Consider the following 115,343-nt stretch of genomic DNA (forward strand, 5'->3'; position numbering starts at 1 on the left):
GGTACGACTCGGCGGGGGTCGCGCTGGTCACCGGCGACCACACCTCGACCCGCAAGAAGTCGGGCAAGCTCGCCAACCTGCGTGCCGAGCTGGAGGCTGACCCGCTGCCCCCGTCCACCACCGGCATCGGCCACACCCGTTGGGCCACGCACGGCGGGCCGACCGACGAGAACGCCCATCCGCACCGGGGCGGTGCCGACGGCAAGCTGGCGTTGATCCACAACGGCATCATCGAGAACTTCCACTCGCTCAAGCGTGGTCTGCTCGCGCAGGGCACGGTCTTCACCAGCGAGACCGACACCGAGGTCGTGGCCCACCTGCTCGCGGCGGCCTACGACGAGCACCACGACCTCACCGAGGCGATGCGGGTCGTCGTGGCCGACCTCGAAGGAGCTTTCACGCTGCTGGCGATCCACGCCGACCAGCCCGGCGTCGTGGTGGGCGCGCGGCGCAACAGCCCGCTGGTCGTCGGACTCGGCGCTGACGCCAACTACCTCGGCTCCGACGTCGCGGCCTTCATCGGCTACACCCGCCAGGCGCTCGAGCTTGACCAGGACCAGATCGTCACGATCACCGCCGACGGCGTCACGGTGATGGGCTTCGACGGCGCGCCCGCCGAAGGCAAGGCCTTCGAGGTGACCTGGGACGCCGCCGCCGCAGAGAAGGGCGGCTACGCCACCTTCATGGAGAAGGAGATCCACGACCAGCCCCACGCCGTCGCCGACACCCTGCTCGGTCGCACCGACGCCGACGGCCGGCTCACCCTCGACGAGATGGACATCACCGAGCACCAGCTGCGCGAGATCGACCGCATCATCGTCGTCGCGTGTGGAACGGCGGCCTACGCCGGCCTCGTCGCCAAGTACGCCATCGAACACTGGACTCGCATCCCGGTCGAGGTGGCCCTCGCGCACGAGTTCCGGTACTGCGACCCGATCGTCAACGACCGCACGCTCGTGGTGTCGATCAGCCAGTCGGGCGAGACGATGGACACCCTGATGGCGGTCAAGCACGCCAGGCTGCTCGGCGCCCTGACGATCTCCGTCTGCAACACCCACGGGGCCACCATTCCCCGCGAGTCGGATGCCGTGCTCTACACCCACGCCGGCCCCGAGATCGCCGTCGCATCGACGAAGGCCTTCCTCGCGCAGATCACCGCCTGCTACGTGCTCGGGCTCTACCTCGCGCAGCTGCGTGGTGGCTCGTTCGCCGACGACGCGCAGTCGGTGATGAAGCAGCTCGGCGAGGTGCCCGGCAAGATCGAGACCCTGCTGGGCCGGATGGACCGGGTCAAGGAGATCGCCGGCTTCATGGCCGACACCCGCTCCGTGCTCTTCCTCGGGCGCCACGTCGGCTACCCCGTGGCGATGGAGGGCGCGCTGAAGCTGAAGGAGCTCGCCTACATCCACGCGGAGGGTTTCGCCGCCGGTGAGCTCAAGCACGGCCCGATCGCCCTCATCGAGCCGGGCCAGCCGGTGTTCGTCATCGTGCCCTCGCCTTCGAGTGAGCACGGGCTGCACGGCAAGGTCGTGAGCAACATCCAGGAGATCCGGGCCCGGGGGGCACGCACCATCGTCATCGCCGAGGAGGGCGACGAGGCCGTCGAGGCCTTTGCCGACGAAGTGATCCGGGTGCCGGTGACGGCTCCGTTGCTGGCCCCGTTGCTGACGGTCGTTCCGCTGCAGGTCTTTGCGCTCTGGCTCTCGACCGCGAAGGGTCTCGACGTCGACCAGCCCCGCAACCTCGCGAAGTCGGTGACCGTCGAGTGAGCGCCCGGTCGCGCTGGTGGCAGGCGGACGCAACCCGACGCGCCCGACCACGCCCGTGATCATCGGCGTGGGGATCGACGTGGTCGACATCGAGAGGTTCGCGAAGACCCTCGAGCGCACCCCGGCCCTACGTGATCGGCTCTTCACAGCGGAGGAGCGCGGGCTCGGGATCGCCTCTCTGGCAGCACGCTTCGCGGCGAAGGAGGCCCTCGCGAAGTCGCTCGGTGCCCCGGCCGGCATGTACTGGACCGATGCCCGGGTCGTAACGAGCGAGAGTGGAAAGCCCTCTCTCGTGATCGGTGGCACCGTGCAGTCACGAGCGAGCGACCTCGGTGTCGACTGCTTCCACGTCTCGCTCTCGCACGACGCCGGCGTGGCGTCTGCCGTCGTCATCGCGGAGGGCTGATGATCCGCGCCCACTCGGTGACGACCGTTCGCGCCGCCGAAGCCGAGGCCATGGCTGAGCTGCCAGACGGCGAGCTCATGCGGCGGGCGGCCCAGGGGCTGGCCGAGGTCGCCGCGACGCGTCTCGACGAGCGTGACGGCACGACGGCGGTGGCGCTGGTCGGCGGCGGTGACAACGGAGGCGATGCCCTGTACGCCATCGCCCTCCTCAGCGAGGCCGGGTTCGCTTGCGCCGCAGTGCTCGTCCCCGAGGGTGGCCGCGAAGCCGTTCACCCTGGTGGGTTGCGTGAGGCCGAACATCAGGGGGTCGACACCGTCTCCGCCGATGACGACTCCACCGCCGCCCTCGTGGCCGAGGCTGATCTCGTGCTCGACGGCATCGTCGGCATCGGCGGGCACCCTGGCCTGCGCCCGGGGGCGTCCGCACTCGTCGATGCGATCGCCGAGGAGGCGTGGGTCATCGCGGTCGATCTCGCCAGCGGGCTCGACCCGGCTGGGGAGGTCGCGGCCGACGACACGGTGTGGGCCGACGAGACGGTGACGTTCGGCACGCCCAAACCGGTGCACCTGCTGCCCGCCGGCGAACCGGCATCCGGCCTGCTGACCGTGATCGACATCGGCGTCGACTTCAGCGCCCGACCGGCGGCTGTCGAACGTCTTGTCTGGGACGACGTCGCAACGCTGTGGCCCGTTCCCGGCCCGAGTGACGACAAGTACTCCCGTGGCGTGCTGGGCGTTGTCGCCGGCGGCGAAGGGTACGCCGGTGCCGCCGTGCTCTGCGTCACCGGCGCCGTCGAGGCCGGCGCGGGGATGGTGCGTTACGTGGGCACCGCGACCCCCACGGGCCTGGTGCGGGCGGCGGCGCCCGAGGTGGTCATGGGCGACGGGCACGTTCAGGCCTGGGTCATCGGCCCGGGGTTCGACCCCGAAGCCGACGGTGAGCAGGCGCAGGCCCAGCTGCGGGTGGCCCAGCAGGCCCTGGCGTCCGACCTGCCCGTCGTGGTCGACGCGGGCGCGCTCAGCCTGCTCGACGGGGCCCGCACCGCGGTCACGCTGATCACCCCGCACGCCGGTGAGGCGGCCACCCTGCTGACGCGGCTGGGAAACTCGCAGGTCACCCGCGATGACGTCGAGGCGCGACCGTTCGAGCAGGCCCGACGCCTCGCGGCGCTGGCGAACGCCGTCGTGCTGCTCAAGGGGTCGACGACCCTGGTGGTGACCCCCGACGGGCAAGCGGCGCGGTCACAGGCCGACGGCACGCCCTGGCTGGCCACGGCCGGGTCGGGCGACGTGCTGGCCGGGGTGGTGGGAGCTCTGCTGGCCTCCGGCCTCTCGGCCGTCGACGCGGCGTCGCTCGGCGCCCTGGTTCACGGTGTGGCCGGCGGCCGCGTGTCAGGAGGTGGCCCGGTTCGCGCCCTCGCGCTCGCGCACGAGATCCGTTCCGCGGTGCGTCATCTGCTCGTACGTGCCGGTTCGACAGGTCACTGAGCCGTGTCACATCAGCCGGGCCGGGTTCGGTCGCCCCGGCGGCCGCCGGAGGCCGTCACCGATGCGTTGCCGTGCATGGCAGAATTCGCGAGATGACGCCGAGCCCCGTCGCTGCCGACCCCGGTGCCACCGCCGACCGTGAGACGCCTCAGACCCACGGCCTTCCCGGCTGGGCCGAGATCGACCTCTCGGCGCTCGAGCACAACGTGCGCACGCTCCGTGAGCGGGCGCCTGAAGCCGACTTCATGGCCGTCGTCAAGGCCGACGCGTACGGCCATGGGCTGCTGCCGGTGGCTCGGGCGGCGGTGCGGGCCGGAGCCGGCTGGCTCGGCGTCGCCCAGTTCTCGGAAGCCTTCGCCCTGCGTGACGCGGGCCTCGACACCCGGCTGCTCACCTGGCTGAGCGTGCCCGGCGCCGACTTCACGGGCGCGGTACGACGCGCCATCGACCTCTCGGCATCGGCGACGTGGGTGCTCGACGAGATCGCCACCGCGGCCCGCGCCCTCGCCACCACGGCGCGCGTCCACCTCAAGGTCGACACCGGGCTCGGGCGAGGGGGTGCGTTCGGCGCCGACTTCACGAGCCTGGTGGCGCACGCCCGCTCGCTCGAGGCGGAGGGCGCGATCCGCGTCGTCGGCGTCTGGACCCATTTCGCCTTCGCCGACTCCCCCCGGCACCCGACGGTGATCGCCCAGCAGGAGCGTTTCTTCGAGGCCGTGGCCGAGGCCGAGCGGGCCGGCATCCGCCCCGAGGTGCGCCACCTGGCCAACTCGGCCGCCACCCTCGTGCACCCCTCGGCCCAGGCCGACCTCGTACGGCCCGGCATCGCCATGTACGGGCTGAGCCCGGTGCCGCAGGTCGACGACGACTTCGACCTGCGACCGGTCATGAGCCTGCGGATGCGGTTGGCGCTGGTCAAGCGTCTGCCGGCCGGTCAGGGGGTCAGCTACGGGCACACCTACACCCCGAAGGTCGACACGGTCGTCGGCCTCGTGCCGGCCGGTTATGCCGACGGCATCCCACGCGACGCCTCGAACGTCGGGCCCGTCAGCAGGGGCACGTACCGCACCACCGTCGCCGGTCGCGTGTGCATGGACCAGTTCGTCGTCGACCTCGGCCCCGACAGCGATGCCGTCGCCGGCGACGTCATCACCTTGTTCGGCGCGGGGCCGGGCGAGCCGAGCGCGCAGGACTGGGCCGACGCGACCGGCACCATCAGCTACGAGATCGTGACCCGCATCGGGGCGCGGGTGCCACGCATCGTCATCGGCGGCTCGCAGGGTCTCTCATGAGCTCGTGGCTGGGCCGAAACCCCGTGCTCGGTATCGCCGCTGCGGCCGTCGGTGTGGCGGCGGCAGCAGCAGCCGGGGTCGCGGCTGACCGCGCCACGAGATACCGAGCCGCGATGACGGCACTCGAGACACCTGAGCTGCTCGACATCGTGCCCGACGAGGAGCACATCGTGCTCACCGACGACGGGGTGCCGTTGCACGTGGAGATCGACCTGCCCCACCCCGACGATGCCGCCGCCGCAGCGGTGGGCACGGTCAGAGGAGACCACCCGGAGAACCTCCCCACCGTCGTGCTGACCCACGGCTACTGCCTCAGCCTGCGCTGCTGGACCTACCAGCGTCGTGCCTTCCGCGACGCCGGTTTCAAGGTCATCAGCTGGGACCAGCGCGGCCACGGCCGGTCTGGTCGTGGGTCGACAGAGAGCTACGTCATCGACCGGCTCGGCGCCGACCTGCACGCGGTCATCGCGCAGTTCGCGCCCGGTGACGACCTGGTGCTCATCGGGCACTCCATGGGCGGTATGACGATCATGGCGTTCGGCGAGCAGTATCCAGAGATTCTGCGTGACCGGGTCACCGGGGTCGCCTTCGTCGGCACGAGTCCCGGCGGTCTCACGCTGGCCAACGGTGGTCGGCTCGCCACCATCGCCCGCACCCTGCTCGAACGACTCGGCCCGAGCGTGCTCACCCCGCTCAGCAAGCGTCCCGACGTCTTCGGCACGATCCGCCGCGTGGGCAAGGACGTCGAGCTCTTCCTCGTCGAGCAGAACTCCTTCGCCTCGCCCGTGCCGCGGAGCGTCGTGCGCTACACCGCAGACATCCTGCTCGGCACGCCGCTCGATGTCATCAACGGCTACCTCAAGACCTTCGACGGCTTCGACAAGCGACCGGTGCTGGCCCAGTTCCGGCACGCCATGGTGCTGGTCTTCAACGGCCGGCAGGACATCCTCACACCGCCGGCTCACAGCGAGCTCATCGTCGAGGCCATCCCCGGCGCCGAGCACGTGCTCGTCAACGACGCTGGGCACGTCATCATGCTCGAGCACCCCGACCTGCTGAACGGGCACCTGATCGACCTCATCGAGCACTCGGCCCGCGCCCACGCCGACGACGTGCCGCCCGATCCCGGGCCGAGGGTGCGCAAGGTGGTGACCGACGTCGCCAAGGCGCGGCGCCTGCGGCGGATGGAGCGCCAGGCCGACGAGATCGTCAGGGCAGGCCGCGGCGCCAAGCCCGGGAAGTCCACGAAGCAGGCTGCGCCGAAGGCACCAGCACAGCGTGAGAAGCGGTCACGTGGAGCGTGAGCTGCACTGGGCCGATGTGGCGGCCACCCGGGCGTTCGGCAGGAGACTCGGCCCGCTGCTGCGCGGCGGAGACGTGCTCGTGCTCACGGGTGACCTCGGCGCCGGCAAGACGACACTGACCCAGGCCATCGGCGAGGGGCTGGGCGTTCGCGGACCCGTCACCTCACCGACGTTCGTCATCGCGCGCCTTCATCCCTCTCTCGTCGGCGGGCCCGACCTTGTGCACGTCGACGCCTATCGCCTCGGCAGCGCGGTCGAGCTCGACGACCTCGACCTCGACGCCGACCTCGACCACAGTGTGACCGTCGTCGAGTGGGGCGCCGGTCTCGCCGAACAGCTGAGCGACGCGAGGCTCGAGATCACTCTGCGCGGAGACGGCGAACGAACCGCCCGCGTCGTCGGCGTCGGGGACCGCTGGGATGGCGTGCTGCTCCTGCTGTCGGAGCCTGGCTTCGCCGACGGGCCTGCCCTCGCCAGCGGGTAGCCTGTCGTCGTGCATCTGCTCGCCATCGACACCTCGACGTCAGCCATCACCGTGGCGCTGTTCGATGGCTCCCGGGTGACCGCAGAGTCGACCACCTTGGATCCGCGGGCCCACGCCGAGCACCTCGCACCCGGTATCCGCGACGTGCTCGACCAGGCCGGGGTCGAGCCCGGGGAGGTGACCGGCGTGGTCGTGGGGATCGGTCCCGGCCCGTTCACCGGGCTGCGGGTCGGCATCGTCACCGCCCGCACGTTCGGCTTCGCTCTAGGGGTGCCCGTGCGTGGCCTGTGCAGCCACGAGGCCCTCGCCCACCAAGCGTGGCTGGCCGGGCGACGCGGGGGACTGTTGGTGGCCACCGACGCCCGGCGCAAAGAGGTGTACGCGGCCGAGTTCACCCTGACCTCAACCGGGTCCGAGCGAGTGGGTGACGTGCTGGTCTCGAGATCGACCGACCTGCCCGAACACTGGCGCGTGCTGCCCACGGTCGGGCGCGGCCCGTTGCTCTACCCCGACAGCCTGCTCGGCGGCATCCCGTCGGGCGTGGTCGGCAGCGAGCTGCTGGACGTCTCTGCCGGCGCCCTGGGCGACCTGGCCGCCCGACGGTGGTCAGCGGGCGAGGCACTACCGACCGCGGCGCTCGAGCCGGGGGGAGGGTTCGACGGTCTCGAGCCGCTCTACCTGCGCCGGCCCGACACCCAACCGGCGCCGCCGAGCCGCAAGTCGACGCTCGGATGACGGCGATGACTGACGTCCGGATGCGCGACGTGGAGTGGACCGACCTCGCCCTGCTGGCCCGGCTCGAGACCGAGCTGTTCGCCGACGACGCCTGGGCGGAGCAGACCTGGTGGGCCGAGCTCGCCGCGCGACCCCGACGCGACTACGTCGTGGCCGTCGACGAGGGCGACGCCGTGCTCGGCTACGCGGGTCTCGACATCGCCGGTGAGACGGCCGACGTCATGACGATCGCGACGACGACCAGCGCGCGCGGGAGTGGCGTGGGCCGGCGGCTGATCGACGAGCTGCTGAGCCGGGCCGCCGAGCATGGGGTCAAGGCTGTGCTGCTCGAGGTGCGTGCCGACAACCTGGCCGCTCGACGCCTCTATGACCGCAGTGGGTTCGAGCTGATCTCGACACGCCGGCGGTACTACCAGCCCGGTGATGTCGACGCCCTGGTGCTGCGGCGCCACGTGAGGAGTCAAGCGCATGGCTGACGAACCGTTGGTGCTCGGCATCGAGACCTCCTGCGACGAGACCGGTGTGGGCATCGTGCGCGGTGAGAGGTTGCTCGTCGACGCGATCGCGAGCAGCGTCGACCAGCACGCGAGGTTCGGTGGGGTCGTGCCCGAGGTGGCCAGTCGCGCCCACCTCGAGGCGATGGTGCCGACCATCGAGCGGGCCTGTCGCGATGCCGGCGTCGCTCTGCGCGATGTCGATGCCATCGCGGTCACCGCGGGCCCTGGACTGGCCGGAGCACTGCTGGTCGGGGTGGGGGCGGCCAAGGCGTTGGCCGTCGCGCTGGGCAAGCCGCTCTACGGCGTCAACCATCTCGCGTCACACGTCGCGGTCGACATCGTCGAGCACGGGCCGCTGCCCGAGCCGGCGATGGCGATGCTGGTGTCGGGTGGCCACTCGTCGTTGCTGCTGGTGCCCGACGTGACGCACGACGTGCGCTCCCTGGGAGCCACGATGGACGACGCGGCCGGCGAGGCCTTCGACAAGGTGGCTCGAGTGCTCGGGCTACCGTTCCCCGGCGGGCCTCACATCGATCGTGCTGCGCGAGAGGGGAACCGGATCGCGATCGACTTCCCACGCGGGTTCACCAGTGGTCGCGACCTCGAGCGGCACCGGTTCGACTTCTCCTTCTCCGGGCTGAAGACGGCCGTCGCGCGCTGGGTCGAGACGCGGCAACGCGCAGGCGAAGCGATCCCCGTGGCTGATGTCGCCGCGAGCTTCCAGGAGGCGGTCGTCGACGTGCTGACGCGCAAGGCGCTGCTCGCCTGCAAGGAGCACGAGGTCGACCACCTGCTGATCGGCGGGGGAGTGGCGGCCAACTCCCGGTTGCGGGCCCTGGCCCAGGAGCGGTGCGACAAGGCGGGGGTGGTGCTGCGTGTTCCGCGCCCCGAGCTGTGCACCGACAACGGCGCCATGGTCGCGACCCTGGGTGCGCAGATGGTGTTGAAGGGTCGGGCTCCGAGCGACCTCGGGCTGCCGGCCGACTCCTCGATGCCGGTCACCCTCGTCCAGGCCTGAGGGGGCCCAGCGACCGCACCCAGCAGGCCGTGGCGGGGTTGCGGTGGCTCCTCATGCCCGAGTGGGGTCGGTCAGCCGCAGCGGGCCAGGCCCATCTTCAGCTTGAGCTTGACGACGCGGGTCACCGCCACCTCGACCTTCTGGGCGAACGCCGGGTCGCTGGCCATCCTGGCCGTGAGGGCGGCGTGCATGGTCGGGATGCTGCTCGGCGTGGCGCTGAGCACGATGTCACCACCGGCGTCGACGAAGCGGGTGGCCCGCTCACCGGTGGGGGTGCCCGAGACGGCCTTCGCGGCGCCGACGTCGTCGGTGATCACGACTCCTCCGTAACCGAGCCTGCCGCGCAGCAGGTCGGTGACGATCGCGCGGGAGAACGGAGCGTTGACCCCCGGGTCGATACGGCTGTAGATGGCCGACCCGACCATGACCATGTCGGCCCCGGCCCGGATGCCGCTCGCGAACGGTCTGAGGTAAGGGTCGGTCGTCGTGGTGGTGGTGTCGGTGATGCCGGTCGAGTAGAAGTCCGTGTTGTTGCGGATGCGGCCGATGCCGGGGAAGTGTTTCACCGTCGACGCCACGCCGCCGGCACTCATGCCGGCGATGAAAGCGCTGACCTTGCCCGCGTTGTCGTCCGGATCGCTAGAGAACTCTCGTCCGTACTGCCCGATCGGGCCGTTACCGGTGCCCAGGGAGGCGGGCACGGTGTCGGCCACCGGCGCGAGGTTGACGTTGACGCCGGCCGCCTTGATCTGCCTGGCCCAGGTGGTGGCCTGCGCCGTCAGTGACGAGTCGCTGAGCGAGTTCTGCGACCGGGCGGACGGCATCCGGGTGAACCCGGCACCGCGCAGCTGCTGCACGGCACCGCCCTCCTGGTCGGCGGCGAGCATCAGCCCGAGGCCTCCGGTGGCAGAGTCGGACGCGAGACCGGCCAGGTGAGCCGTCGTCGACCGCACGGCAGCCGCCCCGTTGAACCAGCCTCCGAGCAGGATCACCCCGCCGAGGTGCTGCCCGGTGACAAGAGAGTCGAGGCTCGTGCGCGAGGCGTTCACGTCGAGCCCCACCATGAGCAGCTGGCCGGCCTGTTCAGAGGCCGAGAGGCTGCTCACGATGCGAGCCGAGCAGGAGGTGGGCGGTGATGTCGGCGGGGGGGAGGGGGTGCCGGTCGTCGACGACGCGGGACTCGACGACGAGGCCGACGCGCTCGAGGTGGGAGGCGAGCTCGCCGAGGTGGCCGACGCGGTCGGCACCGAGCTCGAGGTGACCGATGCTGGGGTGGTGACGGTCGGTGTTCCGGCAACGGTCGGGGCAGGGCTCGAGCACGCGCCGAGCAGGCCGGCCACACCGCACAGCGCCAGCACCGTGGCGGCCGCGGGGAGTGCGGGGCGACCCGTGGGTCGCAGTTTGTGGCTCACCGTGCGAGCCTAGACCCGCAACCGTGGTGTCCGTATCCGCCGGATGACTGCACGTTCGTCGGTTGGGTCGGCCGTGTCGCCACCGGCCGGCGCCTCCGGCTCGTGGCAGGGTTTCCTCCCTGATTCCGCCTCTGCACCCATCGGGCTCCGGGCGGTGTCCTCGATGGATTCGATCGTGGAGCCCCTTGCCCAGCACCGACGCTCGCCTCTAGCCTCGCGAACGTAGGTGCACCTCACGGGTGCGCCCGACCTGGAGTGGGGTGTGATGAACAGCTCGAGTCATCCGATCAGTCGTCGAACGGTCCTGTCTGCGGGTGCCGGTACAGCCGGGTTGCTCGTCACCACGTCAACGGTCGGTGCCACCAGCGCCGTAGCCGCCGGAATCCCTTGGCCCAAGCTGAGGAAGTCGCTGGTGGGCACCCTCTACCAACCCAGCACGAGTGCCTATGCGCAGGTGGCGCACGGCACCAACCCGAGATACGACGGCATCAACCCCAAGGCGGTTGCCCGGTGCGTCTCGACGGGCGACGTCGCTGCCTGCATCGCTTTTGCCCGAAGGTACGCCGTCCCTTTCACGGTGCGATCGGGTGGGCACGCGGCCAGCGGCTGGTCGACAGGCACCGGCTTGGTGATCGACACGACGCTGATGAATGCCATCACCATCGACGGTGCAGCGAGAACGGCGACCATCGGTGCCGGTGCCCGACTGATCGATGTTCACCGCGCGACCACCGACCAGTCTCTTGCGTTGCCCACCGGCACGTGCCCGGACGTGGGGATCTCGGGCCTGACGATGGGCGGCGGCATCGGGCCGATGACCCGGCTCTGGGGCCTGACCTGCGACCGGCTCGTGGCGGCCACGGTGGTGACCGCAGACGGCAAGAGCCAGCTTGTGAACCCCACCCGGTTCGCCGGGCTCTACTTCGCGCTGCGCGGTGGTGGTGGAGGCTCCTTCGGGGTGCTGACGTCGCTGACGATGAGTCTTGACACGATGCCGGCTGCCATCGACAGCTACTCCCTCAGCTATCCCTTCTCGGCCACCCCCAGCGTGCTCAAGGGGTTCCAGTCCATCGTGGCCACGGCCGACCGAAGGTTCGGGGTGGAAGTGCAGTTCCGGGCGGTTCGCTCCAGCGGCAAGATCAACGTGACGGTGCGTGGTGACTGGGCCGGTCCGCAGAGCGACGTCGCGGCGCAGGTCGATGCGCTCGTCACCGCGATCGGTGTCGCTCCGACCACCCGCTCGATTCTTCACCAGAGCTTCGTGTCCTCGGTTCTGGACCACGCGGGCTGCGGCTCCTTCGGCTCGTGCGTTCCGGGCGCAGACATCACCCGGGTGCCAGGATCCGCGACCTCGTCGATGGTCTCGACGCCCCTGACGGATGCTGGTATCGCGGTGTTCATGCAGCAGCTGCGGAACGGGTTGACCGTGCCCGGTCAGACCTACACGGGTGCGACCCTCGACGGGATGCGAGGCGCCGTCAGCGACACGACGACGTCGGACTCCGCCTTCGCTCACCGAGACGCCCTGTTCATGGTGCACTACCTGGCTCGGTGGAGCCCGAACACCCCTGCCCTGGATCCGCGGCCGTTCGACCAGTACGTCTCTGGCTTCCGCAACGCGATGACCCCGTACGTCGGGCCCTCGGCCTACGTCAACTACCAGGACCCCCTGATCGCCGACTACGGCAACGCCTACTGGCCAGGCACCTTCGACCGGCTTCGTGCGGTCAAGACGAACGTCGACCCGACCGACCTCTTCCACTTCGCCCAGTCGGTGCCGCCCGCGTAGGCCGAGCGCAGGACCCGGCGCGGATCCGACGCCCTGCCTGGGCACGTCGACTCGCGGTGCGTCGTGCCGTGCCGGTGTGGGGCGGGCAGGCGCTACGTTGCTGCGATGGAAACTGCTCGCATCCCGATCGTTCTCGATGTCGACACCGGTGTCGACGATGCGTGCGCGCTGCTGCTGGCTGCCACGCATCCGGGTCTGGACCTTCGGGCGGTGTCGTGCGTTGGCGGCAACGCTCCCGTCGACGACGTGGTGCGCAACACCCTGATCGCGCTCGAGGCGGCAGGGCGTCGCGACGTGCCGGTGTCGCGTGGCGCAGAGCGGCCGTTGTTGGAGACACCGGTGGACGCCCGGCATGTGCACGGCACGGATGGGATGGGCGAGCTGGGCTGGCCGGCCGCCCCGACCCGTGTCGACCCTCGTCACGCGGTCGAGCTGCTGCGCGACGTCTGCCGGTCGGCCGCCCACGACGGGATGCCGCTGACCCTCGTGCCGCTGGCCCCCATGACGAACATTGCCCTGCTGTTGCGAACGTATCCGGAGGTGGCACAAGGAATCTCGCGGATCGTCTTCATGGGCGGTGGTGCCGACGTCGGCAATGCGACGGCCTCGGCCGAGTTCAACGTCTTTCACGACCCGGAGGCAGCTGCGGTCGTGCTCGACGCCCCAGCAGAGCTCGGTATCGACGTGACGATGTACGGCCTCGACGTCTTCTACGCCCCGGTCGTCACCCGGGCCGAGGCGGCCGGGCTCGTGGCGCTCGGGGGGAGGGGGGCGGCCGAGCTGGGCGGTCGGCTCATCGAGTTCCAGTGCGACCGCTTCGACCGTGACAGTGCGACGATCGGTGACGCCGGCGCGGTGTGTGCGGTGATCGACCCGACCCTCCTGAGCACCCGTCCCCTCCCGATCCGGGTCGAGCTGGGCGGCACCTGGTCGCGGGGCCGCACCATCGTCGACCGTCGGGACTGGAGTGGTGACCTCGCCCACGACCCGCACGGTCTGGCGCCCACCCGGGTGGAGGTGGCCCTGGGCGTCGACGGGCCACGGTGCGCCGGCCTCTGGCGGGAGGCGCTGCTGGCGGTGGGGCGAGCCTGATGGGCAAGGTCGTGGTGCTCGGCTCGCTCAACGTCGACGTGGTGACGCGCGTCGAACGGCTGCCGCAGCCGGGAGAGACCGTGCTGGGTCGGTCAGACGGGCGGTTCGCGGGAGGCAAGGGGGGCAACCAGGCGATGGCGGCCCGGCGAGCCGGCGCCGACGTGACGATGGTGGCGGCCGTGGGTGCCGACGATGCGGGCGCGGCCTACCGGGCACGGCTCGAGCGGGTTGGTGTCGAGGCCCGGGTCGAGACCCGCCCTGACCAGCCGACGGGCAGCGCGATCATCACCGTCGACGAGACGGGCGAGAACTCGATCGTGGTCGTGCCGGGGGCCAACCACGCCCTCAGCGCGGTCGACCTCGGGATCGGCCCCGGCGACGTGCTGTTGTGCAGCCTCGAGGTGGCGCCCGACCTCGTCACGCGCCTCAGCCTGCAGGCGGCCCGCGCGGATGCCCGCGTGGTCATCAACCTCGCCCCCTACGCGGCCCTCCCGCACGAGGTGATCGCCCTGGCCGACCCTGTGGTCGTCAACGAGTCTGAGATGCGGCTCCTGGCCGACTCCGACCTGCTGCCGACGTCGCTGCTCGTGACGTTCGGGGCGGCCGGTGCCAGCTGGGACGGCATCCAGGTCGACGGCATCCGGGTGCCGGAGCGTGAGGTGGTCGACACCATCGGCGCGGGTGACGCCTTCTGCGGGGCGCTGGCCGCCGCTCTGGCGACGGGCTCCGACCGGGCCGTCGCCCTCGACGCGGCGAACCAGGCGGGGGCCGCGGCTGTGCGCTGGGCCGGGGCGCAGCCCGACGCCGCCCTGTGAACCCGATGTCCCCGCAACACACCGAGAAGCCGTCAACTGTCGCTGACTACCGTCGCAGGGGTCTGACGATTTCTCGGTGTGTTGCCGGTAGGAATGGCCGTTCGCTCCTTCTGGCATCAGCGCCTCGACGCCAGGGATACCGAAACCATCCGTGGTCGACGGGCCCGACGACAGCTGAAGCTATGAACGAGAACGGTACGTACGGCACTCACGGAGGTGCGAGGTCGTGTCGAACGCGACGACTTTGACCGTCTTTTCGCAACCGACGCCTCCGACCTGTGGCAGATCTGCACCGACCTCACGGCATCCGGGCTCGAACGACGGGTTGGTGAGCGAACGCGCTGGCACACCGGGCCGTTCGACCTCGAACGAGTCGTTCGCGGGGGAGGGTGGGGGGACGGCGGGCGGGGAGGTCAGGCGGGGGTGACGACGAGCGCGGCCTGGCTCCCGGCGATTCGCGTGACCACGAGGGTCGCCTCGGAGCCGCCCTTGCCGCGGCCGGTCATCTTCAGCTGGCGGCGCAGCAGGTCAGCATCGAGAGTGACGCCGCGCTTCTTGATGGTCACCCGGTCATAGCCGCGGTCGCGGAGCCAGCGGGACAGGCTCTTGGTCGACAGGGGCATGGCCTCGACCACCCGGAACCGTCGGGCCCAGGCCACCTCGGATGCCGTGTCGCCGGTCACGTAGCCGACGCCGGCATCGAGCTCGGCGCCGCCGACGCTGGCGACCAGGGCCCCGGTGAGCCCGGCCCGGATCACGGCCCGGTCGGGCTCGAACAACCAGTCTCCGACGTCGGACACGGAGCCGAGGGGCGGGCGCCCCGTGGCCGGGGCGGCATCCGCCTCGGTGATGACGTGGGTCGCGGTGTCGGAGCAGACGGCGGCGGTGCGGCCGACCGTCGTGACGAGAGGCCCCCACCAGACGGCGCACTCGAGCACCTCGCCGTTCCACGAGGTCCACTGGGCCTCGCACCCGCGCGGTACCGCCCCGTGGGACAGGCCCGGCGAGAGCTTGACCCCCGTCGGCGCTGTCTCGGCCAGGGCGAGCACCTGCCGCCACGAGGGCGAGATCGCCTCGAGCGAGAAGACCCGTCGGGTGCGTCCCTGAGCGTTCGCGACCCCCGTGACGCGGCGGGCCGGATCGAGCCACAACCCGGTGTGCCGAGCGGCCTCACCCGAGGGGAGGCGCACGTCCTCGACCCTGGCGCAGGACACCACCGCCGAGGGCCAGTGACGCAGGTTGACGGCCGCCACCGTGGCGGTGACGTCGTCGGAGTCGACCGCGCTGACCTCGAGGTCGAGACCGGCGAACGCCATGGCGTCGGCGCCGACGCCGCAACCGAGGTCGTGCACCACGCCCAGCCCCGCCTCCGCGTACCGATGGGCGTGCCGGGCGGCGATGGGCAGCCGCGTGGCCTGCTCGAGCCCGTCGGGGGTGAACAGCATGCCGTTCGCGAAGGCGCCGAACTTGTCGACGGCGCGGGAACGCAGCCGCGACTGTGTCAGGGCTGCGGCCACGAGCTCTGCGTCGAAGCCGGCCTCGCGCAGTCGCAGCTGGAGCGGCAGCGCCTGGGCCTCGTCGTAGGGCGGCAGCGACTGGAGCAGCCCCCATCCCTCTCCGCCGGCGAGGCGGGCGACCATCGCGGCGTCCATGGCCCCTATCCTCCCAGTTGCCGCCGCGGCGCAGAACGTGGACTTGGGGTGGTTGACCCGGATGCCGGCTCGCGTCGGGCGACCACGGCACGCCGAAATTGGCACTCGACTTGACCGAGTGCTAACCGCGAACCTAGATTCTTCCTTGTTGGCACTCTCACCTCGATAGTGCCAGCTTGCTCCCCGTAACCGGTCGATCCCCGCGACGGCGGCCAGCCACGGAGAGCCACCAGTCAGAGTCACCATCCACATGACAGTCAACATCGACAGTCCCGAAGGGAAGGTCATCACCGTGTCGGTTTCCATCAAGCCGCTCGAAGACCGCATCGTCGTCAAGTCCCTCGAAGCCGAGCAGACCACCGCGTCCGGTCTCGTCATTCCTGACACCGCCAAGGAGAAGCCCCAGGAGGGCGAGGTCCTGGCCGTCGGCCCCGGTCGCTGGAACGAGGACGGCGACGAGCGCGTCCCGCTCGACATCAGCGTCGGCGACAAGGTCATCTACAGCAAGTACGGCGGCACCGAGGTGAAGTACGGCGGCGAGGAGCTGCTGATTCTCTCGGCTCGCGACGTGCTCGCGATCGTCGGCTGAGCCACCGCTCAGAACAGATGCCGTGACCGCACCCCGGTGGACCCCTCGGGGTCTGCTGGGGTGCGTCCGGTTGTGCCAGAGGTCGTCGTGAGCGGCATCCTCTCCCAAATCACCTGAACCACAACGCAATCCAAGCCAAAGGAACACCATGGCCAAGAAGCTGGAGTTCAACGACTCCGCCCGTAAGTCGCTCGAGCGTGGCGTCGACGCGCTCGCCAACGCCGTCAAGGTGACGCTCGGCCCGAAGGGCCGCAACGTCGTCATCGACAAGAAGTGGGGCGCTCCGACGATCACGAACGACGGCGTCACCATCGCCCGCGAGATCGAGCTCGAAGACCCCTACGAGAACCTCGGCGCCCAGCTCGCGAAGGAGGTCGCCACCAAGACGAACGACGTCGCGGGTGACGGCACCACCACCGCAACCGTGCTGGCGCAGGCCATGGTCAAGGAGGGTCTGCGCAACGTCGCCGCCGGGGCCGCCCCGTCTGCTCTCAAGCGCGGTATGGACAAGGCCGTGACGGCCGTCAACGACGAGCTGCTGCGCCAGGCCCGCGAGGTGGGCGGCAAGGACGAGATCAGCTCGGTCGCGGCCCTCTCAGCCCAGGACACCGTGCTCGGTGACCTCATCGGTGAGGCGTTCGACAAGGTCGGCAAGGACGGCGTCATCACCGTCGAGGAGAGCTCGACGACCGTCACCGAGCTCGAGTTCACCGAAGGTATGCAGTTCGACAAGGGCTACCTGTCGGCGTACTTCGTCACCGACACCGAGCGCATGGAGACCGTGCTCGAGGACGCCTACGTGCTCATCAACCAGGGCAAGATCAGCTCGGTCGCCGAGGTGCTGCCGATCCTGGAGAAGGTCGTCCAGTCGGGCAAGCCGCTGCTGATCATCGCCGAGGACGTCGACGGCGAGGCTCTCTCGACGCTCGTCGTCAACAAGATCCGCGGCACGTTCAACGTCGCCGCCGTCAAGGCGCCCGGCTTCGGCGACCGCCGCAAGGCGATGCTGCAGGACCTCGCTGCCCTCACCGGCGGAGAGGTCATCGCCCCCGAGGTCGGGCTCTCGCTCGACAAGGCCGACCTCACCGTGCTGGGCCAGGCCCGCCGCATCGTCATCACCAAGGACAACACGACGGTCGTCGACGGCGCCGGCGACGAGGCCGAGGTGACCGGGCGGGTCAACCAGATCAAGGCCGAGATCGAGCGCACCGACTCCGACTGGGACAAGGAGAAGCTCCAGGAGCGTCTTGCCAAGCTCGCCGGTGGCGTCTGCGTCATCAAGGTCGGCGCTCACACCGAGGTCGAGCTCAAAGAGAAGAAGCACCGCATCGAGGACGCCATCTCGGCGACTCGCGCAGCCATCGAGGAGGGCATCGTCGCCGGTGGCGGAACTGCCCTCATCCACGCCGCGGTCGTCATCGACGACCTCGGTCTCACCGGTGACGAGGCGACGGGTGCCTCCATCGTGCGCAAGGCCGTGGCCGAGCCGCTTCGGTGGATCGCCGAGAACGCCGGCCTCCAGGGCTACGTCGTCACCTCCAAGGTGGCCGAGCTGCCGCTCGGGCAGGGTCTCAACGCGGCCACCGGCGAGTACGGCGACCTGATCGCCGCCGGCGTCATCGACCCGGTCAAGGTGACCCGTTCGGCCCTGCGCAACGCCGAGTCGATCGCCTCGATGATCCTGACGACCGACACGCTCGTGGTCGACAAGCCGGAGGACGAGGAGCCCGCAGCGGGCGGCCACGGCCACGGTCACTGATCGACGTCACTGATCGACGTCACTTGTTGAGGTGACTGAGCCGAGCGGCATCCGCTGGGCCGGTCCTGCCCTTCTGAGGGTGACGACGAGTTGGGCCGCTCCCCGATGGGGAGCGGCCCTTCGCTCGTTCGTCACGGCGGCGTTCGGACGCCGACCCGCGTATCGCGTCAGGAGGCGGCCGGGATGCCCTTCTCGCGTGGCGGGTCCTGCGCGTAGAGGCGCTCACGGTCGGTCTCGGTGAGGCCGCCCCAGACGCCATAGGGCTCACGAACCTCGAGGGCGTGCCGCCGGCACTGAGTCATGACCGGGCAGGCGTCACACACCGACTTGGCCTCGGCGTCGCGGTTGCGCCGGCGTGGGCCGCGTTCGCCCTCCGGGTGGAAGAAGACCTCGGGGCTGACCCCGCGACAGGCGCCGTCGAGCTGCCAGGTCCACAGGTCGGCAACGGGTCCGGGCAGGCGCGTGATCTCGGCCATGTCCTTCTCTCTCGGGGTCTCTCGGTGTCGCTCGGTGTCTCTGGCGGGTCTCGCTCGTGCGTCGTTGCATCAATCGACGACCGTGCTTCGACGCTAGCCGCGGTGACCATCACGGTGAAGGGCTCGGACATTCAAGAGTTGTTCAAGACTTGCCATCCCCTTGGCATCCTTCGGGTCAGCTCGATTCGGCTCGAGTCGTCTCGGGTCGGCCGACCCCGCCGGGGGCTCTCAGTCGGCTGCCCTAGGATCGGGCCATGAGTCTCGCGCCCTCAGATCCACCGAATCCGTTCTCCGATCTGGGCCTGACCTACGACGACGTGCTGCTGCTGCCGGGCTACAGCGACCTGGCTCCCAGCGACATCGACACGACGACGAGACTGACCCGGGGCCTGTCGATTCGCACGCCGCTGGTCTCAGCCGCCATGGACACGGTGACGGAGGCCCGGATGGCCATCGCGATGGCCCGCCAGGGTGGCCTGGGCGTGTTGCACCGCAACCTCTCGATCGCCGACCAGGCCTACCAGGTCGACCTGGTCAAGCGCACCCAGACCGGCATGATCTCCAACCCGGTCACCATCGGCCCCGACAAGACCCTCGAAGAGCTCGACCAGATCTGCGGTGAGTACCGCGTCTCGGGGCTGCCCGTCATCGACGGCGACAAGCTGCTCATCGGCATCATCACCAACCGCGACCTGCGCTTCACCCCCGTCGCCGAGTGGGCCACCACGATCGTGCGCGATGTCATGACGCCCATGCCCCTCATCACCGGGCCCGACGGCATCGGCCGCGACGAGGCCACCCTGCTGCTGCGCCAGCACAAGCGCGAGCGGCTGCCTCTCGTCGACGAGGCCGGCCACCTCACCGGGCTCATCACCGTCAAGGACTTCGTCAAGAGCGAGCAGTTCCCCAACGCGAGCAACGACGCCGATGGTCGCCTGCTCGTCGGTGCCGCGATCGGCTATTTCGGTGACGCGTGGGAGCGCGCCACCACCCTCATCGAGGCCGGGGTCGACGTGCTGGTCGCCGACACCGCCCACGGCTACGTGCGCATGCTGCTCGAGATGGTGCAACGGCTCAAGAGCGACCCCGCCACCCGGCACGTGCAGGTCATCGGCGGCAACGTCGCGACCCGAGAGGGCGCCCAGGCGTTCGTCGACGCCGGCGCGGATGCCGTCAAGGTCGGGGTGGGCCCGGGCTCGATCTGTACGACCCGCATCGTCACCGGCGTCGGGGCGCCGCAGATCACCGCGGTGCACGCTGCCTCGCTGGCCTGCCGGCCGGCCGGCATCCCGGTGATCGCCGACGGAGGGCTGCAGCACTCGGGCGACATCGCCAAGGCGCTCGTGGCCGGAGCCGAGTCGGTCATGATCGGCTCGCTGCTGGCCGGCTGCGAGGAGAGCCCCGGTGACCTGATCTTCGTCAACGGCAAGCAGTTCAAGACCTACCGCGGGATGGGCTCGCTCGGCGCGATGAGCTCACGCGGCAAGAAGAGCTACTCCAAGGACCGCTACTTCCAGGCCGAGGTCGAGTCCGACGACCAGATCGTGCCCGAGGGCATCGAGGGCCGCGTCGCGTTCCGGGGGCCGCTGTCGGCCGTGGCGCACCAGATGATCGGTGGCCTGCGGCAGTCGATGTTCTACGTCGGTGCCCGCACGGTCCCCGAGCTGCAGCAGAAGGGCAAGTTCGTGCGCATCACCTCGGCCTCGCTCAAGGAGAGCCACCCGCACGACATCCAGGCCATCGCGCCTGCCCCGAACTACGGCCCCGCCTGACCGCGCCACCCAAGCCGCAACACACCGAGTAACCCTCAACACACCGGGAAGCTACTCGGTGTGTTGAGGGCTGCTCGGTGTGTTGCGTTCGAGGCTGGTGGTACGGCGGATCTCGACCGGGAGGCCACTGGATAGGATCCACCGGTGACCGAGATCGAGATTGGCCGAGGCAAGCGCGGCATGCGCGCCTACTCCTTCGACGACATCGCCGTCGTGCCCTCGCGGCGCACGCGTGACCCGGAGGAGGTCAGCGTGTCGTGGCAGATCGACGCCTACCACTTCGACACCCCGGTGCTCGCCGCCCCGATGGACTCGGTCGTCTCGCCCGACACGGCCATCGCGCTGGGCAAGCTCGGGGCGCTCGCCGTGCTCGACCTCGAAGGCCTCTGGACCCGCTACGACGACCCCACGCCGCAGCTCGCCGAGATCGTCGGGCTCGACCCCGCGGTGGCCACGGCGCGAATGCAGCAGATCTACGCCGAACCGATCAAACCCGAGCTGATCACCGAACGGCTGCGCCAGCTGCGCGAGGCCGGCGTGACGGTGGCCGCGGCGCTGTCGCCTCAGCGCACCCAGCAGCACTGGAAGACCGTCGTCGATGCCGGTGTCGACCTGTTCGTCATCCGGGGCACGACCGTGTCGGCCGAGCACGTGTCGGGGCGCGCCGAGCCGCTCAACCTCAAGCGGTTCATCTACGAGCTCGACGTGCCGGTCATCGTCGGGGGCGCCGCCTCCTACACGGCCGGGGTGCACCTGATGCGCACCGGCGCGGCGGGCGTGCTCGTCGGGTTCGGTGGGGGAGCCGCCCACACGACCCGCAAGACCCTCGGCATCCACGCCCCGATGGCCAGTGCCGTCGCCGATGTGGCCGCGGCCCGCCGTGACTACCTCGACGAGTCGGGGGGTCGCTACGTGCACGTCATCGCCGACGGCGGGGTGGGCACCTCGGGTGACATCGTCAAGGCCATCGCCTGCGGGGCGGATGCCGTGATGCTCGGTGCGGCGCTCGCCCGCGCCAGTGACGCTCCGGGTGCCGGCTACCACTGGGGCTCCGAGGCGCACCATCCCGAGCTGCCGCGTGGCGTGCGGATGGAGCTCGGCAGCCGGGGCTCGCTCGAGGAGATCCTCTACGGTCCAGGTCGTCTGGCCGACGGCACGACGAACATCATCGGCGCGCTCCGCCGGGCGATGGCCACGACGGGGTACTCCGACGTGAAGGAGTTCCAGCGGGTCGAGGTCGTGGTCTCGCCCTACTGACAGAATGGACCAAGTGACCTTGACCCCCAGCACCGCGACCCGGGTCGCCGTGCTCGGTCCGGTGCTGGTCGAAGGACGTGCGGGCTCGCTCGTGGAGCCGACCGGAACTCTGGGCAGGAGCCTGCTGGTCGCCCTCGTGCTCGCGCGGGGGGACGTGCTGTCTGTCGCATCGCTCATCGACGAGCTGTGGGGCGGCCAGCCTCCACGGCAGGGCAAGGCGGCGTTGCAGACACTCGTGTCGCGGGTGCGGGCTGAGAGCGCTGCCGGCCTGCTCGTGTCGTCGCACGGTGGCTATGCCCTCGCGACGGGGGCCGATGGCACCGATCTGGGGCAGGCGGGGAGCCTTCGGGATGCGGCGCGGGCCGCTGTTGCCTTGGGCGACCATGCGACAGCCGAGCGACAGGCGAGCGCGGGTCTGGCCCTCTGGCGTGCGCAACCCGGCGCCGGGCTGGCCGATGCGCCGGCCTCCGAGCTCGCGGCCCGGGCCGGTGCCCTGCAGTCTGAGCTGCGGCGCATCCGGGTGGAGTGCCGTCTTCACCAAGGTCGCTCGGCAGGCGAGATCGGCGAGATCGAGTCGCTGCTCGCTGCCACCCCGCTCGACGAGGAGCTGCACCTGCTGCTGCTGCGTGCGCTCGTCGACGGGGGGCGCCGCAACGACGCGCTGGCCGCGTTCGCGCGCTTCCGCTCCGCCCTGCGAGACCAGCTGGGCATCTCTCCCTCGGCGTCGCTGCTGCGCTTCAACACGGAGCTGCTTCGAGACGACAGCTCTCCGGTCGCAGTCCAGCCGCCAGGGCGGGTGCGCATCGGCCTGCGCGAGGTGCCGAACCGGCTGCTGGGCCGCGAGCGCGATCTCGCCGCGTTGGAACAGCTTCTGCTCGACTCGCGTCTGGCGACCATCCTCGGGCCCGGTGGCCTCGGCAAGACTCGGCTGGCGCAGGAGCTCGCGCACCGATCCTCTGCGCCCGCCGTCGTGTTCCTCGAGCTGGCCGGGGTGCGTTCAGGCGAGGACGTCGTGCTGGCGCTCGGTTCGATTCTCGGCATCCGCGAGGTCAGCAGTGCGACCCTGAAGCTCAGTGACGCCGGGGTGCAGCTCGACCTGCGCGAACGCATCCTGTCGGTGCTCGGTGAGCGCCAGACGTTGCTGATCGTCGACAACTGTGAGCACGTCGTCGACGCCGCGGCCGGGTGGATCGCCGACCTCCTGGCCTCAACCACGACGGTCCGTATTCTCGCCACCAGCAGGTCACCGCTGGCGATCAGCGGGGAGAGCGTCTACCTGCTCGACTCGCTCACGAGCGACGACGAGGGGTCGGTCCCGGGCCCGGCGACCCAGCTGTTCATGGAACGGGCGCTGGCCGCTCGACCTGGCGTGATCCTGCCGGAGGTCACCGTCTCCCGGCTCTGCACGAGGCTGGACGGTCTTCCTCTCGCGATCGAGCTGGCGGCCGCGCGCGTGCGGTCGATGTCGGTGGAGGAGATCGAACGTCGCCTGAACAACCGGTTCGCGCTGCTCACCGGCGGCGAACGCACGGCACCAGCACGCCACCGCACCCTCATGGCCGTCATCGACTGGAGCTGGAACCTGCTGGGTGATGACGAGAAGGCGCTGCTGCCCCGGCTGTCTCTGTTTCCAGACGGTTTCGACGCAGACGCGGTTGCGGCTGTTGGTGCCGCATCGTCAGGCAGCGACACCACCGACGCGCTGGAAGGGCTGGTGAACCAGTCACTCGTGTCGGCCTCCGAGAACCCGGCAACCGGCTTGATGCGCTATCGCATGCTGGCGACCGTGCGCGAGTTCGGTGAGCTCGAGCTCGCCGCTTCGGGTGAGGAGCCACGCGTGCGAACCGCGATGTTCGCGTGGGCGCAGCGGTTCGCCACCACCTGGTCACCGCAGCTCAACGGGCGAAACCAGGTTGCCGCCTTCCGTCGCGTGGGCGCCGAGCAGGACAACCTGGTCAGTGTGCTTCGAGAGGCCATCGGCAGTGGCGATGCAGAGGTGGTGCTCGCGGTGTACGCGATGCTGGGTGACTACTGGCTGATGCGGGGGGCGCACACCGACGTGACGGCTTTCAGCGCCTCAGTGCTTCACGCCACGAGGCGTTACCGCCCTGACTCCAACCACCTCGACGCGGCGATCGCCGCGTACTCCCTGATCGCGACCTCGGGTTTCTCGGGAGACCGGCGCACCATGCTCCTCGGCCTGGGCCGGCTGCGCACCGTGAAGAGGCTCGGCGCTGCACGCGACGCGCGCATCGAGATGCTGTCGAGTCTCGTGCTCGCGTCGACCGATCTGGTGAGCGTCGAGAGGTTGCTCGCACGGTTCCGTGCCTCATCCGATCCGGCCATCTCCTCGCTCAGCTCGCTTCTGCGCGGTCAGCTCGCCGAGAACGCGGGAGACGTGGTGGGGGCGATGGCCGAGGTGCGCAGGTCGTACGAGCTGTCGAAGCAGACACTGAACGTGTGGTGTCTGGCGTCGGCCGCCCAGTCGCTCGCGAGCCTGTACAGCCAGTCGGGGGATGCCGCAGAGGCACTGGTCTGGGCCGCTCGATCGGAGACGGCGCTCGGCGAGCTGCAGGCCAGTGCCGACCTGCAGCAGCTGAGCTGGCTGATCGCGATCAACGAGATCTCCCTCGGAGAGACCAGCCGCGCCCGCTCCGTCTTCACCGCCTTCATCTCGGAAGACGCAGAGTCGCTGAGCCCACAGTTCGCTGATCTGCGCGCCATCGGCTTGACGGGCCTCGCTGAGATCGAGCTGATGGAAGGTCACACCGCTGCGGGACTCGCGCTCTACCGCAACGCAACCGAGAGCTGCAGGTCGGTCAGCCCTCGGGTGGCGGCGTGGTTCGCGGTGATCTCCAGCGGCGCCATCAGTGCGCACGTGGCGGCCCGCAGCCCCGACCTGGCCTGGGTGGAGAAGACAGCTCGTCAGCTTCGCACGCGGCTGTTGGTCACCCAGCGAGCTCAGACCGACCTCGTCGACCAGCCGGTGGCCGGCACTGCAGCCCTGGGGGTCGCGGTCTGGCTCACGTCGCCGGAGTGCAGTGTGCGCTCGCCCGAGCTGGTCCGTACCGGCCTGCAGCTGTTGGCGATCGCCCAGGTGCTCGGCAGTCGGCAGGACTTCCCGTCGCTGAACCTCGCACGACACGTGTCTGCCGCGACCGCCCAACACGGGTCGGCCGCGGTCGACGACGCCCGTGCGGCCATCGAGGGCCTGGGCCCGATGGAGGCCCTCACCCTGGCCTGCGACCTGCTCCGGCATCCCGGGCTGCGACTGCGGTAGCGCCAGCCGTCACGCCTTGCGCATGTAGGCCCGAACCGTGAGCGGGGCGAAGATCGCGACGACGACCGCCGCACCGAGCAGGGCCAGGCCGAAGTCGCTTCCGATCGTCCCGCTGCCCGTCAGGTCACGCACCGCGGTGATCAGGTGCGACACCGGGTTGGCGTTGACGAACCACTGGAGCCATCCCGGCATGGTCTCGACCGGCACGAAGGCGTTCGAGAGGAACGTGAGCGGAAACAGTACGAGGAACGAGATGCCCTGCACGCTGGAGGCGCTGCGCGCGATCACCCCGAAGAAGGCGAACACCCAGCTGATCGCCCAGGCACAGACGATCACCAGCAGGCCTGCGATGATGACGGCACCGAGCCCGCCGGCGGGGCGCCAGCCCATGATGTAGCCCATGACGAAGGTGAGCGTCGAGGCGATCAGGTAGCGCACGGTGTCGGCGAGCAGTGCTCCGGCCAGCGGCGAGATGCGGGCGATGGGCATCGACTTGAAGCGGTCGAACACGCCTTTGTCCATGTCTTCACGCAGCTGCACACCGGTGACCACGGAGGTGGTGATCACGGTTTGCGCGAGAATGCCAGGAATGATGATCGGCAGGTAGCCGGCGATGTTGCCCGAGATCGCGCCGCCGAAGATGTAGGTGAACATCAGGGTGAAGATGATCGGCTGAAGGGTCACATCGACGAGCTGCTCGGGTGTCCGCTTGATCTTCAGCAGGCCGCGATAGGCCATGGTGAAAGAGTTGCGAACGGTCTGTTCGAAGCTGACGTGGTTGCGCGGCTGCCGGGTCGCCCCCGGGGTGATGTTCGGGGTGATGTCTGAGGTGCGGGCGTGAGTGGTGGACGTGGTGGTCATGCGCTGACCCTTTCTGGCTCTGAAGCGTCGCTCGCTTCGGTGGATGCCTCGACGCCGTGACCGGTGAGGGTCAGGAACACCTCGTCGAGCGTGGGCTTCTGCACCGACATCTCGGCCAGCCGGATGCCGGCCTCTCGCAAGGTGATGAACAGGTCGGTGACCGCGTCGGGGTTCGTCATCGGTGCGGTGACGCGACCGGGTTCGGAGGTGATGGTGGCCTCGACACCGAGAACGCTGGCGATGGCGCGCCGGGTGTCTTCGGTGTCGGCCGGGTCGATGAGCCGCAGCTGCAGTGAGGACTCGCCCACCGAGGCCTTCAGCTCGTTGGAGGTTCCCTCGGCTACGACCTTGCCGTTGTCGATCACGGCGATGCGGTCGGCGAGCTGGTCGGCCTCGTCGAGATACTGCGTGGTGAGCAGCACGGTCGAGCCGGTGGAGACGAGACGGCGGATGGTGTCGTACATCTGCGCGCGCGTTCTGGGGTCGAGGCCCGTGGTGGGCTCGTCCAGGAAGATCAGCGGTGGCTGGGCGATGAGGCTGGCCGCGAGGTCGAGCCGACGGCGCATCCCACCCGAGAACTTGCTGATCGGTCTTCTGGCGGCCTCCGTCAGCGCAAACTCCTCGAGCAGCTCCGCACTCCTGCGCTTCGCCTCTGTTCGGCCGAGACCGAGCAGGCGACCGAAGATCACGAGGTTCTCCGAGGCGCTGAGCCGCTCGTCGACCGAAGCGAACTGGGCTGTGACCCCGATGAGCTGGCGCACGACCTGAGCCTCGTTCTGCACGTCGTGGCCGAAGACGGTGGCGGTGCCCTCGTCGGGGCGCAGCAGGGTGGCGAGCATGCTGATGGTCGTGGTCTTGCCCGCCCCGTTCGGGCCGAGCACCCCGTAGATGGTTCCGGTGCGAACGCTGAGGTCGACCCCGTCGACGGCGCGGTTGTCGCCGAAGGTCTTGACGAGCCCGTGGGCCTCGACGGCCCAGTCTGAGCTTTTCGACATGGCGTGTCCTTTCACTGGCAGCTGGTGTCGGTCTCCACCCTGGGGCCGCGCCCTCACAGAGCGCTCACAACCGCTTACAGCGCGCTGACACGCCTCGAGATGGGTTGACCGGGAGTCAGGAGCCGGTCTGTCGGCCGGACGAGAACCGCCGGAAGAAGGGGCGCCGTCACGGGTGACCGTCTGGGAGTCTGGTCACGTGTCTGTCATCTCGAGCCGTCTCCCGGTCGTGTTCGTTGCCGGCAACGGTCGAGCCGGCGCCTCCGCGTGGCCGGGCCAGGCACACCTGGCCGCCGAACGGGAGTGTCTCTTTCTCGAACGGCTGACGGTGGGCGACAACCCCGAGGCCGTCGTCGCCGCGCTCGACGCACGGCTCGACTCCCCGGTTCATCTCGTCGGACACTCCTACGGGGCGATCGCCGCCCTGCTGATGGCGTCGGCTCGGCGCGACCGCGTCGCCTCACTGACCCTGGTCGAGCCTGCGGCGCTCGCGGTGTCGTCACGATCGCCTCGCACGGCGACCCACATCGCTGCGCTCAGCCCGGTGTTCGCAGTGGCCGGCGATGCGGCCGTCTCGGCTCGAGAGTTCGCTGCCCGGTTCGCCGCGGCCAACACCACCCCCGTCCCCGACGTATCCGAAGAGGCTCTCGAGCGCATGGCCGAGCACCTGCGAGCACTGCGTCCGCCGTGGGGCGTCCCCGTCGACGCGACGGTCGTGACCGGCATCCCGACCCTGGTGCTCATCGGCGATGATGACAGCATGTACGCAGAGGTGGCGCAGGTGCTGGCCGGCCACGGCGCGACCGTGCGCGCGTTTCCCGGCGCCGGGCACCGGCCTCACGACGGGCGGGTGGCCGGCGAGCTGATGGAGCGACACTGGGACCGCGTGGAGGCGCTGACGTGACAGCAGAGCAACGGCCCGACGATCGGGGCCACGACCACGACGTCGTCGTGATCGGCTCGGGGTTCGGCGGTTCGGTGGCCGCCCTGCGGTTGGCCGAGAAGGGCTACCGCGTTCATGTCTACGAGGCAGGCCGTCGGTTCGAGGATGACGACTTCGCTCGCACCAGCTGGGACGTGCGTCGCTACCTCTGGGCTCCACGCCTGCGCTGTTTCGGGGTGCAGCGCATCCACCGACTGCCCGACGTCGTCGTGCTGGCCGGGGCGGGCGTGGGTGGGGGGTCGTTGAACTACGCGAACACCCTCTACGTGCCGCCCGACGCCTTCTTCCGAGACCGGCAGTGGGGCCATATCACCGACTGGAAGGCCGAGCTCGCCCCGCACTACGCCACCGCCCAGCGGATGCTCGGCGTGGTGACCAACCCCTGCGAGGGCCCCGTCGAGGCACTGATGCGCGACACGGCCGAGGGGCTGGGCGTGGGTGCCAGCTTTCGCAAGACGCCGGTCGGCGTGTTCTTCGGCGAACCTGGGCGCCGGGTGCCTGACCCCTACTTCGGTGGTGACGGGCCGGCGCGCACCGGATGCACCCAGTGCGGCAACTGCATGGTCGGATGCCGGGTGGGAGCGAAGAACACGTTGGTCAAGAACTACCTTGCCCTGGCTGAGCGGCGAGGGGTCACCATCGAGCCACTGCGCACGGTGGTCGACCTGCGCCCGCTCGACCCGGCCGCGCCCGAGCAGGGTTACGCGGTCACGACGGTGCGCAGCGGTGCATGGGCTGCGGGTCGCACCCGGCACACCGTCACGGCCGGCCAGGTCGTCATCGCCGCGGGCGCCTGGGGCACGGCGTCGCTGCTGCAGGCGATGCGAGCAGACGGACTGCCCCACCTGTCAGCGCGTCTCGGCGAGCTGACCCGCACCAACTCGGAGGCACTCGGTGGTGCGATGACGGCCCGGGTGCCCAGCGATGTCGACCTCACTCGCGGGGTCGCGATCACGTCCAGCTTCAACGTCGACGAGGCGACCCACGTCGAGAACTGCCGTTACGGCCCGGGTTCGAACCTGATGGGGGCGCTGGCCGTCATGCAGGTCGACGGTGGGGGCCGCGTGCCCCGCTTCGTTCGCTTCGCCGGGCAGGCCGCCCGGCATCCGGCCGTGTTCGTACGGTCGTTGTCGACGAGGCGCTGGAGCGAGCGAACAGTGATCGCGCTCGTCATGCAGAGCCGTGACAACTCGATCACCGTGAGCCGCAGACGGGGCCTGTTCGGGTGGCGGCTGACCTCCGCGCAGGGTCACGGCGAGCCGAACCCCACCTACCTGGCCGAAGGCAATGCCGCCGTTCGTGCGCTCGCCGCGGGTCTGGCGAGGGCGACCGGCCTCCGCGCGTGGCCGGGCAGCTCGGTCGGGGAGGTGTTCGACGTGCCGATGACGGCGCACTTCCTCGGAGGGGCCGTGATCTCCGACTCCGCCGAGACGGGCGTCATCGACCCGTACCACCGGGTCTGGGGCTACCCCGGCCTGCACGTGGTCGACGGGGCTGCGGTGTCGGCCAACCTCGGCGTCAACCCGAGCCTGACGATCACCGCGCAGGCTGAGCGAGCGATGTCGTTCTGGCCCGTGCTGGGCCGGCCCGACGACCGGCCCGCGCAGCATGTGCGTCCTGCCCTTCGTCGGGGACGCGGATGAGGGCCCGTGCCCCCCGGCACAGACCCTCATCACCCCGGTGTTGCCACCCCCGGCGGCTCGTGAGTCCCCCCGAACTCGCCGCCCAGCCGAACCGTTGCCGTCCCCCACGCCCCCCGACGCGAACAACCTCGGCTGCTAGACATAAGTTACATATTCAATCACTTGTTTGTCAAGTTGTTCGGCTCCCCAGATAGTCTGGATGGCGTCGGTCCGGGGGCACGAGGAGACGACGCCGACCAACTGCCCTGTGTCGGTGAGGGTTGGCAGGGCAGTAGGCAGGTGTAACGTGGCCCCCCGAACGGCTTGGGAAAGAGGTGGCATGACAACCGAGGTACATTCCGGGTCGAAGAAGCCGGTCGAGCCGGTCGAGCCCGTTGAGCCCGTCGAGCCCGTCGAGCCCGTCGAGCCCGTCGAGCCATGGAGTCGGGACGCCGTGCTGGGGTCGCTGCGGCGAGCCCTGGTGGGCAGCAACCGGCTGCACGCCTCGATGGCGTCCGAGCTGGGCGTCAACCTGACCGGTCTCTCGGCCCTCAGCCACCTGGCCGCCGCGCCGGGGATGGCGCCCAAACAGCTCTCGGACCTGCTCGGGATCACCACCGGTTCGACGACGGGCACGATCGACAACCTGGTGAGGTCAGGCTTCCTGCGCCGCGAGCCGCACCCCGATGACCGCAGGAGCGTGGTGCTACACCTCACCCCGGCAGGACGCCACGCGGTCGAGTGGGTGATCGAGCGCTACCGTGCGGCACTCGAGACCGTGTACGCCTCCCATCCGCAGCTTCCCGCCCCCGAGCTTGCGGCGTTTCTCGACGATCTCGCAACGGCCCTCAACCAAGCCGCCTCCTAGGTCTGTCCCGCCTCGCATCGCGCTGCGGGCTGAGAGAGCCGCCGCCGCTGGGTGAGCCGGCGCCTCACCCGGCGCTCGCAGGTGCCTCCTGTGGTTCGTCCCGCCAGGAGCGCCACAGTGCTGCGTAGGCGCCATTGGCCACGAGGAGCTCCTCGTGTGAACCGATCTCGCTGATCCGGCCGTCTTCGACCACACACACCCGGTCGGCGTCATGGGCGGTCATGAGACGGTGCGCGATGGCCACCACGGTCCGCCCGTCGACCACGGCGGCGAGCGAGCGCTCGAGATGGCGGGCGGCGCGCGGGTCGAGCAGGGAGGTGGCCTCGTCGAGCACGAGGGTGTGTGGGTCGGCGAGCACGAGCCGGGCCAGTGCGAGCTGCTGCGCCTGAGGCTCGGTCAGTCGGTGCCCTCCCGAGCCGACGGTGGTGTCGAGCCCTTGGGGCAGGTGCTCGGCCCAGTCGAGGGCGTCGACGGCCGTGAGCGCGTCCCACAGCTGCTCGCGTGACGCCTCGGGCCGGGCCAGGCGCAGGTTGTCCTCGAGAGAGCCGACGAAGACGTGGTGCTCCTGGGTGACCAGTGCGACCTGACCACGCAGCTGGGCCAGCTCGAGATCGACCAGTCGCACCCCGCCCACCTCGACCCGGCCCTCGCGCGGCCCGTCGATGCCGGCCATCAGGCGCCCGAGGGTCGACTTGCCCGCGCCCGAGGGGCCGACGATCGCGAGGCGCTCGCCGGGTCGCAGGTCAAGGGATACTCCCCGGAGCACGTCGCGGCCTGAGCGGTAGGCGTAGTGCACGTCGTTGACCTCGAGGTGGTCATCGGTCGGTGTCTCGCCCGTCGCGGCCCGATCGGCCGGGACGTCGGCAATGCCGATCACCCGAGCGAGGGAGGTGGCGCCGACCTGGATCTCGTCGAGCCAGGAGATCAGCTCGTCGAGCGGGCCGGCCATCTGCTGCACGTAGAGGGCGACCGCGGTGACCGTACCGGCCGTGGCCAGATCGCGGCTGATGAGCCAGCCGCCCCAGAGCAGCGTCACGGCGACCGGCGCGAAGAACGCGAACTCGACCGACGGGAACCAGCGCATGCGCAGCCCGAGCGTGTAGACCTCGGCGTCGTAGCACTCGCTCAGGGCGTCGTCCATCCGACGACGGCGGCGACCCCTCATCCCGAGGGCGTCGACGGTGCGGGCTCCTTCCGACGACTCGGTCACCACGCCGTTGAGCACCGCGTAGGTCGCCCGTTCGCGCAGGTACCCTGCGGGGGCATAGCGCAGGTACCGGCGCGTGGAGGCCCACAGCATGGGGATGCCGACCACGATCGCGAGCGCGACCGTCCAGTCGGTCAGCAGGGCCGCCACGACGGTGATGGCCGTGGTGACGCCCCCGACGAAGATGGACGGGATGCCGAACCGGATCACGCGAGAGAGGGCTTCGACGTCGTTGGTCGTTCGTGAGACGAGGTCGCCGGTTCCGGCACGCTCGACGGTCGAGAGCGGCAGCTCGACGACCCGACCCATGAACTGCTCACGCAGCTCGGCGAAGATCGTCTCTCCCATGATGAACGAGGCACGGCGTGCGAACCAGGTGACGACCGTCTGCACGACGACGGCGCCGGCGATCCACAGGGCGAGCGTGTTGACGCGGGCCAGTGACCGGCCACCGCTGATCTCGTCGACGAGCAGCCCGATGACGCGAGGCGCCACCAGGGCGGCGACGGCCGCCACTGCGTGGAGTCCGACCACGCCCAGCAGGCTTGACCGATGGCGCCTGAACAGGCCGCGCGTGTGCTCGCGTACCGAGGCCATGTCAGAGACCGGGAGGCTGCGGGTCGTGGGTTCGGCGGTGAGAGCCATCAGTCGTCCTCCCCTCTGGTCACGGTCCGGCGGTAGGCGGGCAGCTCGCTCATCAACCGCCGGTGGGTACCGGACGCGGCGACGCGACCCTCCTCGAGGTAGACCACCTGGTCGGCCTGGTCGAGCAGCAGCGGGCTGGCCGACATGACGACGGTGGTGCGGCCGGCGCGGGCGGCCGAGAGTCGCGCGGCGATGCGGGCCTCGGTGTGCGCGTCGACCGCGCTGGTCGGCTCGACCAGCACCAGCACTTCGGCCTCGGTCAAGAGGGCGCGGGTCAGCGCCAGACGTTGGCGCTGACCACCGGAGAAGGCACGACCGCGCTCTTCGACCTCGTTGTCGAGACCGCCGGGCAGGGCCTCGAGCACGTCGTCACCGCTGGCCACCGACAGGGCGGCCAGGATGGTGGCGTCGTCGTGCTCGCCACGAGGGTCGAGCTCGCCACGCAGGGGGCCGGTGAACAGGCGCGGATCGGTCTCGGAGACGACGATGCGGCGGCGCAGCTCGGCGAGGGGTGCGTCGGCCACCCGCGTGCCGTCGAGGCGGGCATCGGTGTCGCCGGCCCCGAACCGGCCCAGCCGGTCGGCGAGCGCGGCCGACTCCTCCGGCCGGGCCGACACGACGACGGTGAAGCGACCCGGCTCGAAGCCGGCGCCGCTCGTGGGGTCGACCAGCCGAGCCGGATGCGGCGGCAGCGGTCGGGGGTTGCTGGGCTCGGTCTGGTCGGGTCTCACGGCGAGAATCTTGATGAGCTTGCCGGCCCCGATGTGGGCCTGGGTCGCACGGTCGACCATCTCGGTGGCAGTCCGCAGCGGGATGACGAGGAAGGCGGTGTAGCCGTAGAAGGCGACGAGCTGACCGGCCGTGATCTGGCCCGCCACCGCGAACCGCGCACCGAGCCACACCACGATGAGCACGAAGATGCCGGGCAGCAGGATCTGCGCGGCGTCGAGGGCCGCCTGGTAGCCGGCCACTCGGTTGCCGACGCTGCGCACCGCCTGCGACTGAACGGCGTACCGCCGCAGGAAGGTTCGCTCGCCACCGATGCCGCGCAGCACGCGCAGACCGGCGACGGTGTCGGCTCCGAGGCCGATCAGCTTTCCCGCCTCCTCACGCTGGGCGAGCTGGCGGGCCTGGAGCGGCCGCACGACGAAGGCCAGGCAGGCTACGAGCACCGGCACACCGATGAGGATGACCAGACCGAGTGGAGCCGAGGCGCGGAGCAGGATCAGCGCCACCACCACGTAGCTGACCACGCTGCCCACGAACCGTGCGAAGACGTCGTACAGCCCGCCGACGCGCATCGCATCGGAGCTGACGGTCGCCACCACGTCTCCCGTCGGCACCGCCCGGGTGAGCGCCTCCCCGGTGTCGGCCGCCTGATGGCCGATCAGCTGGGCCGAGCGGAACGCGCCCTGCATCCAGTTCAGCACCGCGTACTTGTGGCGGAACATCCCCGAGATCGCGCTCACGGCGACCAGGCCCAGCAGCACCAGGCACCACCGGAGCAGGGCCCCACTGTCGCGACCGATGATGCCCTGGTCGATGGCCTTGCCCATCACCGCAGGGAAGAGGGCCTGGCTCACCAACCACACGACACCGAAGCAGACCGCGACCACAAGGGTGCGGCGCTGGCCTCGAGCGACCCAGGTCAGATAGGCGGTCGGGCTGGTCAGTGCAGGGGTGCCGGGGTCGGCGAGGGGCAGGCGGATCACTTGGTTCATCCTACGATCCCGGCGGCCGTGCCTCATCCCGTTTATTCGGGAGGCGAACCCCTTTCGGGCGCCTCTGCCTGCTCGAGCGCCTCGCTCAGCTCGTCGAGGATCAGGCTCTCCTTGTCGACGGTGCCGGTGCGGTAGGCCGCCCGGCCGACGAGGTGGGCAGAGACCGGGCCGGTGAAGAACTGGGTGGCGGCCAGCAGCACGAGCGTGGTCACCGCGGCCCAGGTGCGCAGGGTGAGAGCCAGGCCCGTCAGCACCAGGATCAGGCCCAGGGTCTGGGGCTTGGTCGCCGCGTGCAGCCTCGAGAGGGTGTCGCGGAAACGCACCAGACCGATGGCGCCGGCAAGGCAGAGGAAAGCGCCGAGCAGCAGGGCGACGGCGCCCGCGACGTCGAGCGCGGTGGTCCAGCTCATCGGGTTGTCTCCGGCTCGTCCGGCTCGTCGGCGTGGATCGAGGGCCTCGGTTCGGGCTCTTCGGAGTTGGTCGCCATGAACCGGGTCACGGCCACCCCTCCGACGAAGCTGACGAGACCCAGGATCATGAGCAGCGGAAGGCTCGTTGACGTGCGGTGCCAGACCGATTCCATGGCGATCCCGGCGATGACGATGATGAGCAGGATCTCGGTCGCGATGATGCGGTCGAGGTTGTTCGGGCCGCGGTAGATGCGCACCAGCACCAGCGCAGCAGCGGCACCGAGCATGAGCATGGCAGCGGCAGCGACGATGGTCACGTTGCCTCGCTCAAAGGGGTGGCGGCGCGCCCCGAGTGTTTCTTCTGCTCGAGAGCGGCGATCTCCGCTCGGGAGCCGAGCGCCCTGATCACCCGTTCCTCGACCTCGAGCACGTTGCGCCGCTGGGCCTCGATCGCTCCCGGCCGGCCCACGTCGATGAGGTGCAGGTAGAGCATCGAGCTCGACCGCCGCGCCTCGATGACGACCGAGCCCGGCACGAGCGTGACCAGCTCGGCGGTGATGGTGAGGTAGAAGTCGGAGCGTGACCGCAGCTGCACGCCGATGACGGCGTTCTGCGGGGTGCGGGCCCCGAGGGCGAGGCGCAGCACCTGCCACGACGAGAGCGCCAGGTCGAACAGGAACCGGCCGATGAGCATCGCGTACCGCAGGGGCCGGAACGACCCGGCGTACTGGATCGAGGGAAGCGGGAACGCGAGCGTCACGAAAAGACCGACGAGCAGACCGTTGACCAGGTTGCCCCAGCTGAGCTGGTCCCACAACAGCATCCAGACCGTGGCGATCGCCACGACCGCGCGTGGTTGGAGCTGACGGCGTCGTCCCCGCGGGCCGTCGGAGCGGGTGGCCTCAGCGGCATCCGGGGTGCTGGGGTGCGTCATCGGCGCACCTCGACGGGAAGCACCGACGTGATGTAGGGCTGTCGGCCGATGAGGTCGGCGGCGGCCCGTTGCGTGTAGCTGAAGAGTGGGCCCGCGGCGAAAGTGATGACCAGGCCGACGGCCGTCATGGCGGCGGTGGCCGCCATCATCGTGCGCGGTAGGGATCGGGCGTTCGTCTCGAGTCGTTCGCCCGTGGCCGGGTCGGCATCGAGCGCAATCATGGCCGCCCGACCGGTGCGACCGATGGAGACCGCGGCGAGGTTGGCGTTCTCGACGGCGCTCACCTCGACCTCGGCCGCCGTCGTGTCACCACTGCCCGGCTCGAGCAGGTCGCTCGTGGCGCGTGCCTCCACGAGACTGCGCCAGAACGCCTGGCTCCACACCTTGGTCAGGGCGTAGAGGGTCAGCAGGCTCGTGACGATGCCGGCCGTGACGAGTACCCACGCCAGCGGGGTGCCGACCTCGATCCCCGCCTGCACGAGCCCGATCTTGGCCAGGAAGCCGGACAGCGGCGGGATGCCGGACAGGTTCATGGCCGCGACGAAGAACAAGATCGCGAGGGCCGGTGATGCGAGCGCCAGGCCACCGAGCCGGTGGAGCGACGTGGTGCCGGCCAGCCGCTCGACCAGGCCGGTGATGAGAAACAGGGCCGCCTGGATGGTGATGTGGTGCACGACGTAGAAGATGGCCCCCGCCATGCCGTGCGGGGTGGCGAGCGCGATGCCGAAGATCATGTAGCCGATGTGGCTGACGAGCGTGAACGACAGGATGCGCTTCAGGCCCGACTGCGACACGGCGCCGAGAATGCCCACCACCATCGTCAGCAATGCCGCCCACATGAGTAGGCCCTGGAGGGGGGAGTCGGGAAACAGCAGCGTCTGCACGCGGATGATCGCGTAGACGCCGACCTTGGTGAGCAGCCCGGCGAACACGGCCGAGACGGGAGCCGGGGCCGTGGGGTAGCTGTCGGGAAGCCACGCCGACATGGGAAAGACCGCCGCCTTGACCGCAAAGGCGGTGAGCAGGCTGAGCTGCAGTACGAGGCTGACGCCCGGCGAGATGTCTCCCAGCCGGATCGCGAGCTGCGCCATGTTGACCGTGCCGGTGGCGGCGTAGACGCCGGCTATGGCGACGAGGAAGAGCGCCGAGCTGAGCAGGCTGACCACGACGTAGGTGGTGCTGGCGTGGATACGGGTTGCCGTTCCACCGAGCGTGATGAGCACGAACGAGGCGAAGAGGAGGATCTCGAAACCGACGAAGAGGTTGAACAGGTCGCCGGCCAGGAACGAGTTGGCGACGCCGGCCGTGAGCACGAGGTAGGTCGGGTGGAAGATCGACAACGGCGTCTGCTGGCCGTCGTCGTTGTCGTCGGCGCTGCCCTGCCCGATGGCGAAGACGAGCACGATGAGCGTTACCACACTCGAGACGAGCAGCATCAGCGAGCTCAGCCGGTCGGCGACCAGGGCGATGCCGAGCGGTGCGTCCCAGCCGCCGAGCCAGAGCACCTGCGGCCCGTTCGCGTCGGTCTGGTGCACGAGCACTGCGGCCACGACGACCACGAGGCTGAGCACGGTGACGCTCGTCGTGCGCTGCAACCGGGCCGAGCGTCGGAACGCGAGAGTCAACGCCGCGCCGAACAGGGGCAGCAGAACCGGCATCGGCACGAGAGCCGGCATCGCGAGCTCGTTCATGGCCGCCCACCCCCCACGACCTGATCACCGGTCGGCTGCCGCTGGTCGGGGCCGTCGGGCCACTCGCCCGCCAGCTCGTCGGAGGTCGTCGTCGGCACCTCGGAGGGGTCATAGGTCTCTGACGTCTCACGGGCCTCGGCCAGCCGCTGGATGCGGGCGTCCTCGGCATCGTCGGGAACGTCGTCGGTGCCGGAGATCTGCCACAGGCGGTAGGCGAGAGCGAGCAGGAAGCCGATCGTGGCGAGTGAGATGACGATCGCGGTCAGCACCATGGCCTGGGGCAGGGGGTCGCTCATCTCGCTGGGTGCGGCCGAGCCCACGAACGGAGCCGCGCCGGCCGCGCCGCTCACCACCATGAAGAGCACCGCCACCCCGTTGCCGATGAGCAGCAGGCCGAGCAGCACCCGCACGAGGCTACGGTCGAGCAGCAGCGAGGTGCCGGTCGCCACGAGAGCGGCAACGATGACCACAAGGGTCAGGCTCGGTCGCAGGGTCGCCTCGATCAGGGCCGGGGCGACAGCGCTGTGCGCCGACGCAGCAGCGACCGCCGCAACCGGGGTCATCGTCGCGATCACGAGACCACCTCCTGACTGCGCTCTTCCTCGGCCATCTGCCGGTCGATGCCGGTGCCCAGGCTGCGCACGATGTCGAGCATCATGCCGACGACGATGAGGTAGACGCCGACGTCGAAGGTGAGCGAGCTGACGATGTGCACCTCACCCCAGATCGGCCAGGAGAAGTCGAACGAGGTGGTTTCGAGGATGGTGCCGCCGAAGGCGAGTGGGGCCACGGCTGACCCGATCGCCACCAGCAGCCCGAGACCGACCACCAGGCCCGCGTCGACGGGCAGCGCCTCGTCGAGCTCGTAGCGACCGCCCGCGAGGTAGCGCACCACGAGCGCCAGACCCGCGACGAGCCCGCCGGCGAAGCCGCCGCCCGGCTGGTTGTGACCGGAGAAGAGCAGGTAGAGCGAGGCCGCCAGCATGACGTGGAAGATCAGGCGGGTGACCACCTCGAACACGATCGAACGTCGCTCACGCCGCATGATGGAGCCACCGCGCAGCCAGGTGACCCCCTCCGGTTCGCCGCCCGTCACGGTCTTGGCGCTCGCCGTTGACAGCCGGGTGTTGCGGGTGCGTACGAAGACGAGGCTGGCGATGCCGGTCGCGGCGGCCACGAGCACCGACACCTCGCCGAGGGTGTCCCACGCCCGGATGTCGACGAGCGTGACGTTGACGATGTTCTTCCCGTGACCGAACTCGTAGGCCTGGGCGGGGAACTCGGCCGAGACGGGTAGCGCCTTGCGGGCACCGGAAGAGACCAGGGCGATGGCGGCGACCGAAACGCCCACCGCGACGCCGACCAGAATGCGCCAGGTTCGGGCCGGGGAGTCCGGGTGTCGGGTGAACTTCGCCGGAAGGCGACGCAGCGTGAGCACGAACACCACGAGCCCGACGGTCTCGACCAGCATCTGGGTGATGCCGAGGTCAGGTGCTCCGTGCAGGATGAAGAGCAGCGACGAGCCGTAGCCGGTCACGCTCACCAGAAGCACCGCAGTGAGGCGTCGGCGGGTCAGCAGCACCAGAACGCAGGCCGCGACGACCACGACTCCGACGACCGCCTGAGCAGGGCTGTCCCACAAGCGGATCGAAGGCATTGTGCCGCGGGTCAGGGCAGCGACGCCAGGAAGCGCCACGAACACCAGCAGGATGCCGGTCAGGTAGATGGGCAGCGAACCGCGCTGGGTGAACGCCGTCGTCTCGACCGCCCACCGGTCGACCCCGCGCATGACCCGGTTGTAGCCGCGTTCCCCGTCGACGACCGAAGGCACCCTCGCCTGGGCCCTTCCGACGCCGTCACGCCACACGAACAGGGCGCCGCCGACGACGAGCGAGACGAGCGAGAGCACCAGCGGAACCGTGAGCCCGTGCCAGAGCGAGAGAGAGGTGGGGGCGGCTCCCTCGAACGGGTCGGCGTAGGGCATGAGGAACGGCGACTCGACGGGGGCGAGCACCCCGGCGAGCAGCGACAGCGTGCCCAGCAGCAGGGGCGCGACGACGAAGCCCGGATGCGGGGCCCGCACCCGCGTCGGCGCCACCCCGGGCTTGGTCGCGAACGCACCCCAGATGAACCGGGCGGTGTAGGCGGCCGTGAGGGCCGAGCCGACGACGAGGGTGACCAGGGCGAGCGCGGACAGGGCGGGGGGCAGTGGGGCTCCGGATCGTGAAGCGTCCCAGAGCGCTTCGAGGGCGCCCTCCTTGGCCACGAAGCCGGCCAGTGGCACCACCCCGGCCATCGACAGCGCGGCGAGGCAGGCCGGGACCGACACCGGCAGCAGGCTCCGACCCACCCCTGACAGCTCACGCAGGTCGCGGGTGCCGGTGCACTTGTCGATGACCCCCACGGTGAGGAACAGCGTCGACTTGAACAGTCCGTGAGCGAGCACGAGCATGATCGCCGCCAGGGCCGACGTCTTCGTGCCGAGCCCGGCGATCGCCACGATGAAGCCGAGCTGGCTGACCGTGCCGTAGGCGAGGAGCAGCTTGATGTCGTGCTGTCGCAGTGCCCGCCAGCCGCCGACGAGCATGGTGAACAGGCCGAGCCCGAGGGTCAGTGCGTGCCAGCCCGGGGAGCCGGCGAAGATGGGGGCCAGCAGGGCGACGAGATAGATGCCGGCCTTGACCATCGCGGCGGCGTGCAGGTAGGCGCTGACGGGGGTGGGCGCCGCCATTGCCCCCGGCAGCCAGAAGTGGAACGGCACGAGCGCCGACTTCGACAGGGCGCCGACGAGCAGCAGAACGACCGCCACGGTCGTCACGGCGTCGGGAGGGGGAGGCGCGGCCAGCAGCCCGCTGATCGAGTAGGTGTGGTGCACGCCGAGGGCGATGATGCCGACGAGCATGGCTAGGCCGCCCGCGGTGGTCACCATCAGCGCCTGCATGGCGGAGCGACGGTTCGTCGAGCTCGCCGGGTTGTGCCCGATGAGCAGGTACGACAAGACGGTCGTCAGCTCCCAGAAGACGTAGAGCACGAGGAAGTTGTCGGTCAGCACCAGGCCGAACATCGCCCCGGCGAAGGCGGTGAACACGGCGGAGAAGCGCCAGAGCGTCGGGTCGTCGTCACGGAAGTACCACCGGCAGTAGACGAGCACGAGGGCGCCCACACCGGTCACCAGCAGACCGAGCAGCCACGAGAGCGTCGTGAGGCGGAAGTCGATGCCGAGCCCGAGACCGGGCACCCACGAGAAGCTCTGGGTCGGGTAACGACCGTCGCGCACCGTGGTCGCGACGGAGACCAGCCAACCGAACCCGGCGGCGGGGGCGAGGGCGAGCACCAGGAAGGCCCGGGCGCGCAGCAGCCTGACCAGCAGCGGGGCGAGCCCGGCAGCGACCAGGTGCAGCATCAGCAGTTGTGCCACGGCGGCCCCTCGGTCGGGTGGTCAGGACGATTGCTGAGCGCCAATCCTAGACGCGCCGAAGGGCCACGCCGACCATTGGCCGGCGAGGCCCTTCGTCGTGACCGCGGGTGGGGTCAGCACTTCGGCTGCACCTTCACCGTCAACGTCTGGCCCTTGGCGGTGGAGCTGACGACCCGGATCGTCGTACCGGTCTTCGGCACGTTCACGCCGTACCAGCCCGGCTGGTAGCGGCCGGGGTGCTCGCCGGTCGCGCCGTGCTCGTCGGAGTCGTACCAGTACTTCTTCGTGTCGTCGAAGACGGGAGCAGCGCTCCGGCCCCAGACCCTCTGCGTCTCGCCGTCCTTGTGCAGGGTGATCGTCTCGGTTCTCTCGAGCCCGAAGGTCGAGTCGTACGAGAGGATGCGGGGTCGCATCAGGGTGCCGTCGGCCCAGTGGGTGAACCCCGGGTGGGCGTCGACCGGGAGCACGAGCCCCGACCCCGGGTGGTCGCCGACGTTGTTGTCCGTCTGCGAGCCGTCCCAGTAGTTGATGAGCATCCCGTTCTGGTACGGGTAGTTCTCGACCCGGTCGGGGGTCGTGGTGAGGAACCCGAAGTTGTAGGCCGTCTTGAGTGACGTGTCGTAACCGTCGTACTGCCGGTTCTCGGCGATGTACGCGTTGAAGTACGACTGCACCTCGGTGCCGGTCGTCGACACGAAGCCGTCGAAGGTCCAGCCCTCGGTGTCGGTCTCGGCCGTGCCGATCAGGGCGCCGTCGAGGGCGACCTGGTCGATGTTGATGCCGGGGAAGGTGGCCGCGACATCGGTCCAGTAGCGGAACCGCACCGCAGTCGTGCCAGCAGGCAGGGTGCCCGTGACGTCGACCCACGCGCCGTCGCTCGAGCCGGTGATGCCCTGGCCCTGGTTCTGCTCGTTCGGGTTGGCCGTGGTGGACAGGTTCGTCGCGACCGGAGTCCACGTCGAGCCGTCAGGCGAGGCCTCGAGATAGGCGTAGTCCCAGTCCTGCTCGATGTCGTAGCTGACCTTGGCGGACAGCACACCGGCAGTGGCCGCGTGCGTCATCGTGGTCTCGATCTCATCGCCCGAGGTGCTCCAGTACATCTTCTCGCCGGCGAACGGCGTGCCGATGTCGAGGGCCACCTGCTTCTCGGGCAGCACGGTGAACAGCGCCTGCACCGACCTCTTGCTCGCCGGTGCGTTCGTGCCGAGCTTGTGGACCGAGCGCTCGTCAGACTGAGCGATGTCGTAGAAGGGGCCCTTCTTGCCCTGCGGCTGCAGCCAGCCGAGCTGGAAGAGCTCGAAGGCCCCCATGTCGGTGGGGGCGTCGCCGATGCCCTTGCGCGAACCGTCGCCGATGTTCGCGCCCGAGCTCATCAGCGTCCAGAAGGCGGTGCTGTTCTCGGCGCCTCCGGTGTTGCCGGAGGTGTCGTAGAGGTCAGGTAGACCGAGGTCGTGGCCGAACTCGTGGGCGAAGACGCCGAGACCACCGTTCTCGGGTTGAACCGTGTAGTCGTAGACCCACATCCCGGTCGAGTGGTTGGGCACGTCGGGGCTGGACACGAGCCCGCCGTTGGTGCCGATGTCGACTCCGGCGCCGAGCGGGCCGCCGGCCTGCAGGTTCGCGGCCGAGCGGTGGCTCCAGATGGCGTCCGAGCCCTGGTTCGGGTCGCCGGCGGCCTCATCGCCCCCTGCGTGCACGATCTGGAAATGGTCGATGACGCCGTCGGGCTCGTCGAAGTTGCCGTCGCCGTCGATGTCGTAGCGGTCCTGCTGGTCGAACGTCTTGAGGTAGGCCGTGATCTCCGGCATGGTCATGCCCGCGTCAAGGCGGCCCTGCACCCACATCGCCAGGGCGTCGCGCACGAGCGCCTTCGAGGTGGCGCAGACGATGTCGCCGCAGTAGTTGCGGCCGTACAGCGCCTCGTTGAAGGGGACCTTGACCCAGTCGGTGACCGTGCCTTCGACCGAGTAGCGACCCGACGACTGCGTCTCGTAGTACTTCGCCATGCGGTTGAAGTACATGTTCTCGTAGTGCGCCTTGGTGTAGTCCTTCAGCCACAGGGTGCTGTTGTCGACCTTGCGGTCGGGCGCCGGGATCTGGTTGTGCAGGGGCCCGGTCACATCGGTGGTGCTGCCGTCGGGCGGCGGGCCCTGGAACACCGCGTTGGGGTACTGCTGGTCACCGAACTCGACGATGACGACGAAGATCTTGTCGGTGCCCTCGCGTTCCAGCTGAACGTACTTTCCCTTGCCCTTCGCGGCGCCCGACCTTGCAGCACTGGAGGTGCCACCGACCTGGGCGACCTTGCCCTGGGCGCTCGGGTCGCCAAGGATGCGCCGCTGCAGTGCCTTCTGACGCAGGGCGTCCTGCTTGACGGCCTGCGGTGGGCGAAGGTTGTCGTCGACGGATGCCGTTGACGATGCACCGGTCGTGCCGGTGGCGCTGGGGGTTCCGGCCGCGAGAGCCGCCTGGACCGGAGTGGCTGCAGCGGCTCCGGCGACCAGGGCCCCGGAGGCGAGCACGCCGATGAGTCTGCGTCGCCGCGAGATGAGTGAGTGACCCACGAAGGACCGTCCTTAATGTGCGAGTGACCGATGGACAGCGCCGCGGGCCACCATCACCTCTGCCTCGAGCGCTGGCCCAGTCAAGTACCACGTGGTGAGACGCCACAGAGTGTTCAACCATCGTTATCCAAAAGAGATCATAAATAGGGCGAAAACTCAGACTTTGCGGAGAGGTCCGGCGAGGTGTCACCCGCCCGGTCGACGGATCGAGATCGTCTCGGCGTTGGTGTCGACGACGTCAGAAGGTCGCGTACGTCGCTCGCGCGATGAACAGCCCGTGCTGGTGCTTGCTGTCGACGCAGGTCATGCCGGCCTCCTCGCTGAGGCAGGAGAACGATGTGCCGTCCGGGCTCCAGCGCTTGCCGTACGCGAGCTTCGGCGCTCCGGGAACCCGGATCGTGTCGGAGTTGCAGATCGGCCTCGCCCCCGCCGCCGTCAGCTCGACCCGGCCGACGTCTGTCGCGCCGCCACCGCCGGGGCATGGCGTCGCTTTCGGGGCCGGGGCCCGCCCCGTGCCGACCTCACAGGCGACTGCGGCGCCGTTGTCGACGACGCCACAGAAGATGTTGTCGCTCGGGCTGACGACCGAGGTGGCAGCGGCATCCGACGCGGCAGCCTTCGACACCCGGGAGCTGGCCTCGGCGAAGTCGGCGGGGGCGCCGCGCAGCTTACCGACGCGCACCGGCGGTGGACCGCTCGGATCCAGCGACGGCGCCGTGACCGTCGGCACCGACGACGGGCCGGCCGGCGCCGCCGGGACAGCCGTAGGGCCGGGCGTCACGGTGGTGCCGTCGGAGTACACCGTCACGGTGGTCACGGGGGGCGCCGGTGACGTCGAGCCGCAGCCGGTGAGCAGAGCAAACCCCACCACGCCCACCGTCGCGGCCAAGCAGGTGCGGATGCGGGTCCGAGCGAGTGGGGCGTGGTCGATCATGGGCGCCGAGTCTGGCACGGATCCTGGGCCTGGTCGGATCTGGTCGGCTCTCGTCTGCTCTGGTCGGCACGGTGCAGGGCGTGGACCGCCGGTGACCTACCCTGAAGGGGTGCTGCGTGCCCTGTTCACCCCCCGTTGGCTGGGGTTTCTGGGTCTCGCCCTGCTCGCCGTCGCAGTCTGTGTGTTGCTCGGCCTCTGGCAGCTGGGCGTGGCGCGTGACGAGGGACTCAAGGATGCCGTTGCGGCTGCCGGAACGAGCTCTCCAGCAGCCCTGCCCGCCGTGCTCGCTCCGCATGCGCCCTTCACGCCCGAGCTGTCGAACCGGCCCGTCACGGCCAGGGGCACGTATGCCGTAGAGCGAGGTCTCGTCGTGGTCGACCGCCGACTGGGTGACCGGTCGGGCTCATGGGTGGTCACGCCACTCGTCACGTCCGAAGGAACGATTGCGGTGCTGCGCGGCTTCGTGCCCGGCAGCCCGACATCGCCGCAGGCAGCCCCGGGGGGCGTGGTCACCGTCGACGGCACGCTCGGGCCCGGAGAGTCTCCTCGGGCCGGGCCTGCCCTGCCCGGTGACCAGCGCCGCTCGATCGACCTGGCAGAGCTGGTCAACCAGTGGCCCGGTGCCCTCTACAACGCGGTGATCTTCGCGAGCAACGAGCAGGTCGGGGGCGCGGCAGTCGGCGCCGAGACGTCCCTCGACCGGGTGCCCCCACCGACGCTCGACGCCCCGCTCAATCTCAGGAACGCAGCGTATGCAGTGCAGTGGTGGGTCTTCGGGCTCTTCGCGATCTGGATGTGGTGGAAGATGTTTCGAGCAGAACAGCAGGGGGAGCCTGCCGTGGCAGCCCCCCGGGAAGAGGTCCCAGCGTGAGCACAACCCCGCCCCGCCCCGCCGGAGCGACCCAGATTCGGTCGGCGCTCAAGATCTACCGTGTGCTCGCTGTCGTGGCCGGCATCGCCCTGTTCGTGCTGCTGCTCGAGATGTTGATGAAGTACGTGCTCGAGCAGACCAACGTGCTGACCGAGTACTGGAGCCCGATCCACGGGCTGATCTATATGGGCTACGCGGCATCGGTGGCCAACCTCGGCATCAAGGCCTCGTGGGGCATGGGCCGCATCGTGCGCAACCTGCTCGCCGGGTTCGTGCCGGTGGTGCCGTGGGTCGCCGAACGGCGCAACACCGCCGACACCGAGGCGCTGTTGCAGCGGGCACAGTTCGCCTCCGGTCCCGACGCAACCCACGACGCCGCCCCCACCGCCGGCTGAGTCAGCCGCGGGGATCGGACCGTGGCGGGGTTGCGGGGCGTGGATGCCGGATCCGGCCGCGGGGATCGGACCGTGGCGGGGTTGCGGGGCGTGGATGCCGGGTCGGGCCGCGGGGATCGGACCGTGGCGGGCTTGCCGGGCGCGGATGCCGGATCCTGCCGCGGGGATCGGACCGTGGCGGGGCTGCGGGGCGTGCGGATGCCGGATCCTGCCGCCGGGATCGGACCGTGGCGGGTTTGCTGGGCGCGGATGCCGGATCCTGCCGCGGGGATCGGACCGTGGCGGGGCTGCCGGGCGCGGATGCCGGATGCGGCCGCGGGGATCGGACCGTGGCGGGGTTGCGGCGTGAGGATGCCGGCTGAGTCAGGCCGCGGGGATCGGACCGTGTCGGGGTTGCGGGGCTGCGGGGCTGCGGGGCGCGGATGCCGGATCCGGCCGCGGGGATCGGACTGTGGCGGGGTTGCGGGGCGCGGATGCCGGATCCGGCCGCGGGGATCGACAGCCGGCCGGCCGATAGGGTGGCCGCGTGAGCGACCCGCACCCGACCGACCTGCAGAGCCACCCCGTCCTCGTCGTCGACTTCGGCGCTCAGTACGCCCAGCTCATCGCCCGACGAGTGCGCGAGGCCCGGGTCTACAGCGAGGTCGTTCCCCATTCGACCCCGGTCGCCGACCTGCTGGCGCGCAACCCTGCCGCGATCATCCTGTCTGGGGGTCCGAGCTCGGTCTACGCCGATGGCGCCCCCGGCCTCGACCCCGCCCTGCTCGAGGCCGGAGTTCCGGTCTTCGGCATGTGCTACGGCTTCCAGGCCATGGCCCAGGCCCTCGGCGGCACCGTCGAGCAGACCGGTTCGCGCGAGTACGGCAACACGAGCGCGGCCATCACCGGCCTCGACTCGACCCTGTTCTCGGGCCAGCCGACCACCCAGGCGGTGTGGATGTCGCACGGTGACTCGGTGACGAGCGCGCCTCCCGGGGCCACGGTGACAGCCTCCACCCCGGGTACCCCCGTCGCCGCCATCGAAGACGATGAACGCCGGCTCTACGGCGTGCAGTGGCACCCCGAGGTGCTGCACAGCGAGCAGGGGCAGCGGGTGCTCGAGAACTTCCTCTGGAAGGGAGCCGGCATCGCTCCCGACTGGACGGCATCCAACGTCGTCGACGACCTCGTCAACACGGTCCGCGAGCAGGTCGGTGACGACCGGGTGCTCTGTGCCCTGTCGGGCGGTGTCGACTCTTCGGTGGCGGCCGCTCTCGTGCAGCGGGCGGTCGGTGACCAGCTGACCTGCGTGTTCGTCGACCACGGGCTATTGCGCGAGGGCGAGGCCGAGCAGGTCGAGAACGACTTCGTGGCGGCGACCGGGGTCGACCTCGTCGTCGTCGACGCCCGCGAACAGTTCCTCACCGCGCTGGCCGGAGTGACCGACCCCGAGCAGAAGCGCAAGATCATCGGCGCCCAGTTCATCCGGGTGTTCGAGCAGGCGGCGCGCGACGTCGTGGCCGACCGTGGTGATGAGCAGCATCCGGTCAAGTGGCTGGTGCAGGGCACGCTCTACCCCGACGTGGTCGAGTCGGGTGGCGGCGAGGGTGCGGCCAACATCAAGAGCCACCACAACGTCGGCGGGCTGCCCAACGACCTGCAGTTCCAGCTCATCGAGCCGCTGCGCACCCTGTTCAAGGACGAGGTTCGCCACGTCGGCCTCGAGCTCGGGGTGCCCGAGGTCATCGTCTGGCGTCAGCCCTTTCCCGGCCCCGGGCTAGGCATCCGCATCATTGGTGCCGTCACGGCTGAGCGTCTCGACCTGCTGCGACGGGCGGACGCGATCGCGCGTGACGAGCTGACCAAGGCCGGGCTCGACCGCGACATCTGGCAGTGCCCCGTCGTGCTGCTGGCCGACGTGCGCTCTGTGGGGGTACAGGGTGACGGCCGCACCTACGGCCACCCGGTCGTGCTGCGCCCCGTCGCGTCGGAGGACGCCATGACCGCCGACTGGGCCCGGGTGCCCTACGAAGTGCTGGCCGCGATCTCGACCCGCATCACCAACGAGGTCGAAGAGGTCAACCGCGTCGTGCTCGACGTGACGAGCAAGCCACCCGGCACCATCGAATGGGAGTGATGATGAGCACGAACCCGTTGAAGGTCGGCGTCATGGCCACGTCGTCGAAGCTCGACGAACGGCGGATCGCCCTGCATCCCGACCACCTGCGGCGCATCCCCGACGAGGCGCTCGCCTCGCTCTACCTCGAGACCGGGTTCGCCTCCGACTTCGGCATGACCGACGACGGCCTGCGCGAGGTGGTGGCCGGGGTGCTCGGCCGCGACGAGCTGATCGAGCGGTGCGACGTCATCGTGCAACCCAAGCCCGTGTTGAGCGAGGTGTCGCAGCTGCGCGACGGCCAGGTGCTGTGGGGTTGGCCGCACTGCGTGCAGGACACGGCCATGACCCAGGTGGCCATCGACAAGAAGCTGACGCTGATCGCCTTCGAGGCCATGAACCACTGGAGCAGCGACGACGCCTTCCAGCTGCACGTCTTCCACAAGAACAACGAGCTGGCCGGCTACTCCTCGGTGCTGCACGCCACGGCGCTGGCCGGCTCCACCGGCACCTACGGCCGGCGTCTGCGCGCCGCCGTGATCGGCTTCGGCGCAACGGCCCGAGGTGCCGTCACGGCCCTGAACGCGATCGGCGTCCATGACGTCGACGTGCTCACGCACCGAGACGTGGCGGCCGTGGCCGCCCCAATCCACTCCGCGACCATCGTCAACTTCGGGGCCGCCGACACCCGCACGAGCGTGAGCCATGTCGCGACCGAGGAGGGCGAGGTGCCGCTGGCCGAGTTTCTCGCCGACCACGACATCATCGTCAACTGCGTGCTGCAAGACCCTGAGCACCCGCTGATGTTCATCATGAACGACGATCTGGCGCTGGTGAACCCCGGCACCATCATCATCGACGTCTCGTGCGACGAGGGGATGGGTTTCGAGTGGGCCAAGCCCACGACCTTTCGCCGCCCCACCTTCGTGGTGGGCGACAACGTGCTCTACTACGCGGTCGACCACAGCCCGTCCTACTTCTGGAACTCGGCCACCTGGGAGAACAGCGAGGCGTTGCTCCCGTTCCTCGAAACGGTGATGGGCGGGCACGAGGCCTGGGCCGCCGACCCGACGATCCGACACGCCATCGAGATCCGTGACGGGGTCATCCAGAACCCGGCGATCCTTGCCTTCCAGCACCGCAGCGCCGACTACCCCCACCCCAGCACCTGACCCCTGGCTCGTCCGCCCGCGAGCCCCCCGACCGCGCGCCCGCCCGCGGGCACACCCGTCAGGGGAGACACGTCGCCGGACCGTCCCAGATGCCGGTGGTACGGCATCGCGCCAGTAGGGTGGAACGCATGTGTGGAATCGCCGGCTTTCACGGAATCACGGCCGACGAGGGGCTGACCGAACGCCTCGGGCGCTGCTCGTGCCATCCAGCCGTCGACGCGACGGCGTTCGCTCAGGGCAGCTCAGGTCTGACGGGAGTTAGCGCGGGACGCGTCGCAGAGCGATTTGAGATCGTGCTCGACGGCGAGGTCTACAACCGGGTGGTCCTGCGCAGCCAGCTCGCCCAGCTGGGGCACGAGTTCACGACCGGTGACGACTGGGAGGTGGCGCTGGCCGCCTTCATCGAGTGGGGCGCAGAGGGGTTCGACCGGCTGAACGGGCCGTTCGCCGTAGCCGTCCGCGACTGCGAGACCTCCTCCATCACGCTGGCCCGCGACCACTTCGGTATCCGGTCGCTCTATCTCGCCGCGTCGGGCCGGGGGTGGCTCTTCGCCTCGTCGATCACCCCGATCCTGCACAGCGGGCACCACGACCGCAGGCCCAACGACCGCATCATCTACCGCTATCTGCGTTTCGGGGTGAACGACGACGGCCGCGAGACCTTCTTCGACGGCATCGAACGGGTCGGAGCCGGTGAGGCGGTCACCATCACGGATGCCGGTGTGCACCGGCGCCCGTTCACTGCCTTGCGATCCGAGCTGAGCCACGCCACGTCGCAGCCACGCGACTACGACGCCTCGGTCGTGCGTGAGTTCCGTTCGCGTCTCACCGAGGCGGTGCGTGTCCGACTGCGGGCACCCGGCCCCGTGGCCATCGCCCTGTCCGGAGGGATCGACTCGGCGGCCATCACCGCCGTGGTCGACACCTTGGCGACCACGGGCGACTCGGGCAACTCGGTGACCAAAGCCGTTGGGGCACAGCTGAACACGTTCTCGGCCCTGTTTCCTGAGTCGCTCAACGACGAAGCGGAACACATCGATGCCGTGACCTCCTCCCTCGCATTCGGGGTCGCCCCGCACTCGGTGTCGCCGACCCCCACAGAGTTCAAGAACGACCTCACCGACTTCGTCCGCACCCAGGAGGAGCCGCTCGACTCCACGGGTCCCTACACGCAGTACCGCGTTCTGCGTGAGGCGGCTGAGGCCGGGGCCACCGCAGTGCTCGAAGGTCTGGGTGGCGACGAGACCCTGGCCGGTGACGGGGCCCACCATCTGGTGAACCTCCGCGAGCTTCGGCAGACGAGCTCGCTCGCTGCCGTCACCCAGCTGGCTCGGTCGGCCGACGTTCTTGCCCGTGGGGGCCGGTCGCGTCTGGGCGACCGCCTTCGCGGCCGAAAGGCGGTTCCCGTCACACAGCTGCTCGACCAGCAGTTCGTCGCTCGGCATCGTCACGAGGCGGTCTCTGCACCCCTGACCGATCTGCGTGAGCGGCTGCTCGACGACATCTTCGTCGGTTCGTTGCCCGCGAGGCTGCGCTACGACGACCGCAACGCGCGCCGCTTTGCCGTCACGACCCGGATGCCGTTGCTCGACAAAGACCTGGTTCGCTTCGACTTCGGCCTTGGCAGCGAGGCCCTGCTCAAGGACGGCGTCAGCAAGCGGGTGCTCCGTGACGCGGTGCGCGACCTGCTGCCCTCCTCCGTCGTCGGCCGCCGCGTCAAGGTCGGCCTCACGACCCCGCACGCGGAGTGGCTCCTGCGTCTGAAGAACCACATCTACGGGGTGTTCCTGTCTGAGCCATTCGCGAACCGGCCCTACTTCGACCAGAGCGAGGTGCTGCACACCTTCGAGGGGTGGATCAAGGGCGGCAGCCCGGCCGACTCCCTGACCATCTGGCGACTGCTCAACCTCGAGCTGTGGCTGCAGGAGTTCTTCGACGAGCCGGCGGATGCCGCACCTGCGCCCGAACACGTGAAGAGCGACTACGAGGCCAACGCCCGCAAGCAGCTCGACCTCACGCTGGGCGACGGAACCGTCGTTCGTCGCTACCCCTTGCGTACCGAGCTGTTCTCGCGCGAGGACGACCTTCAGGCCAGGACGCTGGCGCAGGTCGCCCGCTTCTTCGACGGTCTGCCCACGGCCGGCCCCGAGCATGCTGCGGCGACGAGCGGCTCGTGGCACCTGTTCATCTCGGAGAAGATCGTCGCCATCACGCAGGGACGCTCGTACTTCATCTGGGACATCAAGGTCGGGCGACCGGCTCGGTTGCTCAGCAAGCACGTCACCCGCACCCCCGCTGGTATCGGCTTGGGATCGCCCTTCACCATGCAGCTGGCCATCCAGGAGGCCGGCCTGCCGCGTGTGCTCTACGCCGCGGTCGGCGGGGGCGTAGCCCGGGCGTTCGGTCGCCGAGGTGCCTTCTACGAGCTGGTCGGTGGCGACATCCGAGCCATCGACGGGCCTACCGAGTACTCGGTCTACCCGGCCAACGTGTCGGCCAAGCTCGCCCCGAAAGACCCCGACGCCGTGGCCGCTGCGCTCTCGGCCGGCATCCGGGCCCTCGTGCCTGAGCCGTACCGCTCCACCTACGCCGGTACGGTCGTCATGGATGCCAACGACCTCGGCCGCAACGCCTTGGGGCAGGACGCCGCCGGCCCCAAGTCGCGCTACGAGGCGATGTTCGCCGACAACCCGCTTGGTCAGGGTTCAGAGCAGACGCCGATGGCGCTGGTCTTCGTGCAGCCTCCCGTCTAGAGCGACTCCACGCCGGCCGAGCAGCCACCGGTCGGTCGACCGCCACCGGCTCAGTGGAGCCCGTGGAAGACGTCGTGGCGGATCGGGTCGTCGGGGCCGGCGGCCGGGTCGATGAACCATTCCCGGCCGAACACGAGGTCGTAGAGGGGCCTGGGGATACGCAGGAAGGCGGCGAGGGTGCGGTCGGCACCACCGTCGGCACTGGCCTGGGAGGTGTGGGCGCGCATGGCGGCTCGCTTCGCGGCGATGTGCCGACTCACGTTGATCCGGTGGGTGATCTCGCCGCGGGCCGAGAAGGCGCGGTCGAAGCTCGACCGGTCGAACTCGGGCGGAAAGCGATAGACCTTGGCCGCGAGGTCTATCGCGCGGCAGATCGTGTCGCGTGGAACCGTCGCCTCGAGCAGCCTTGGTGTGCGGGCGATCTCGGCCGCACGCCTTCCCACCACGTGCACCTTCTTGTGGTCCTGGTGGCCGTAGCCGCCGTTGGGCTCGTAGCCGAGCAGCACGTCGACCTGTTCCTCGCGCAGGATGGCGGCCAAGCGCTGGGCCGCCTCCTCGGTGTCGACCCGTACGAAGCGGCTGCGACCAGGCGGGTCCGGCTCGAGGTCGGGCCCCAGCCCGCTGTCGGCGTAGCCGAGATGCTCGACTCGGGCCACGCCGAGCGCTTTCGCACTGCAGTGCAGCTCGCCCATCCGCCGACTGCCCAGGGTGCCGTCGCCGGTGTACTCCGCTGCGGCGAGGCCGAGCTCACCGTCGGTCGCGACGACGACGATGACGCGATGGCCCTCGGCGGCAGCGCGCGCCATGGTGCCCGACGTGAGCAGCGCCTCGTCGTCGGGGTGGGCGTGGAAGGCGAGCAGAGTGTGGGTCATCACCGCCATCTTGTCGCATGACAGAGTGATCCTCGTGAAGGTGGCGCTGATCTCCGACTGTTACCTGCCCCGGCTGGGCGGCATCGAGGTGCAGTCGCACGACCTCGCCCGCCAGCTCATCGCTCGAGGCCACGAGGTCGAGGTGTTCACGGCCACTCGCGGCGCAGACGCAGAGATGCACGGCGCCGTCACCGTGGTCGACGACGTGCCCGTGCACCGGCTCGCCGCCCGGATGCCGTGGGAGCTGCCGGTGAACCCCTTCGCCCCGCGCGAGCTGCGCCGCCGGCTGACGAGTGGAGGCTTCGACGTCGCGCACGTGCAGACCGGGGTGGTCTCGCCATTTGCCTGGGACGCCACCCGGGTGGCCGTGGGCATGCGACTGCCCACCGCGATGACCTGGCACTGCATGCTGGCGGGCGTGACGCCGGTCTTCGAGGTGGCCCGGTTCGTGCATCGGTGGGCGGCACGAGGCGTGGCGATGTCGGCGGTCTCGCAGGTGGCGGCCGAACCGCTGCGGCGGCTGGTCGGACCGGCCGCGACGGTGGGGGTGCTGCCCAACGGCATCGACGTGGCCCGGTGGTCGGTGGGGCCGGTCGCGCCCGAGCCAGGCCCGCTTCGGCTCGTAACGGCCATGCGTCTCGCGGCCCGCAAGCGGCCCGGGGCGCTGGTCGACCTCGTCGCTGAGGCCGAGCGCAGGTCTGGTCGTGGCTCTTTGTCGTTGACGATCCTGGGGGAGGGGCCAGACCGGCACAAGGTCGAGGCCTCTGTGCGCGACAAGGGCCTCGACTGGGTCACCCTGCCGGGAAGGGTCACGCGAGACGAGCTGCGCCAGCGGTACGCCGGCTCTGATGTCTACCTCTCACCCGCCCGTCTCGAGTCGTTCGGGATCGCCGCCTTGGAGGCCCGCACCGTCGGGCTACCGGTCATCGGCCGATCCGGCTCTGGAGTAGGCGAGTTCGTCACTCACGGTGTCAACGGACTCGTGGTTGACAGCGACTCGGCCATGGCTGCTGCGATCGCCCACCTGGCCGACCACCCCGACGACGTCTCCCGGATGCGGGCCTTCAACGTCGAGAACCCTCCCGATCAGCGCTGGGCGGCGGTCGTCGCTATCGCCGTGGGCGAGTACGAGCGGGCCATCGCCCTGGCGCGCCGATGAGAACCAACGTCGCGGCCGGAATCCGCGTGCTCGGCGTCACTGCCGCGGGCGATCGGGTCGTGACCATCGGCCTCGACCACGGCGAGCACCCCGAGGTGGTGCTCGGGAGGCTCGGCTGGTCTGTCGGTGCTCCCGAGGCCGCTGAGCTGGGGCCAGACGGCGCTCTCGAGCTCACCTACGCGGTGAGCCCGCTTGCCGGTCGTCCACCCTTGGCCCGGGCGGCCACGCGGCGCGACCCCGACATCGCCGACGAGGAGGTGGGTGAGCCACACCAGCGGGTGGGTGCCTACGCCGTGGTGCACGGTTCGCCGGGGGTGCTGCTGACGCAGTTCAACTCGCAGACCGCCATTCCGGGAAACTGGGGCCTGCCCGGGGGCGGCCTCGACCAGGGGGAGTCCCCGGTCGACGGTGTGCACCGCGAGGTGTGGGAGGAGACCGGCCAGCGCATCGTGCTGGGGCCTTTGGTCACGGTGCAGGCGCAGCACTGGGTGGGGCGTGCGCCTACCGGTGTGGTCGAGGACTTCCACGCGGTGCGCATCGTGTACCGGGCCACCTGCCCCGACCCGACCGAGATCGTGATCCACGACGTCGGTGGCACGACCTCGGCCGCACGGTGGGTGACACCCGACGAGCTGGGCGCCCTGTCGATGACGGCGTCATGGCGAGACCTGGCCGAGCTGACAGGCGGTTGAGGGGATGCGTTGGAACGGTGGGGTGCTCACGGGACTTCTGATCGGCGTGGTGTGGCTCGTCGTCGGTGTCGCACTGGTCGTGACGGGTCGTCGACGTCGAGCCGCCTCGGCGCAGGAGGGGGCAGGTGGCGCCGCAGTGATCGGCGTCTTCCTGCTCGCCGTCGGCGGCCTGACGCTGTTCGCCACCCTTCTGCTCGCCGTCGTACCCGGCCCCCCGTAGCCGGTCGTGGGTGTCAGTTCGCGATGTTGAAGCCGAAGCTGAGCACCGCTGGCACCGCCGGATCGGCCTCGAGCAGGGCGACCCGGCTCACGAGGCCGGTGTCGGGGTTCCACTGCAGCAGCCACACCCCGTCTGCCGTGGTGTTCGTGTAGAGAAGTTCCTGCTCTATCGAGTAGCCGACGACCTGGCAGCATCCCTTGCTTCGGGCGGGGGACTCGCCCATGACGAGCAGCCGGCGCTCGCTGGGGTCGTACAGCGTCACCGAGAGGATGCCCTGGGACGGGGCGACGCCGTCGCCGGCGTCCAGGCCGTCGGAGAGGAAGACCCCGGATGCTGCAGAGAGGTTCGTCGAGAAGGTCTGTCCGTTGGTCTGGGTCACCGGCGCGCTCACCGCTGTCGGGGTCTTCCTCAGACCCTCCAGCTCCCAGAACGTGACCGAGGGTGCGCCCGTGGGGTCGACACCGATGACGTTCTTGGCGCCGGTGTAGCCCTCGGGCAGCTTCTCTGCCGTGGGCGACGCGGCCGCCGTGTCGATCTGCCAGGCCCCGCCGTCACCACTGGCGACGACCTTGGTCCCGGCCCACCGCACCTGCTCGATGGTCTGGGAGGGTACCGAGTGGGTCTTCACGGTGCCAGTAGTCAGATCGAGGGTGATGATTCGACCCGGCTGGGCGAAGGCCACTCCGCGAAATGACAGAGAGCCGGTCGCCAACGGCACCGACCGGTTGCCATCGGTGTCGCGCACCCAGCCGAGACGCACGTCGGTAGTGACGAGACTGCCGTCGAGCAGGGCGAACACCGGTTGGAAGGTCGTCGCGTCGGCATAGCTCGGGGCGTCGACCGCCTCGATGAAGGCCGCGATCGGTGTCTCTCCCCGCCAGCTGGGGTCGTTGGCGATGACATCGGCCAGCTCTCGCCGGGTGGCAGTGGGGTCGATCTTCTCGAGCCGGTTCACCGGCGTGAACGACGCGGTCGGAAGGCCTCCCTCGGTGCCGAGGGGTGGTGCGACGACGTACCGGGTGCCGTCTGGGGCCAGCCGCCAGGCCGTCGCGGTTGCGGTCTGGCTGACGCTGGGCGCCGGGGTGGGGGGTGGAGTCGTGCGACCGGCGGCGAACGTTCCGGCCACGACGGCCACCACGGCGGCAGCCGCCACGCCCGCCACGGACGTGCGACGCCGGCGAGACCGACGGCGCTGGGCGCCGGCCCAGGATCGTTCGACGAGGTCGACCTCGCGCACATCGGCGCTGGCCGTTTCGAGCAGCTCGGTGATGTCGGGGTTCATGACGGGTCCTCCTGACGGAGCGCCGGCGCGAGGTGGGGTACCCGCTCTCGCAGGTTGGCCAACGCGGTGTGCGTCTGGCTCTTGACGGTGCCGACGGTCACGCCCAGCACGTCAGCGGTGTCGGCTTCGCTGCGGTCCTCGAAGAACCGCAGCACGAGCACGGCCCGTTGCTTGCGGGTCAGGCGGGCCAGGGCGGCGTCGAGGTCGACGCGGTCACCGACCCGATCACCCAGGGTGTCGTGCCCGCCGGGGTGAGCGGCATCCGGCTCGGGTGGCACGGCACGCAGGTGCTCGCGGCGGGTGCGCCGCCACGACGAGACGGCGTCGCGGTAGAGGATGCGGCGCACGTAGGCGTCGGGGGCGCCATGCTTGACGGTGTCCCAGCGCAGGGCCAGCTTCTCCAGGGCTTGCTGAAGCAGGTCTTCGGCTCGGTGGGCGTCTCCGCACACGAGGTAGGCCGCTCGGAGCAGCCGGTGCTGTCGGGCTCGCACGTAGTCGGCGAAATCGTCATCGATCGGTCTCATGCGTGCACCTCCCTTGTCACCCTCTGAACGCGACAGACCCCCTGCGGGGTTGGGGGCATCGTCGAGAAATCGAGAAATCGAGAAGAACGGGTCGCAGGGCTGTCAGCGGGTATAGACGGCTTCGCCGCCGATCACGGTCTGGAGCACCTGGGTGTCGCGCAGGTCGGCGGGGTCGACCGACCACAGGTCACGGTCGAGGCAGACGAGGTCGGCGAGCTGCCCCGGCACCAAACGGCCGACATCGGCGCGCCCCACCGCCTCGTGGGCGCCGACGGTGTGCGCGTGCATCGCCTCGTCGAGCGTGACACGCTCACTGGGCCGCCAACCCCCGGGCGGCACTCCACCCTCGCGCTGCCGCGTCACGGCAGCGTGGATGCCGTGGAAGGGGTTCGGCTCCTCCACGGGAGCATCCGACCCGAAGGCCAGTCGCACCCCCGCGTCGAGCAGCGTGCGGAACGCGTACGAGAGCAACGGCCGCTCATCGATGAGGCGGTCGACCATCTCGAAGTCGGCGGTGCAGTGACTCGGCTGCACCGACGCGATGACGTCGAGCGAGCGGAACCGGGCCACGTCGGAGGGCCGCAGGTGCTGGGCGTGCTCGATGCGCAGGATGCCGGTGTGCCCCTCGTCGCGCATCACGGCGAAGGCATCGAGCACCAGCCGGTTCGCCTCGTCACCGATGGCGTGCGTGCACACATCAAGGCCCGCCTCGAGGGCCAGCCGAGTGCGTTGCAGCAGAACGGGATACGGCATGGCGGCGATGCCGCAGCCCTCGTGCCCGATGAACGGTGCGGTCATGTGGGCCGTCTGCGAGCCCAGCGCGCCGTCGCTGAAGAACTTCACAGGCCCCACGCGGAAGCGGGCGTCGCCCTGACCCGAGCGCCGTCCCTGCGCGATCGCGAGCTCGAGGTCGTCGTCGCGGGTGCACTTGGTGACCCGCAGCCGCAATCGGCCGTCGGTGTGCATGGCCGCGTAGGCCGCCCGGCACTCCTCGCCGTCGATGTCGGTGATGCTCGTCAAGCCCAGGGAGAGAAGCCAGTCGTGGCATCGTTCGAGCCACGGGCGCAGGGGTTCGACCGGCCGGGGCACGGCGTCGAGCAGTTCCTGTGCCGACTCTCGCAGGATGCCGGTGGGCTCGCCATCGACGTCGCGAGCGATCTCGCCGCCGACCGGGTCGGGCGTGTCTCTGGTGATGCCGGCGCGTTGCAGGGCAAGGGAGTTAGCCCACACGGTGTGCCCGTCGACGCTGACGAGGGCTGCGCCCCGGTCAGGGACGACGCTGTCGAGGGAGTACCGGTCGGGCTGGGTCGCGACGTCCCACCGGTTGTGGTTCCAGCGGCCACTGATGACCCACGCGCCGTCGGGCAGCGAGACAGCGTGTATGCGCACCATTTCGAGACACTCGGCGAGCGAGCCGGCTTCGCGTAGGTCGACCGACGCCAGGGCGCGGGACTGCCACTCGGTGTGGATGTGGGCGTCGTGCAGCCCTGGTGTGACCACCTCACCGGGGAGGTCTACGGTCGTCGACGACTCCGCTTCCCGCGCCTCCGCGCCGACCGCCACCACGACACCGTCTTCGACCAGCAAGGCGTCTGTCCAAGGTAGCTCGGGTGACCCGGTCCAGATGCGACGGTGGCGCAACAGAGCCCGGGTCATGCGTTGGGTACCAGGATCAGCTTGCCGGTGGTCTGCCTGCCCTCCAGGGCCTCGTAGGCAGCGGCCGCGTCGGCGAAGGCGTATCGCCCGCCGACGTCGACCTTCAACGAGCCGTCGGCGACAGCACCGAGCACCTCGCCGGCCCGCCACTCGTACTCTTTTCGGTCAGCGACGTAGTGCACCAGCGTCGGCCGCGTCACGAACAGTGACCCTCCGGAGTTGAGCCGCTGGAGGTCGAACGGCGGCACCTGACCACTCGCGCCGCCGAAGAGCACCATCATGCCGCGCGGTCGCAGCGAGGCCAGCGAGGCGTCGAAGGTCGACCTGCCGACGCCGTCGTAGACCACGTCGACTCCCTGGGGGGCGACCTTCCGCACCGCCGCCGCGAGGTCGTCGACGTCGGCGTAGTCGATGAGGTGCTGGGCGCCGAGCCGCCCTGCGACCTCGAGCTTCTCGCTCGACCCGGCCGTGGCCACGACGGTGGCCCCCTTGGCCGTGATGAGCTGCACGAGCAGCTGTCCGACCCCGCCGGCCGCCGCGTGCACCAGGGCTATGTCGTCGCGCTGCACGGCGTACGTGCTGTTGACCAGGTAGTGCGCCGTCAGCCCCTGCAGCATCACCGACGCCGCGACCTCCAGGTCGAGCCCGTCAGGCACCGGAACCAGCGCGGCAACCGGCTTGTTGACGACGGTCGACTGGCTGCCGGTCGACTGGCACCACGCGACGCGGTCGCCGGTCTGGATGCCGACCACGCCGGCCCCGACGGCCACAACCGTGCCGGCTCCCTCCTCACCCAGCACGAAGGGGGTCGGCACCGGGTAGACGCCCTGGCGCTTGTACACGTCGATGAAGTTCACGCCAGCGGCCGCGACCTCGATCTGCACCTCGCCGTGCGCCGGTGCCGGCAGGTCATGGGTCTGCACGGCCAGCACGCTGCCGTCGCCGGGCTCGGTCACGAACACACTCGTCGCAGTGGTCATGGTCGCCACCCTATGACCGCCTCAGCCCTCGCCGGCCAGCCGGTCGAGCGCCTCCCCGTCGAGCCGGAACGTCGTCCACTCGCTCTGGGGAAGGGCACCTCGTGAGCGGTAGAACTCGATCGACGGGGTGTTCCAGTCGAGCACGGTCCACTCGAACCGCGGAAAACCCCGTTCGACGCAGATCTGCGCCAACCGCCCGAGCAGGGCGCGGCCGATCCCCGAGCCGCGCTGGTCGGCCTCGACGAAGAGGTCCTCCAGCCACATGCCCTGTTGCCCGGTCCACGTCGAGAACGTGGTGAACCACAGGGCCATGGCCACCACCTGCTCGTCCCGTTCGACCACGAGGCAGGATGCCGCCGGGCTGCCTTGCGCGGGGAAGAGGGCGTTCGCGAACTGCTCCGTCGTGGCGACGGCCGAGGCCGGCTCTCGCTCGTACTCGGCGAGGGCCTGCACGAGCCGGATCAGGTCAGGAACGTCGTCACGCCGGGCATCGCGGATCTCGAAGTCGGTCATCCGCTCATTGTGCCCAGAGTCACGGGCGCCGCGAGACGCGCCTGGGGGGCAGGTGGCCGCGGGGCCGGGCGGGGGCGGCATCCGGTGGGCAGACGACGGTACGAAAGTGACCACTCGACTGTGAGTTTGGCTGAGTGGTCACGGGTGTGCGTGGCTGGCCGGGCGTGTGGGTGGCGAGACGTAGGCTGGAGGCCATCATGAGCACGCTTTTTGACGACCTCCCGATCTCTGGGCCCCCGGGTCCCGACCACCCCTCCGGGGGTGGGTCGAGTGGACTCGACCCGTCGCGGGAGGCCCGGCGTGAGGTGACCGACCGGGGAGTTCCGACCTGGGCCGAGGCGGCAGCGGCCGGGGGAGTGGGCGCCGCGGGGCGGCATCCGGGCATGGATCCGACGCAGCTGCTGGAGGGGCTCAACCCCAGCCAGCGGGCCGCGGTCGTGCACGAGGGAGCCCCGCTGCTCATCGTGGCGGGCGCCGGGTCGGGCAAGACGCGCGTGCTCACCCACCGCATCGCCTGGCTGCTGGGCGAACGGGGGGTCCAACCCGGGCAGGTGCTGGCCATCACCTTCACCAACAAGGCGGCGGCCGAGATGCGCGAGCGGGTCGCGAACCTCGTCGGCCCCCGGGCCCGGGCCATGTGGGTGATGACCTTCCACTCGGCGTGCGTGCGCATCCTGCGGCGGGAGGCGGCCAAGGTGGGCATGAAGTCGACGTTCTCGATCTACGACGCCGCCGACAGCCAGCGGCTGATGGCGCTCGTGCTGCGCGACCTCGACCTCGACCCCAAGCGCTACCCGGCACGCGGCTTCACCCATCAGGTGAGCAACCTCAAGAACGAGCTCATCGACGAGGAGACCTACACCTCGAAGGTGGCCGAGGGCGACCACTACGAGCGCACGGTCGCGCAGGCCTATACGCAGTACCAGCGTCGGCTGCGCCAGGCCAACGCGCTCGACTTCGACGACATCATCATGATGACCGTCAACGTGCTGCAAGCCTTTCCCGACGTCGCCGAGTACTACCGCCGCCGGTTCCGTCACGTACTCGTCGACGAGTACCAAGACACCAACCAGGCTCAGTACCAGCTGATCCGCGAGCTGGTCGGGGCGGTGCCGACGGATGCGAGCCCCCAGGGCGCCTACGTCGTGCCGCCGGGCGAGCTGTGCGTGGTCGGTGACTCCGACCAGTCGATCTACGCCTTCCGTGGGGCGAGCATCCGCAACATCCTCGAGTTCGAGAACGACTACCCCGACGCCAAGACGATCCTGCTCGAGCAGAACTACCGCTCCACCCAGCGCATCCTCAGGGCGGCCAACGCGGTCATCAGCCGTAACGAAGGCCGGCGGGCGAAGAACCTCTGGACCGACTCCGGCGACGGCGCGATTATCACCGGATACGTCGCCGACAACGAGCACGACGAGGCGGCGTTCGTGGCCAAGGAGATCGACGACCTGGCCGAGCACGGCGTCAAGCCCGGCGACGTCGCCGTCTTCTACCGCACCAACGCCCAGAGCCGTGCCGTCGAGGAGGTGCTCGTGCGGGTCGGCCTGCCCTACAAGGTGGTCGGTGGCACGCGGTTCTACGAACGCCGTGAGGTCAAGGACGCGCTCGCGTACCTGCGCGTCATCTCCAACCCGACCGACACCGTCAACCTGCGCCGCATCCTCAACACCCCCAAGCGGGGGATCGGTGACCGGGCGCAGGCGTGCGTCGCCGCTCTGGCCGATCGCGAACGCATCCCGTTCGTCGCCGCGCTCGGCCGCGCCGAGGACGCCCCCGGTATCGCCACCCGATCTGTGGTGGCGATCAAGGGCTTCACGATGCTGCTCGAGAAGATCCGGGTGATCTACGAGACCGACGACAGCGTGGCCGCGCTGCTCGAGGCCACGCTCGAGCACAGCGGCTACCTCGACGAGCTGCGGGCCAGCCACGACCCTCAGGACGAGACGCGTGTCGAGAACCTCGCCGAGCTCGTCGCGGTCGCGCAGGAGTACGACGAGCGGCGCGCCACCGAGCTCGAGGAGTCGGGCGGTGAGCTGCCTCCGGGCGTGGAACCCGAAGACGTCGGGCCGGCCGGCGCGCTCGAGGAGTTTCTTGAGCAGGTCTCGCTCGTGGCCGACGCCGACGAGATCCCCGACTCTCCCGAGGGTGAGGCGGCGGCCGAGCAGGGCGTCGTCACGCTGATGACGTTGCACACGGCCAAGGGGCTCGAGTTCCCGGTTGTCTTCCTTACCGGGCTCGAAGACGGCACCTTTCCGCACCTGCGCTCCCTCGGTGACCCGAAGGAGCTGGAGGAGGAGCGTCGCCTGGCCTACGTCGGCATCACCCGCGCGCGCGAGCGGCTCTACCTCTCGCGGGCCTCGGTGCGTTCGGCGTGGGGCGCTCCGCAGTACAACCCGCCCTCGCGCTTCCTCGACGAGATCCCCGGCGACCTGGTCGACTGGCAACGGCTGGGCCCGTCGTTCAGCGGGGCCCGTGGCGCAGGCCAGCCGGCCGTCGCCACGCTGGCGGCTCGACCCGGGGTGCGCAGTCTCGGTAAGCGACCGATCCTGTCGTTGCGTTCCGGCGACAAGGTCAGCCACGACACCTTCGGCCTCGGCACGGTCGTGCGGGTCGAGGGCGAGGGTGAGAAGTCGATGGCCCACGTCGACTTCGGCGTCGACACCGGCACCAAACGGCTGCTGCTGCGCTACGCACCCCTGCTCAAGCTCTGACGGATGCCGCTCACCCTGACGGCGCGCAGGTGGGCCATGCCCCGTGACCGTCTCGGGGCCTCCCCGGCACACTGCTCGGGGAATCCGCCCTGATGCTGATCGGCCGCAGGCCTGTTCGCGCGGCTACCGCCTACTACTGGTTCGAGGGCAGCTGGTCGCTGCTGCACGCCCTCGCCTTCACCCTCGCCCTGCTCTACCAGGTTCAGGTGGCTGGGTTGACCCCGTTCCAGCTGATCCTCGTCGGGACCGTCATGGAGGCGACGTGCTTCCTGTTCGAGATTCCCACCGGGATCGTCGCCGACCTCTACTCCCGAAGGCTGTCCGCGCTCATCGGCGCGTTCGTCGTGGGCATCGGCATCCTGATCCAGGGGATCTGGCCCTCGTTCGGGCCGATCGTGCTGGCCACGGTGGTGTGGGGCATCGGCTACACCTTCGTGTCCGGCGCGGTCGACGCCTGGATCACCGACGAGGTCGGCGAGAACGCTATGCAACCGCTCTTCACCCGGTACCAGCAGCAGCATCTGGCGCTGACGGTCGTCGGAACCATTCTGGCCGGCGTCGTCGGGCAGGTGAACCTCCAGCTGCCGATGATCGTCGCCGGCGCCGGCTTCCTGGTGCTCGGCGTCGTGATGACGGTCGTCATGCCGGAGAACGGCTTTCACCCGGTCCCGAGGCCGGAGCGCGACACGTGGTCACACCTGCGGCGCACGTTGCTCACGGGCGTGGCCGCAGCGCGACGGCCTGGGGTGGTCCGCTCGTTCCTGGTCATCGCCGTGCTGACCGGCGTCTCGTCGGAGGTCTTCGACCGGCTCTGGACGGCGCGCGTGCTCGAGGCCTTCAGGTTGCCGACGGTCTTGGGGGTCGACGACCCCGCGATCTGGTTCACGGCGTTCGCTCTGATCGGCAGTCTGCTGGCCCTGCTCGCCAGCGTGCTCGCCAACCGCCTCGCCACCGAGCGGCTCAACGCGCTGCACCCGGCTGGGCTGCTCGCCACCCTGCTGCTGGTGCAGGTCGCGGGGATGGTGGGGTTCGCCTTATCCGGGTCGCTGTGGCCGGCCCTGGTCGCCCTGTGGGTCCGCGACTCCGCCCGGGCCATCGCCTACCCGGTGCAGGGGGCGTGGATCAACCGCAACGTCGAGTCGCGCACCCGGGCCACCACCCTGTCGCTGACCAGTCAGGCGGATGCCATCGGCCAGGTGGTCGGGGGCCCGCCGCTCGGAGCGCTCGCCACCCGAACCTCGATTCCCGTGGCCCTGCTCGTCTCGGCTGGGGTGCTGGCCCCTGCAGCCTTGGTCTACGCCCGACTACGGCCCAGTCCCGACGAAACCGACTGAGCAGCCGGCACTCTCGCTCTTGTGCAGCGAACGAACGTCAGAGCCGGATGCCGTGGTTGGCCAGCCACGGCATCGGCGGGACGGCTTCGCCACCACTGGGATGGATCTCGAGGTGCACGTGCGGGCCGGTCGAGTGACCGGTGTTGCCGCTGTAGGAGACGAGCTGCCCGGGTGCCACGGTCTGACCGACCGAGACGACGAGCCGGCTGTTGTGGGCCATGAACGACACGGTGCCGTCCCAGTACTGGATGCGCACGAGGTTGCCGAAGCCGGTGCTGTCCCAGCCGGCGAAGATGACGGTGCCGCTGGAGAGGGAGTGCACCCGGCTACCCACGGGCGTGGCGAGGTCTTGGGCCGGGTGCAGCTTGCCCCAGCGAAAGCCGTACCCCGACGTCAGGGTGTAGCTCGCCAGGGGAGAGACCCATCGATGGGCGGCCTTCACGGCGTTGTCTCTGGCGGCTTGGGCCTTGGCGGCCTTCTGCTTCTCCGCCTTCGCGGCCGCCCTGGCCTTCTCGTCGGCGCGGGCCCTTGCGGTAGCGGCCTCGACCGATGAGGGCCCGGACGTCGAGCCGGCTGTGTCGACGCCGGCCAGCGCTTCACGACTGGTGTCGCGCGAGGTACCGCCACCAGCACGGGCGGCGGTGGCGGCGGAGACGGCGTCGGGATCCGCCGGTAGGCCGACGGCGTCGACCGAGGTCGACGCGTTGCTCATGGCCCCGGCAGCAGCAGGGCCCAGCTCACCGGCCCGTGCTTCGCGGATGACGAGACCACCCGCAACGGTGGCGGAGAGCAGAGCAACGGGGACGACGTAACGTCGACCCCGTGGTGTCTGGGCTGCCGGCCGATGTCGACCGGTGTAGGTGGCGTTTCTCACGAAGTGATGACCTAACTGGGTTTGAGGGCAGGTTTCGACGATACCGTGATCGTTTCGTTATGCAAAAACGGGCCTTCGGGCGTTGCCCGACGTGCTGAGCGGCATCCGGGCGCATCGACAGCGTCAGGTGGCGGGCCCTTTCACCGTAGGTGCTCTGGGGACAGCCCTGTGCTCGCTCTCCACAGGGGCGGGAAGCCTGCCGTCAGAGGCTCGTCGACGTGCGAGCTGCCGAGCGACGACGCAGGCCCAAGGCGCTGACCCCGGGCGTGACCGTGGCGCCGGACGCGTCGATGTGCGCCAGTGCAGCCGAGATGCCGTGCACGACGGAGCTCGTGATCGGCAGGCTCATGTGGCCCACTCCGTGCAGCGAGATGTTGTGCACGTTGAGGCTCTCGTGTCGCAGGGCGGCATTGCTTCCCGGTATGACGACCTGGTCAAGATCGGAGCTGTAGGCGATGAAACGGGTCTTGCAGTCGCGTACCGGCCCGGCCAGCTCGGCGTAGAGGGCGCTGCCGGGCCGCAGCTGCCGGGTCAGGGAGTTGTTCCAGAGATAGGCGAGGTAGCTGCCCTGGTGCGGTGTGCCCAACGTGACGAGCGTGTGCACGTGCTCGTCACCACCGAGCCGGGTCACGTAGTACCGGGCGATCAGGCCGCCCATCGAGTGGCCGATCACGTGGATCCGTTCGTAGCCGGTCTCCTCGACGACCCGCTCGACCTCCTCGCTGAGCTGGGCGGCCGCGACGCGAATGTCACCGGTGAAGATCGAGTAGTTGATCGTCTCGATGCGACCGAAACCGCGCTTCTTCAGGCCGCGCCGCAGCACGGTGAAGATCGATCGGTTGTCGACCATGCCGTGCACGAGCAGGATCGGTGTGTGCGCTGCCTCGACGTCGTGGATGGCCAGGCCTCGCTGGGAGGGCGGCAGGTGGTCGAGGGCGTAGCCGTCGCGGTGGTCTCGCGCCCGCGACCCGAGCAGGCCCAAGGGGTACAGGCCGAGGTGCAGGCCCATCCACGTCGCCTCGAGGGCCGCGCCGGCCAGACCCGTCGGGGTGAGCAGGGCCTTGGCGGCTCCTCCCGCGATACCCAGCAGCCCGCGACCCGGCCCGTCGTCAGCCTCGGGCGGGACGTTCTGGAGCGGCATCCTCGCCCCTCGTGCTGCCATGACCACCCGTGGACGGTACCCCGAGACCGAGCCGCCGGTCAGGTCAACGCCCGCCGCGTGTCGCGACCGTGACCCGCCGGGCGCCACCGGACTCCGGGGGACCCCGCCGGACCCGGCCGGCCCCCCCGACGACCTCTGATGGACGCCGCTGGGCCCGAACGGCGGCGGTCCCGGTGGCGTCACAGGCAGGCGGTGGCACTAGAGTCCGTTGCGCAGCCTGTTCGACCGCGGCGTCGCCTGCGAAACGGCTGGGACCGACCGCCCGTGAGCAATCTCGGCGCGGACAGAGCCCCGGGTCACCGCTTCGGCGCGGTCGAAACCACCTTTCGACGATGAGGACGGACCCCCGTGGATCTCTTCGAGTACCAAGCGCGCGACATGTTCGAGAAGCACGGCGTGCCGGTTCTGGCCGGCGCCATCGCCACCACCCCCGAGCAGGCCCGCGCGGCCGCCGAGAAGATCGGGGCGGGATCGGGCGGCGTCACGGTCGTCAAGGCCCAGGTCAAGGTGGGCGGACGCGGCAAGGCGGGTGGCGTCAAGGTCACCAAGAGCCCCGACGAGGCCGAACAGGCCGCGAAGGCCATTCTCGGGATGGACATCAAGGGCCACACCGTCGGCACCGTGATGATCGCCGAGGGCGCGCGCATCGCCGAGGAGTACTACTTCTCCATCCTGCTCGACCGCTCGAACCGCAGCTACCTGTCCATGTGTTCCAAGGAGGGTGGCGTCGAGATCGAGCAGCTCGCCGTGGAACGGCCCGAGGCCCTGGCTCGCATCGCCATCGACCCGAACACCGGGGTCGACGACGCCAAGGCGAAGGAGATCGCCGACGCTGCCGGGTTCGACGACGCCGACAAACCCGCCCTCATCGAGGCGTTCAAGGCGCTGTGGACCGTCTACCGCGACGAGGACGCCACGCTCGTCGAGGTGAACCCCCTCGTCAAGACCGAGGACGGCAAGATCATCGCCCTCGACGGCAAGGTGACCCTGGACGCGAACGCCGACTTCCGGCACGCCGACCACGAAGCCCTGGAGGACACGGCGGCAGCCGACCCGCTGGAGGCGGCGGCGAAGGCGAAGGGCCTCAACTACGTCAAGCTCGACGGCTCGGTGGGCATCATCGGCAACGGAGCGGGCCTGGTGATGAGCACCCTCGACGTGGTGGCCTACGCCGGAGAGGACCTGCGGGGTTCAGCGGACGGGTTCGTCGCCAAGCCCGCCAACTTCCTCGACATCGGTGGCGGCGCCAGCGCAGAGGTGATGGCCAACGGTCTGCACATCATCCTCGGCGACGAGCAGGTCAAGAGCGTGTTCGTCAACGTCTTCGGGGGCATCACCTCCTGCGACGCCGTGGCCACCGGCATCGTGGGCGCGCTCGACGCCCTCGGTGACGAGGCGACCAAGCCCCTGGTCGTGCGCCTTGACGGCAACAACGTCGAGGAGGGACGCCGCATCCTCGCCGAGCGAGCTCACCCGCTCGTCACCATCGAAGCCACCATGGACGGCGCCGCGCGCCGTGCCGCCGAACTCGCCGCCGCGGCGAGCTGACCCGAGCCTCAGGAGAACTGACACACCATGGCAATCTTTCTCAACGCCGACTCCAAGGTCATCGTGCAGGGCATGACCGGCTCGGAAGGCATGAAGCACACGCAGCGGATGCTGAAGTCGGGCACCACGATCGTCGGGGGGGTCAACCCCCGCAAGGCCGGCACCACCGTCGACTTCGAGGACGACGTGACCGTGCCGGTGTTCGGCACCGTCACGGAGGCGATCGAGGCCACCGGCGCCAACGTCTCGGTCATCTTCGTGCCGGCCGCCTTCACGAAGTCGGCTGTGGTCGAGGCGATCGACGCCGCGATCCCGCTCGCCGTCGTGATCACCGAGGGCGTCGCGGTCAAGGACACCGCGGAGTTCTACGCGTACGCCACCGACAAGGGCACGACCCGCATCGTCGGGCCGAACTGCCCCGGGCTGATCACTCCCGGCGTCTCGAACGCCGGGATCATCCCGGCCACCATCGCCGGAACCGGACGGGTCGGGCTCGTCTCGAAGTCGGGCACCCTCACCTACCAGATGATGTACGAGCTGCGGGACTTCGGTTTCAGCACCGCCGTCGGCATCGGCGGCGACCCGATCATCGGCACCACGCACATCGACTGCCTCGAGGCCTTCCAGAACGACCCCGACACCGACGCGATCGTGATGATCGGTGAGATCGGCGGCGACGCCGAGGAGCGTGCTGCGGCCTACATCCAGGAGCACGTGACCAAGCCGGTCGTCGGCTACGTCGCCGGCTTCACCGCCCCCGAGGGCAAGACCATGGGGCACGCCGGGGCCATCGTGTCAGGCTCCTCAGGCACCGCGCAGGGCAAGAAGGAGGCGCTCGAGGCCGCCGGCGTCAAGGTCGGCAAGACGCCGTCGGAGACGGCCGAGCTCATGCGCGAGATCATGAACGGCCTCGCGGCCGGCTGAGCGAGACTGCACCGTTCCGGCTGCCGTGCGCTGCGGCATCCGGACGACGCGGCGGGTGAAGGCCGCCGGCCCAGGACGATCGCCCTGGGCCGGTCGGCAGAACTCGGCAACGGGGCTGCGGCGTGGGTGCTCGCACGAGGCCCTCGCAGTTGTGACCATGGGGTGTGCCCACCTCTACGTCCGCCACCACGGGAGCGAAGTCCGCGGCCAGGCGCGCACCATCATCGCCCGCCCGGCCCGCCGGCCTCCCCGCCACCCTGACCGTTGCCCTGCGGGCCGGAGCGCTGGCGGCGGTCGCCACCTGGGCGCTGGTCGTTCTCCCCTCCCTCGTCGGCTGGATCGCCGCTCCCGAGAGCTCTCTCGGTTGGTTCTCGGCCGTCTCGGTGGGCAGCGCTCTGTGGTTCCTCGGGCACGGTCAGTCGGTGGGCGCTGGTGAGCTGTCGGTCTCGCTGACCCCGATCCTGCTGCTGCTCGCCAACGTCTACATCGGCGCCCGCTTCGTGCGACGCCTGGTCGCCACCGGACGCCCGGGATCCAGCTCCGCCGAGTGGAGCCGGCTGACGGCGAGATCGGTGGTTCCGGGCTTTCTCGGTGGGTATCTGCTCATCGCCTCGGTGGCGGCCCTGCTCACCCTGGCCGGGCCGGCGAGCCCTGGCCTGGCAGCGATCGTCGGCGCCCTGATCGTTCCGCTGGCCGCCCTGGCCTTCGTGTTCCTGCGACCCGACGATGAGACGTCTCCGGCTTTCGTTCTCTCCTGGTTCCGGCGCGGTCCCACCTGGCTGCCCGCTGTCTGGCGCACCGGTTGGCGTGGCGCCGGCCTGCTCATGCTCGTCGGCCTCGCGGTGGTGGTCGCTCGCGTGCTCGTCTCGTTCGGCGCCGTCGCCTCGGTGCAGAGCCAGTACGGCATCAACCTCGTGGCCGCCCTCGTGGTCGTCGTGGGCCAGCTGCTGATGGTGGCCAACGCCGCCACCTGGGCCCTGTCGTTCGTCGCCGGCCCGGGCTTCAGTATCGCGGCAGGCGCGGTGATCAGCCCCGCCGCGGCCCATCCTGGCCTGATGCCGCTGGTGCCCGTGCTGGCGGCTCTCCCCGACGAGGCCAGCTACCCCCAAGCGCTGTATGCCGTTCTCCTGCTGCCGATCGCCGCGGGAGCCGTGATCGCGCGCTGGGTAGACCGCGAGCTGGAGTTCTTCGGCAACGTCGGTGCCCGTCTGGCCGCCGTCGTCACTGCAGCCGGGCTCGCCGTGGCCGCCGTCACGGTGCTGACTGCCATCGGCAACGGTGCCCTGGGCGTCGAGCGGCTCGCGAACATCGGCCCGGCCGTTCTGCCCTTCGGTGCGGCGCTGTTCGTGGAGGTCGCTGGTGGGGCAGCGCTCTGGGTCGGCTGGCGGCTGCTGCGCGAGCGCCGGGTCGTTGACTCAACCGGCGACTGCGAACCGGGCGTCGCGTCCGACAACTGACCGGGTCTGCCATCAGTCGGCGGATCAGCCTGCAGCTGCTGTCGTCAGAGCAGCACCCGACGCCGCTTGATCTGCCGACTGATCGTCGGCGGCCACCGGTCGCCGAGCCGGCGCGAGGCAGGGCCTCAGGCCAGGCGGATCACGTCGCCCAGCACGATCGAGTCGCGCAGTCCCTCGCAGTCGGCTCTGGCCTGTGCGGTCTGGGCCCCGTCGATGCACTGCTCGTAGGCCTGCACCGTTCGGTAGAACGCCCCCTGCACGGCCAGCGACGCGAGCAGCAGCCCCACGATGCCGAGCGTCATGGCCGGCCAGATCTTCTCGCGCCCTCGTCGGTTCGACAGGAACCTCAGCAGCCGAACGCTCAGGCCGACCGCCAACAGCAGGGGCACCACTGCGATGAACCGCTTCGGCAGCGGCAGGTACATGGCGACGACGGCCAACAGCACGCAGATGAGCACCGGCACGGTGCGCCGCGCCTTCTCGCGGGCGTAGGCGATCGACCGCTCCCTTTCCTCGCTGCTCATGGGCCCCATCCTCGCTCATCGTGCCCGTCGTGGTGAATTCGTGCCCGCTGCCGCCACAGCGGCACCGACATGGTGCCATCGGCCCAAATGGCCGCCCGATACACTCCCGCACGTGACGAGCGACGCGAGACCGGGCCCCGACAGCGTCGACATCGTGGTGCTGGTCTCAGGCTCGGGGACCCTGCTGCAGGCCCTCATCGACGCCTGCGCCGACCCGGCCTACGGGGTGCGCATCGTGGCCGTGGGTGCCGACCGTGCGTGTGTCGGCATCGAACGCGCCGAGCGGGCCGGCATCCCGACGTTCGTCTGTCGGTTGTCGGACTTCGAGACCCGGCAGGAGTGGGATGCTGCTCTCGCATCCCACCTGGAGGCGGCTCACTCTCGACTGGTCGTCACGGCGGGGTTCATGAGGCTGCTGGGCGTGCGTTCGCTCGGCGAGCGAACCGTCGTCAACACCCACCCGGCCCTGCTGCCGAGCTTTCCCGGCGCCCACGGGGTGCGCGACGCCCTGGCGTACGGGGTCAAGGTGACCGGCTCGACGTGCCACCTCGTCGACGGCGGGGTCGACACGGGGCCGATCATCGAGCAGCGCACCGTGGTCGTGGCCGACAACGACACGGAGCAGACGCTGCACGAGCGCATCAAGGTGCTCGAGCGGCAGATGCTCGTCGACAACGTCGGCCGGATGGCTCGTGACGGGTTCACCGTCGAGGGCCGAGCCGTTCGGCTTGGCCCCCGCTGATTGCTACTCTGGCCGCACACGACTGGCGCAGGTGGGCAACCACCAGGGAGTGACGTCGGGAGCATCGAACGCCTGGGTGCCCCGGTCTCAGGCTCGTCCCAGACCTCGTCCAGGAGTGAACATGGCTGCCACCCCAACCCCGACCCTGACCCTGACCCCGACCCCGACCCCGACCCCGACCCGCGAAGCCGAGGCACCCGGCGAGGGTCGCCGCCGCATCAGGCGGGCGCTGGTCTCGGTCTACGACAAGACCGGCCTGGCCGAGCTCGCCGGCGCGCTCGGTGCCGCCGGCGTCACCATCGTCTCCACCGGGTCGACAGCGAAGACCATTGCGGCGGCAGGGGTTGCGGTCACCCAGGTCGAAGAGCTCACGGGCTTCCCGGAGTGCCTCGACGGCCGGGTCAAGACGCTTCACCCGAAGGTGCACGCCGGCATCCTCGCCGACACCCGCAACGCGAACCACCTGAAACAGCTCGACGACCTGGGGGTCGAGCCCTTCGACCTTGTCGTCGTCAACCTCTACCCGTTCCGCGAGACCGTGGACTCGGGGGCCGGCCCCGACGAGTGCGTCGAGCAGATCGACATCGGCGGGCCGTCCATGGTGCGGGCTGCGGCCAAGAACCACGCCAGCGTTGCCGTCGTCACCAGCCCGGCGGCCTACGCCCAGGTCGTCGAGGCACTCGGGTCTGGCGGCTTCGCCCTCGAGCAGCGGCGCCGCCTCGCCGCGGAGGCGTTCGTGCACACCGCGAGCTACGACAACGCCGTAGCCAACTGGATGGGCAACGTCGTGAGTGATACGAGCGACGGCACCGGTTTCCCCGCCTGGCTCGGGGCCACGTGGGACCGCGCCGACGTGCTGCGCTACGGCGAGAACCCGCACCAGCGGGCCGGCCTCTACCGGCACGAGCGGCCGGGCGTGGCGAGCGCCGAACAGCTGCACGGCAAGGCGATGTCGTACAACAACTACGTCGACACGGATGCCGCTGTGCGCGCCGCCCACGACCACGGCGACCAACCGACGGTGGCCGTCGTCAAGCACGCGAACCCGTGTGGCATCGCCATCGGCGACACGATCGAGCAGGCCTACGAGCGGGCCCACGCGACCGACCCGGTGAGCGCGTACGGCGGCATCATCGCGGCCAACCGCACGGTCACGGCGGCGATGGCCCGCGCGGCCAAGCCCGTGTTCACCGAGGTCATCATCGCCCCTGACTACGAGCCGGAGGCCCTGGCGATCCTCACGGCCAAGAAGAACCTTCGGGTGCTGCGCCTGCCCGACGGCATGGCGCAGGCCGCCGACCCGATAGAGATGCGAGCCGTCAGCGGTGGACTGCTCGTGCAGACGGTCGACCGGGTCGATGCGGTCGTTCGCGGTGACGACGGCCAGGTCACGGGCGGCGACGAGGCGGTGAACTGGCGGCTCGTGGCAGGGGGGGCCTCTGACGAGGCGACCCTGGCCGACCTCCAGTTCGCCTGGCGGGCCATTCGCGCTGTCAAGAGCAACGCGATCCTGCTCGCACACGACGGTGCGGCGGTGGGCGTCGGGATGGGACAGGTCAACCGGGTCGACGCGTGCTGGCTGGCGGTGCGCCGGGCGGGGGAGGAGCGGGCGCGGGGCTCGGTCGCAGCATCCGACGCCTTCTTCCCGTTCGCCGACGGTCTCCAGATCCTGCTGGATGCCGGGGTGCGCGCGGTCGTGGCCCCCGGCGGGTCGATCCGCGACGAGGAGGTCGTCGCCGCGGCTGAAGCGGCTGGTGTGACGATGTACTTCACCGGCACCCGCCACTTCGCCCACTGAGGTAACCCGGACACGCCGCCTCTGACCGCCCAGACGACAGTCCTAGGCTTTGGGGGCCGAGCCGACCCCGGTGTCATCTCTCGTAGCGCGGATGGAAGGCTGACGCGGTGACCCAGACTCGACCCTCCCGCGCCGCCCCCGCCGACCTCACCTGGCTGGTGGCGGTGGCGGCCTCGCTCTGGGGGCTGTCGGCGCTGTGGCGTGAGCCCCTGGCCCAGGCCTACCCCGCTCTCGCAGTGGTGTTCTGGGAGCACCTTGTGCTGACCGTGCTCGTCAGCCCGTGGCTGGTGCCGGCCGTGCGGCGCCTGTTCGCCTCGAGCACCCGCACCAAGGTCAGCGTGCTCGTGATCGGCGCGGGCAGCTCGGCGATCGCCACGACCCTCTTCACGGCCGCCTTCCGCCTCGGCGACCCGATCACGCCGCAGGTGCTGCAGAAGCTGCAACCGCTCATCGCGGTGGCGCTCGCGGCACTGCTGCTCGGCGAGCGACTGAGCGCCCGCTACGCCCTGTTCGCGGTGCCGGCGCTCGTGGGGGCCTGGCTGCTCGCCTTCCCCGACCCGCTGGGCGTCAGCGTGTCGAGCGCCCAGGCAGCGCTGCTCGCGGTCGGCGCCGCGGCTCTCTGGGCGGCCGGCACTGTGCTCGGACGGGCCGCCAGCGCTGAGCTGCGCTTCGCCGACATCACGGCTCTGCGCTTCGGGGTCGGGCTGCTGACGCTGCTGGCCCTCAGCGGGGTGACCCGCACCCCGCTCGCGATCGGCCTCGACGCGGCCCCGAACCTCCTGCTGCTCGCGGTCGTTCCCGGTCTGCTGGCCTTGCTGCTCTACTACCGGGCCCTCGGGCGCACGCCGGCGTCCCGCGCCACGCTCGCCGAGCTGGCCTTCCCCCTCACCGCAGCCGTCGTCGGGGTCACCGCCCTCGGCGCCACTCTCGCGGGTTCGCAGTGGCTGGGGCTGGTCGTGGTGCTTCTGTCGGTGGTGGGGCTCGCCGTGCACGAGCAACGTTCCCGCCGCCCGTCGGTGCCGGTACCCGACCGGGCCGACGAGGCCCTCGCCGTCACCGCGCGCTAGAACACCAGCGGCCCGCTCGAGCCGCTCTTCACCGTCGAAAGGACGTTCATGAGCGGGGGGTCAGCGGGCGCGGGCCAGTCCCTTGCGGCCGGCTCGCACCACGACCCAGGCCGCGGTCACGACCCCGAGCAAACTCCCCACGGTTCTCAGGACGTTCGGAAGGGGGCTGAGGAGTAGCAGCCACCCTGCCAGCATGGGAAGGGTGGCAATCAGCGCCACCTTCTCGCTCTGGATCCATAGCCGGGAGATACCCACCATGATTGCCACGACTGGCCATGCCGGAGGCACGAACAACAGCGCGAGCAGCTCGATGGGGTGCAGCGCCAGGGCCGAGTTGCCGCTCGACCCGACGACGATCACGGTTGGCGCGACGAGCCACAGCAGCGAGACGAACATGACGATCACTGGCACCCACGCGCGCTCCATCAGCCGGGGACTGGCTGGCGCCGAAGCGCGATCGGGCACAGCGACATTCGCCTCGTCGGCGATGTGCTCAGGCGTGCCGAGCTCGCCCAGCACCGAGCGCACCTGAGCAGGGCTGGCATCGTCGGGCAGGCGGGCGTCGAGGTGCTCACGAACCCCGGCCATGACTTCGGCCCGGGTCTCGCGCGGCGCGCCGTCAAGGAGTCCGTGCAGGCGCTCGAGATAGGCGTCGACCAGTGGGCGGGTCTGGTTCATAACTGACTCCTCTTGGTGTCGGCGACAGCGTCGTCGACGGCTTGACGAAACGGCATCCAGACGGCTCGAAAGGCTTCGAGCGACGATTGTCCGGCGGGGGTGATGGCGTAGTACCGGCGTGGCGGCCCCTCGGTCGACTCCCGCCAGGTGGTCTCGACCTGTCCTGCGGTGCGCAGCCGCGCGAGCAGTGGGTAGAGAGTGCCCTCACCCGACATCAGGATGCCGTCACGGGTGAGGCGGCGAGCGATGTCGAGGCCGTAGGCGGGCTCGTCGGCGATCATCGCGAGCACGCAGTACTCGACCGCGCCCCGACGCAGATGCGTCAGGATGCGTTCGTCGCCAGGTACCATGCGTCACACTGTACCGGTCGCTGCCGTCGAGAGGGCGTTTCGTGCGACATGAACCGCCCTCTCGACGGTGTCAGTACCCTCAGGGGCGCCAGGTGTAGCCGGTCGGTTCGCCTGCGCCGAGGTCGACGATGGCCGCGACCGGGCCACCGCCGTCGGGCCCCTGATGCGCTGCCGATACCGACACGAAGCAGGCCGGGTCGCCCGTCACGGAAGCGGTGACGCCGCCGACACACGCCTTGATCTGGCGGTGCCAGTGCACGTCGGAGTCGTCGAGCATCGCGTTGCGCCGACCACGCACCTGCCCGTCGGCGCTCACCTCGCACTTGAGGAACACGTTGACGAGCCGTCCTTGGATGTCGCTCGGGTGCGCCCGCTCGGGCAGGTCGAGACCGGCATCGCGGATCGCGTCCCAGATGCCGTCGGCGTCGAGGGCATCGCGCATGACGGAGTGGCCGATGCGGTAGCGCCCGCCGATGCCGCGGGCGTTGCCGACGACGACCACCTGGGCCTGGTCGAGCTCGACCCCGGAGCTGCACGAGGCGACCGACGAGAACAGCGACCGGTCGTTCATGATGTCGGCGTCGGTGGGCATCTCGATCTCGCCGAGCGCGACCGCGACGCCGAGACCGGTGGTGCCGTTGGAGAGGTCCATCGACTCGTGCGTGTGCTCGGTCCAGACCTGGTGGCCGCGCGCCTTGGCCCCACGGATCGTGTGGATGGTGAGCAGCGGGGTCTTGGTCTGTACGTAGTGCACGTCGGCAGGGTCGGTGATGCCGGCCCGCTCCATCGCGACCCTCACGGCATCCGCCACCTTCGTCACCATGGCCACGTAGCCGATCTCCTCCGGCAGAAGGGGCTCGCTCATGGCGTACCCGACCGTGAGCCGGGGCTCGTCGCTCGGCTCGGCTCGCTCGGCGGGCACGGTCGCGAAGATCGTGGCGTGGGGGCTGATCACCCCGTCGGTGCCGCCTGACCAGACGATCGGCACCTGGCTGACCTGCTCGGCGGGGGCGCCCTTGGCGATCAGCACCTCCCGGAAGGCGCGGTCGGCGATGATGCGCGTGTAGTCGTTGACGCCGCCGTTGCCCTCGGTCTTGCCGATGACGGCGACGACGCGGGAGGCGTCCATGACGCCGTCGTCGATGAGTCGGGCCAGCCCGGACGCGTCGCTGACGGAGTCGAGCACAACCTTGCGGACCTCGATGGCTTCGGGCACGGGATCACCTTTCGTGGGAGGGCAGAGTGGGGGGTGACGGGCAGGGTGGTCGGGGTTCGGCTCGGCCTTCGATGACCGTGCCGACCTCACCGTCGATGGCGGCGGCGATCTGGTCGAGCGAGGTGATCACCGACCGCAATCCGCCGGCGCGTACGAAGCGCATCGCCGCCTCGACCTTGGGGCCCATCGACCCCGACGCGAACTGGCCCTCGGCGGCATACGCCTGCGCCTGCTCGAGACTGACCCGCCCGATGGGCGCGGCCCGCGGTGTGCCCCAGTGGATGACGGCGTTCGGCACGTCGGTGGCGATCACCAGCACGTCGGCCCCGACGGCTTGGGAGAGCAGGGCGGCGGTGAGGTCCTTGTCGATGACGGCTTCGACCCCGTGCAGCTGACCGTTCGCCGAGCGGGCCACCGGGATGCCGCCACCGCCGGCGGCGACCACGACGTAGCCCGCGCCCAGCAGCGTCAGCAGCGTGCACGTCTCGAGCACGTCGACCGGCTCGGGGGAGGCGACCACCCGCCGCCAGCCGTGCTCGCCGCGGTCCTCCCACTGCTCGCCGTGGTCGATGAGGGTCTGGGCCTGCTCGCGCGGGAGGTAGCGACCGATCGGCTTGGTCGGGTGGGTGAAACCGGGGTCGTCGACGCTGACGAGGGTGCGGGTGACGATCGCAGCCACCGGCGTGGTCAGGCCCCGCTCGGCGAGAGCGGCCTCCAGGGTGTCGAGCATGGTGAACCCGATGGTGGCCTGGGTCTGGGCGCCGCACCAGTCGAGCGGTACCGGCGGCACGACGGCTGCCGCGAGCTCGTTCTTGACGAGGATGTTGCCCACCTGGGGCCCGTTTCCGTGGGTGAGCACGACCTCGTGGCCCGCCGCGACGAGGTCGGCGACCGGCGACATGGCGGCCGCGATCGCAGCCCGCTGAGACAGTGGTGTCGCACTGCCGTCGGGCCCGATCATGGCGTTGCCGCCGAGCGCCACCACGACTCTCACGTCGCCCTCAGCATCGTTCGCCGGGTTCGGTCTCGCTGGCCATGGCGCGAGCATAGGCAGTGAGGGGTTGGCTCGGCGTTGTCACGCTGTGCCCAAACCGGTGCGCCCGTCGGGGCCGCGTTGCCCTGAATGTGTGTCGGATGCCGTTCACAGCCAGTCGACCTCGGCCGACGACTGTCCGCCTGAGAGCTTCGCGTAGCCGGGCCCGCGGTCGAAGAACGGCTGGCGCTCGGGTCGGGCTGCTCGCAGCTCGGCCCGCAGGCCGTCGGACGCGGCTTGGTCGATGACCGGGTGGTCCCGGTCTCCGACGGCGACCACACCGTAGTTTCGGCGGGCACCGCTCAGGCTGACCTTGCCCCCGCGCAGGTCGCGCTCGACCTCCCCGTAGGGCCGCTCGAGCGGGTCACCCCAGCCGCCGCCACCCGTGGTGCGGATGCGGATGACCTGACCGGCCAGTACCGGCTCGGCGTCGGCCAGGGCGTCGACGATGCGCTCGTCGGGGCCGCCGGGGTCGATCGTCACCTCGAAAGAGGCCCCGGCCCGACCTCCCTTGATGCCCCAGCAGGCGAGGATCGACCGGTCGGCGATCGACATGAAGTGCGCATCGCGCAGCATCCGGATGTGCTTCTCGTAGCCGAGGCCCCCACGGTGCCGACCGGGGCCTCCCGAGTCGACGGCGAGGCCGAGCCGTTCGACGAGGAAGGGGAAGCGGCTCTCGGTGAACTCTGTCGGCAGGTTGCGGCTGTCGGGCACCACGTGGATGGTGTCTTCGCCGTCGGCGTAGGGGCGGCCACCGGAGCCGCCACCCAGCACCTCCCGCATGAGGTAGTCGTTGCCGTCACGGTCTGTGCCGTAGACGCCGGTGTAGCGGATCGTCTCCTGGTCGGCCGGCATCTGCCCGTCGACCGCCTTGGCCACGACTCCGGCCAGCACCCCCAGCAGCCGCAGGATGACGAAGGTGCGCGCGTTGGTGGGAGCCGGGTAGATCGGGGTGAGCAACGTGCCCTTCTCGGGGAAGCGCATCTCGATGAGCGGCACGACCCCCTCGTTGACGTCGAGCTGGGCCATGCGCTCCGGAGTGTCGGCGAGGTTGCGCAGGATGGGGGCCAGCCACTTCTTGAGAAAGTTGCCGCCGACGTAGTCGCCGCAGTGGTTGATCGGCCCCTTCGCCTGCGCCGACGTGCCGGTGAAGTCGATGATGATCCTCGGCCCGCCGTCGGGATAGCGGTCGGGGTGACCGGGGCCTCCGGTCGAGGTCTTGGTCAGGGTGATCCGCTGGGCGTGCAGCCGCGGCTCGTCGACGCCGTCGTGCTCGGCGTAGTCCTCCCAGACGTATGTGCCGTCGGGAATCTTCGAGAGGATCTCGCGGCGATAGGTCTCGGTCGTTCGATCGAGGATCTCGTCGAACGCGGCCTCGACGGCGGCGCGGCCGTAGCGCTGGAAGAGCTCGGCAAGGCGGCGGGCCCCCATCAAGCAGGCCGAGCACTCCGCGTCGAGGTCGGCCGCCAGGCTCTCCGGCATGCGGCTGTTTCGCGTCATGATCCGTAGGGCGGCACGGTTGGGAACCCCTTTGTCCCACAGTTTGATCGGCGGAACCATCAGGCCTTCCTCGTAGACCGAGCGGGCGTGGCTCGGCATCGAGCCGGGCACCGCACCGCCGATGTCGTCGTGGTGGCCGAAGGCCTGAACGAAGGCGACGACCGTACCGTCGCAGAAGACGGGAACTGTGACGCAGAGGTCAGGCAGGTGGCCGATGCCGCCCTCGGACTCGTAGACGTCGTTGTGGAAGAAGATGTCGCCGTCGGCCATCTCGGAGAGGGGAAAGTCACGCGCGACCGGGTGTACGAGCGCACTGTAGGAACGCCCCGTCAGCTTGCGCAGCTGACGGTCGTGGATGCCAGCGCGGAAGTCATGGGCGTCGCGGATCATCGGGGAGCGAGACGTGCGGCCGATGGCCGTCTCCACCTCCAGCTCGACGCTCGCCAGGGTGCCCTCGACGATCTCGACGAGGATGGGGTCGACCGCGCTGCCCTCCAGGGTCAGCCGGTTGCCGTGCTCGTAGGCGGTCGGCAGCCCCGCCGGGTTCACCGGGGGGCTCGAGCCGCCACGGGGCTCAGGGTCCGGTGCCATGGTCGACCTCCTTGGTGATGACGAGGTTGCCGAGCGCGTCGACCCGCACCACGAAGCCGGGGTGCACCGGCACCGTCGATCCGAACTCCTCGATGACGGCCGGGCCGGTGATCATGTCGCCCGACAACAGAGCCGGTCGCCACCACACGTCGGTCTCGACGTAACCCACGTCGGCGTCGGAACACACCGGTCGAACGCTGCGGTGGGCGCGCTCACGCACGGTGGCGCTGCCGTCAGCGTCGGCCCGGTCGAGGGCTCGCGGCTCGGGCCGGCTGATCGGCCCGACTCCGGAGACGCGAAGGTTGACCCACTCGACCTGCTGCGTCGGGTCGATGCGGAAGTCGTAGCCGTAGAGAGCGCGGTGCTCGTCGTGGAAGCGCCCGGCGATGACGTCGGCATAGTCTGCGTCGACGTCGCCGTCGGGGGCCGCGACGGGCACCTCGTAAGCCTGGCCGAAGTAGCGCAGGTCGACCGTGCGCACGTACCGCTGCATTCTTCGCGGGAACCCCTCGGCGTCAAGGGCCTTCGCGGCCTGGGCGGTGAGAAGGGCGAAGGCCTTCTGCACCGATGCGTGGTCGAGGGCGTGGTGGCGGGCGACCGACGTCTGCACGTAGTCGTTCTTGACGTCGACGGTGAGCAGCCCGAACGCCGACACGTTGCCGGGGTCGCGGGGTACGAGCACACCGGCCAGACCGAGGATGTCGACCAGCCGGCAGGCGAGCAGCGAGCCGGAGCCACCGAAGGTGGTGAGCATGAAGTCACGCACGTCGAGGCCGCGTTTCACGCTCACCTGGCGCAGCGCGTTGGCCTGGTTCCAGGCCGAGATCTCGAGGATGCCGGCCGCACACTGCGCCGGCCCGAGCCCGAGGCGCTCGGCCAGCTGCTCGATACCGGCCCGCGCAGCCTCGACGTCGAGCGGGATCTCGCCACCGAGCAGGTGTGCCGGGATGCGGCCGAGCATCAGGTGGGCGTCGGTGATGGTCGGTTCGCTCCCACCCTGGTCGTAGCAGAGGGGCCCCGGCTCGGCACCGGCCGACTGCGGGCCGACCTTGAGTGAACCCTGGGGGGAGACCCAGGCGATCGACCCACCGCCCGCGCCGACGGTCACGACGTCAATCATGGGGATCTTGCTGGGGTAGGCCCCGATCGACCCCTCGGTCGTCAGGGTCGGTTCGCCCTCGAGCACGACGGCGACGTCGGTGGAGGTGCCGCCGCCGTCGCAGGTCAGCACCCGGTCGAAACCGGCCCGGCTGGCGATGAGGCCGGCGCCGAGGGCACCTGCCGCCGGCCCGGACAGCACGGTGGTGATGGGCTGGTGCACGACCTCGTCGGCCGAGAGCACGCCGCCGTTGGACTTCATGATGTGAAACGACGCACGGGGGCGCACGCTCGTGACAGGCTGGTGTGACGGCGCGCCGGTGCCGTCGGCCGGGCCGGGTTGGTCGACCGCCAGCGCTGACAACCGTTCGGCGATGGTCGCGACGTAGCGCGACACGGTGGGCTTCACCGCGGCGTCGAGCAGGGTCGTCATGGAGCGTTCGTACTCGCGGTACTCGCGCAGCACTTCGGAGCTGATCGAGACCACGGCCTCGGGGTGCTCGCGGCGCAGCACCTCCCGCATCGCCAGCTCGTGGCGGTCGTCGGCGTAGGAGTGCAGCAGACAGACACCGATCGCCATGATGTGTCGCTCGCGGAACCACCGCGCCGCTGCGACGGCGCTTGCCTCGTCGAACGGGCGGATCTCGTGCCCCTCGAAATCGAGACGCCCGCCCACGGTTCTGACGTGGTCTGCCGCGACGATGCGGGGCGGCTTGACCCAGAAGTAGGAGTTGCCGTAGCCGTCGGGCACCGACTGACGGGCGATCTCGAGAATGAACTCATACCCCTCCGTCGTGATGAAACCGAGCGACCCGGTCTTGCCCTCGAGCAGCTGGTTCGTGGCGACGGTCGTTCCGTGTGAGACAGACGTCACGTCGTGGCTCTCGGCCCCCATCATCTCGAGCACCTTGTGAATCCCGGTCATGAAGCCGTCGGCCGGGTTGCCCGGCGTCGACGGGGTCTTGGTCGTCACCAGCTCGCCCAGGTCTTCGTCGAGCGCCACGACGTCGGTGAAGGTGCCGCCGGTGTCGATACCGATCCGGATGCGGCGCACCGCGCGCACCGCGGTCACCGGGGGAGAGTGCACGAGGTCGTCATGACCCGAGTCAACCCGTGCACCCTCGGCCAGAGCGCTGGCACAACCTGCCAACCCGGGCGGGGCGCTCGGTCAACCCTCGCCGATCACGACCCGCGGATGCTGCAGTCGACCCTCTCCTGTGCGCTGGCCGCCTTCAGCACACGGTCGCCGTTGAGCAGGCGACAGCGCAGCGAGGAGCCTGGGGTGCGGGCTGTCGCCGTGACCCGAATGGCCTGGGTCGCCGCCGCCGAACCACTCGATGTCGAGAGGCTGCCCCGGTAGGGCAACGAGACCCGCAACGTCTCGATACCGAGGGTGGAGCCCACGACAAGGTCGGCCTGACCCGATCCGTCGAGCTCGATGACGAGGTTGGTGAGCGAGTCGGGCGCGCCGGCCTGGCCGCCGGCGGCAGGAACGTTCGTCTGGGCCCGCTCGGCCGCCACGACCTGCCCGCCTACCCCAGGTCGCTGGGGAGGTGTCTCACCGATGGCAGACCGGCCAGAGACGCCGATGACGAGCGCGCCGAGCACCGCCACGGCCGTGACTGCGGCCGCCAGCCGCAGTGGTGCGGCAGGGCGGCGAGGCGGGGCAGAGTCTTCGTCAAGGTCGTGGTCAGGCACCAGGGGTGGTACCTCGGCACCGGGGGGCAGACCCGGTGGGAGAACGGTGCGCGAGGAGGCGGGGCGGTTCGCGCGGCGAGCGGCATCCGGACCGCCGCGGGCGGGGGTGACCTGGTCAACGTCGCTCATCGGATCCCTCGTCTCGTACGGCAGTGTCCGCACAGTACGTCACCGTGGCGCGACGCAGGTCAGCCGGCCTCGCCGCGATGGACGGGGGCGTGCGGGAACGAGGTTTCTGCGGGCCGTTCGAGATCGTCGCGGTAGTTGCGGATGAGGTTCAGGTTGCGGTCGCGCAGGTGGTCGAAGGCCTGACCGACACTGGAGCCCGGGGTCAGCGACGCCAAGGCCTCGGCCGGGTCGAGCCGGGCCGAGACCCATCCCTCGTGAGAGGCGGCCCGGGCGAGGACGTGCCCGATCGGCGAGACGATGTGCGAGTTGCCGAAGTAGAGCACCCCTGCCGGGTCGGTGCCGGTGGCGTTGGTGCCGATGACGTAGACGTGGTTGTCGTAGGCGCGGGCGCGAGAGGTGAGGTCCCAGATGTCGGCCGACCGCAGCAGCGCCGACGGTCGGCAGATCACCTCGGCTCCCTGTACCGCCTGGATTCGGGCGACCTCGGGGTAGTCGCCGTCGAAGCAGATCATCATGCCGATGCGCCCCAGCTCGGTGTCGCACACGGTCACCGTGTCGCCCGGCGTCACCCAGCCACCGCCGCTGACGATCTCGGAGCAGAACGGGTGCGTCTTGCGGTAGACCCCGAGAACGTCGCCGGCCGGGTCGATGAGCGCTGAGGCGTTGTAGACCGTTCCCCGTTGGGGGCCGCGCTCGTAGGTGCCCACGCACACGTGCACGCCGAGCTCGCGGGCCACCCGCTGCATCGGCTCCAGCACCGGCCCGGGCAGCTCGGTGACGAGATCCCAGAGCTCCTCCGCCGAGCACGCGGGCGTGAACCCGGTGGTGGCCGACTCGGGCAGCACGACGAGCTCCGCGCCTGTGGCGGCCACGCAGCGACGCGTGAGGTCGATGCAGTGGTCGAGGTTGGTGCTTACCGACTTGCCGGTGAGCGGCCCCGGCACGGGTGCGACCTGCACGGCGGCAGCAGTGAAGGCGCGCACGTCAGCCCCGCCCTCGTAGCCGCCAGCCGAGGGCAACCCCGAGCAGAGCGACAGCAGCGCCCGCGGCCACCCCCAGCGCGAAGTCGAGAGCAGCGCGCGAGTCGCTTGCGACCGTGGGGGATGCCGCTGAGCGCCCAGCCGCCGCGTCGGCCGCACCGAGCGGCGCCGGCTCTCCACCCGCCACCCCTGCGGCCTGGCCCTCGTCGGTCGGGTTGACGACCACTTCCGCCGCTCGCTCGCCCGTCAGGTCGGCATCGACCGCGCTGAAGAACTGGCCGGCCAGCTTGCGGGTCACGCCCGACAGCATCCGCTGACCGACCCCGCCGATCGCGCCGCCGACCGAGGCGTCGGCGTCGTAGACGAGGTCGGTGCCGCCGTTCGTGGCCGGGGTGAGCCGCACGACGACACTGGCGTCAACGGTGCCCGGCGCCCCCGAGCCCGAGGCCTTGAGGGTGAACGAGTCGGGTCGTCGCGGCTCACGTAGAGCGACCTCGCCGTCGTAGGTGCCCTTGATGGCGGCAACCCCAGCGGTCACGGTCATCGCGTAGTGGTCGGGCGACACCTCGCTCAGCTGCTCGCACCCGGGCAGGCACCGGGCCAGCACGGCCGGGTCGTGGAAGGCGTCCCACACCTGGCCGGGGTCGGAGGTGAGGGTGGCGGTGCCAGTGATCTTCATCGGGTGCTCTTCATGGCGTGGGCTCCTCGGCTCGGGCGGCAGACTCTGACGGGTGGCTCGCACGGCGCAGCGGCCTGATCTCTCCAGCGGCGTACCGACGACGCAGCGCCCAGAGGTCGGCGGGCGAGATCGGCATCCGGGTGATCGGGAAGCCTTCGGCGTCTTCGATCGCGGAGGCGATGACAGCCGAGACCGGGATGCAGCCGGCCTCGCCGGCGCCCTTGATCCCCAGGGGATTGAGGGGTGAGGGGGTCTCGAGGTGGTCGGTCTCGATGGTCGGAACCTCTGACGCGTAGGGCATCAGGAAGTCCATGAACGAGGCGTTGAGCAGCTGGCCCGAGTCGTCGTAGACCATCCGCTCGTACAGCGCACCGCCGACCCCCTGGGCCACCCCACCGTGCACCTGGCCCTCGACGATCATCGGGTTGATCATCGGCCCGCAGTCGTGCACGACGCAGTAGCGCAGGATGCGAATCTCGGCCGTGACCGGGTCGGTCTCGACGATCGCCGCGTGCATGCCGTTGGCGAAGGTGGCCTGCGTGGGGGAGTAGAAGTCCTTCCCCTCGAGCCCGGGCTCCTCGCCCTCGGCGACCGGCGGCTTCTGGGGGTCGAAGGTGCCGGCGAACTGGGTGGCGGCCTGGGTCGCCTCGTCGAAGGCGTAGCGCAAGGGGTTGCTGAGCACCGACACTGTGCCCAGCGTCATCGACGTGGCTGGGGCGCCCTTGACCTGTACGGTGCCCTCGACGATCTCGAGGTCGTCGGGTGACACCTCGAGGGCGTCGGCCGCGATGCGCAGCGCCTTGGCCCGCACCCGGCGAGCGGCCAGGGCGACGGCGCTGCCGCTCATCACCGCAGCCCGCGAGGCGAAGGTGCCCACGGCATAACCCATCTTCCGGGTGTCGCCGGTGGTGACGAACACGTCCTCCATGCGCACCCCGAGCTCGTCGGCGACGATCTGGGCGAACACCGTCTCGTGGCCCTGGCCCTGTGACGTCAGGCCGATCGACACGTTCACGCGGCCACTCGTCTCGACCTGCACGTGGCTGCCCTCGTAGGGCCCGACGCCGGTTCCCTCGACGTAGCAGCCGATCCCGAGCCCGACCTTGCGGCCCTGGGCGACCGCGGCCGCACGTTCGGTCGCGAAGTCGTCCCAGCCCACGAGCGCCTTGAGCTTGTTCAGGGTGGCGGGGAAGTCGCCGGAGTCGTACTTCAGTGGGCGCCCGTCCTGGAAGAGCAGGCCGTGGTCGTAGGGCATCTCGCTCGGCAGGATGAAGTTGCGCGCCCGCACCTGCGCCCGGTCGAGGCCGAGCCGGTCGGCGATGGCGTCCATCGTGCGCTCCATGGCGAAGCATCCCTGCGGCCGACCCGCTCCCCGATACGGCGTGACGAGAACGGTGTTGGTGTAGAGCGACCAGAACTCGACTCGGTAGGCGCCGGGTTTGTACGGCCCGAGCAGCTGCGTCGCGGTGATGATCGGCACGATGATGCCGTAGGGGGTGTAGGCCCCGTTGTCGTGCCAGAACTTCACGTCGAGCGCCAACAGGTGACCGTCGTCGTCGAAGCCCACCGTCACGGTGTGCAGCTGGCCGCGCTCGTGAGCGGCCGAGACGAAGTGCTCGCGCCGGTCCTCGACCCACTTGACGGGCTGACGCAGCAGCCGAGCCGCCCACGGCACGAGCACCTCCTCCGGCCACGGGTGCATGATCTTCACGCCGAAGCCGCCTCCGACATCGGGCGCGATGCACTCGACCTTCGCGAGCGGCAGGTCGAGCTTGGCCGCGACCGCGGCGCGCACGCCGGTCGAGGTCTGGGTGGAGGAGTACATCCGCAGCTCGTCGCGCTCGTCGTCCCACTGGGCGTAGACGCCACGCCCTTCGAGGGGCGTCGATGCGCTGCGTTCGATGTCGAGCTCGAGGGTCAGGGTGTGCGGCGCGGTCGCCAGCGCTGCGTCGACGTCGCCGACGACCTGGGTGAGGTGGGCGGCGACGTTGCCAGGAACGTCGGGGTGCACCACCGCTGCCCCGTCACGGGCCGACTCGATGCCGACCACGACCGGCAGTGGCTCGTAGCGCACCCGGATGCGTTGGCAGGCGTCTTCAGCGACGTAGCGGTCAGTGGCCACGACCATCACGAGCGGTTCGCCGACGTGGTTGACCTCCTCGCGAGCCAGGGCGTAGCCGGTGCGCCCGTGGGTGAGGGCCGGGTGCGGGATGAGCAGCGGGAGCGGCTCACCCACCTTGCCCGGCAGGTCGTCGTGCGCGTAGATGCCGAGCACCCCGTCGAGCTCGAAGGCGTCGTCGGCGTCGATGTCGACGACCCGGGCGTGGGCGTGCGGACTGCGCACGAAAGCCGCCGCGAGGGCGTCATGACCGAGGTCGTCGAGGTAGCGGCCTCCACCCGTGACCAGTCGGGGGTCCTCCTTGCGCTTGATCGGGGTGCCGAACAGCCTCGTGCTCACGACGGGCCTCCCCCCGCCGCAGCGGGTTTCGGATGCCGTTCGCCCGGCTCAGCGGCATCCGGTACGCGTCGCTCGGCCCTGATCTCAGCCGCCCGCAGCACGCTCTTGACGATGTTCTGGTAGCCGGTGCACCGGCACAGGTTGCCCGAGATGGCGGCGCGAGCCTCGTCGCTGGTCGGGTCGGGATGATCGTCGAGGTACGCGGTGACGGTGGTGAGCAGGCCGGGGGTGCAGAAGCCGCACTGCAGGCCGTGGCACTCGGTGAACGCCTGCTGGACCGGGTTCATCGACTGGCCGGTTGCGCACACGCGGGCGTCGGGCAGCAGCCCGAGGCCTTCCACGGTCGTGACCTCGAGGCCCTGCGCCGACACGGCGAACATCAGGCACGAGCGCATCGGCTCGCCCCCCACCAGCACCGTGCAGGCGCCGCACACGCCGTGCTCGCAGCCGACGTGGGTGCCGGTCAGAGTCAGGTCGTGGCGCAGGAAGTCGGACAACAGGCGCCGGGCCGGCACCGACGCCGTACGGCGAACACCGTTCACGGTGAGGGTCACCTCGTGCAGCACCTCACTCATCAGACGACCCTGTGGTGGTCGAACGACGGGTTCGTGAGCGAACGCGTTGGCGCACCCCGTCGTTCGACCTCGAACGAGTCGTTCGCGGGGGAGGTGGCGTGGAGGGCGGCGAGGGGGAGGGCGCGTCGGGTGAGCTCGGCGACGAGCATCCGCCGGTAGTCGGCGCTCGCGTGGATGTCGGTCTCGGGGGCCACGTGCTCGCGGACAGCCTCGGCCGCCCGGTCGAGCGCGTTGTCGAAGGACCCAGACCGGGCCTCGTGGCCGCCCACGACCGGTGTGAGGTCGAGCACGCTCGGCACGTCGGTGACAGACACGAACGATGCCCACGCGGCCGAGACCACTCCGTCGGTCACGGTGAGGGCCACGGCGACTCCGGCGAGGGCGTAGTCGCCGCTACGCCGGGCCGACTCGGCGAAGGCGGTGCCGGTGCCGGGCGGCATCCGGTTGAAGCGGGCTGCCACCGCCAGCTCGTCCGGTCGGAGCACGGTCTCGAGGGCGCCGAGAAAGAAATCGTGCCAACCGATCTCGCGGATGCCGTTGGCCCCGACCACCTCAACGGTGCCGTCGCACAGGGCCAGCACCGCCGGCATCTCACCGGCCGCGTCGGCGTGGACGATCGAGCCGACGGTGGTGCCACGGTTGCGGATGGCCGGGTGGGCGACGTTGACGACCGCCTGTCTGAGCAGGGGGAGCGCCGCGTGCGCCGCCTCGGACCGTTCGAGGCCCGAGTGGCGCACCAGGGCCCCAACCCTGACCGCCTCCGGCGTGATCGTGATGTCGCCGAGCCCCGACACGTGGTTGACGTCGACGAGGTGACCGGGTGACGCCAGGCGCATGTTGAGGATGGGGATCAGGCTCTGCCCGCCCGCCAGCACCTTGCCGTCGTGGCCGACCTCGGCGAGAACAGCCACCGCTTCCTCGACCGTGCGAGGCGCGTGGTGCACGAACGGAGCGGGCTTCATCTGTTGATCCTGCCTCCCGGGGTGGCCAAGATCTAGGGCCGCCGCCGATCGGGTCGGTCACCAGTGTCGTCGCCGTCGCCGTCGTCGTCGTGGTCGTAGCCGGCGGGCCCGACGATGATCATCGCGCCGTCGGCCCGCTCACGAAGGTCTGCGGGGGCCAGGTTGCGCGCCAGGTGGTAGGCGCCGATGGCCACGATGGTGCCCAGGGCGATGCCTCCGAGCTGGAAGTCCTTGGTGAAGACCAGATTGACGTTGCCGATGCCGATGACGATTCCAGCGGCGACCGGCACGAGGTTGATCGGGTTGGCGAAGTCGACGCCGTTCTCCTTCCAGATCTTGGCTCCGAGCAGGCCGATCATGCCGTAGAGCACGACGGTGATACCGCCGAGCACCCCACCGGGGGTGGCCGCGACCAGCGCGCCGAACTTGGGCGAGAGCCCGAACACGATGGCGACGACGGCAGCGACGTAGTAGGCCGCGGTCGAGTAGACGCGGGTGGCGGCCATCACACCGATGTTCTCGGCGTAGGTCGTCGTCGGCGAACCGCCCACGGCGGAGGCGAGCATGGTGCCGACACCGTCGGCCCCGATCGCCCTGCCCATGTAGGGGTCGAGGTTGGTCTTGGTCATCTCGGCCACCGCCTTGACGTGGCCGGTGTTCTCGGCAATGAGAGCGATGACAGCTGGCAGCACGAGCAGGATCGCCGCCACCGAGAAGCTCGGTAGGTGGGCTCCGACGATCTCCTTGCCGTCAGGACCGATGGAGCTCACGGGCGGGAACCCGAACCAGGGCGCGGAGTTGAAGGCGTCGAGGTTGACCCGGAAATGGTCGGTGACCTTGCCGGTGCCGTCGGAGGCGGTGATCATGCCGAAGATCCCGTCGAAGACCCACGAGAGCACGAACCCGAAGACGAGGGCGAGGAAGATCGCGATGCGCCCGATGAACCCACGGAAGGCGACTGCGCACACGATGGCGAACGTCATCACGCACAGGGCGACCCACTGGTCCTGCGGCCAGTAGACGTTGGCCACGACCGGGGCGAGGTTGAACCCGATGAGCATCACCACGGCGCCGGTGACGACGGGAGGGAGCACCTGGTGCAGCAGCCGCGAGCCCAAGAAGTGGATCGCGACGCCAACGAGGGTGAGCACGAAGCCGGCCACGAGGATGGCGCCCGTCACGGTCGCCGACGTCGCCCCCTCCTGGCTGCGGATCGCCGCGGCCGCGCCGACGAACGCTGCCGAGGTGCCGAGGTAGCTCGGCACCTTGCCGCCCACGATGAGCAGGAAGCAGATGGTGGCGATGCCGCTCATCATGATCGCCAGCTGTGCGTTGAGGCCCATCAGCAACGGGAAGACGAACGTCGCGCCGAACATCGCGACCACGTGCTGCGCCCCGAGGCCCACGGTTCGTCCCCACGAGAGCCGTTCGTCGGGCGCCACGACCTCATCGGGCCCGAGCGTCTTGCCGTCGCCGTGCAGTTTCCAGCCCAGTGCCATGAACGACTCCCATCGGAACAACGCAGGTTCGCCCGCGCGGTCGGTGCTCAGACCCGTGCCCGGGCACCTTGGCCCGAAAACTACTCCGAGACAGGGGGGTCGCGGTGGGCAATTGCTGCTGACGCGCCGAAGGCGGTCTGGCAGGACCTGCCCTTCAGGCCTCGCCGCGCCGGTCGAGCAGCCAGCGTCAACCCAGTCGAGTGGCCACTTTCGAACGGCCGGCGACGTGCAGCGTCGCAGTGTGGTCGCGATCGGTGATCACGGCCCAGCCGTCCGCCACGAGCACCACCCGGTTGTCGAGCGTGCCGGCGTCGACCGCCACACAGCCACAACTCTGCGTCATATCTGCCACACCGGCTGCGGCGCCGTCCGCCCGGCAGCATCCGCCGTCGGACGCGGGTGGCCACGCGACTGTACGGAAGTGGCCACTCGAGTGGGGGTACGGGGGGGGGGCGGGGCGGGTCACAGGCCGCGCATGCGGTGCACCTTGAGTGCCAGCGCGAGCGCCAGCCGCAGCTCGGGGTCGGTCGTGAACGGCCCCAGCAGCTTCTCCAGCTTGCCGATGCGGTAGCGCAGCGTGTTGTAGTGGAAGAAGAGGCGCCGGGCCGTCTCGGCGACGTTGAGGTTCGTGTCCAGCAGCAGGCCGAGCGTGCGGCGCAGGTCGGCGTTCTCGGCGAGGTCGTCGGTGGCGAGCGGGCCCAGCGTCTCGGCCACGAAACGCCGCAGGTCGGCGCCGTCGGGAACGAGTCCGAGCAGCCGGTAGACGCCAAGGCCGTCGACGTGGGTCAGCGCGCCATGACCGTGCAGCTGGCGGCCGACGGTGACGGCCGACTGCGCCTCGTCGTAGGCCTGGGGCAGATCGGCCGGAGAGGTGATCATGCGCGACACTCCGGCCGAGAAGCTGCGCCTTCCGCCACCCCCGTCGCCGCGCACCACCCGCACAAGATCGTGGACCGACCGCATGATGCGGTCGGTGTCGGCCTCGGCCGGCACGCCGACCAGCGCGACGACCTCACGGCTGAACCCCATGACCGGGGAACGGTTCTCGCGAACCGCCATGGCGTGGGTCCAGGCCCGCGCGAACCGCTCCTGCAGAAAGCGCACCTCCTCCGCGTCGCGGCTCGACCGGTCGTCGTCCTCGTCGGTCTCGGCCACGACGACCACCATGGGCCGGTCGATGTTCCAGCCGAGCGACTGGGCGTGGGCCACGGCATCGGCGACCGACCCGGCCCGACCCGTGAGGGCGTCGCGCAGAAACTCGGCCCGGTACTTGCTCTCCACCGCGGCCACGGCCTGGTCCTTGGTGATCGCGAGGGCCGCGACGGTCGCTGCGCGCTCGAGCAGGTGCACGTCGTCGACGGTGAGGCAGCGGTGACTGCAGAAGGCGACCAGCAGCCCGTGGTCGAACTGGCCGGCCGCGATACGCACGGCCACTCGCCCCGCCGTGGGGCCGTCGAGGCGTGCGCCGATCGGTTCCGACTCGGTGAGCAGTCGTCCCGAGCGGTCGAAGCAGGGCAGGGATGTCGCATGGTCGCGCTCGTGCTGGGAGCCCGCCGCGGCGATGATCCGCCCGTCGGTCGTGGTCACCATCGCCGCCCCGTCGAGAAAGCCGCCCACCCGTTCGCAGAGGTCGTCGAGCGAACCACCGGCCAGGACGATCTGCACCAAGGCGCGGTCGGCGTCGTCGAGCCGACGCAGCATCGAGGTCTGGTGCTCGAGAATGGCCTCGAGCACCTCGGTGGTGAACCGGGGGAGGTGCTCCTCCGGCAGCTCGATGAGGGGCAGGTGGTGGTCGTGAGCGGCCGCGCGGAGGTCTGCGTCGAGGCCGGCGCCGGGAGCCGGCCCGACTGCGACCCCGACCACGAGGCCGACAGCGCCCGCCTCGGCCAGCCGCTCGACCAGGCGCCTCCGGTCTGAGGCAGCGACACCGGCGTCCGTGAGGGTGGCTGCGTCTGCGATGACGAGCTGGTGGCGCAGGTCGCTGAACCCGTTGTCAGCGGCCCGCAACGGGGCGGCGCGGTCAACCGAGATCTCGAGCCCCGTCGGCGCAGCGTGCACGACGCCACCCCGACTCGACGCCAGGCCCACGATCAGACGGAGCGCGATTCCCGACACGTCGGAGCCGCCGACAGACGCTGGCAACTGTGCAGCATGAGAGGGGACATCGTTGGCAACATTGGCCATGCGCGCACTGTACCCAGCCTCGGTATCGTCGCCTCACGGTCGGGGTCAGGCCCGGGCCCGTTCAGACCGGAGGGAAAGGTGAGTGCGCTGGTGGGGCCCCTTGTCGTCGCGTCGTGGCCGGCTGCCGTCTCGCCACTCGTCGCAGCCTGGATCGACGGGCCGCCACGTGGCCGCCGCGTGCTCAGCGCCTTCGCCACCTGCCTCTACGTCGAGCTGGGCTCCCACGACCGCGTGATGGCCGTGCACACGCCGGATGCCGTCCAGCTGCCGATCGGTGTGCGCCTGTCAGGGCCGGTTCGTCTGAACGACCTGGTACATGCTGGTGACGTGGTGACCGTCGGTGGCGGCCGCGTGCAGCTGCCGGGCGCCGACGTCGTGGGCGTCCGCCGTTCGAGGCCTGTTCGCGTCGGCCTGGGCGGCGGCACCGCGCCGAGCGCGTGGCGGTCGCTCGGACTGGCGCTCCCCGGGGCCGGTCTTCGCGACGACCTTGATGGCCTGGACGACGTCGCCACCCGGCTCTGTGTGGCGGCGCTGACCGGCCGACCCGTTCAGGCCGGCGTTGGCCGGCTCGTCGGTGCCGGCCGTGGTCTCACCCCGAGCGGAGACGACCTGCTGTGCGGCATCCTGCTCAGCCTCCGGGCCTTCGAGCGCCCTCCTCACGGCGCGCACTCAGCGCTGAAGCGGGCCGTGCTGTCCCGGCTGCACCGCACGACGAGCATCTCGGCTGCTCTGATCTCGGCGGCCACGCAGGGGTGGGCCGCGCCCGACATCGTTCGACTTCTCGGCCTGCTCGCCGGCAGCGTGCCACCTCGCCCAACCGAGCTCTGCGCGGTATGGAACCGGGCGCAGTGCATCGGTCATACCTCGGGCGCCGACCTGCTCGCAGGCATCACGGCAACGGTGACCGCGCTGACGTCGCTCGCCTCGCCCATGCGCGACACCGACCCGCTCAGCGTTCGTCTGCGTCAGTCGGAGGCCGCCCATGCCTGATCACGTCGAGCTCAGGCCGGGCGGCTACCACGACTCGGTGAGCCTGATGCAGGTCTCACATGCGGTGGCCATCGTGCCCGGGGTGGTAGCGGCCCAGGTCGCCATGGCGACCGACCTCAACCTCGAGGTGATCGCCTCGATGGGCTTCACCGTGCCTGCGGGCGCCGGGCCGAACGACCTTGTCGTCGCGCTTCGTGCTGCCGACGCCGCCACCGTCGACGCAGGCCTGCAAGCACTCGAGTCGGCACTGGCCGATCTGCACTCTGCAGCCGCCACGTCGACCGGTCTCGGCGCGCCCCCCCGGCCCCGCACCGTCGGCGGCGCGGTGGCGGCCTCGCAGGCCAACCTCGCCCTCGTGTCGGTTCCTGGGCCGCATGCCGGCATCGAGGCCCTTGACGCGATCCGGTCGGGGGTCAGCGTGATGGTGTTCTCCGACAACGTGCCCGTCGAGCAGGAGGTGCTGCTCAAGAGCGAGGCCGCCGTCCGCGGCGTGCTCGTGATGGGCCCCGACTGCGGCACGGCGATCGTCGGTGGGGTCGCCCTCGGGTTCGCGAACGTCGTGCGAGCCGGCTCGGTGGGTGTCGTGGCGGCCTCCGGCACCGGGGCCCAGCAGGTCATGTGCCTGCTCGATGCGGCAGGCGTCGGCATCAGCCACTGCCTCGGCGTCGGGGGGCGCGACCTCTCCTCGCCGGTGGGCGGCCGGTCGACCCGGCAGGCACTCGCGGCACTCGCGGCCGACCCGGCCACCGCCTCGATCGTCGTGGTCTCCAAGCCGCCGGCCCCGGAGGTTCTGGCGGCGCTCGAGGCGCATGCCGCTGGGCTCGGCAAGCCGGTGACCTGGGCCATCCTCGGCCCGGGGCGGCCTGACCTGACTGCGTCCATCGAGGCCATGGTCAGCTTGTCCGGCGCGATGCCGCCCAGATGGCCGACCCGCAAGGTCGAGCCGCCCTCCGCACCGGTCGCTGCACCGGTCGACGGGCCGACGACCACGTCCGGCTCGCTGCGGGGCCTGTTCTGCGGGGGCACGCTCGCCGACGAGGCGATGCTGATCGCGAGCGAGTACGTCGGCGGCATCCGGTCGAACATCGCGTTGACTCCCGAGCTGGGGCTCGGGCCCGACCTGCGTCACGACGGCCACGTCGTCATCGACTTCGGCGACGACGCGCTGACGCGGGGGAGGGCGCACCCGATGATCGACCCCTCGCTCCGGCTGAGCCGAATCGCCCTCGAGGCCGTCGACCCCTCCTGCGGGGTGCTGCTGCTCGACCTCGTACTGGGCCACGGCGCGCACCCCGACCCGGCACCCGACCTCGCCGCAGCCATCGCCTCGGCCCGTCGGGCCGCCGCCGCCGGCGGGCGTGAGCTGGCTGTGGTCGTCTCGCTCATCGGCACCGACGCCGACCCGCAGGGCTGGACGCGATCGGCCGACCTGCTCGCCGAAGCCGGGGCCGCCGTGCTGCTCTCGAACGCCGAAGCGACCCGTCACGCCCTGAACCTGCTGGGCCACCGAACGAGGCCGCGGCAGACGCTCCCGCCGTCGCCCGAGGCCGGTCGGCGCGCAGTCAACCCGCCCGGTGATGGCGTGCGGATGCCGCTCGAAGGGGAGGTCACGGTGGCTACGGTGGGCGCCGGGGTCTTGTCTGACGCCCTTCGTGCACAAGCGGTGTCGATCACGGAGGCGAACTGGCAGCCGCCGATGACGGGCACCGAGGGCGACCTTTGGGCGGTGTCGACCGACGCCCGGCGGGACGCCGCCAATGCCCTGGCGCTGGCCCGCATGACGGCAGCCGGCGCTGACCTCGTCGACGTACGGCCCGCACGAGAGGCCCTCGGGCTCGAACGCGGCACCTTCCTGCACGCCGGGCCTCCGATCACCTTCGAGCGAGCCTCGGGCCCGCTGCGGGGGGCGCTCATCGGCGCGATGCTGCTCGAGGGCCTGGCCGACACCGCAGAGGAGGCCGCGGCGGTCTTGACCCGTGGCGAGGGCATCGTGCTCGAGCCCTGCCACCACCGTGGCGCCGTGGGCCCGATGGCCGGGGTCATCTCAGCGTCGATGTGGGTCTACGAGCTGCACGACAGCGGGCACGGCAACACGTCGTGGTGCTCGCTCAACGAGGGCCTCGGCAAGGTGCTGCGATACGGGGCCTTCGGCCCGGAAGTCATCGAGCGGCTGCGCTGGATGGGCGCCGTGCTCGGGCCGATCCTGCAGCAGGCGGTGCGGGCGCGTCTGGAGCAACAGAGCCCGATCGACGTCAAGGCGATCATCGCCGCGATGCTGCAGATGGGCGACGAGGGGCACAACCGCAACCGGGCCGGGTCGCTGTTGCTGCTGCGCGAGCTGCTGCCCACGATGATCACCGCCGACGCACCGAGCAGCGACATCGCCGAGGCGGTGCGCTTCTCGGGGGCCAACGAGCACTTCTTCCTCAACCTCGGGATGCCGGCCTGCAAGCTGGCTACGGTGGCGGCCCACGGCATCCCGGGCTGCTCGGTGGTGACGACGATGGCCCGCAACGGCACCGACTTCGGCATCCGTGTATCCGGCACGGGCGACGAGTGGTTCACCGCGCCGGCGGGCACCCCTCAGGGCCTCTTTCTGGGCAGTTACGGCCCCGCCGACGCCAACCCCGACATCGGCGACTCGGCGATCACCGAGACCGCCGGCATCGGCGGGTTCGCCATGGCGGCGGCACCGGCGATTGTGCGCTTCGTCGGCGGCGACGTGGCGTTCGCGCTTCGCACCACCGCGATGATGTACCAGATCACGGTGGGCGAGCACCCGGCCTACCAGGTGCCGATCCTCGAGTTCCGGGGTACTCCGACGGGGATCGACGTCGTTGCGGTGGCGCGCACCGGCATCCTGCCCCAGATCAACACCGGGATGGCGGGGCGCGTCGCCGGCACCGGTCAGGTTGGCGCCGGCCTGGTCACCCCACCCGCCGCGTGCTTCAGCCAGGCCCTCGCGGCGCTGGCGGCTCGCACACCCTGACAGTGGCCGTCGCTGTCCGTCGCTGTTCGTTGCCCGGTGCGTGCAGGACCGGCGTGGCGTGGGGTGGCGTGGGGTGGGGTGGGCAACGTGAGGGCCGGCAAGGCCGCAAGGCCGCAAAGCCGCGACGACGGGGCGGTTCACCGTGCGCTGCCACTGGGTCGACCTCGTGCTGGCAGGAGCAGAAAAGCGATTGGGGAGTGTCGCCGCTGCCGCCTACTCTTGACCTGCCATGCGAGACTTCCCGCCCGACATCCGGGCCTACACCGATACCGGGCGTGCGGGCGACGAGCCAGACACGCGAAACCCGCGCGCCTTCCTGCGCTGGATGGTGGTCCAGCAGGGCCGGCTCTTCTGGTTCGGCCTGTTCGTCGCGCTGATCTGGATGGTGCCGCAGACTCTCGGCCCGTGGATCGTCGGTCGGGCCATCGACACCGGCATCGTCGCGGGCAACTCCGCCGAGACGGTCAAGTGGGTGGTGGTGCTCGCCGTCGTCACCGTCGCCGGCGCTCTGAGCGGTGTCGTGTTCCACACCGTCATCGTGCGCGAGTGGCTCATCGCCCTCTACGGCACAACCATGCTCGTGACCCGCAAGGCCTTGCGGCTCGGTCATGTGCTGACCCGACGTACCCCTACAGGCGAGGTGCTGTCGGTCTCGGGCAGCGACGGCGACCAGTTCGGCGCCCTCATGGAGGTCACGACCCGAGCGTTCTCGCAGCTCGCCGCCTACCTCGTCGTCGCAGGCATCGTGCTCACGACGTCGGTACGCATGGGTCTGCTCGTACTCGTCTCGGCCCCCCTGCTCGTGGTCCTCGGCGCGCCGCTGCTGCGCCCGATGCAGCGGTGGCAGGGCGTCGAGCGGTCACGCAACTCCGAGCTGACCTCGATGGCCACCGACATCGTCGCCGGGCTGCGCATTCTGCGGGGAATCGGCGGTGAGGAGACGTTCGGCGGCAACTACGTAGCCCAGTCGCAGCGCGTCCGCCAGTCGGGGGTGGCGGCCGGTCGATGGCTGTCGGCCGTCGAGTCGATCGGGGTACTGCTCTCCGGTGGCTTCGTCGTCGCACTGCTGTGGCTCGGCACCCGCGAGGTCGCAGTCGGACGCCTCAGCGTCGGTCAGCTCGTCAGCTTTCTCGGCTACGGGCTCTTCCTCGTGCAGCCGATGCGCACGTTCGTCGAGTTCGCCCAGAAGTGGACACGGTCCGCAGTCTCCGCGCGCAAGGCGATCGCCGTCTACGAACAGCGCTCCCCATGGCACCCCCCGACCGAGCTGCGCGAGCTGCCGTACGCCGCCACCATCGTCGACGAGGTCTCCGGTGTCACGATCGCGCCCCATCGCCTGACCATGGTCGTCTCGGCCGTTCCCGACGACTCCTCGGCACTGGCCGACCGGCTGGGTCGCTACCTGCCGAACGAGGAGGAGGCCCTGGTCAGCGAGGAGATCCCTGAAGACCTCAGGGGCCGCGCGGCCCGTCGCGAACGTGCCGTGAGGGCGGCTGCCCGCGCCGCTCAGGCCGACCGTGACGACGTGCGGGCCGCCCAGCCCTGGGGCGTCACCGTCGGGGGTGTCGACCTTTTCGAGGTTCCGCTCGAGGTCGTGCGCGAGCGCATCCTCGTCAGCGACACTGCGCCTCAGGTGTTCGCCGGCACTCTGCGTAACGCCGTCGACCCCCTCGGTCGGTTGACCCGCGCCCAGGCCGAGCGGGCCCTCTACACGGCCGCGGCCGACGACGTCTTCGACGCTCTTCCCGGCGGCTGGCAGGGCGAGCTCGACGAACGCGGACGCGGCCTCTCCGGTGGTCAGCGCCAACGGCTCGTGCTCATGCGTGCCCTCGCGGCCGATCCCGAGGTGCTCGTGCTCGTCGAACCGACCTCGGCGGTCGATGCGCACACCGAGGCCAGCATCGCCTCCCGACTCGGTGATCATCGGGCCGGGCGAACCACCGTGGTCATGACTGCCTCACCCCTGCTGCTGCACCACGCCGACGAGGTGGTGCTGCTCGTCGGCGGACGCGTGAGCGAACGTGGCCGGCACGCCGACCTGCTGGCCGGCTCGGCGCGTTACCGATCCGTCGTGGTTCGGGGCGACGACGAGCCGCGCGCCTCCGCGCCAGCTGGTGACAGCGACAGCTCCAACGACACCACCGACACCACCGACACCACCGACACCACCGACACCACCGACACCACCGAGCTCGCCGGCTCCAACGAGCTCGCCGCCGCCGGGGAGGGATCCCGATGAGCGCTGACGTACCGACCCGGGTTGTCCCGTTGCCCCCCGCCCTGGCAGCGGAGTCGCGACGCACCTGGGACGCCGCGGTCGACCTGCCGGTTGTGCCCGACGAGCTGAGGCCGCCCACCCAGGCTTCACCGTCTGAACGGGTCGCCGCGATGCGACGTCGCCACCTGCTGCGGGAGCGCCGGGCGCAGGAGTTCGTGGCCGACACGATGAACGCGCGAACCGGCCTGCCGATCGCCGACACCCGCAGCGTCGTCCGCTTCGTCGGTCGGCTGCTCGGCGACCAGCGCCTGCTCGTCGCGGGGGTCGTGGGCTTCAACGCGCTTGCTGCGATCGCCGGCCTGTTCGTGCCGCGCCTGCTCGGCCAGCTCGTCGACTCGACCGTGGCCGACGTTCAGGCCGGCCGGGTGGATGCCGCTCTAGCCGGAGCCAACGCTGCTGCCCTGGTCGTCGCCGGCCTCGTCGTCGTGCAGGGGGTCGTGACGTTCGCCGCGAAGCTGTCGGCCACCGTGCTCGGCCAAGGTGTGCTCGCCTCGGCCCGCGAGTATGTGGTGCGGGCGATCCTGCGCCTGCCGCTCTCGCGCGTCGAGAGCGCCAGCTCGGGCGACCTCATCACCCGAGTCACCCGCGACGTCGGCACGATGAGTGAAAGCGTGCGCTGGGCTCTGCCCGAGTCGATCGTCGCCAGCATCACCGTCGTGCTGACCCTGTTGGCGATGGTGAGCAACTCGGTAGTGCTCTCGGTGCCCTCCATCGTGCTGATGTCGTTGGCGATGATCCAGGTACGGCGCTACCTGATGCGCGCGCCCAAGGGCTACCTCACCGAGGGCGGAACCTACTCGCGTATCAACACCACCCTCACCGAGACGGTCGAGGGGGCCCGCACGGTGGAGGCTCTCGGTCTGGCCGGTCGCCGCCTCGAACGTGGCGACGGTGACATCGCCGTGTCGTCGCAGGCCGAGCGCTACACGATGACGTTGCGCAACCTGCTCTTCATCGTCATGGACATTGCCTTCAGCCTTCCGCGGGTGCTGGTGCTGCTGCTCGGAGCGGTCGGCTACGCCCAGGGCTGGGCGTCGCTGGGGCAGATCACGGCGGCCATTCTCTACACCGAGGCCCTGTGGGGCCCCTTCGACATGCTGGTTCACACGGTCGACCGGGTGCAGGTGGGCGTCGCCTCGACGACGCGTCTGCTCGGCATCGCGACCGTTCCCGCCGACCGCGAGGCCGGGAAGCGTCTTCCGGAGGGCCGCGACCTCGTGGGCACCGACCTGCGCTACGCCTACCGCGAGAGGCACGATGTGCTGCACGGCATCGACCTCGTGCTGCGCACCGGTGAGCGGCTGGCCATCGTGGGGCCGAGTGGCTCCGGTAAGTCGACGCTGGGGCGGCTGCTGTCCGGCATCCATGGCCCGCGCACCGGGTCGGTCGCGGTCGGTGGCGTCGAGCTGACCGAACTACCCCTCGAGGCGCTGCGGTCGGAGGTCGCCCTCGTCACGCAAGAGCACCACGTCTTCATCGGCACGCTGCGCGACAACGTGGTGCTGGCTCGCGAGGGGGCAAGCGACTACGAGGTGTCAAGGGCGCTCGCTGCCGTCGATGCGCAGGCGTGGGTCGACCGGCTCCCCGACGGGCTCGACACCCGGCTGGGCTCAGGGCAGCTCGTGCTGACGCCGGGCCGGGCCCAACAGGTGGCGTTGGCGCGGTTGATCCTCGCTGACCCCCACACCATCGTGCTCGACGAGGCGACCTCCCTCATCGACCCGCGCACGGCGCGCCATCTGGAGGGGTCGATGAACGCACTGCTCACCGGAAGAACGGTCGTGGCGATCGCCCATCGGCTGCACACGGCGCACGACGCCGACCGCATTGCCGTCGTCATCGACGGACGCGTCGCCGAACTGGGCAGCCATGACGAGCTGGTCGCTCTGGGAGGGGAGTACGCCGCTCTCTGGTCTGCCTGGACCTCCTGACCTCGACCTGACGACTTTGCGCCCAGCCGGCCGGTGTCGACCGGCTAGGAGATTGACCGGCTAGGAGATCGACATCGCGCTCGTGGCGACGGCGGCAGTCAGGGCGAAGACTGCCGCCCCGGCCGCCACGGCGCCTGCGAGCAGGGCCTGCTCCACTCGCTGTTCCGACTCTTCGATCTCGGACTCCAGCGTGCGCACCTGAGCGTGCAGCTCGAGCAGATGGTCGTCGGTCAGCACATCTGCGCCAGGGCGTCGCGCTCCGGCGCTTTCCACCTTGCGGCTGTGCTCGCGCGCCTCGAGGTGTCGGCGCACCGACTCGAGCCTGACCAGACAGAGCCGGGCGTCGATGCGGCACGAATGCACGCGATAGCCGTGGAACACGGCCACGAGCCAGGCCGCCAGGGCCACGATGAGCGCGGTGACCACGGCTGGTGGACTCAGCAGGTCGGGGCCCCGCATGACCGTCATGGTCACGAGGACGAGGGCCAGGGTGACCGTCAGCCAGCGGGCAACCCGGCGCGCCGACCGTAGTTGATCGAGCCGGCGCTGATGGAGATAGACCCTCATCACCGCTGACGGAATCGTGCCGTGCGGGCCAACCGTGAGCATGGGGCCTCCGGTCGTTCGAAAGATGGGCAATTAGTCCGTTATGCGGGCATCTTAGACACAGGATACAGGTACCAGCCTGTGAACGGTGGTTCGTGCATCGGCCCATCTTCGGCCCATCTTCGGTGTATGACCTGGCGCGGCACCGGGCCCGGCGCAAGAGCACCCCTCGACGGCATCGGCACGGCGTGTGAGGGTGGGTGCATGAGCGCACACGAGTCATCAGCCACCTATCTCCTCGTCGGCGGCGGCCTCGCCGTGTCTCGCGCGGTCGAGGGCATCCGCAGCCTCGACCAGAGCGGGAGCATCGTGCTGGTGACCGAGGAGGAGCGCCTGCCTTACGAGCGTCCGCCCTTGTCGAAGGCCGCACTCAAGGGCGATGACCCCGTCGAGTCGGCCTTCACCCACGAACACAGCTGGTACGAGGCCAACCACGTCGACATCAGGCTCGGCGACCCGGCCACCTCGCTCGATGCCGAGGCTCACACGGTCAGCCTGCGCGGCGGAGACACGGTGGCCTATGAGAAGGTCCTGATCGCCACTGGCTCGTCGGCCAGAGCGCTCGATGTTCCGGGAGCCGACCTCGAGGGCGTGCTCTACCTGCGTGAGATGCCCGAGTCGACCGCGCTGCGCGCTCGGTTCGCGAACGGGCACCGACTGGTGATCGTGGGCGCTGGTTGGATCGGTCTCGAGGTGGCGGCGGCGGCCGTCGAGGCCGGCTGCCAGGTGACCGTCGTCGAGCCCCAGCCCTCGCCGCTCTTCGGAGTGCTTGGCCCGCAGGTCGGTGGCTGGTTCGCCGATCTGCACCGCTCACACGGGGTGGAGTTTCGCTTCGGCGAGGGGGTCGAGCGACTGGCCGGCGAGGGCCAGGTCGCCGCGGTCGAGACGAAGAGTGGACTGAGCCTGGCGGCCGACACGGTGGTTGTCGGGGTCGGGATCAGCCCGAACACCGGCCTGGCGGAGGGTGCCGGGCTGACGGTCGAGAACGGCATCGTCACCGACAGCTCGTTGCGCACCTCCGATGACCACGTGTGGGCCGCCGGTGACGTCGCGAGCTGGCTGAGCCCGACGCTCGAGACGCACGTGCGGGTGGAGCACTGGGCGAACGCGAACGACGGCGGCTTCGCGGCGGGGCGGATCATGGCCGGCAGCGACGAACTGTACGACCCCATCCCGTTCTTCTTCTCCGACCAGTACGACATCGGGCTCGAGTACGCCGGCTACGTCCCCCGCGACACCGACACCGAGCTCGTCATCCGCGGAGACCTGAAGAGCAACGAGTTCATGGCCTTCTGGGTGGTCGAGGCCGGTGCCTCTGACGAGTCTGCCGGTGGCGTGCGAGTGCTGGCGGGCATGCACGTGAACGTCTGGGACACCATCGATGCCGTGCAGCAGCTCGTACGCGAGCGAACGACTGTCGACCGCACGAAGCTGGCTGACCCTGAGGTGGCGCTCACCGACCTCACCTGAGCAAGGGGGGCTCTGAGCCCGTCGAACCGAGAGGGCCTGTTCACGCTGACCTCCCGGTGAGGCGGCGAGGCGGTCGGGTGGCAGGATGGCCCTCGTGACGGCTCGAATTCTCGATGGCAAGGCCACTCTGCGCACGATGAAGGCCGAGCTGGCCGGGCGAGTAGCCCGGTTGGCGGCCCGTGGCGTGGTGCCAGGGTTGGGGACCGTGCTCGTGGGGGATGACCCCGGAAGCCACTGGTATGTGGCGGCCAAGCACCGGGACTGTGCCGAGCTGGGGATCACCAGCCTGCGCCGGGATCTGCCTGCCAGCGCGACGCAGGCGCAGGTGGAGGAGGTCATCGATGAGCTGAACGCAGATCCGCGCTGCACCGGGTTCCTTGTGCAGCAGCCCACCGGTCTCGACGAGATGGCTCTGCTCTCACGGGTGCACCCCGAGAAGGACGTCGACGGGCTGCACCCGATGAACCTGGGTTGGCTCGTGCTCGGCCGAATGGCGCCGCTGCCCTGTACCCCGATGGGGTGCATCGAGCTGCTACGTCGCCACGACGTGCCAATCGCCGGTGCCGACGTGGTGGTGGTCGGTCGGGGGTTGACGGTCGGCCGGCCGCTCGGGCTGATCCTCACCCGCAAGAGCGAGAATGCGACGGTGACCCTGTGTCACACGGGCACCAGAGACCTGTCGGCGCAGGTGCGTCGAGCCGACATCGTGATTGCGGCAGCGGGCGTGCCGGGCATCATCACCAAGGACATGGTGCGACCCGGCGCCGCCGTGCTCGATGTCGGTGTGAGCCGGGTCGAGGGCAAGATCGCCGGAGACGTGGCTGCCGACGTGGCCGACGTGGCGGGGTGGATCAGCCCGAACCCCGGCGGGGTGGGCCCGATGACCCGGGCGATGCTGCTGACCAATGTCGTCTCTGCCGCTGAAGCCGCTGAAGCCGCTGACCATGCTGAGGCGGCTGACCGCGCCGAGGCTGCCCACCCGCACGGATGAACGACCGCCGATGAAGATGCGCGGCAGCGGGTTCGTGGTGCTCGGGGTCTGGTGGCCGGTGGCGCTGCTGACGGCGGCGGGGGTGGTCGCAACGGGGCTGGGTCAGATCAGGCTGGGCGGGCAGGTCATGTGCGGCGCCCTGGTGGTAGCGGCTGTCGTGCGGTTGCTGGCCCAGCCCGCCCGGCGTGCGGGCGGGCTGGTGGTGCGTTCTCGCACCCTCGATGTGATCGTGCTCCTCGCGTTGGCCGTCGGGGTGCTGATCGCCTCGGCCACGGTCAACCTCGACCCGTCGAACGAACGCCCGCCGGCGCGCTCCATCACGGGCTGACGCCCGGCCGCGTCACCCGCACGACAGGGCCACCCGCACGACAGGGCCACCCGCACGACACAGCCATCCGCCGCCGCGGGGTCAGACCGGGGCTCAGATGAGCCCGAGGCCCTTCACCGCGTCGCGCTCTCCTTCGAGTCGGGCCACGGAGGCCTGGATGCGCTCCTTGGAGAAGTCGGACAGCTCGATTCCCTGCACGATCTCGTACTTCCCGTTCTGCACCGTGCACGGGAAGGAGGAGACGATACCTTCGGTGACGCCGTACGAGCCGTCGGACGGGACCGACATCGACACCCAGTCGTCGGTGCCGTGCACCCAGTCGCGCATGTGGTCGATGGTGGCGTTGGCGGCCGAAGCGGCCGACGAGCTGCCACGGGCGGCAATGATCGCGCTGCCACGCTTGGCCACCGTGGGGATGAACTCGCCCGTGATCCAGGCCTCGTCGACCAGGTCGGCAGCGACCTTGTTGCCGACCATCGTGTTGTAGAGGTCGGGATACATCGAGTCGTCGTGGTTGCCCCAGATGGCCAGCTTGCTGATCTCGCTCACTGACACCCCCAGCTTCTTGGCCAGCTGCGACTTCGCCCGGTTGTGGTCGAGCCTCGTCAGCGCGTTGAACTGTTCGTTGGGGATGTCAGGTGCGTTGGTCATCGCGATGAGGGCGTTGGTGTTGGCGGGGTTGCCCGTGACGAGCACCTTGACGTCGTCGGCGGCGCTGTCGTTGAGGGCCTTGCCCTGGCCCGTGAAGATCTTGCCGTTGGCCGAGAGCAGATCTGAGCGGTCCATCCCCTCCTTGCGCGGCATGGCCCCGACCAGCATGGCGAGGTTGACTCCGTCGAAGACCGTGTTGGGGTCATCACCGATCTCGACGTTCGCGAGCGTCGGAAAGGCGCAGTCGTCGAGCTCCATCACCACACCCTCGAGCGACTTCAGGGCCGGGGTGATCTCGAGCAGGCGCAGCTCGACGGGGGTGTCGGGGCCGAGCAGCGCGCCGCTCGCGATGCGGAACAGGAGGCTGTAGCAGATCTGGCCGGCGGCGCCGGTCACGGCGATCTTGACCGGCTGGCGGCTGGCAGCGGTGGGAGCTGTGCTCACGATGGGCCCTTCACGGTTGTGTGGTGGTGGGACGACTCGACGCTATCAGTGGAGCATGACGACCCCAGTCACCCGGTCAACGGGCCACCGCGAGGGTGACGAGCGCGAGCAGCCAGCTGACGAAGCTGCCGACCAGGAAGTACTCGGTGACATCGTCGATGCCGACCGGTCCGGAGCGTGGTCCGGCGCCGGCGCCAACGCCGGGAAGCGCTGGGTTGGCTGACCCGGTCGTGCGGCCGGGCCCGAGCGGGTTCGCGCCGCCGCGGGCCGATGCCTGGATCTCGGGGAAGCGGAGCAGCCCCTTGGCGGCTATCACCAGCCCCGCTGCACCGAACTCACCCGCGAGGCCGAGCCCGAGGATGACGAGCCGCTCCATCGGCCCGAGCAGGCGTCCGCCCTTGAGGCGGTCGGCGGCCTGTGGCTGCGGGGGCAGGGTCAGCTGGTCAGGTCGCAGCGCCCCGATGGCGAGCAGCACGAGGCGCACGACGATGTTGGCGGTAGCGATGTTGAACAGCACCAGGCCCGTCAGCAGCAGCACCCGCCCGCTGTCGGCTCGCCCCGAGCCGGGCAGGTCGGCCCAGGCGAGCCAGGACTGGAGTGGCCCCGCCGGGCTGGTCGCCGCTCCGGAGAAAGCCAGCAGACCCACCAGGGTGCCGGCCAGGCTGATGAGCGCCCAGATCGCCTGTCGGCCCGTGGTCTGGGCCCGGTCGGAGAGCTCGGTCCACAGCGCGCCGCCCCCGAGGGCCAACAGCAGCGCAACGGCGTCGGCCCACCGGGACACTCCCGAGAGCAGGGCGGCCGCCAGCACGACCAGGGGGCCGGCCAGGTGCGCCGCGAGCCGCCGCCTGCGCGACAACGACGAGCGCACGAGGTCGGCCACCCCGAGCCCGATGAGCACGATCGAGACCCACGTCACGGCAGGGACCCCAAGGTCGTCATCGTGTCGAGGGCGACGCCCAGTCCGTCGCGCCGCACGCGCTGGGACACGGCCGAAGCGCTGATGCCGGCTCGCTCGGCGATCTCGAGCTGGGTGTTTCCGTTCATGAGTCCTTCGAGGATGACGTCTGAGGGGCTTGTGAGAGAGCCAATCATGAAGTCCAGACAGTCGAGGGTGGCCTGGATCGTCGCGACCTGGTGGGGAGGGTCGTCAGGGGAGTGGTAGGCCGTTCTCGAGGTGCGCGTGCGAGCCCGTCCGGCGTGCCGTTCGGCTGCTTCGATCGCGTCGCGGGCCCGCCAGAAGGCCGACCCGTCGAGGATGCCGCGGGTGGTGTCGAGCGTGCGCACGTCACCGCGCCCGACGCCGAACCGCACGTCGCCGACGGGTCGCAACGACAGCCGAACCCAGAAGCTGGCGGTGAGGGCGTCGCCGACGCTCCGGTAGACACCCTGGAACTCGTCACCCACCGTGATGGCCGCCGCTACGATCGGTTCGAGGCGCTGGTTGACCGTGCGAAGAACGTCGTCGAGAGCGGTGTGCAGCGACTGTCGATCCGGGGACTCGCGGGACTCGACGAGGTCACCGATGAGCGCGACCGCTGACGCCTCGCGCTTCATTTCCACCATGTGAAGACTATAGATTCATATCGCTTAGATGAACAGCCTGCCTTCATCTTCGCTGATGCCGAGATTCCGGGTCGGCGATGCCCGTGGCTCGGCCCCCGGCCGCCGGCAGTGGCCCGGTCAGCCCGAGAGATGCCGGTCGAGGCCTTCGCGCCAGTCGCCGATCGGCGATATCCCGGCAGTGAGCAGGGTGTCGTGCGAGAGCACGCTGTAGGCCGGCCGCGGCGCCGCCCGGGCGTAGGCCGCGCTCGTCGTGGGCCGAACCCGGGCCGGCGCAAGGCCCTGGTGTTCGAAGACCGCCTGGGCCAGTCCGTGCCAGGTCGTCTCGCCCGTCGCGGTGCCGTGGTAGACCCCAGCCGGTGCATCGGCGGCGATCATCCGCACGAGAAGATCAGCCAGGTCGAGGGTCGAGGTGGGCTGTCCGTGCTGGTCGGCGACAACCGAGAGCTCGTCGCGTTCGCCGGCCAGCCGCAGCATCGTGGTCACGAAGTTCGGGCCGCCTGCGCCGTAGAGCCACGCCGTGCGCACCACCCACGAGTCGGGGCACAGGGCGCGAACCGCCCACTCACCTGCGGCCTTCGTGCGGCCATAGGCGGAGGCCGGCGCGGCCAGGTGGTGGGCGGCGTACGGCTCGGTCGCCAAGCCGTCGAAGACGTAGTCGGTCGACAGCTGCACGATGCGAACGCCGGCCTGCGCCGCGGCGCGAGCGAGATTGGCCGCTCCGACCGCGTTGACCGAGAAGGCTTGCGGTTCGTGGCTCTCGGCGTCATCGACGGCGGTCCAGGCGGCCAGGTTGACGACCAGGTCGTGGCCGGTGACGCCGGCGACGCACTGGGCGGCATCCGTCACATCGAGATCAGCCCGGTCGAGAGCCGACACGACGTGCCCGGCGGCCCGCAATGCTGGTACGAGGTCGTGGGCCAGCATCCCGTTCGCGCCGGTGACGAGAACCCGCCGGGCCCGGCCCGAAGCGGCGCTCACCTACCGAGCCGGGAGTAGGTCTTCTCGGCCGCCACCTTCGCCGAACGCCACCAGTCGCCGTTCTCGCGGTACCACTCTACGGTGGCGGCGAGACCCGCCCGGATGTCGCCGTAGCGGGGCTGCCAGTCGGTTTCGGCCCGCAGCTTGCTCGAGTCGATCGCATACCGAAGGTCGTGACCGGGGCGGTCGTTCACGTGTTCGAACCAGTCGGCCGGTCGGTCGGTGAGCTCGAGCAGCAGACGAACGATGTCGCGGTTGTTCAGCTCACCGTCGGCGCCGATCAGGTAGGTCTCACCGAGTCGGCCCTGCTCGATGACGGCCACCACGGCGTCGTTGTGGTCATCGACGTGGATCCAGTCGCGCACGTTGAGCCCCGAGCCGTAGAGCTTGGGCTTCGTGCCCTCGAGGATCCCGGTGATCTGCCGAGGAATGAACTTCTCGACGTGCTGCCGAGGGCCGTAGTTGTTCGAACAGTTCGAGACGGTGGCCCGAACGCCGAACGACCGGATCCAGGCCCGCACGAGCAGGTCGGCGCTCGCCTTGGTCGCCGAGTAGGGGCTCGAGGGGTTCACCGGGGTTGACTCGGTGAACCGCAGCGGATCATCCAGCTCGAGGTCGCCGTAGACTTCGTCGGTCGAGATGTGGTGGAGGCGCTTGTCGTGACGACGCACCGCCTCGAGCAGCGTGTAGGTGCCCACGACGTTGGACTCGACGAACGGCCACGGGCTGTCGAGACTGTTGTCGTTGTGCGACTCGGCGGCGAAGTGCACCACCACGTCGCACCCGGCCACCAGCTCGTCGACGAGACCGGAGTCGGCCACCGAGCCCTCCACCAGACGTACGGACCGGTCACCCTCCTCAAGCACGGACGAGAGCGAGGCTCGGTTGGCGGCGTAGGTCATCGAGTCGACGACCGTCAGGGCCCAGTCGGGCCGGGTCTCGCGCACGCGCAGAACGAAGTTCGAGCCGATGAAGCCGGCTCCGCCGGTGACGAGTACACGCATGTGAGGAAGGCTATCCAAGATCCTCGCGCTCGCCGGTCGGCCTCCTGCGACGGCCTGGGCCGGCGCAGACCCTAGGCTGGCCCATCATGAAGGGGATCATTCTCGCCGGCGGAACGGGCAGCCGACTGCACCCGATCACCCGCGGCATCAGCAAGCAGCTGATGCCCGTCTACGACAAGCCGATGGTCTACTACCCCTTGTCGACGCTGATGATGGCCGGCATCCGGGACGTGCTGGTCATCACCACCCCGCAGGATGCCGCCCAGTTCGAACGGCTGCTGGGTGACGGTTCGCAGTGGGGGATGTCCATCACGTACGAGGTTCAGCACCGGCCCGACGGGCTGGCACAGGCGTTCATCCTCGGAGCCGACTTCATCGGAGACGAGACGGTCGCGCTCGTGCTCGGTGACAACATCTTCTTCGGTTCGGGCCTCGGGACCCGGCTGCGAGACAACACCGCCGTCGTCGGGGGCAGCATCTTCGCCTTTCGCGTGTCCGACCCCTCCGCCTATGGCGTCGTCGAGTTCGACGACGACGGAATGGTGCTCTCCATCGAGGAGAAGCCTGTGCGTCCGAAGTCGAGCTACGCGGTTCCCGGTCTCTACTTCTACGACAACGACGTGATCGACATCGCGCGGAGCCTCACCCCGAGCCCGCGCGGCGAGCTCGAGATCACGGCCGTCAACGCCGAGTACCTGCGTCGCGGCACGCTCACGGTCAGTGTGCTGCCCCGCGGCACAGCCTGGTTCGACACCGGCACCTTCGACGGTCTGATGGAGGCGAGCCAGTACGTCCACGTCGTCGAGGCTCGTCAGGGTCAGAAGATCGGCTGCGTCGAGGAGGTCGCCTGGCGCAACGGCTGGCTCGACGACAACGCCTTGGCTCGGCATGCTGACGACCAGCGCAAGAGCGGCTACGGGCTCTACCTGAGCGGGCTCATCGACGAACGACGAGGTGCACGGTGATGCAGGTGCGCCCGCTCTCCGTCTCGGGAGCCTTCGAGGTCACCCCGCGTCAGTTCGCCGACGACCGGGGAGTGTTCCTCGAGTCCTTCCGCGGCGACCTGCTGGCCGAGCACGTGGGCCACCGTCTCGACGTGGTGCAGACCAACGTCTCGGTCTCGTCGCGCGGCACCCTGCGCGGCATCCACTTCGCCGACGTGCCTATCGGTCAGGCCAAGTACGTCACCGCGGTCACCGGGTCGCTGATCGACTACGTCGTCGACCTCCGGGTCGGGTCACCGACGTTCGGGCAGGTCGACTCCGTGCTCCTCGACGCCACCGACCGCCGCGCTGTGTACGTCGCCGAAGGCCTCGGGCACGCCTTCCTCGCGCTGGAGGACGGCACGACGGCTCACTACCTGTGCGGGGCGGCCTACGACCCGGGCGCGGAGCACGGCATCGACCCCCTCGACCCCGAGGTGGCGCTCCCTCTGCCCGACGGCGTCGACATCCGGCTCTCACCCAAGGATGCGGCGGCGCCGTCGCTCGCAACCGCAACGGCGCAGCGGATGCTGCCCACCTGGGCCGCCTGCAGCGACTGGTACGCGCGCCGCGCGTCTGACTGACGGAGCCACCACCGAAGGGTCGCCGGTGCTACTCCGACGTGTCGTCGCGACCGGCGCCGGCGCCGGCCTTGACCCGGAAGGTTCTCGGGCGCTTCCACCCCTGCTGCTGGTAGGCCCGGCGCACGCCTGCGACCACGGCGCCGGACCGACCGGGGCGAACGAGGGCAATGGCGGAGCCGCCGAAGCCTCCGCCGGTCATCCTGGCTCCGAAGGCACCGGCCGCGATCGCCGCTTCGACGGCCACGTCGAGCTCGGCGCACGACACCTCGAAGTCGTCGCGCAGGGAGACGTGCGACGCCGTGAACAGAGCGCCGAGGGCATCGAGGTCGACGCGGTCACCCTGACGGAGCACCTGCGCAGACTCCTTGACCCGGCCGATCTCCGTGACGACGTGACGGGCGCGCCGCCGCGCCACCGGATCGGTCACCGCCTCGAGCGTATGGGAGAGCCCGTCGAGCGACACGTCGGCGAGCAGGGGCACCCCCAGGTCGCGGGCGGCCGACTCGCACTGCTCACGGCGGGCGGCGTACTGGCCGTCGACGAGCGCGTGATGGGCCCGCGTGTCGATGATGAGCAGCTCCTGCTCGAACGGTACATACGCCACGTCCATGGTGCGGCAGTCGAGCTCGAGGGCGTGTCCGGCTCGTCCACGCAGCGACGCGGCCTGGTCCATCCCACCCGTCGGTGCTCCGACCACCTCGTTCTCGGCTCGCTGACATGCCGTGGCCAGCTCGCGTCGACCGGCGTCGTCACCCCCGAGACCGAGACCACACAGCTCGTCGATGGCCAGCGCGACACTGGCTTCGAGCGCAGCCGAGCTCGACAGCCCGGCGCCGGAGGGCACGTCGGAGGTCAGGGCGATGTCGGCTCCCGCGATGACATGGCCCGCCTGCTCCAGAGCCCAGAACACCCCGGCCACGTAGGCCGCCCAGCCACTCGGGCTTCCCGGGCCGATGTCGTCGAGCGCGACGCGCTCGACCCCCGACTCGCCCGAGATGACGTGCACCATCCGGTCGTCACGGCGTCGCACCGCAGCGTGCGTTCGCTGGGGGATGGCCATCGGCAGGCAGAGGCCCCCGTTGTAGTCGACGTGCTCGCCGATCAGGTTGACCCGGCCCGGGGCCGACCACACCCCCTCGGGCGGAGCGGCATACGTGGCCGTGAACAAGGCGACGGCGGCGGAGGTCAGCTCGCTGGGTGGGGTGCTCATGCTGCCTGATGATGGCACGTCGACGGGTCTTTGGCGCTCGCTGGCGGTCTGGTAGCGACCGAGTGAGTGACAGTGCACCGACATGGGTCAGAATGCATGCCATGCCCGACGACACGATGACCGCGCCAACCATGCCGCCGCGCAGCCTCTCGGGGATGCAGCCGACCAGCGACTCGCTGCACCTCGGCAACTACATCGGCGCGCTGGTCGAGTGGGTGCGTCTGCAGCAGACCCATGATGCGTTCTACTTCGTGGCCGACCTGCACGCCCTCACGGTGGCGCCCGACCCGGCGGTGCTGCGCGAGCGAACGCGCCTGACTGCTGCCCAGTTCATCGCCGGCGGCGTCGACCCCGGGCGGTCGGTGCTCTTCGTGCAGAGCCATATCGCCGCACACACCGAGCTCTCGTGGGTGCTCAGCTGTCTCACGGGGTTCGGCGAGGCCGGGCGGATGACGCAGTTCAAGGACAAGTCGGCCAAGGGCGCCGGGCCCAACGTCGGGCTGTTCACCTACCCGGTGCTTCAGGCGGCCGACATCCTCGTCTACGACGCCGACGTCGTGCCGGTGGGAGAGGACCAGCGTCAGCACCTCGAGCTCTCACGCGACCTCGCAGCCCGGTTCAACGCCCGGTTCGGTGACACGCTGGTCGTGCCCTCGGTGCACATCATGCGGGCCACGGCCAAGATCCAGGACCTGCAGACCCCGACGGCGAAGATGAGCAAGTCGGCCGTCAGTGACGCAGGGCTCATCAGCCTGCTCGACGAGCCATCGCGCATCGTCAAGAAGATCAAGTCGGCGGTGACCGACACCGGCCGTGAGATCCGCTTCCACGAGACCGAGAAGCCGGGCGTGTCCAACCTCCTCTCGATCCACTCCGCCCTGTCGGGCACGCCGATCGCCAGCCTCGAGTCCACCTTCGACGGCCGCGGCTACGGCGACCTGAAGAAGGAGGTTGCCGAGGTCGTCGTCGAGACCGTCACGCCGTTCCGCAACCGCACCCTCGAGCTGATGGCCGACCCGGCCGAGCTCGACCGCATCCTGGCCGACGGCGCAGACCGGGCTCGCGCCATCGCCGAGGCCACCGTGCGCCGGGTCTACGACAAGGTGGGGCTGCTGCCGCGGGCCTGACCGATGCCGGTCCGAGCTGGCGTGGTCGGTCCAGACACCGGCTCGTCATTCGATACGGTTTGAGGGTGAATCACGAGCGACCGACCACGATCGGTGTATCGATCCCGGTCCCGCCACCCCACGGGAAGTTCCTCCAGTCGCGCCGGGCCGACTTCGGCGACCAGTCGGCGTGGCAGATCCCCGCTCACATCACCCTGCTGCCGCCCACCGAGGTCGACGCCACCACCTACGCGGCGTTCCTCGACCACTGCGCGGCGGTCGCTGCCGCCGAGCCGGCTTTCGATGTCGTGCTGCGCGGCACGGGCACGTTCCGACCGCTCTCAGACGTCGTCTTCATCCAGGTGGCCCAGGGGGTCTCGGCGTGCGAGGCGCTGGAGATGTCGCTGCGCTCCGGCCCGGTCATGCGGGCCCTCGACTTCTACTACCACCCGCACGTCACGGTTGCGCACGACGTCACTCCGGCCCAGCTCGACCGGGCCTTCGACGAGCTGGCGAGCTTCTCGGTGACCTTCGAGGTCACCACTTTCCACCTCTACGAGCTCGGCGCCGATGGCGTCTGGCGCCCCAAGCACGAGTTCGAGCTGGCTCGGCGCAGCACGTCATGACCGCCCTGAAGAAGCTGTGGCAGGCCATCACGCGTCACCGCCCCTACACGGCCTACCAGCGCTACGGCGAGGCGAACGGCAACCTGCTGGCCTCGGGGGTGGCCTACTACTCCTTCTTCTCCGTGTTCCCGGCCATCGCGTTGGCGTTCACGGTCTTCGGCTTCGTGCTGCAGGGCCGGCCTGACCTGCTCAACGCGATCGCCGACCAGCTGAACAACACCTTCCCGAACATGATCCGCACGCCGAGCAACCAGGACGGCTTCATCGGGATCTCGACACCGACCTCGACCGCCCTGACGATCACCGGCCTCGTGGCCCTGGTCACCCTGCTGCTCGCCGGCCTCGGCTGGATCGGCGCCCTGCGCACCGGCATCCGCGCTGTGTTCGGGCTCGGCGCCTCGCCCGGCAACCCGGTGCTGACGAAGCTGCGTGACCTCGGCGTGCTTGCTGCCCTCGGTATCGGCATCGCCGTCTCGGCGGCCGTCTCGAGTATTGCGGGCGGGCTGACCGAACAGGTCGCCGGCGTCGTGGGCCTCGGTGACAGCGAGTGGCTGGTGACCGTAGTGGGGTTGCTGCTCGGTGTCGCCTTCGACGCCGGGCTGATGGTGCTGATGATCAGGGTGCTCTCCGGCGTGCCTCTGCCGTGGCACAACGTGCGCGACGGGGCGATCTTCGGCGCCGTGCTGCTCGGCCTGCTGAAGTACTTCGGGGTGGCCCTCATCGCCAACGCCACCAAGAACCCACTGCTGGGCGCGGTCGCGGTCGCAGTCGGCCTGCTCTTCTGGCTCAACCTGATGGCGCGGGTGATCCTGCTGTCGGCGGCCTGGGCCGCCACCCGCGTTGACATCGCGACCATCGTCAGCGGTGAGGCGGTCAACCCCTTCGCCCGGGTCGTGCGTCCAGCCTTTGTGGCCCCGCTGACGGCCGGCGACGACACCACCCTCGTGCCGTACGCCGGTGGACCGCCGCGCGTCGATCCGACCTCTCTACCCGCCGCCGGTGCCGCCGCCTCCCCATCCGGTCCGAGCCGTGCCGCTGACCGGGTGAGCATGGCGGCGGGCGCCGTTCTCGGCGCCGTGGCCGCCATCGCCCTGTCGGGGTGGCGCCGCTTGCGGCGGCGCTGAAGACCCGCCAGCACGAAGACCTCCGGGTGTCGCAGCTCAGAACCCGGCGGACGTCTGTCTGCGACGCCCTCGACGAGAGGTCAGCCGGCGCGCCAGCAGCACGAGCCCCACGAGCACCCCCAGCCAGGCCGTGCCCATCACGATCGCCACGACGGTGCCCGAGGCCCCGACCGATGCTGTCTCTCCGGGAGGTTTCGCGGCATCCACCGCCACGGCCAGCGGCGCCGGCTCGCTGGTGCCACTGCTCGGCACGACGGGCGGGGTGCTGGTCAACGGGGCGGGCACCGGCGATGGGCTGGTCGCGGGGCTCGGGGGCACGGCGGTGCCCGGTTTCACCAGCCGGCCCACGGGCCTGACCGTGCCCACGTGGGCGAAGCCCCAGTCGAGCAGGGCCGCCGTCGGCTGCCAGGCTCCGGTGACGCTGCCCATCTGCGTCACGATCAGGCGTCGACCTCCGCGGGTCGCGGCACCGATGAAGGTGTGCTGGGCCCGGTCGGTGCGACCGGGCTTGACCCCGATCGCCCCCGGGTAGTGCGTCAGCAGCGGGTTGATGTTGTAGATCTGAAACGCCGGCCAGACCTTGTGGGCCGGGTCGGTGCCGCCGGGAAACATCGCGGTGCGTTTCACCACGGTCTGGCGGAACGTCGGCAGCTTCATCGCGGCCCGCCCGATCAACGCCAGGTCGTAGGCACTCGAGCGCTGGTTGCCCTCGTCGAGCCCGCTCGGGTCGACGGTGACGGTGTCGAAGGCGCCGATCGCCTTCGCCTTCGCGTTCATGAGGGCTACCGTGCGGTCGTAGCCGCCCGCAGCATCGGCCAGGGCGTAGACCGCGTCGTTCGCCGAGAACATCAGCATCGCGTCGACGAGGTCGCCCACCGGGTAGGGGTTGCCGGCGATGATGCCGACCCGGGTTCCGGCCGCGGCCTGGGCGTCGGCCGTGGCCGTCACCTTTCGTCGTGGGTCGAGCCGGGGCAGCAGGGTCAGCGCGGTGAGGGTCTTGAGCGTGCTCGCCGGCCGCAACCACGCGTGCGGCGATTTCGCTGCGAGGATCTCACCGCTGTCGAGGTCGGCGATGACGTAGGAGACGTCGTAGACCTCAGGAGGGGGCGTGGCCCCGCGACCCAGGTCGACGATGACACCGGATGCCGCCAGCGCCGGCCCGCCGACCACCGTGGCCGTGTCGACGGGCGGAGCGATGAACGGGGTGGGGGGGACGGTGCGACACACGATCCGCCGGGGAGGGGTGGTCGAACGGGGCCGGGCGGTGGCGCCGACACGTGCGTTGCCGGTTGCTAGGACACCGGTCGTCGGGCCGGGTGGGAAGACTCGCGGCGTCAGTGTCACCCCGGCGGGCACGGTGGTCGGACGCTGCCAGGGCTGGCACGACGGGGTCGGCAGCGGCGTGGGGACCGGCGTGGTAGCGGCATCCGCCACAGGCACCAACAGGGCCAGTGAGAGGGTGAACGCGAGGGCAGCACCGACCAGCCCGGTGACGATGCCGGTCAGCGGGGGCCGGTGGGTGGGGCGGTCGACCATGATCGGGACAGAATAAGCACAGCCTTGCGCCATCAGCGAGGTACGACGCGCTCAGCGGCCGCCTCGCGTTCGTACCATTGCCGGGTAGGCGGTCGGTGTTTCGCTCCGTGGAGGCTGCCGCCCGGCTTGGTCAGTGCCCGTGCGTGAGGGCGTGACGCAGGTCCTTGTTGAGCTGGTTGATCACGTCGAGCGGGATCTCCTTGGGGCAGGCGTCGGAGCATGCTCCGACGTTCGTGCACCCGCCGAAGCCCTCGTGGTCATGCGTGCTCACCATCGACACGACGCGGGCGTCTCGCTCCGGTTGACCCTGGGGGAGCTCACCGAGGTGGGTGATCTTGGCGCCCATGAAGAGCATTGCCGACGCGTTGGGGCAGGCTGCCACGCAGGCGCCGCAGCCGATGCAGGCGGCGGCCATGAACGACCGGTCTGCGGCCGGCTTGGGCACCGGCACCGAGTGGGCCTCGGGGGCGGCGCCGGTGTTGGCGCTGATGAAGCCGCCCGCCTGGATGATGCGGTCGAAGCTGCTGCGGTCGACGACGAGGTCCTTGATGACGGGGAAAGCGTCGGCGCGCCACGGCTCGATGGTGATCTCCTCACCGTCGCTGAACGACCGCATGTGCAGCTGGCACGTGGTGGTGACCTCGGGGCCGTGGGCTCGGCCGGAGATCATCAGCCCGCAGGCGCCGCAGATGCCTTCTCGGCAGTCGGAGTCGAAGGCGATCGGCTCGTCGCCGCGAGCGTTCAGCTGCTCGTTGAGCACGTCGAGCATCTCGAGGAAGGACATGTCCTCGGAGATGTCGGTGACCGGGTAGGTGTGCATTGCGCCCTTGGCCGAGGGGCCGGTCTGGCGCCAGATCTTGAGGGTGAGGTTCATTGCGTGATCACTTGTAGCTCCGCTGCTTCAGCTGGATGAATTCGTAGGTCAGGTCTTCTTTGTGCAGCACGGGCGTGCCGTTCTCGCCGCCCCATTCCCAGGCCGCCACGTAGGCGTACTCGTCGTCGTGGCGCAGTGCTTCACCCTCGTCGGTCTGCGACTCGGTGCGGAAGTGGCCACCGCACGACTCGCGCCGGTGCAGGGCGTCGATGCACATCAGCTCGCCCAGCTCGAGGAAGTCGGCGACCCGGCCGGCCTTCTCGAGGCTCTGGTTGAGGGTGTCAGCGGCGCCGAGCACGCGCACGTTGCGCCAGAACTCCTCGCGGAGGCTGCGAATGAGGTCGATCGCCTTGAGCAGGCCCTCCTCCGAGCGTTCCATGCCGCAGTACTCCCAGACGATCTGCCCGAGCTCCTTGTGGAAGGA

98 protein-coding genes (2 of these 98 running past the window's edge) are annotated in these 115,343 nt (G+C 70.1%); 49 read left to right on the forward strand and 49 right to left on the reverse strand.

What is annotated here, in order from left to right:
• The 9 genes from glmS to tsaD all read left to right on the forward strand — a co-directional run.
• Window positions 1-1,769, forward strand: partial view of a glutamine--fructose-6-phosphate transaminase (isomerizing) gene (gene glmS / locus BA895_RS19640; protein WP_070193583.1) — the 3' portion only. Its footprint begins 91 nt before the window's first position; 1,769 of the gene's 1,860 nt are visible here — the last part of the coding sequence; its start codon lies off the left edge, out of view; its stop codon occupies window positions 1,767-1,769.
• A 55-nt stretch (window positions 1,770-1,824) separates the two neighbouring features.
• Window positions 1,825-2,175 carry a holo-ACP synthase gene (locus BA895_RS19645; RefSeq protein ID WP_070193679.1) on the forward strand — a complete coding sequence of 117 codons (351 nt, stop codon included), beginning with the start codon at window positions 1,825-1,827 and terminating at the stop codon, window positions 2,173-2,175.
• Window positions 2,175-3,662, forward strand: coding sequence for a bifunctional ADP-dependent NAD(P)H-hydrate dehydratase/NAD(P)H-hydrate epimerase (locus BA895_RS19650; RefSeq protein ID WP_070193584.1), 1,488 nt, complete (start codon window positions 2,175-2,177; stop codon window positions 3,660-3,662). Before BA895_RS19645 ends, BA895_RS19650 begins: the two co-directional genes overlap by 1 nt.
• Before the next feature lie 92 nt (window positions 3,663-3,754).
• Window positions 3,755-4,954 carry an alanine racemase gene (alr, locus tag BA895_RS19655; RefSeq protein WP_083283582.1) on the forward strand — a complete coding sequence of 400 codons (1,200 nt, stop codon included), beginning with the start codon at window positions 3,755-3,757 and terminating at the stop codon, window positions 4,952-4,954.
• Window positions 4,951-6,258, forward strand: coding sequence for an alpha/beta fold hydrolase (locus BA895_RS19660; protein WP_070193585.1), 1,308 nt, complete (start codon window positions 4,951-4,953; stop codon window positions 6,256-6,258). The genes alr and BA895_RS19660 overlap by 4 nt, the downstream gene beginning before the upstream one ends.
• Complete coding sequence (gene tsaE, locus BA895_RS19665; RefSeq protein ID WP_070193586.1) at window positions 6,248-6,742, forward strand: tRNA (adenosine(37)-N6)-threonylcarbamoyltransferase complex ATPase subunit type 1 TsaE; 495 nt, start codon at window positions 6,248-6,250, stop codon at window positions 6,740-6,742. The genes BA895_RS19660 and tsaE overlap by 11 nt, the downstream gene beginning before the upstream one ends.
• A gap of 9 nt (window positions 6,743-6,751) precedes the next feature.
• Window positions 6,752-7,477 (forward strand): tRNA (adenosine(37)-N6)-threonylcarbamoyltransferase complex dimerization subunit type 1 TsaB, encoded by a 726-nt coding sequence (gene tsaB / locus BA895_RS19670; protein WP_070193587.1) that lies wholly within the window; start codon window positions 6,752-6,754, stop codon window positions 7,475-7,477.
• Window positions 7,478-7,482: 5 nt separating this feature from the next.
• Window positions 7,483-7,953 carry a ribosomal protein S18-alanine N-acetyltransferase gene (rimI, locus tag BA895_RS19675; RefSeq protein WP_070193681.1) on the forward strand — a complete coding sequence of 157 codons (471 nt, stop codon included), beginning with the start codon at window positions 7,483-7,485 and terminating at the stop codon, window positions 7,951-7,953.
• Complete coding sequence (gene tsaD / locus BA895_RS19680) at window positions 7,946-8,992, forward strand: tRNA (adenosine(37)-N6)-threonylcarbamoyltransferase complex transferase subunit TsaD (protein ID WP_070193588.1); 1,047 nt, start codon at window positions 7,946-7,948, stop codon at window positions 8,990-8,992. The genes rimI and tsaD overlap by 8 nt, the downstream gene beginning before the upstream one ends.
• A gap of 71 nt (window positions 8,993-9,063) precedes the next feature.
• Here tsaD and BA895_RS19685 read toward each other — a convergent pair whose 3' ends face one another.
• Complete coding sequence (locus BA895_RS19685) at window positions 9,064-10,098, reverse strand: glycoside hydrolase family 3 N-terminal domain-containing protein (RefSeq protein ID WP_254666575.1); 1,035 nt, start codon at window positions 10,096-10,098, stop codon at window positions 9,064-9,066.
• A 1-nt stretch (window position 10,099) separates the two neighbouring features.
• Between BA895_RS19685 and BA895_RS24640 the strand changes: the two genes are divergently transcribed.
• The 4 genes from BA895_RS24640 (at window position 10,100) to BA895_RS19700 (ending at window position 14,100) form a co-directional block, all read left to right on the forward strand.
• The gene (locus tag BA895_RS24640; protein ID WP_254666576.1) at window positions 10,100-10,417 is read left to right on the forward strand and encodes a hypothetical protein; all 318 of its coding nucleotides are present in this window, start codon (window positions 10,100-10,102) and stop codon (window positions 10,415-10,417) included.
• A gap of 399 nt (window positions 10,418-10,816) precedes the next feature.
• Window positions 10,817-12,193: an FAD-binding oxidoreductase gene (locus BA895_RS19690; protein WP_175442392.1), complete on the forward strand. Its 1,377-nt coding sequence runs from the start codon at window positions 10,817-10,819 to the stop codon at window positions 12,191-12,193.
• 105 nt (window positions 12,194-12,298) lie between these two features.
• Window positions 12,299-13,285 carry a nucleoside hydrolase gene (locus tag BA895_RS19695; RefSeq protein WP_070193590.1) on the forward strand — a complete coding sequence of 329 codons (987 nt, stop codon included), beginning with the start codon at window positions 12,299-12,301 and terminating at the stop codon, window positions 13,283-13,285.
• Entirely contained in the window at window positions 13,285-14,100 is an 816-nt protein-coding gene (locus tag BA895_RS19700; RefSeq protein ID WP_070193683.1) for a PfkB family carbohydrate kinase, read from the forward strand. The genes BA895_RS19695 and BA895_RS19700 overlap by 1 nt, the downstream gene beginning before the upstream one ends.
• 413 nt (window positions 14,101-14,513) lie before the next feature.
• Here the strand turns inward: BA895_RS19700 and BA895_RS19705 are convergent, their stop codons facing one another.
• The gene (locus tag BA895_RS19705) at window positions 14,514-15,752 is read right to left on the reverse strand and encodes a hypothetical protein (protein WP_070193591.1); all 1,239 of its coding nucleotides are present in this window, start codon (window positions 15,750-15,752) and stop codon (window positions 14,514-14,516) included.
• A 292-nt stretch (window positions 15,753-16,044) separates the two neighbouring features.
• Between BA895_RS19705 and groES the strand changes: the two genes are divergently transcribed.
• Together groES and groL are read left to right on the forward strand one after the other, a co-directional pair.
• Window positions 16,045-16,341: a co-chaperone GroES gene (gene groES, locus BA895_RS19710; protein ID WP_070193684.1), complete on the forward strand. Its 297-nt coding sequence runs from the start codon at window positions 16,045-16,047 to the stop codon at window positions 16,339-16,341.
• A 148-nt stretch (window positions 16,342-16,489) separates the two neighbouring features.
• Window positions 16,490-18,100, forward strand: a complete 1,611-nt coding sequence (gene groL / locus BA895_RS19715) for a chaperonin GroEL (protein ID WP_070193592.1) — start codon at window positions 16,490-16,492, stop codon at window positions 18,098-18,100.
• A gap of 167 nt (window positions 18,101-18,267) precedes the next feature.
• Here the strand turns inward: groL and BA895_RS19720 are convergent, their stop codons facing one another.
• Window positions 18,268-18,576 carry a WhiB family transcriptional regulator gene (locus BA895_RS19720; RefSeq protein WP_070193593.1) on the reverse strand — a complete coding sequence of 103 codons (309 nt, stop codon included), beginning with the start codon at window positions 18,574-18,576 and terminating at the stop codon, window positions 18,268-18,270.
• Window positions 18,577-18,830: 254 nt separating this feature from the next.
• On the opposite strand from BA895_RS19720, the gene guaB reads away from it, so the two are divergent.
• The 3 genes from guaB (at window position 18,831) to BA895_RS19735 (ending at window position 24,885) form a co-directional block, all read left to right on the forward strand.
• Window positions 18,831-20,348: an IMP dehydrogenase gene (gene guaB, locus BA895_RS19725; RefSeq protein WP_070193594.1), complete on the forward strand. Its 1,518-nt coding sequence runs from the start codon at window positions 18,831-18,833 to the stop codon at window positions 20,346-20,348.
• 144 nt (window positions 20,349-20,492) lie between these two features.
• Window positions 20,493-21,605 carry a GuaB3 family IMP dehydrogenase-related protein gene (locus BA895_RS19730; RefSeq protein ID WP_083283583.1) on the forward strand — a complete coding sequence of 371 codons (1,113 nt, stop codon included), beginning with the start codon at window positions 20,493-20,495 and terminating at the stop codon, window positions 21,603-21,605.
• A 13-nt stretch (window positions 21,606-21,618) separates the two neighbouring features.
• Complete coding sequence (locus BA895_RS19735) at window positions 21,619-24,885, forward strand: BTAD domain-containing putative transcriptional regulator (protein WP_175442394.1); 3,267 nt, start codon at window positions 21,619-21,621, stop codon at window positions 24,883-24,885.
• Between the two features lie 9 nt (window positions 24,886-24,894).
• Here the strand turns inward: BA895_RS19735 and BA895_RS19740 are convergent, their stop codons facing one another.
• Together BA895_RS19740 and BA895_RS19745 are read right to left on the reverse strand one after the other, a co-directional pair.
• Window positions 24,895-25,746, reverse strand: a complete 852-nt coding sequence (locus BA895_RS19740) for an ABC transporter permease (RefSeq protein ID WP_070193596.1) — start codon at window positions 25,744-25,746, stop codon at window positions 24,895-24,897.
• Entirely contained in the window at window positions 25,743-26,741 is a 999-nt protein-coding gene (locus BA895_RS19745; protein WP_070193597.1) for an ATP-binding cassette domain-containing protein, read from the reverse strand. Before BA895_RS19745 ends, BA895_RS19740 begins: the two co-directional genes overlap by 4 nt.
• Window positions 26,742-26,937: 196 nt before the next feature.
• On the opposite strand from BA895_RS19745, the gene BA895_RS19750 reads away from it, so the two are divergent.
• The 3 genes from BA895_RS19750 to BA895_RS23740 all read left to right on the forward strand — a co-directional run bounded on the left by BA895_RS19750 (window position 26,938) and on the right by BA895_RS23740 (window position 30,171).
• Window positions 26,938-27,642, forward strand: a complete 705-nt coding sequence (locus BA895_RS19750; protein ID WP_175442395.1) for an alpha/beta fold hydrolase — start codon at window positions 26,938-26,940, stop codon at window positions 27,640-27,642.
• Window positions 27,639-29,324 carry a GMC oxidoreductase gene (locus BA895_RS19755; protein WP_070193599.1) on the forward strand — a complete coding sequence of 562 codons (1,686 nt, stop codon included), beginning with the start codon at window positions 27,639-27,641 and terminating at the stop codon, window positions 29,322-29,324. Before BA895_RS19750 ends, BA895_RS19755 begins: the two co-directional genes overlap by 4 nt.
• Before the next feature lie 319 nt (window positions 29,325-29,643).
• Window positions 29,644-30,171: a MarR family winged helix-turn-helix transcriptional regulator gene (locus BA895_RS23740; RefSeq protein ID WP_070193600.1), complete on the forward strand. Its 528-nt coding sequence runs from the start codon at window positions 29,644-29,646 to the stop codon at window positions 30,169-30,171.
• Between the two features lie 64 nt (window positions 30,172-30,235).
• On the opposite strand, the gene BA895_RS19765 is transcribed toward BA895_RS23740, so the two are convergent.
• From BA895_RS19765 to BA895_RS24055, 10 genes are all read right to left on the reverse strand, one after another.
• The gene (locus tag BA895_RS19765) at window positions 30,236-32,023 is read right to left on the reverse strand and encodes an ABC transporter ATP-binding protein (RefSeq protein WP_070193601.1); all 1,788 of its coding nucleotides are present in this window, start codon (window positions 32,021-32,023) and stop codon (window positions 30,236-30,238) included.
• Complete coding sequence (locus BA895_RS19770) at window positions 32,023-33,744, reverse strand: ABC transporter ATP-binding protein (protein WP_139142800.1); 1,722 nt, start codon at window positions 33,742-33,744, stop codon at window positions 32,023-32,025. Before BA895_RS19770 ends, BA895_RS19765 begins: the two co-directional genes overlap by 1 nt.
• 32 nt (window positions 33,745-33,776) lie before the next feature.
• Window positions 33,777-34,154, reverse strand: a complete 378-nt coding sequence (gene mnhG / locus BA895_RS19775; RefSeq protein WP_070193602.1) for a monovalent cation/H(+) antiporter subunit G — start codon at window positions 34,152-34,154, stop codon at window positions 33,777-33,779.
• Window positions 34,151-34,471 carry a monovalent cation/H+ antiporter complex subunit F gene (locus tag BA895_RS19780; RefSeq protein WP_070193603.1) on the reverse strand — a complete coding sequence of 107 codons (321 nt, stop codon included), beginning with the start codon at window positions 34,469-34,471 and terminating at the stop codon, window positions 34,151-34,153. The genes mnhG and BA895_RS19780 overlap by 4 nt, the downstream gene beginning before the upstream one ends.
• Window positions 34,468-35,088, reverse strand: coding sequence for a Na+/H+ antiporter subunit E (locus BA895_RS19785; RefSeq protein WP_070193604.1), 621 nt, complete (start codon window positions 35,086-35,088; stop codon window positions 34,468-34,470). Before BA895_RS19785 ends, BA895_RS19780 begins: the two co-directional genes overlap by 4 nt.
• Window positions 35,085-36,779 (reverse strand): Na+/H+ antiporter subunit D, encoded by a 1,695-nt coding sequence (locus BA895_RS19790; protein ID WP_070193605.1) that lies wholly within the window; start codon window positions 36,777-36,779, stop codon window positions 35,085-35,087. Before BA895_RS19790 ends, BA895_RS19785 begins: the two co-directional genes overlap by 4 nt.
• Entirely contained in the window at window positions 36,776-37,354 is a 579-nt protein-coding gene (locus BA895_RS19795) for a Na(+)/H(+) antiporter subunit C (protein WP_254666577.1), read from the reverse strand. Before BA895_RS19795 ends, BA895_RS19790 begins: the two co-directional genes overlap by 4 nt.
• Complete coding sequence (locus BA895_RS19800) at window positions 37,351-40,197, reverse strand: Na+/H+ antiporter subunit A (RefSeq protein WP_139142801.1); 2,847 nt, start codon at window positions 40,195-40,197, stop codon at window positions 37,351-37,353. The genes BA895_RS19795 and BA895_RS19800 overlap by 4 nt, the downstream gene beginning before the upstream one ends.
• Before the next feature lie 113 nt (window positions 40,198-40,310).
• Window positions 40,311-42,761 (reverse strand): immune inhibitor A domain-containing protein, encoded by a 2,451-nt coding sequence (locus BA895_RS19805; protein ID WP_070193606.1) that lies wholly within the window; start codon window positions 42,759-42,761, stop codon window positions 40,311-40,313.
• A 238-nt stretch (window positions 42,762-42,999) separates the two neighbouring features.
• Window positions 43,000-43,695: a hypothetical protein gene (locus tag BA895_RS24055; protein WP_070193607.1), complete on the reverse strand. Its 696-nt coding sequence runs from the start codon at window positions 43,693-43,695 to the stop codon at window positions 43,000-43,002.
• Between the two features lie 91 nt (window positions 43,696-43,786).
• Between BA895_RS24055 and BA895_RS19815 the strand changes: the two genes are divergently transcribed.
• The 5 genes from BA895_RS19815 (at window position 43,787) to BA895_RS19835 (ending at window position 50,981) form a co-directional block, all read left to right on the forward strand.
• Window positions 43,787-44,566 carry an SURF1 family protein gene (locus BA895_RS19815; RefSeq protein WP_070193608.1) on the forward strand — a complete coding sequence of 260 codons (780 nt, stop codon included), beginning with the start codon at window positions 43,787-43,789 and terminating at the stop codon, window positions 44,564-44,566.
• Window positions 44,563-44,961, forward strand: a complete 399-nt coding sequence (locus tag BA895_RS19820; RefSeq protein ID WP_070193609.1) for a DUF3817 domain-containing protein — start codon at window positions 44,563-44,565, stop codon at window positions 44,959-44,961. The genes BA895_RS19815 and BA895_RS19820 overlap by 4 nt, the downstream gene beginning before the upstream one ends.
• 526 nt (window positions 44,962-45,487) lie before the next feature.
• Window positions 45,488-47,077 (forward strand): glutamine-hydrolyzing GMP synthase, encoded by a 1,590-nt coding sequence (gene guaA, locus BA895_RS19825; RefSeq protein WP_070193610.1) that lies wholly within the window; start codon window positions 45,488-45,490, stop codon window positions 47,075-47,077.
• Window positions 47,077-48,228, forward strand: coding sequence for a N(5)-(carboxyethyl)ornithine synthase (locus BA895_RS19830; protein ID WP_139142802.1), 1,152 nt, complete (start codon window positions 47,077-47,079; stop codon window positions 48,226-48,228). The genes guaA and BA895_RS19830 overlap by 1 nt, the downstream gene beginning before the upstream one ends.
• Before the next feature lie 128 nt (window positions 48,229-48,356).
• Entirely contained in the window at window positions 48,357-50,981 is a 2,625-nt protein-coding gene (locus BA895_RS19835) for an asparagine synthetase B (protein ID WP_070193611.1), read from the forward strand.
• A gap of 50 nt (window positions 50,982-51,031) precedes the next feature.
• Here the strand turns inward: BA895_RS19835 and BA895_RS19840 are convergent, their stop codons facing one another.
• Entirely contained in the window at window positions 51,032-51,853 is an 822-nt protein-coding gene (locus tag BA895_RS19840; RefSeq protein ID WP_083283601.1) for a PIG-L deacetylase family protein, read from the reverse strand.
• A gap of 34 nt (window positions 51,854-51,887) precedes the next feature.
• Between BA895_RS19840 and BA895_RS19845 the strand changes: the two genes are divergently transcribed.
• The 3 genes from BA895_RS19845 to BA895_RS19855 are packed head-to-tail and all read left to right on the forward strand — an operon-like array spanning window position 51,888 to window position 53,924.
• Window positions 51,888-53,012, forward strand: coding sequence for a glycosyltransferase (locus BA895_RS19845; protein ID WP_070193690.1), 1,125 nt, complete (start codon window positions 51,888-51,890; stop codon window positions 53,010-53,012).
• Window positions 53,009-53,704 carry an NUDIX hydrolase gene (locus BA895_RS19850; protein ID WP_070193613.1) on the forward strand — a complete coding sequence of 232 codons (696 nt, stop codon included), beginning with the start codon at window positions 53,009-53,011 and terminating at the stop codon, window positions 53,702-53,704. Before BA895_RS19845 ends, BA895_RS19850 begins: the two co-directional genes overlap by 4 nt.
• A gap of 22 nt (window positions 53,705-53,726) precedes the next feature.
• Entirely contained in the window at window positions 53,727-53,924 is a 198-nt protein-coding gene (locus BA895_RS19855; RefSeq protein ID WP_254666578.1) for a hypothetical protein, read from the forward strand.
• Between the two features lie 13 nt (window positions 53,925-53,937).
• On the opposite strand, the gene BA895_RS19860 is transcribed toward BA895_RS19855, so the two are convergent.
• The 5 genes from BA895_RS19860 to BA895_RS19880 form a co-directional block, all read right to left on the reverse strand.
• On the reverse strand, window positions 53,938-55,206 hold the full coding sequence (locus BA895_RS19860) for a hypothetical protein (protein WP_070193615.1): 1,269 nt from the start codon (window positions 55,204-55,206) through the stop codon (window positions 53,938-53,940).
• Window positions 55,203-55,730, reverse strand: coding sequence for a SigE family RNA polymerase sigma factor (locus BA895_RS19865; RefSeq protein WP_070193616.1), 528 nt, complete (start codon window positions 55,728-55,730; stop codon window positions 55,203-55,205). Before BA895_RS19865 ends, BA895_RS19860 begins: the two co-directional genes overlap by 4 nt.
• A gap of 102 nt (window positions 55,731-55,832) precedes the next feature.
• Window positions 55,833-57,386 carry an amidohydrolase gene (locus BA895_RS19870; RefSeq protein ID WP_070193617.1) on the reverse strand — a complete coding sequence of 518 codons (1,554 nt, stop codon included), beginning with the start codon at window positions 57,384-57,386 and terminating at the stop codon, window positions 55,833-55,835.
• Entirely contained in the window at window positions 57,383-58,366 is a 984-nt protein-coding gene (locus BA895_RS19875) for a quinone oxidoreductase (protein ID WP_070193691.1), read from the reverse strand. Before BA895_RS19875 ends, BA895_RS19870 begins: the two co-directional genes overlap by 4 nt.
• Window positions 58,367-58,387: 21 nt before the next feature.
• A complete protein-coding gene (locus BA895_RS19880) occupies window positions 58,388-58,879 on the reverse strand; it encodes a GNAT family N-acetyltransferase (protein ID WP_070193618.1) in 492 nt (163 codons plus the stop codon).
• Between the two features lie 197 nt (window positions 58,880-59,076).
• Between BA895_RS19880 and pcrA the strand changes: the two genes are divergently transcribed.
• Together pcrA and BA895_RS19890 are read left to right on the forward strand one after the other, a co-directional pair.
• Entirely contained in the window at window positions 59,077-61,593 is a 2,517-nt protein-coding gene (gene pcrA, locus BA895_RS19885) for a DNA helicase PcrA (protein ID WP_070193619.1), read from the forward strand.
• 92 nt (window positions 61,594-61,685) lie between these two features.
• The gene (locus BA895_RS19890; RefSeq protein ID WP_083283587.1) at window positions 61,686-62,927 is read left to right on the forward strand and encodes an MFS transporter; all 1,242 of its coding nucleotides are present in this window, start codon (window positions 61,686-61,688) and stop codon (window positions 62,925-62,927) included.
• Window positions 62,928-62,964: 37 nt separating this feature from the next.
• Here BA895_RS19890 and BA895_RS19895 read toward each other — a convergent pair whose 3' ends face one another.
• Together BA895_RS19895 and BA895_RS19900 are read right to left on the reverse strand one after the other, a co-directional pair.
• Window positions 62,965-63,801, reverse strand: coding sequence for a M23 family metallopeptidase (locus BA895_RS19895; RefSeq protein ID WP_070193621.1), 837 nt, complete (start codon window positions 63,799-63,801; stop codon window positions 62,965-62,967).
• A gap of 202 nt (window positions 63,802-64,003) precedes the next feature.
• The gene (locus tag BA895_RS19900; protein ID WP_254666579.1) at window positions 64,004-64,942 is read right to left on the reverse strand and encodes a triacylglycerol lipase; all 939 of its coding nucleotides are present in this window, start codon (window positions 64,940-64,942) and stop codon (window positions 64,004-64,006) included.
• Window positions 64,943-65,311: 369 nt separating this feature from the next.
• Between BA895_RS19900 and sucC the strand changes: the two genes are divergently transcribed.
• The 3 genes from sucC (at window position 65,312) to BA895_RS19915 (ending at window position 68,892) form a co-directional block, all read left to right on the forward strand.
• Window positions 65,312-66,511 (forward strand): ADP-forming succinate--CoA ligase subunit beta, encoded by a 1,200-nt coding sequence (sucC, locus tag BA895_RS19905; RefSeq protein WP_070193623.1) that lies wholly within the window; start codon window positions 65,312-65,314, stop codon window positions 66,509-66,511.
• A gap of 27 nt (window positions 66,512-66,538) precedes the next feature.
• The gene (gene sucD, locus BA895_RS19910) at window positions 66,539-67,435 is read left to right on the forward strand and encodes a succinate--CoA ligase subunit alpha (RefSeq protein WP_070193624.1); all 897 of its coding nucleotides are present in this window, start codon (window positions 66,539-66,541) and stop codon (window positions 67,433-67,435) included.
• Between the two features lie 164 nt (window positions 67,436-67,599).
• Window positions 67,600-68,892 (forward strand): DUF6350 family protein, encoded by a 1,293-nt coding sequence (locus BA895_RS19915; RefSeq protein WP_070193625.1) that lies wholly within the window; start codon window positions 67,600-67,602, stop codon window positions 68,890-68,892.
• Window positions 68,893-69,017: 125 nt separating this feature from the next.
• Here the strand turns inward: BA895_RS19915 and BA895_RS19920 are convergent, their stop codons facing one another.
• Window positions 69,018-69,416, reverse strand: a complete 399-nt coding sequence (locus BA895_RS19920; RefSeq protein WP_070193626.1) for a hypothetical protein — start codon at window positions 69,414-69,416, stop codon at window positions 69,018-69,020.
• A 112-nt stretch (window positions 69,417-69,528) separates the two neighbouring features.
• On the opposite strand from BA895_RS19920, the gene purN reads away from it, so the two are divergent.
• From purN to BA895_RS19935, 3 genes are all read left to right on the forward strand, one after another.
• Window positions 69,529-70,158: a phosphoribosylglycinamide formyltransferase gene (gene purN, locus BA895_RS19925; protein ID WP_070193627.1), complete on the forward strand. Its 630-nt coding sequence runs from the start codon at window positions 69,529-69,531 to the stop codon at window positions 70,156-70,158.
• 121 nt (window positions 70,159-70,279) lie between these two features.
• Entirely contained in the window at window positions 70,280-71,956 is a 1,677-nt protein-coding gene (gene purH / locus BA895_RS19930; RefSeq protein ID WP_083283602.1) for a bifunctional phosphoribosylaminoimidazolecarboxamide formyltransferase/IMP cyclohydrolase, read from the forward strand.
• Between the two features lie 107 nt (window positions 71,957-72,063).
• A complete protein-coding gene (locus BA895_RS19935; protein ID WP_070193628.1) occupies window positions 72,064-73,023 on the forward strand; it encodes a DMT family transporter in 960 nt (319 codons plus the stop codon).
• Between the two features lie 60 nt (window positions 73,024-73,083).
• Here the strand turns inward: BA895_RS19935 and BA895_RS19940 are convergent, their stop codons facing one another.
• From BA895_RS19940 to BA895_RS20005, 15 genes are all read right to left on the reverse strand, one after another.
• On the reverse strand, window positions 73,084-73,701 hold the full coding sequence (locus BA895_RS19940; protein ID WP_070193629.1) for a hypothetical protein: 618 nt from the start codon (window positions 73,699-73,701) through the stop codon (window positions 73,084-73,086).
• Window positions 73,698-74,051, reverse strand: a complete 354-nt coding sequence (locus tag BA895_RS19945) for a PadR family transcriptional regulator (protein WP_070193630.1) — start codon at window positions 74,049-74,051, stop codon at window positions 73,698-73,700. Before BA895_RS19945 ends, BA895_RS19940 begins: the two co-directional genes overlap by 4 nt.
• A 79-nt stretch (window positions 74,052-74,130) precedes the next feature.
• Window positions 74,131-75,267 carry a ring-opening amidohydrolase gene (locus BA895_RS19950; protein ID WP_070193631.1) on the reverse strand — a complete coding sequence of 379 codons (1,137 nt, stop codon included), beginning with the start codon at window positions 75,265-75,267 and terminating at the stop codon, window positions 74,131-74,133.
• A gap of 4 nt (window positions 75,268-75,271) precedes the next feature.
• On the reverse strand, window positions 75,272-76,261 hold the full coding sequence (locus BA895_RS19955; protein WP_070193693.1) for a carbamate kinase: 990 nt from the start codon (window positions 76,259-76,261) through the stop codon (window positions 75,272-75,274).
• A 147-nt stretch (window positions 76,262-76,408) separates the two neighbouring features.
• Window positions 76,409-78,391: a hydantoinase B/oxoprolinase family protein gene (locus BA895_RS19960; RefSeq protein ID WP_083283589.1), complete on the reverse strand. Its 1,983-nt coding sequence runs from the start codon at window positions 78,389-78,391 to the stop codon at window positions 76,409-76,411.
• Window positions 78,375-80,561, reverse strand: coding sequence for a hydantoinase/oxoprolinase family protein (locus BA895_RS19965; RefSeq protein WP_254666580.1), 2,187 nt, complete (start codon window positions 80,559-80,561; stop codon window positions 78,375-78,377). Before BA895_RS19965 ends, BA895_RS19960 begins: the two co-directional genes overlap by 17 nt.
• A gap of 110 nt (window positions 80,562-80,671) precedes the next feature.
• Window positions 80,672-81,316, reverse strand: a complete 645-nt coding sequence (locus tag BA895_RS19970; RefSeq protein ID WP_070193632.1) for a hypothetical protein — start codon at window positions 81,314-81,316, stop codon at window positions 80,672-80,674.
• 59 nt (window positions 81,317-81,375) lie between these two features.
• Window positions 81,376-82,335: a carbon-nitrogen hydrolase family protein gene (locus BA895_RS19975; protein WP_254666581.1), complete on the reverse strand. Its 960-nt coding sequence runs from the start codon at window positions 82,333-82,335 to the stop codon at window positions 81,376-81,378.
• The gene (locus tag BA895_RS19980; protein ID WP_070193633.1) at window positions 82,301-82,975 is read right to left on the reverse strand and encodes a carbon monoxide dehydrogenase subunit G; all 675 of its coding nucleotides are present in this window, start codon (window positions 82,973-82,975) and stop codon (window positions 82,301-82,303) included. Before BA895_RS19980 ends, BA895_RS19975 begins: the two co-directional genes overlap by 35 nt.
• 10 nt (window positions 82,976-82,985) lie before the next feature.
• Entirely contained in the window at window positions 82,986-85,433 is a 2,448-nt protein-coding gene (gene cutA, locus BA895_RS19985; RefSeq protein ID WP_070193634.1) for an aerobic carbon-monoxide dehydrogenase large subunit, read from the reverse strand.
• Window positions 85,430-86,008, reverse strand: a complete 579-nt coding sequence (locus BA895_RS19990; RefSeq protein ID WP_070193635.1) for a (2Fe-2S)-binding protein — start codon at window positions 86,006-86,008, stop codon at window positions 85,430-85,432. Before BA895_RS19990 ends, cutA begins: the two co-directional genes overlap by 4 nt.
• On the reverse strand, window positions 86,008-86,970 hold the full coding sequence (locus BA895_RS19995) for a xanthine dehydrogenase family protein subunit M (RefSeq protein ID WP_070193636.1): 963 nt from the start codon (window positions 86,968-86,970) through the stop codon (window positions 86,008-86,010). Before BA895_RS19995 ends, BA895_RS19990 begins: the two co-directional genes overlap by 1 nt.
• 32 nt (window positions 86,971-87,002) lie before the next feature.
• Window positions 87,003-88,469: a uracil-xanthine permease family protein gene (locus BA895_RS20000; protein WP_070193637.1), complete on the reverse strand. Its 1,467-nt coding sequence runs from the start codon at window positions 88,467-88,469 to the stop codon at window positions 87,003-87,005.
• Between the two features lie 187 nt (window positions 88,470-88,656).
• Complete coding sequence (locus BA895_RS24755; protein WP_256388463.1) at window positions 88,657-88,791, reverse strand: hypothetical protein; 135 nt, start codon at window positions 88,789-88,791, stop codon at window positions 88,657-88,659.
• A 140-nt stretch (window positions 88,792-88,931) separates the two neighbouring features.
• Window positions 88,932-90,611 (reverse strand): helix-turn-helix domain-containing protein, encoded by a 1,680-nt coding sequence (locus BA895_RS20005; protein ID WP_254666582.1) that lies wholly within the window; start codon window positions 90,609-90,611, stop codon window positions 88,932-88,934.
• Window positions 90,612-90,731: 120 nt separating this feature from the next.
• On the opposite strand from BA895_RS20005, the gene BA895_RS20010 reads away from it, so the two are divergent.
• The 4 genes from BA895_RS20010 to BA895_RS20025 all read left to right on the forward strand — a co-directional run bounded on the left by BA895_RS20010 (window position 90,732) and on the right by BA895_RS20025 (window position 98,841).
• Entirely contained in the window at window positions 90,732-91,643 is a 912-nt protein-coding gene (locus BA895_RS20010; protein WP_175442397.1) for a DUF2877 domain-containing protein, read from the forward strand.
• Window positions 91,636-94,632: a DUF1116 domain-containing protein gene (locus BA895_RS20015; RefSeq protein WP_070193640.1), complete on the forward strand. Its 2,997-nt coding sequence runs from the start codon at window positions 91,636-91,638 to the stop codon at window positions 94,630-94,632. Before BA895_RS20010 ends, BA895_RS20015 begins: the two co-directional genes overlap by 8 nt.
• 229 nt (window positions 94,633-94,861) lie before the next feature.
• Window positions 94,862-96,871: an ABC transporter ATP-binding protein gene (locus BA895_RS20020; RefSeq protein ID WP_083283590.1), complete on the forward strand. Its 2,010-nt coding sequence runs from the start codon at window positions 94,862-94,864 to the stop codon at window positions 96,869-96,871.
• A complete protein-coding gene (locus BA895_RS20025; protein WP_070193641.1) occupies window positions 96,868-98,841 on the forward strand; it encodes an ABC transporter ATP-binding protein in 1,974 nt (657 codons plus the stop codon). Before BA895_RS20020 ends, BA895_RS20025 begins: the two co-directional genes overlap by 4 nt.
• Before the next feature lie 60 nt (window positions 98,842-98,901).
• Here BA895_RS20025 and BA895_RS20030 read toward each other — a convergent pair whose 3' ends face one another.
• Window positions 98,902-99,450 (reverse strand): hypothetical protein, encoded by a 549-nt coding sequence (locus BA895_RS20030; RefSeq protein ID WP_070193642.1) that lies wholly within the window; start codon window positions 99,448-99,450, stop codon window positions 98,902-98,904.
• A 201-nt stretch (window positions 99,451-99,651) separates the two neighbouring features.
• On the opposite strand from BA895_RS20030, the gene BA895_RS20035 reads away from it, so the two are divergent.
• The 3 genes from BA895_RS20035 to BA895_RS20045 all read left to right on the forward strand — a co-directional run bounded on the left by BA895_RS20035 (window position 99,652) and on the right by BA895_RS20045 (window position 102,236).
• The gene (locus tag BA895_RS20035) at window positions 99,652-100,917 is read left to right on the forward strand and encodes an NAD(P)/FAD-dependent oxidoreductase (RefSeq protein WP_070193697.1); all 1,266 of its coding nucleotides are present in this window, start codon (window positions 99,652-99,654) and stop codon (window positions 100,915-100,917) included.
• A 94-nt stretch (window positions 100,918-101,011) separates the two neighbouring features.
• The gene (locus tag BA895_RS20040; protein WP_070193698.1) at window positions 101,012-101,908 is read left to right on the forward strand and encodes a bifunctional methylenetetrahydrofolate dehydrogenase/methenyltetrahydrofolate cyclohydrolase; all 897 of its coding nucleotides are present in this window, start codon (window positions 101,012-101,014) and stop codon (window positions 101,906-101,908) included.
• Window positions 101,909-101,918: 10 nt separating this feature from the next.
• Window positions 101,919-102,236: a DUF3017 domain-containing protein gene (locus tag BA895_RS20045; protein WP_070193643.1), complete on the forward strand. Its 318-nt coding sequence runs from the start codon at window positions 101,919-101,921 to the stop codon at window positions 102,234-102,236.
• A 93-nt stretch (window positions 102,237-102,329) separates the two neighbouring features.
• Here the strand turns inward: BA895_RS20045 and BA895_RS20050 are convergent, their stop codons facing one another.
• The 5 genes from BA895_RS20050 to rfbB all read right to left on the reverse strand — a co-directional run bounded on the left by BA895_RS20050 (window position 102,330) and on the right by rfbB (window position 106,876).
• The gene (locus tag BA895_RS20050) at window positions 102,330-103,331 is read right to left on the reverse strand and encodes a malate dehydrogenase (RefSeq protein ID WP_070193644.1); all 1,002 of its coding nucleotides are present in this window, start codon (window positions 103,329-103,331) and stop codon (window positions 102,330-102,332) included.
• Between the two features lie 76 nt (window positions 103,332-103,407).
• Window positions 103,408-104,247 carry a hypothetical protein gene (locus BA895_RS20055; protein WP_070193645.1) on the reverse strand — a complete coding sequence of 280 codons (840 nt, stop codon included), beginning with the start codon at window positions 104,245-104,247 and terminating at the stop codon, window positions 103,408-103,410.
• Window positions 104,244-104,894, reverse strand: coding sequence for a SatD family protein (locus tag BA895_RS20060; RefSeq protein ID WP_070193646.1), 651 nt, complete (start codon window positions 104,892-104,894; stop codon window positions 104,244-104,246). Before BA895_RS20060 ends, BA895_RS20055 begins: the two co-directional genes overlap by 4 nt.
• A 117-nt stretch (window positions 104,895-105,011) precedes the next feature.
• Window positions 105,012-105,872: a dTDP-4-dehydrorhamnose reductase gene (gene rfbD, locus BA895_RS20065; protein WP_083283592.1), complete on the reverse strand. Its 861-nt coding sequence runs from the start codon at window positions 105,870-105,872 to the stop codon at window positions 105,012-105,014.
• Window positions 105,869-106,876: a dTDP-glucose 4,6-dehydratase gene (gene rfbB, locus BA895_RS20070; RefSeq protein ID WP_070193647.1), complete on the reverse strand. Its 1,008-nt coding sequence runs from the start codon at window positions 106,874-106,876 to the stop codon at window positions 105,869-105,871. The genes rfbD and rfbB overlap by 4 nt, the downstream gene beginning before the upstream one ends.
• An 86-nt stretch (window positions 106,877-106,962) precedes the next feature.
• Between rfbB and rfbA the strand changes: the two genes are divergently transcribed.
• Together rfbA and BA895_RS20080 are read left to right on the forward strand one after the other, a co-directional pair.
• Window positions 106,963-107,841, forward strand: a complete 879-nt coding sequence (rfbA, locus tag BA895_RS20075; RefSeq protein WP_070193648.1) for a glucose-1-phosphate thymidylyltransferase RfbA — start codon at window positions 106,963-106,965, stop codon at window positions 107,839-107,841.
• Window positions 107,841-108,443, forward strand: coding sequence for a dTDP-4-dehydrorhamnose 3,5-epimerase family protein (locus BA895_RS20080; RefSeq protein WP_070193649.1), 603 nt, complete (start codon window positions 107,841-107,843; stop codon window positions 108,441-108,443). Before rfbA ends, BA895_RS20080 begins: the two co-directional genes overlap by 1 nt.
• Before the next feature lie 28 nt (window positions 108,444-108,471).
• On the opposite strand, the gene galK is transcribed toward BA895_RS20080, so the two are convergent.
• A complete protein-coding gene (galK, locus tag BA895_RS20085) occupies window positions 108,472-109,653 on the reverse strand; it encodes a galactokinase (RefSeq protein ID WP_083283603.1) in 1,182 nt (393 codons plus the stop codon).
• Between the two features lie 101 nt (window positions 109,654-109,754).
• On the opposite strand from galK, the gene trpS reads away from it, so the two are divergent.
• The 3 genes from trpS to BA895_RS20100 all read left to right on the forward strand — a co-directional run bounded on the left by trpS (window position 109,755) and on the right by BA895_RS20100 (window position 112,509).
• Entirely contained in the window at window positions 109,755-110,780 is a 1,026-nt protein-coding gene (gene trpS / locus BA895_RS20090) for a tryptophan--tRNA ligase (protein WP_070193651.1), read from the forward strand.
• A 65-nt stretch (window positions 110,781-110,845) separates the two neighbouring features.
• Window positions 110,846-111,385 (forward strand): 2'-5' RNA ligase family protein, encoded by a 540-nt coding sequence (locus tag BA895_RS20095; RefSeq protein WP_070193652.1) that lies wholly within the window; start codon window positions 110,846-110,848, stop codon window positions 111,383-111,385.
• Window positions 111,382-112,509, forward strand: a complete 1,128-nt coding sequence (locus tag BA895_RS20100) for a YihY/virulence factor BrkB family protein (protein WP_070193653.1) — start codon at window positions 111,382-111,384, stop codon at window positions 112,507-112,509. Before BA895_RS20095 ends, BA895_RS20100 begins: the two co-directional genes overlap by 4 nt.
• A 36-nt stretch (window positions 112,510-112,545) precedes the next feature.
• Here BA895_RS20100 and BA895_RS20105 read toward each other — a convergent pair whose 3' ends face one another.
• The 3 genes from BA895_RS20105 to BA895_RS20115 all read right to left on the reverse strand — a co-directional run.
• Window positions 112,546-114,045 carry a D-alanyl-D-alanine carboxypeptidase family protein gene (locus BA895_RS20105; protein WP_070193654.1) on the reverse strand — a complete coding sequence of 500 codons (1,500 nt, stop codon included), beginning with the start codon at window positions 114,043-114,045 and terminating at the stop codon, window positions 112,546-112,548.
• Between the two features lie 130 nt (window positions 114,046-114,175).
• Window positions 114,176-114,919 carry a succinate dehydrogenase/fumarate reductase iron-sulfur subunit gene (locus BA895_RS20110; RefSeq protein ID WP_070193655.1) on the reverse strand — a complete coding sequence of 248 codons (744 nt, stop codon included), beginning with the start codon at window positions 114,917-114,919 and terminating at the stop codon, window positions 114,176-114,178.
• Window positions 114,920-114,926: 7 nt separating this feature from the next.
• Window positions 114,927-115,343 carry the end of a fumarate reductase/succinate dehydrogenase flavoprotein subunit gene (locus BA895_RS20115; protein WP_083283594.1) on the reverse strand. 1,656 nt of this gene lie beyond the right edge of the window, so the window shows 417 of its 2,073 coding nt (coding positions 1,657-2,073); its start codon lies beyond the right edge, outside the window — the gene reads right to left on this strand; its stop codon occupies window positions 114,927-114,929.

It is taken from the genome of Humibacillus sp. DSM 29435, from assembly GCF_001758225.1.
Lineage (GTDB): Bacteria > Actinomycetota > Actinomycetes > Actinomycetales > Dermatophilaceae > DSM-29435.

Coding starts and splice junctions, on each gene's coding strand:
- BA895_RS19650 (WP_070193584.1), top strand. CDS start 2,175: ATGATCCGCGCCCACTCGGTGACGACCGTTCGCGCCGCCGAAGCCGAG.
- alr (WP_083283582.1), top strand. CDS start 3,755: ATGACGCCGAGCCCCGTCGCTGCCGACCCCGGTGCCACCGCCGACCGT.
- BA895_RS19660 (WP_070193585.1), top strand. CDS start 4,951: ATGAGCTCGTGGCTGGGCCGAAACCCCGTGCTCGGTATCGCCGCTGCG.
- rimI (WP_070193681.1), top strand. CDS start 7,483: ATGACTGACGTCCGGATGCGCGACGTGGAGTGGACCGACCTCGCCCTG.
- tsaD (WP_070193588.1), top strand. CDS start 7,946: ATGGCTGACGAACCGTTGGTGCTCGGCATCGAGACCTCCTGCGACGAG.
- BA895_RS24640 (WP_254666576.1), top strand. CDS start 10,100: ATGCGAGCCGAGCAGGAGGTGGGCGGTGATGTCGGCGGGGGGGAGGGG.
- BA895_RS19695 (WP_070193590.1), top strand. CDS start 12,299: ATGGAAACTGCTCGCATCCCGATCGTTCTCGATGTCGACACCGGTGTC.
- BA895_RS19700 (WP_070193683.1), top strand. CDS start 13,285: ATGGGCAAGGTCGTGGTGCTCGGCTCGCTCAACGTCGACGTGGTGACG.
- BA895_RS19705 (WP_070193591.1), bottom strand. CDS start 15,752: ATGGACGCCGCGATGGTCGCCCGCCTCGCCGGCGGAGAGGGATGGGGG.
- groL (WP_070193592.1), top strand. CDS start 16,490: ATGGCCAAGAAGCTGGAGTTCAACGACTCCGCCCGTAAGTCGCTCGAG.
- BA895_RS19720 (WP_070193593.1), bottom strand. CDS start 18,576: ATGGCCGAGATCACGCGCCTGCCCGGACCCGTTGCCGACCTGTGGACC.
- guaB (WP_070193594.1), top strand. CDS start 18,831: ATGAGTCTCGCGCCCTCAGATCCACCGAATCCGTTCTCCGATCTGGGC.
- BA895_RS19740 (WP_070193596.1), bottom strand. CDS start 25,746: ATGACCACCACGTCCACCACTCACGCCCGCACCTCAGACATCACCCCG.
- BA895_RS19745 (WP_070193597.1), bottom strand. CDS start 26,741: ATGTCGAAAAGCTCAGACTGGGCCGTCGAGGCCCACGGGCTCGTCAAG.
- BA895_RS23740 (WP_070193600.1), top strand. CDS start 29,644: ATGACAACCGAGGTACATTCCGGGTCGAAGAAGCCGGTCGAGCCGGTC.
- BA895_RS19765 (WP_070193601.1), bottom strand. CDS start 32,023: ATGGCTCTCACCGCCGAACCCACGACCCGCAGCCTCCCGGTCTCTGAC.
- BA895_RS19770 (WP_139142800.1), bottom strand. CDS start 33,744: ATGAACCAAGTGATCCGCCTGCCCCTCGCCGACCCCGGCACCCCTGCA.
- mnhG (WP_070193602.1), bottom strand. CDS start 34,154: ATGAGCTGGACCACCGCGCTCGACGTCGCGGGCGCCGTCGCCCTGCTG.
- BA895_RS19785 (WP_070193604.1), bottom strand. CDS start 35,088: ATGACGCACCCCAGCACCCCGGATGCCGCTGAGGCCACCCGCTCCGAC.
- BA895_RS19790 (WP_070193605.1), bottom strand. CDS start 36,779: ATGAACGAGCTCGCGATGCCGGCTCTCGTGCCGATGCCGGTTCTGCTG.
- BA895_RS24055 (WP_070193607.1), bottom strand. CDS start 43,695: ATGATCGACCACGCCCCACTCGCTCGGACCCGCATCCGCACCTGCTTG.
- BA895_RS19830 (WP_139142802.1), top strand. CDS start 47,077: ATGATGAGCACGAACCCGTTGAAGGTCGGCGTCATGGCCACGTCGTCG.
- BA895_RS19835 (WP_070193611.1), top strand. CDS start 48,357: ATGTGTGGAATCGCCGGCTTTCACGGAATCACGGCCGACGAGGGGCTG.
- BA895_RS19840 (WP_083283601.1), bottom strand. CDS start 51,853: ATGACCCACACTCTGCTCGCCTTCCACGCCCACCCCGACGACGAGGCG.
- BA895_RS19850 (WP_070193613.1), top strand. CDS start 53,009: ATGAGAACCAACGTCGCGGCCGGAATCCGCGTGCTCGGCGTCACTGCC.
- BA895_RS19860 (WP_070193615.1), bottom strand. CDS start 55,206: ATGAACCCCGACATCACCGAGCTGCTCGAAACGGCCAGCGCCGATGTG.
- BA895_RS19865 (WP_070193616.1), bottom strand. CDS start 55,730: ATGAGACCGATCGATGACGATTTCGCCGACTACGTGCGAGCCCGACAG.
- BA895_RS19870 (WP_070193617.1), bottom strand. CDS start 57,386: ATGACCCGGGCTCTGTTGCGCCACCGTCGCATCTGGACCGGGTCACCC.
- BA895_RS19875 (WP_070193691.1), bottom strand. CDS start 58,366: ATGACCACTGCGACGAGTGTGTTCGTGACCGAGCCCGGCGACGGCAGC.
- BA895_RS19880 (WP_070193618.1), bottom strand. CDS start 58,879: ATGACCGACTTCGAGATCCGCGATGCCCGGCGTGACGACGTTCCTGAC.
- pcrA (WP_070193619.1), top strand. CDS start 59,077: ATGAGCACGCTTTTTGACGACCTCCCGATCTCTGGGCCCCCGGGTCCC.
- BA895_RS19890 (WP_083283587.1), top strand. CDS start 61,686: ATGCTGATCGGCCGCAGGCCTGTTCGCGCGGCTACCGCCTACTACTGG.
- BA895_RS19900 (WP_254666579.1), bottom strand. CDS start 64,942: ATGCCGCTCCAGAACGTCCCGCCCGAGGCTGACGACGGGCCGGGTCGC.
- sucD (WP_070193624.1), top strand. CDS start 66,539: ATGGCAATCTTTCTCAACGCCGACTCCAAGGTCATCGTGCAGGGCATG.
- BA895_RS19920 (WP_070193626.1), bottom strand. CDS start 69,416: ATGAGCAGCGAGGAAAGGGAGCGGTCGATCGCCTACGCCCGCGAGAAG.
- purH (WP_083283602.1), top strand. CDS start 70,280: ATGGCTGCCACCCCAACCCCGACCCTGACCCTGACCCCGACCCCGACC.
- BA895_RS19940 (WP_070193629.1), bottom strand. CDS start 73,701: ATGAACCAGACCCGCCCACTGGTCGACGCCTATCTCGAGCGCCTGCAC.
- BA895_RS19945 (WP_070193630.1), bottom strand. CDS start 74,051: ATGGTACCTGGCGACGAACGCATCCTGACGCATCTGCGTCGGGGCGCG.
- BA895_RS19960 (WP_083283589.1), bottom strand. CDS start 78,391: ATGGCACCGGACCCTGAGCCCCGTGGCGGCTCGAGCCCCCCGGTGAAC.
- BA895_RS19970 (WP_070193632.1), bottom strand. CDS start 81,316: ATGAGCGACGTTGACCAGGTCACCCCCGCCCGCGGCGGTCCGGATGCC.
- BA895_RS19980 (WP_070193633.1), bottom strand. CDS start 82,975: ATGAAGATCACTGGCACCGCCACCCTCACCTCCGACCCCGGCCAGGTG.
- BA895_RS19990 (WP_070193635.1), bottom strand. CDS start 86,008: ATGAGTGAGGTGCTGCACGAGGTGACCCTCACCGTGAACGGTGTTCGC.
- BA895_RS19995 (WP_070193636.1), bottom strand. CDS start 86,970: ATGAAGCCCGCTCCGTTCGTGCACCACGCGCCTCGCACGGTCGAGGAA.
- BA895_RS20000 (WP_070193637.1), bottom strand. CDS start 88,469: ATGGCACTGGGCTGGAAACTGCACGGCGACGGCAAGACGCTCGGGCCC.
- BA895_RS20015 (WP_070193640.1), top strand. CDS start 91,636: ATGCCTGATCACGTCGAGCTCAGGCCGGGCGGCTACCACGACTCGGTG.
- BA895_RS20020 (WP_083283590.1), top strand. CDS start 94,862: ATGCGAGACTTCCCGCCCGACATCCGGGCCTACACCGATACCGGGCGT.
- BA895_RS20025 (WP_070193641.1), top strand. CDS start 96,868: ATGAGCGCTGACGTACCGACCCGGGTTGTCCCGTTGCCCCCCGCCCTG.
- BA895_RS20030 (WP_070193642.1), bottom strand. CDS start 99,450: ATGCTCACGGTTGGCCCGCACGGCACGATTCCGTCAGCGGTGATGAGG.
- BA895_RS20035 (WP_070193697.1), top strand. CDS start 99,652: ATGAGCGCACACGAGTCATCAGCCACCTATCTCCTCGTCGGCGGCGGC.
- BA895_RS20045 (WP_070193643.1), top strand. CDS start 101,919: ATGAAGATGCGCGGCAGCGGGTTCGTGGTGCTCGGGGTCTGGTGGCCG.
- BA895_RS20060 (WP_070193646.1), bottom strand. CDS start 104,894: ATGGTGGAAATGAAGCGCGAGGCGTCAGCGGTCGCGCTCATCGGTGAC.
- rfbB (WP_070193647.1), bottom strand. CDS start 106,876: ATGCGTGTACTCGTCACCGGCGGAGCCGGCTTCATCGGCTCGAACTTC.
- rfbA (WP_070193648.1), top strand. CDS start 106,963: ATGAAGGGGATCATTCTCGCCGGCGGAACGGGCAGCCGACTGCACCCG.
- BA895_RS20080 (WP_070193649.1), top strand. CDS start 107,841: ATGCAGGTGCGCCCGCTCTCCGTCTCGGGAGCCTTCGAGGTCACCCCG.
- galK (WP_083283603.1), bottom strand. CDS start 109,653: ATGAGCACCCCACCCAGCGAGCTGACCTCCGCCGCCGTCGCCTTGTTC.
- trpS (WP_070193651.1), top strand. CDS start 109,755: ATGCCCGACGACACGATGACCGCGCCAACCATGCCGCCGCGCAGCCTC.
- BA895_RS20100 (WP_070193653.1), top strand. CDS start 111,382: ATGACCGCCCTGAAGAAGCTGTGGCAGGCCATCACGCGTCACCGCCCC.
- BA895_RS20105 (WP_070193654.1), bottom strand. CDS start 114,045: ATGGTCGACCGCCCCACCCACCGGCCCCCGCTGACCGGCATCGTCACC.
- BA895_RS20110 (WP_070193655.1), bottom strand. CDS start 114,919: ATGAACCTCACCCTCAAGATCTGGCGCCAGACCGGCCCCTCGGCCAAG.